The 115,343-nt window shown below is 57.6% G+C and carries 99 protein-coding genes and 1 pseudogene (2 of these 100 only partly in view); 66 read left to right on the top strand and 34 right to left on the bottom strand.

The window, feature by feature from the left end; all coding sequences use genetic code 11:
- The 8 genes and pseudogenes from tssM to PMYSY11_RS16420 form a co-directional block, all read left to right on the top strand.
- Window positions 1-1,311 carry the final stretch of a type VI secretion system membrane subunit TssM gene (gene tssM / locus PMYSY11_RS16455; RefSeq protein WP_150547459.1) on the top strand. 2,205 nt of this gene lie to the left of the window's left edge, so only the last 1,311 of its 3,516 coding nucleotides appear in the window; its start codon lies beyond the left edge, outside the window; it ends in the stop codon at window positions 1,309-1,311.
- On the top strand, window positions 1,311-2,039 hold the full coding sequence (locus PMYSY11_RS16450) for a PP2C family protein-serine/threonine phosphatase (protein WP_150547458.1): 729 nt from the start codon (window positions 1,311-1,313) through the stop codon (window positions 2,037-2,039). The genes tssM and PMYSY11_RS16450 overlap by 1 nt, the downstream gene beginning before the upstream one ends.
- A complete protein-coding gene (locus tag PMYSY11_RS16445; protein WP_150547457.1) occupies window positions 2,036-3,049 on the top strand; it encodes a serine/threonine-protein kinase in 1,014 nt (337 codons plus the stop codon). The genes PMYSY11_RS16450 and PMYSY11_RS16445 overlap by 4 nt, the downstream gene beginning before the upstream one ends.
- A 39-nt stretch (window positions 3,050-3,088) precedes the next feature.
- Window positions 3,089-6,577, top strand: a complete 3,489-nt coding sequence (tssI, locus tag PMYSY11_RS16440; protein ID WP_150547456.1) for a type VI secretion system tip protein TssI/VgrG — start codon at window positions 3,089-3,091, stop codon at window positions 6,575-6,577.
- Window positions 6,570-7,262 (top strand): DUF2931 family protein, encoded by a 693-nt coding sequence (locus PMYSY11_RS16435; RefSeq protein ID WP_150547455.1) that lies wholly within the window; start codon window positions 6,570-6,572, stop codon window positions 7,260-7,262. The genes tssI and PMYSY11_RS16435 overlap by 8 nt, the downstream gene beginning before the upstream one ends.
- Window positions 7,263-7,330: 68 nt before the next feature.
- Window positions 7,331-7,972, top strand: a complete 642-nt coding sequence (locus PMYSY11_RS16430) for a DUF2931 family protein (protein ID WP_239655606.1) — start codon at window positions 7,331-7,333, stop codon at window positions 7,970-7,972.
- Window positions 7,973-8,043: 71 nt separating this feature from the next.
- Window positions 8,044-8,681, top strand: a pseudogene (locus tag PMYSY11_RS16425) (DUF2931 family protein).
- Window positions 8,682-8,695: 14 nt separating this feature from the next.
- Window positions 8,696-9,391 carry a DUF2931 family protein gene (locus tag PMYSY11_RS16420; RefSeq protein WP_150547453.1) on the top strand — a complete coding sequence of 232 codons (696 nt, stop codon included), beginning with the start codon at window positions 8,696-8,698 and terminating at the stop codon, window positions 9,389-9,391.
- 107 nt (window positions 9,392-9,498) lie between these two features.
- On the opposite strand, the gene PMYSY11_RS16415 is transcribed toward PMYSY11_RS16420, so the two are convergent.
- A complete protein-coding gene (locus tag PMYSY11_RS16415; RefSeq protein WP_069899585.1) occupies window positions 9,499-11,139 on the bottom strand; it encodes a mechanosensitive ion channel family protein in 1,641 nt (546 codons plus the stop codon).
- A gap of 298 nt (window positions 11,140-11,437) precedes the next feature.
- On the opposite strand from PMYSY11_RS16415, the gene guaB reads away from it, so the two are divergent.
- From guaB to tadA, 4 genes are all read left to right on the top strand, one after another.
- Window positions 11,438-12,907 carry an IMP dehydrogenase gene (gene guaB / locus PMYSY11_RS16410; protein ID WP_069899584.1) on the top strand — a complete coding sequence of 490 codons (1,470 nt, stop codon included), beginning with the start codon at window positions 11,438-11,440 and terminating at the stop codon, window positions 12,905-12,907.
- A 212-nt stretch (window positions 12,908-13,119) separates the two neighbouring features.
- Window positions 13,120-14,700 carry a glutamine-hydrolyzing GMP synthase gene (guaA, locus tag PMYSY11_RS16405; protein WP_069899583.1) on the top strand — a complete coding sequence of 527 codons (1,581 nt, stop codon included), beginning with the start codon at window positions 13,120-13,122 and terminating at the stop codon, window positions 14,698-14,700.
- A 379-nt stretch (window positions 14,701-15,079) separates the two neighbouring features.
- Window positions 15,080-16,447 carry a multicopper oxidase family protein gene (locus PMYSY11_RS16400; RefSeq protein WP_150547452.1) on the top strand — a complete coding sequence of 456 codons (1,368 nt, stop codon included), beginning with the start codon at window positions 15,080-15,082 and terminating at the stop codon, window positions 16,445-16,447.
- Window positions 16,447-16,935, top strand: coding sequence for a tRNA adenosine(34) deaminase TadA (gene tadA / locus PMYSY11_RS16395; protein WP_069899581.1), 489 nt, complete (start codon window positions 16,447-16,449; stop codon window positions 16,933-16,935). Before PMYSY11_RS16400 ends, tadA begins: the two co-directional genes overlap by 1 nt.
- Before the next feature lie 42 nt (window positions 16,936-16,977).
- Here tadA and mltF read toward each other — a convergent pair whose 3' ends face one another.
- Window positions 16,978-18,447: a membrane-bound lytic murein transglycosylase MltF gene (mltF, locus tag PMYSY11_RS16390; protein ID WP_150547451.1), complete on the bottom strand. Its 1,470-nt coding sequence runs from the start codon at window positions 18,445-18,447 to the stop codon at window positions 16,978-16,980.
- Window positions 18,448-18,614: 167 nt separating this feature from the next.
- Between mltF and purL the strand changes: the two genes are divergently transcribed.
- The 3 genes from purL (at window position 18,615) to PMYSY11_RS16375 (ending at window position 23,226) form a co-directional block, all read left to right on the top strand.
- Window positions 18,615-22,511, top strand: coding sequence for a phosphoribosylformylglycinamidine synthase (gene purL, locus PMYSY11_RS16385; RefSeq protein WP_069899579.1), 3,897 nt, complete (start codon window positions 18,615-18,617; stop codon window positions 22,509-22,511).
- An 18-nt stretch (window positions 22,512-22,529) separates the two neighbouring features.
- Window positions 22,530-22,799 carry a CDGSH iron-sulfur domain-containing protein gene (locus tag PMYSY11_RS16380; protein WP_075723326.1) on the top strand — a complete coding sequence of 90 codons (270 nt, stop codon included), beginning with the start codon at window positions 22,530-22,532 and terminating at the stop codon, window positions 22,797-22,799.
- A 109-nt stretch (window positions 22,800-22,908) separates the two neighbouring features.
- The gene (locus PMYSY11_RS16375; protein WP_150547450.1) at window positions 22,909-23,226 is read left to right on the top strand and encodes a YqfO family protein; all 318 of its coding nucleotides are present in this window, start codon (window positions 22,909-22,911) and stop codon (window positions 23,224-23,226) included.
- 52 nt (window positions 23,227-23,278) lie between these two features.
- On the opposite strand, the gene PMYSY11_RS16370 is transcribed toward PMYSY11_RS16375, so the two are convergent.
- Window positions 23,279-23,788 (bottom strand): L,D-transpeptidase family protein, encoded by a 510-nt coding sequence (locus PMYSY11_RS16370; RefSeq protein ID WP_090508973.1) that lies wholly within the window; start codon window positions 23,786-23,788, stop codon window positions 23,279-23,281.
- 19 nt (window positions 23,789-23,807) lie between these two features.
- Window positions 23,808-24,365, bottom strand: a complete 558-nt coding sequence (locus PMYSY11_RS16365) for an NUDIX hydrolase (protein WP_069899576.1) — start codon at window positions 24,363-24,365, stop codon at window positions 23,808-23,810.
- A gap of 167 nt (window positions 24,366-24,532) precedes the next feature.
- On the opposite strand from PMYSY11_RS16365, the gene PMYSY11_RS16360 reads away from it, so the two are divergent.
- The 5 genes from PMYSY11_RS16360 (at window position 24,533) to PMYSY11_RS16340 (ending at window position 27,959) form a co-directional block, all read left to right on the top strand.
- Complete coding sequence (locus tag PMYSY11_RS16360; RefSeq protein WP_150547449.1) at window positions 24,533-25,135, top strand: CoA pyrophosphatase; 603 nt, start codon at window positions 24,533-24,535, stop codon at window positions 25,133-25,135.
- Window positions 25,136-25,151: 16 nt separating this feature from the next.
- Window positions 25,152-25,676: a gamma carbonic anhydrase family protein gene (locus PMYSY11_RS16355; RefSeq protein WP_150547448.1), complete on the top strand. Its 525-nt coding sequence runs from the start codon at window positions 25,152-25,154 to the stop codon at window positions 25,674-25,676.
- Window positions 25,676-25,864: a DUF1289 domain-containing protein gene (locus tag PMYSY11_RS16350; protein ID WP_069899573.1), complete on the top strand. Its 189-nt coding sequence runs from the start codon at window positions 25,676-25,678 to the stop codon at window positions 25,862-25,864. The genes PMYSY11_RS16355 and PMYSY11_RS16350 overlap by 1 nt, the downstream gene beginning before the upstream one ends.
- Before the next feature lie 119 nt (window positions 25,865-25,983).
- A complete protein-coding gene (gene purT, locus PMYSY11_RS16345) occupies window positions 25,984-27,165 on the top strand; it encodes a formate-dependent phosphoribosylglycinamide formyltransferase (RefSeq protein WP_090508968.1) in 1,182 nt (393 codons plus the stop codon).
- Window positions 27,162-27,959: an SGNH/GDSL hydrolase family protein gene (locus PMYSY11_RS16340; protein ID WP_069899571.1), complete on the top strand. Its 798-nt coding sequence runs from the start codon at window positions 27,162-27,164 to the stop codon at window positions 27,957-27,959. Before purT ends, PMYSY11_RS16340 begins: the two co-directional genes overlap by 4 nt.
- Here PMYSY11_RS16340 and PMYSY11_RS16335 read toward each other — a convergent pair.
- On the bottom strand, window positions 27,928-29,214 hold the full coding sequence (locus tag PMYSY11_RS16335) for an HlyC/CorC family transporter (RefSeq protein ID WP_069899570.1): 1,287 nt from the start codon (window positions 29,212-29,214) through the stop codon (window positions 27,928-27,930). The genes PMYSY11_RS16340 and PMYSY11_RS16335 overlap by 32 nt on opposite strands.
- A 9-nt stretch (window positions 29,215-29,223) precedes the next feature.
- On the bottom strand, window positions 29,224-30,024 hold the full coding sequence (locus PMYSY11_RS16330; protein WP_069899569.1) for a cytochrome C assembly family protein: 801 nt from the start codon (window positions 30,022-30,024) through the stop codon (window positions 29,224-29,226).
- Between the two features lie 157 nt (window positions 30,025-30,181).
- Between PMYSY11_RS16330 and ffh the strand changes: the two genes are divergently transcribed.
- The 6 genes from ffh to PMYSY11_RS16300 all read left to right on the top strand — a co-directional run bounded on the left by ffh (window position 30,182) and on the right by PMYSY11_RS16300 (window position 34,327).
- The gene (gene ffh, locus PMYSY11_RS16325; protein WP_069899568.1) at window positions 30,182-31,561 is read left to right on the top strand and encodes a signal recognition particle protein; all 1,380 of its coding nucleotides are present in this window, start codon (window positions 30,182-30,184) and stop codon (window positions 31,559-31,561) included.
- A gap of 226 nt (window positions 31,562-31,787) precedes the next feature.
- Entirely contained in the window at window positions 31,788-32,039 is a 252-nt protein-coding gene (gene rpsP / locus PMYSY11_RS16320) for a 30S ribosomal protein S16 (protein WP_069899567.1), read from the top strand.
- A 6-nt stretch (window positions 32,040-32,045) separates the two neighbouring features.
- Window positions 32,046-32,582, top strand: coding sequence for a ribosome maturation factor RimM (gene rimM, locus PMYSY11_RS16315; RefSeq protein WP_069899566.1), 537 nt, complete (start codon window positions 32,046-32,048; stop codon window positions 32,580-32,582).
- A gap of 5 nt (window positions 32,583-32,587) precedes the next feature.
- The gene (trmD, locus tag PMYSY11_RS16310) at window positions 32,588-33,340 is read left to right on the top strand and encodes a tRNA (guanosine(37)-N1)-methyltransferase TrmD (protein ID WP_069899565.1); all 753 of its coding nucleotides are present in this window, start codon (window positions 32,588-32,590) and stop codon (window positions 33,338-33,340) included.
- A 42-nt stretch (window positions 33,341-33,382) separates the two neighbouring features.
- Window positions 33,383-33,733: a 50S ribosomal protein L19 gene (gene rplS, locus PMYSY11_RS16305; RefSeq protein WP_069899564.1), complete on the top strand. Its 351-nt coding sequence runs from the start codon at window positions 33,383-33,385 to the stop codon at window positions 33,731-33,733.
- A 177-nt stretch (window positions 33,734-33,910) separates the two neighbouring features.
- On the top strand, window positions 33,911-34,327 hold the full coding sequence (locus tag PMYSY11_RS16300; RefSeq protein WP_069899563.1) for an acyl-CoA thioesterase: 417 nt from the start codon (window positions 33,911-33,913) through the stop codon (window positions 34,325-34,327).
- A 54-nt stretch (window positions 34,328-34,381) separates the two neighbouring features.
- Here PMYSY11_RS16300 and PMYSY11_RS16295 read toward each other — a convergent pair whose 3' ends face one another.
- The gene (locus tag PMYSY11_RS16295) at window positions 34,382-36,217 is read right to left on the bottom strand and encodes a cation:proton antiporter (protein ID WP_069899562.1); all 1,836 of its coding nucleotides are present in this window, start codon (window positions 36,215-36,217) and stop codon (window positions 34,382-34,384) included.
- A gap of 106 nt (window positions 36,218-36,323) precedes the next feature.
- On the opposite strand from PMYSY11_RS16295, the gene xerD reads away from it, so the two are divergent.
- The 4 genes from xerD (at window position 36,324) to thrC (ending at window position 41,027) form a co-directional block, all read left to right on the top strand.
- Window positions 36,324-37,220: a site-specific tyrosine recombinase XerD gene (gene xerD, locus PMYSY11_RS16290; protein WP_069899561.1), complete on the top strand. Its 897-nt coding sequence runs from the start codon at window positions 36,324-36,326 to the stop codon at window positions 37,218-37,220.
- A gap of 172 nt (window positions 37,221-37,392) precedes the next feature.
- Window positions 37,393-38,130: a bifunctional protein-disulfide isomerase/oxidoreductase DsbC gene (gene dsbC / locus PMYSY11_RS16285; protein WP_069899560.1), complete on the top strand. Its 738-nt coding sequence runs from the start codon at window positions 37,393-37,395 to the stop codon at window positions 38,128-38,130.
- A gap of 134 nt (window positions 38,131-38,264) precedes the next feature.
- On the top strand, window positions 38,265-39,569 hold the full coding sequence (locus PMYSY11_RS16280; RefSeq protein ID WP_069899559.1) for a homoserine dehydrogenase: 1,305 nt from the start codon (window positions 38,265-38,267) through the stop codon (window positions 39,567-39,569).
- A 48-nt stretch (window positions 39,570-39,617) separates the two neighbouring features.
- On the top strand, window positions 39,618-41,027 hold the full coding sequence (gene thrC, locus PMYSY11_RS16275; RefSeq protein ID WP_069899558.1) for a threonine synthase: 1,410 nt from the start codon (window positions 39,618-39,620) through the stop codon (window positions 41,025-41,027).
- 74 nt (window positions 41,028-41,101) lie between these two features.
- On the opposite strand, the gene PMYSY11_RS16270 is transcribed toward thrC, so the two are convergent.
- The gene (locus PMYSY11_RS16270; protein WP_150547447.1) at window positions 41,102-44,482 is read right to left on the bottom strand and encodes an autotransporter outer membrane beta-barrel domain-containing protein; all 3,381 of its coding nucleotides are present in this window, start codon (window positions 44,480-44,482) and stop codon (window positions 41,102-41,104) included.
- Between the two features lie 808 nt (window positions 44,483-45,290).
- Here PMYSY11_RS16270 and gtfA point away from each other — a divergent pair.
- On the top strand, window positions 45,291-46,733 hold the full coding sequence (gtfA, locus tag PMYSY11_RS16265; RefSeq protein ID WP_150547446.1) for a sucrose phosphorylase: 1,443 nt from the start codon (window positions 45,291-45,293) through the stop codon (window positions 46,731-46,733).
- Window positions 46,734-46,771: 38 nt separating this feature from the next.
- On the opposite strand, the gene PMYSY11_RS16260 is transcribed toward gtfA, so the two are convergent.
- Together PMYSY11_RS16260 and PMYSY11_RS16255 are read right to left on the bottom strand one after the other, a co-directional pair.
- Window positions 46,772-47,485: an endonuclease gene (locus PMYSY11_RS16260; protein ID WP_069899555.1), complete on the bottom strand. Its 714-nt coding sequence runs from the start codon at window positions 47,483-47,485 to the stop codon at window positions 46,772-46,774.
- Between the two features lie 117 nt (window positions 47,486-47,602).
- Window positions 47,603-48,802 carry a CaiB/BaiF CoA transferase family protein gene (locus tag PMYSY11_RS16255; RefSeq protein WP_150547445.1) on the bottom strand — a complete coding sequence of 400 codons (1,200 nt, stop codon included), beginning with the start codon at window positions 48,800-48,802 and terminating at the stop codon, window positions 47,603-47,605.
- Window positions 48,803-48,896: 94 nt separating this feature from the next.
- Here PMYSY11_RS16255 and PMYSY11_RS16250 point away from each other — a divergent pair, with 94 nt between their 5' ends.
- Window positions 48,897-49,439 carry a YaeQ family protein gene (locus tag PMYSY11_RS16250; protein WP_069899553.1) on the top strand — a complete coding sequence of 181 codons (543 nt, stop codon included), beginning with the start codon at window positions 48,897-48,899 and terminating at the stop codon, window positions 49,437-49,439.
- 74 nt (window positions 49,440-49,513) lie between these two features.
- Here the strand turns inward: PMYSY11_RS16250 and PMYSY11_RS16245 are convergent, their stop codons facing one another.
- From PMYSY11_RS16245 to PMYSY11_RS16225, 5 genes are all read right to left on the bottom strand, one after another.
- Window positions 49,514-50,740: an NRAMP family divalent metal transporter gene (locus tag PMYSY11_RS16245; RefSeq protein ID WP_069899552.1), complete on the bottom strand. Its 1,227-nt coding sequence runs from the start codon at window positions 50,738-50,740 to the stop codon at window positions 49,514-49,516.
- Window positions 50,741-50,824: 84 nt separating this feature from the next.
- Window positions 50,825-51,616: a putative hydro-lyase gene (locus PMYSY11_RS16240; protein ID WP_150547444.1), complete on the bottom strand. Its 792-nt coding sequence runs from the start codon at window positions 51,614-51,616 to the stop codon at window positions 50,825-50,827.
- A 27-nt stretch (window positions 51,617-51,643) separates the two neighbouring features.
- A complete protein-coding gene (locus tag PMYSY11_RS16235) occupies window positions 51,644-52,561 on the bottom strand; it encodes a 5-oxoprolinase subunit C family protein (protein ID WP_150547443.1) in 918 nt (305 codons plus the stop codon).
- Window positions 52,558-53,262 carry a 5-oxoprolinase subunit PxpB gene (gene pxpB, locus PMYSY11_RS16230; protein WP_150547442.1) on the bottom strand — a complete coding sequence of 235 codons (705 nt, stop codon included), beginning with the start codon at window positions 53,260-53,262 and terminating at the stop codon, window positions 52,558-52,560. The genes PMYSY11_RS16235 and pxpB overlap by 4 nt, the downstream gene beginning before the upstream one ends.
- Complete coding sequence (locus tag PMYSY11_RS16225; protein WP_150547441.1) at window positions 53,259-54,020, bottom strand: 5-oxoprolinase subunit PxpA; 762 nt, start codon at window positions 54,018-54,020, stop codon at window positions 53,259-53,261. The genes pxpB and PMYSY11_RS16225 overlap by 4 nt, the downstream gene beginning before the upstream one ends.
- A 254-nt stretch (window positions 54,021-54,274) precedes the next feature.
- Here PMYSY11_RS16225 and PMYSY11_RS16220 point away from each other — a divergent pair, with 254 nt between their 5' ends.
- The 3 genes from PMYSY11_RS16220 to PMYSY11_RS16210 all read left to right on the top strand — a co-directional run bounded on the left by PMYSY11_RS16220 (window position 54,275) and on the right by PMYSY11_RS16210 (window position 57,557).
- Window positions 54,275-54,802: a winged helix DNA-binding protein gene (locus PMYSY11_RS16220; protein WP_150547440.1), complete on the top strand. Its 528-nt coding sequence runs from the start codon at window positions 54,275-54,277 to the stop codon at window positions 54,800-54,802.
- A gap of 45 nt (window positions 54,803-54,847) precedes the next feature.
- Window positions 54,848-56,563, top strand: a complete 1,716-nt coding sequence (recJ, locus tag PMYSY11_RS16215) for a single-stranded-DNA-specific exonuclease RecJ (RefSeq protein ID WP_150547439.1) — start codon at window positions 54,848-54,850, stop codon at window positions 56,561-56,563.
- Window positions 56,564-56,789: 226 nt separating this feature from the next.
- Window positions 56,790-57,557, top strand: a complete 768-nt coding sequence (locus PMYSY11_RS16210) for a tellurite resistance TerB family protein (RefSeq protein ID WP_150547438.1) — start codon at window positions 56,790-56,792, stop codon at window positions 57,555-57,557.
- 410 nt (window positions 57,558-57,967) lie between these two features.
- On the opposite strand, the gene PMYSY11_RS16205 is transcribed toward PMYSY11_RS16210, so the two are convergent.
- From PMYSY11_RS16205 to PMYSY11_RS16175, 7 genes are all read right to left on the bottom strand, one after another.
- Window positions 57,968-59,392 carry a gamma-aminobutyraldehyde dehydrogenase gene (locus tag PMYSY11_RS16205; protein ID WP_150547437.1) on the bottom strand — a complete coding sequence of 475 codons (1,425 nt, stop codon included), beginning with the start codon at window positions 59,390-59,392 and terminating at the stop codon, window positions 57,968-57,970.
- A 64-nt stretch (window positions 59,393-59,456) separates the two neighbouring features.
- A complete protein-coding gene (locus PMYSY11_RS16200) occupies window positions 59,457-60,266 on the bottom strand; it encodes an ABC transporter permease (RefSeq protein WP_090508945.1) in 810 nt (269 codons plus the stop codon).
- The gene (locus PMYSY11_RS16195; RefSeq protein ID WP_069899542.1) at window positions 60,256-61,206 is read right to left on the bottom strand and encodes an ABC transporter permease; all 951 of its coding nucleotides are present in this window, start codon (window positions 61,204-61,206) and stop codon (window positions 60,256-60,258) included. Before PMYSY11_RS16195 ends, PMYSY11_RS16200 begins: the two co-directional genes overlap by 11 nt.
- Before the next feature lies 1 nt (window position 61,207).
- Window positions 61,208-62,248, bottom strand: coding sequence for an ABC transporter ATP-binding protein (locus PMYSY11_RS16190; RefSeq protein ID WP_150547436.1), 1,041 nt, complete (start codon window positions 62,246-62,248; stop codon window positions 61,208-61,210).
- Between the two features lie 270 nt (window positions 62,249-62,518).
- Window positions 62,519-63,670, bottom strand: a complete 1,152-nt coding sequence (gene ydcS, locus PMYSY11_RS16185; RefSeq protein ID WP_090508942.1) for a putative ABC transporter substrate-binding protein YdcS — start codon at window positions 63,668-63,670, stop codon at window positions 62,519-62,521.
- 92 nt (window positions 63,671-63,762) lie between these two features.
- A complete protein-coding gene (locus PMYSY11_RS16180) occupies window positions 63,763-65,229 on the bottom strand; it encodes a gamma-aminobutyraldehyde dehydrogenase (protein WP_150547435.1) in 1,467 nt (488 codons plus the stop codon).
- 109 nt (window positions 65,230-65,338) lie between these two features.
- On the bottom strand, window positions 65,339-66,250 hold the full coding sequence (locus PMYSY11_RS16175) for a LysR family transcriptional regulator (protein ID WP_069899538.1): 912 nt from the start codon (window positions 66,248-66,250) through the stop codon (window positions 65,339-65,341).
- A 227-nt stretch (window positions 66,251-66,477) separates the two neighbouring features.
- Between PMYSY11_RS16175 and PMYSY11_RS16170 the strand changes: the two genes are divergently transcribed.
- From PMYSY11_RS16170 to PMYSY11_RS16075, 20 genes are all read left to right on the top strand, one after another.
- On the top strand, window positions 66,478-67,257 hold the full coding sequence (locus PMYSY11_RS16170) for a tellurite resistance TerB family protein (protein WP_150547434.1): 780 nt from the start codon (window positions 66,478-66,480) through the stop codon (window positions 67,255-67,257).
- A 145-nt stretch (window positions 67,258-67,402) separates the two neighbouring features.
- A complete protein-coding gene (locus tag PMYSY11_RS16165; RefSeq protein ID WP_150547433.1) occupies window positions 67,403-69,055 on the top strand; it encodes a GMC family oxidoreductase in 1,653 nt (550 codons plus the stop codon).
- Window positions 69,056-69,192: 137 nt separating this feature from the next.
- Window positions 69,193-70,833 (top strand): methyl-accepting chemotaxis protein, encoded by a 1,641-nt coding sequence (locus PMYSY11_RS16160; RefSeq protein ID WP_150547432.1) that lies wholly within the window; start codon window positions 69,193-69,195, stop codon window positions 70,831-70,833.
- A gap of 4 nt (window positions 70,834-70,837) precedes the next feature.
- A complete protein-coding gene (locus PMYSY11_RS16155) occupies window positions 70,838-71,362 on the top strand; it encodes a chemotaxis protein CheW (protein WP_275582020.1) in 525 nt (174 codons plus the stop codon).
- Window positions 71,355-72,623, top strand: coding sequence for a CheR family methyltransferase (locus PMYSY11_RS16150; protein WP_150547431.1), 1,269 nt, complete (start codon window positions 71,355-71,357; stop codon window positions 72,621-72,623). Before PMYSY11_RS16155 ends, PMYSY11_RS16150 begins: the two co-directional genes overlap by 8 nt.
- Window positions 72,616-73,290, top strand: coding sequence for a chemotaxis protein CheW (locus PMYSY11_RS16145; protein ID WP_090508937.1), 675 nt, complete (start codon window positions 72,616-72,618; stop codon window positions 73,288-73,290). Before PMYSY11_RS16150 ends, PMYSY11_RS16145 begins: the two co-directional genes overlap by 8 nt.
- Window positions 73,287-75,650: a hybrid sensor histidine kinase/response regulator gene (locus tag PMYSY11_RS16140; RefSeq protein ID WP_150547430.1), complete on the top strand. Its 2,364-nt coding sequence runs from the start codon at window positions 73,287-73,289 to the stop codon at window positions 75,648-75,650. The genes PMYSY11_RS16145 and PMYSY11_RS16140 overlap by 4 nt, the downstream gene beginning before the upstream one ends.
- The gene (gene cheB, locus PMYSY11_RS16135) at window positions 75,647-76,651 is read left to right on the top strand and encodes a chemotaxis response regulator protein-glutamate methylesterase (RefSeq protein WP_150547429.1); all 1,005 of its coding nucleotides are present in this window, start codon (window positions 75,647-75,649) and stop codon (window positions 76,649-76,651) included. The genes PMYSY11_RS16140 and cheB overlap by 4 nt, the downstream gene beginning before the upstream one ends.
- A gap of 54 nt (window positions 76,652-76,705) precedes the next feature.
- A complete protein-coding gene (locus PMYSY11_RS16130; protein WP_239655495.1) occupies window positions 76,706-77,695 on the top strand; it encodes a response regulator in 990 nt (329 codons plus the stop codon).
- Window positions 77,696-77,784: 89 nt separating this feature from the next.
- Window positions 77,785-78,880 (top strand): peptide chain release factor 2 gene (gene prfB, locus PMYSY11_RS16125; protein ID WP_139134676.1). Its coding sequence is split into 2 segments (ribosomal slippage): window positions 77,785-77,856 and window positions 77,858-78,880, totalling 1,095 coding nucleotides; the frame shifts between segments, so codons are not numbered across the junction.
- A gap of 212 nt (window positions 78,881-79,092) precedes the next feature.
- Entirely contained in the window at window positions 79,093-80,592 is a 1,500-nt protein-coding gene (gene lysS / locus PMYSY11_RS16120; RefSeq protein ID WP_090508934.1) for a lysine--tRNA ligase, read from the top strand.
- 165 nt (window positions 80,593-80,757) lie between these two features.
- Entirely contained in the window at window positions 80,758-81,462 is a 705-nt protein-coding gene (locus PMYSY11_RS16115; protein WP_239655494.1) for a TetR/AcrR family transcriptional regulator, read from the top strand.
- Between the two features lie 195 nt (window positions 81,463-81,657).
- A complete protein-coding gene (locus PMYSY11_RS16110; protein WP_069899525.1) occupies window positions 81,658-82,209 on the top strand; it encodes a hypothetical protein in 552 nt (183 codons plus the stop codon).
- A gap of 29 nt (window positions 82,210-82,238) precedes the next feature.
- The gene (locus PMYSY11_RS16105; RefSeq protein WP_170827731.1) at window positions 82,239-83,534 is read left to right on the top strand and encodes a flavohemoglobin expression-modulating QEGLA motif protein; all 1,296 of its coding nucleotides are present in this window, start codon (window positions 82,239-82,241) and stop codon (window positions 83,532-83,534) included.
- 251 nt (window positions 83,535-83,785) lie between these two features.
- Entirely contained in the window at window positions 83,786-84,412 is a 627-nt protein-coding gene (gene trhA / locus PMYSY11_RS16100; protein ID WP_150547428.1) for a PAQR family membrane homeostasis protein TrhA, read from the top strand.
- A 62-nt stretch (window positions 84,413-84,474) separates the two neighbouring features.
- Complete coding sequence (locus PMYSY11_RS16095) at window positions 84,475-85,221, top strand: TIGR00266 family protein (protein WP_090508931.1); 747 nt, start codon at window positions 84,475-84,477, stop codon at window positions 85,219-85,221.
- Entirely contained in the window at window positions 85,221-86,099 is an 879-nt protein-coding gene (locus PMYSY11_RS16090) for an alpha/beta hydrolase (RefSeq protein WP_150547427.1), read from the top strand. Before PMYSY11_RS16095 ends, PMYSY11_RS16090 begins: the two co-directional genes overlap by 1 nt.
- Window positions 86,096-86,422 carry a PA3694 family proteiin gene (locus tag PMYSY11_RS16085; protein WP_069899521.1) on the top strand — a complete coding sequence of 109 codons (327 nt, stop codon included), beginning with the start codon at window positions 86,096-86,098 and terminating at the stop codon, window positions 86,420-86,422. Before PMYSY11_RS16090 ends, PMYSY11_RS16085 begins: the two co-directional genes overlap by 4 nt.
- 415 nt (window positions 86,423-86,837) lie before the next feature.
- The gene (locus tag PMYSY11_RS16080; protein ID WP_150547426.1) at window positions 86,838-88,382 is read left to right on the top strand and encodes an AAA family ATPase; all 1,545 of its coding nucleotides are present in this window, start codon (window positions 86,838-86,840) and stop codon (window positions 88,380-88,382) included.
- Window positions 88,370-89,866: a VWA domain-containing protein gene (locus tag PMYSY11_RS16075; RefSeq protein WP_150547425.1), complete on the top strand. Its 1,497-nt coding sequence runs from the start codon at window positions 88,370-88,372 to the stop codon at window positions 89,864-89,866. Before PMYSY11_RS16080 ends, PMYSY11_RS16075 begins: the two co-directional genes overlap by 13 nt.
- A gap of 87 nt (window positions 89,867-89,953) precedes the next feature.
- Here the strand turns inward: PMYSY11_RS16075 and PMYSY11_RS16070 are convergent, their stop codons facing one another.
- Window positions 89,954-90,283 (bottom strand): hypothetical protein, encoded by a 330-nt coding sequence (locus PMYSY11_RS16070; protein ID WP_150547424.1) that lies wholly within the window; start codon window positions 90,281-90,283, stop codon window positions 89,954-89,956.
- 88 nt (window positions 90,284-90,371) lie between these two features.
- Complete coding sequence (locus tag PMYSY11_RS16065; protein WP_172970626.1) at window positions 90,372-90,515, bottom strand: hypothetical protein; 144 nt, start codon at window positions 90,513-90,515, stop codon at window positions 90,372-90,374.
- Window positions 90,516-90,699: 184 nt separating this feature from the next.
- Here PMYSY11_RS16065 and ppc point away from each other — a divergent pair, with 184 nt between their 5' ends.
- From ppc to PMYSY11_RS16040, 5 genes are all read left to right on the top strand, one after another.
- Window positions 90,700-93,336, top strand: coding sequence for a phosphoenolpyruvate carboxylase (gene ppc / locus PMYSY11_RS16060; protein ID WP_150547423.1), 2,637 nt, complete (start codon window positions 90,700-90,702; stop codon window positions 93,334-93,336).
- Window positions 93,337-93,585: 249 nt separating this feature from the next.
- Entirely contained in the window at window positions 93,586-94,233 is a 648-nt protein-coding gene (adk, locus tag PMYSY11_RS16055; protein WP_069899515.1) for an adenylate kinase, read from the top strand.
- A gap of 175 nt (window positions 94,234-94,408) precedes the next feature.
- Complete coding sequence (tsaB, locus tag PMYSY11_RS16050; protein ID WP_150547422.1) at window positions 94,409-95,092, top strand: tRNA (adenosine(37)-N6)-threonylcarbamoyltransferase complex dimerization subunit type 1 TsaB; 684 nt, start codon at window positions 94,409-94,411, stop codon at window positions 95,090-95,092.
- A gap of 99 nt (window positions 95,093-95,191) precedes the next feature.
- Window positions 95,192-95,551 carry a hypothetical protein gene (locus PMYSY11_RS16045; protein ID WP_150547421.1) on the top strand — a complete coding sequence of 120 codons (360 nt, stop codon included), beginning with the start codon at window positions 95,192-95,194 and terminating at the stop codon, window positions 95,549-95,551.
- 51 nt (window positions 95,552-95,602) lie between these two features.
- On the top strand, window positions 95,603-96,463 hold the full coding sequence (locus PMYSY11_RS16040; protein WP_150547420.1) for a DUF72 domain-containing protein: 861 nt from the start codon (window positions 95,603-95,605) through the stop codon (window positions 96,461-96,463).
- A 38-nt stretch (window positions 96,464-96,501) separates the two neighbouring features.
- Here the strand turns inward: PMYSY11_RS16040 and PMYSY11_RS16035 are convergent, their stop codons facing one another.
- The 8 genes from PMYSY11_RS16035 to PMYSY11_RS16000 all read right to left on the bottom strand — a co-directional run bounded on the left by PMYSY11_RS16035 (window position 96,502) and on the right by PMYSY11_RS16000 (window position 105,368).
- On the bottom strand, window positions 96,502-99,618 hold the full coding sequence (locus PMYSY11_RS16035; protein WP_150547419.1) for an efflux RND transporter permease subunit: 3,117 nt from the start codon (window positions 99,616-99,618) through the stop codon (window positions 96,502-96,504).
- Window positions 99,615-101,102, bottom strand: coding sequence for an efflux RND transporter periplasmic adaptor subunit (locus PMYSY11_RS16030; RefSeq protein WP_150547418.1), 1,488 nt, complete (start codon window positions 101,100-101,102; stop codon window positions 99,615-99,617). Before PMYSY11_RS16030 ends, PMYSY11_RS16035 begins: the two co-directional genes overlap by 4 nt.
- Window positions 101,099-102,361, bottom strand: a complete 1,263-nt coding sequence (locus tag PMYSY11_RS16025; RefSeq protein WP_150547417.1) for a TolC family protein — start codon at window positions 102,359-102,361, stop codon at window positions 101,099-101,101. Before PMYSY11_RS16025 ends, PMYSY11_RS16030 begins: the two co-directional genes overlap by 4 nt.
- Before the next feature lie 99 nt (window positions 102,362-102,460).
- On the bottom strand, window positions 102,461-102,814 hold the full coding sequence (locus tag PMYSY11_RS16020; protein ID WP_150547416.1) for a hypothetical protein: 354 nt from the start codon (window positions 102,812-102,814) through the stop codon (window positions 102,461-102,463).
- A gap of 17 nt (window positions 102,815-102,831) precedes the next feature.
- On the bottom strand, window positions 102,832-103,353 hold the full coding sequence (locus tag PMYSY11_RS16015) for a DoxX family protein (RefSeq protein ID WP_150547415.1): 522 nt from the start codon (window positions 103,351-103,353) through the stop codon (window positions 102,832-102,834).
- On the bottom strand, window positions 103,346-104,134 hold the full coding sequence (locus PMYSY11_RS16010) for an HvfC/BufC N-terminal domain-containing protein (protein ID WP_150547414.1): 789 nt from the start codon (window positions 104,132-104,134) through the stop codon (window positions 103,346-103,348). The genes PMYSY11_RS16015 and PMYSY11_RS16010 overlap by 8 nt, the downstream gene beginning before the upstream one ends.
- Window positions 104,131-105,036, bottom strand: coding sequence for an MNIO family bufferin maturase (gene bufB, locus PMYSY11_RS16005; RefSeq protein ID WP_150547413.1), 906 nt, complete (start codon window positions 105,034-105,036; stop codon window positions 104,131-104,133). The genes PMYSY11_RS16010 and bufB overlap by 4 nt, the downstream gene beginning before the upstream one ends.
- Window positions 105,037-105,059: 23 nt before the next feature.
- Window positions 105,060-105,368, bottom strand: coding sequence for a BufA1 family periplasmic bufferin-type metallophore (locus PMYSY11_RS16000; protein WP_069899504.1), 309 nt, complete (start codon window positions 105,366-105,368; stop codon window positions 105,060-105,062).
- 302 nt (window positions 105,369-105,670) lie between these two features.
- On the opposite strand from PMYSY11_RS16000, the gene PMYSY11_RS15995 reads away from it, so the two are divergent.
- A complete protein-coding gene (locus PMYSY11_RS15995) occupies window positions 105,671-106,414 on the top strand; it encodes a class I SAM-dependent methyltransferase (RefSeq protein WP_420830083.1) in 744 nt (247 codons plus the stop codon).
- Between the two features lie 27 nt (window positions 106,415-106,441).
- Here the strand turns inward: PMYSY11_RS15995 and PMYSY11_RS15990 are convergent, their stop codons facing one another.
- Window positions 106,442-107,077 (bottom strand): TetR/AcrR family transcriptional regulator, encoded by a 636-nt coding sequence (locus tag PMYSY11_RS15990; RefSeq protein ID WP_150547411.1) that lies wholly within the window; start codon window positions 107,075-107,077, stop codon window positions 106,442-106,444.
- Window positions 107,078-107,168: 91 nt separating this feature from the next.
- Between PMYSY11_RS15990 and PMYSY11_RS15985 the strand changes: the two genes are divergently transcribed.
- The 5 genes from PMYSY11_RS15985 to PMYSY11_RS15965 all read left to right on the top strand — a co-directional run bounded on the left by PMYSY11_RS15985 (window position 107,169) and on the right by PMYSY11_RS15965 (window position 114,859).
- Window positions 107,169-108,278: an efflux RND transporter periplasmic adaptor subunit gene (locus tag PMYSY11_RS15985; protein ID WP_069899501.1), complete on the top strand. Its 1,110-nt coding sequence runs from the start codon at window positions 107,169-107,171 to the stop codon at window positions 108,276-108,278.
- Window positions 108,278-111,358, top strand: a complete 3,081-nt coding sequence (locus tag PMYSY11_RS15980; RefSeq protein ID WP_150547410.1) for an efflux RND transporter permease subunit — start codon at window positions 108,278-108,280, stop codon at window positions 111,356-111,358. The genes PMYSY11_RS15985 and PMYSY11_RS15980 overlap by 1 nt, the downstream gene beginning before the upstream one ends.
- Window positions 111,359-111,529: 171 nt before the next feature.
- Window positions 111,530-112,045 carry a retropepsin-like aspartic peptidase RloA3 gene (gene rloA3, locus PMYSY11_RS15975; RefSeq protein WP_150547409.1) on the top strand — a complete coding sequence of 172 codons (516 nt, stop codon included), beginning with the start codon at window positions 111,530-111,532 and terminating at the stop codon, window positions 112,043-112,045.
- Between the two features lie 212 nt (window positions 112,046-112,257).
- Window positions 112,258-113,016 (top strand): COG4705 family protein, encoded by a 759-nt coding sequence (locus PMYSY11_RS15970; protein WP_150547408.1) that lies wholly within the window; start codon window positions 112,258-112,260, stop codon window positions 113,014-113,016.
- A gap of 205 nt (window positions 113,017-113,221) precedes the next feature.
- A complete protein-coding gene (locus tag PMYSY11_RS15965) occupies window positions 113,222-114,859 on the top strand; it encodes a phosphoethanolamine transferase (RefSeq protein WP_150547407.1) in 1,638 nt (545 codons plus the stop codon).
- 60 nt (window positions 114,860-114,919) lie between these two features.
- Here the strand turns inward: PMYSY11_RS15965 and plsB are convergent, their stop codons facing one another.
- Window positions 114,920-115,343, bottom strand: partial view of a glycerol-3-phosphate 1-O-acyltransferase PlsB gene (gene plsB / locus PMYSY11_RS15960; RefSeq protein WP_150547406.1) — the final stretch only. The gene runs 2,060 nt beyond the window's last position; only the last 424 of its 2,484 coding nucleotides appear in the window; its start codon lies off the right edge, out of view — the gene reads right to left on this strand; it ends in the stop codon at window positions 114,920-114,922.

Genomic DNA, 115,343 nt, shown 5'->3' with positions numbered 1-115,343 from the left:
CTTGAGCAGTTGTATTTCAGCGATTATGCCGACTACTGGAGTGAAGCCGTCGGGCGTGTGGAGCTTCACGAAATCACCAATGCGCAGCAAGGCGCTAATCAGCTGGCGAGTCTGACATCCGCCAATTCGCCTCTGTTACTGCTGCTCACGGAGGTGCGCACCAATACCCGCTTCCCGACGCTGCTTGAGTCGGCCGAGGATTTGCCCGAAGCGCCTGATTCTGGTGTGGCGGGTGCTGTGGCGGATGCGGCCAAGGCGGCTAAGTCCAAAGTGGATATCAGTAAGAGTTTGCCGGATGCGGCGAAGAAACTCCTGCAACGCCGCTTTGATCCGTTGCATCAACTACTGACTGATGAAGGCAGCCCCACAGCCGATCTTACCCCCGCACTGCAAGCGGTTAACGATCTGCAATTGCAGATGGCCAACCGGGCGCGCGCGGGGCAGTCTGGACAGGCTTCGTTCGAGTACGCGAAGAGTCGTATTAGCGGTGAGCAGGATGCATTGGGCAATCTGCTCACCGCTTCTGTGCGTCTGCCACAGCCCGTCGGCGGCTGGTTTGCAGGCATCGCGAACCAGACTTGGGGCCTCGCATTGGCGGACGCCTACAGCTACCTCAATCAGCGTTATCAAAGTGAGCTGTACAGCTTTTACAGCAAGGCAATCGCCCGACGTTACCCGTTCTCCGCGGGCAGCCACAGTGATGTGTCGATCAATGACTTCAACATGTTCTTCAAGGATCAGGGCATTGCCCAGCAGTTCTTCGACAACTACATGCGGCCCTTTGTAACCGGCAGTTCGGGCCATTACCGCTTACGCAGCATTGCTGGGCACAGCTTGCCGATGACCGGGGCTTTCCTGAAGCAAATGAGCAACGTGCGTACCATTCGCCAGAGCTTCTTTGCCGAGAATCCTGATCAGGCAGTGGTCAAGTTTGAGCTTGAACCCTACAACCTTGATCCGAGCGTGAGTCGCGCCGAGTTCACCTTTGGCGAGCAGCGCATGGAGTATCGTCACGGCCCGATTGTGACGCAGTCGTTTGTCTGGCCGACAGATGCAGACAATGGCCAGACCAGCCTGGTGCTTGAGCGCCTGGTCGGACGCGCTGTCGGGGTCAAGAAAGACACCGGGCCGTGGTCACTGTTCCGCTTTCTCGACATGATGCAGACCGAGCCGCTGCGCGGGCGCGATGTACTGTTGGTCAAGGCGCGGGTAGACGATGTACATGCCAGCTATCTGCTATCCAGCCAACGCACGCCGAATCCGTTCGATCTGCGTGTGTTGCGCCGGTTTCAGTTGCCGAGCCATCTGTAATGACCGCCGAAGCACCATGGCGCAGTGCGGCAAGGACCGATGCAGGCAAGGTACGCTCGCGTAACGAGGATGCCTTGCTTGAAAACTCGGCGCAGGGCTTGTGGGCTGTTGCCGACGGAATGGGCGGGCACCGGGCCGGGGATGTTGCCAGTCAGTTGATTGTCAGCAGCCTGGCCGATCTGGTGTTTGATGGCAGCTTTGTCAGGCACTTGCGCGATATACGCCAGTGCCTGCATTGGCTCAACCGCAGGCTGGGGCAGGAGCTCACCGTCACCGCAGACCGCAAGAGCAGCATCATGGGCAGCACAGTGGTGACGTTATTGATCGAGGGTAATCATGGCGCCTGCGTCTGGGCCGGAGATAGCCGCTGCTATATGTTGCGCGAACAGCGGTTGTATCAACTCACCCGAGATCACTCGCTGTATGAGGAGTTGATATTCGAGCAGCAAATGAGCGCCGAGCAAGCCCAGCAGCATCCATCCTCGCATGCGCTGACCCGGGCAATCGGTGCCAGCGTGCAGCTCAATCTTGAAGTGCTCGAGTTTGAAGTCTGCCCGGGTGATGTATTTCTGCTTTGCAGCGATGGCCTGTATCAATATCTCGACGCTAACGCTCTGAGTCGTGCGCTCAACATGGACAGCCCCGAAGCTGCCATTGATCGACTGTTCGCCAACGTCCTGCAAAGTGCAGCGCGCGACAACATCAGCGCTGTGGTGGTGCGCCAATGAACGATGAGCAGTCGCTGACGTTTGCCGGTGGCGAGGTGCCGGTCACGTTAGCTGGCGCGGCGGATGCGCCGCGTGACTTGACCTATTTCGGTTTTGTTCCGGCGCACGATCAAGTCCAGCCATCTCAAGCTCAAACCGTTAAAGAGATCCCGCGCGTATTGGCCGGGCGCTACCGCATCGAACGCTTGCTGGGCGTGGGCGGGATGAATTTGGTCTATAAAGCCCGCGACTTGTTGCATGAGCAATACGGCGACCCTGATCCATCTGTCGCCATCAAAATTCTCGGTGAAGAGATTGCCGAGTGCGCAGATGCCAGTGCCTTGCTCTTCAGTGAATTTGCGTTTACCCGTCATCTGCAGCATCCCAACATTGCACGCGTCTACAGCTTCAACATGGAGCCTGAGTGCCAACGTGGGTTTATCACTCAGGAGTTGATGTCGGGCCTGACCCTGGACAAGCTGCTTTGCGAGCGCCCTGATGGATTGCCGTGGTCGGAGTTGCGGGATATCGCGCTGGAACTGCTCGATGCTCTGGCCTACGCGCATGCGCACGGGGTGCTGCACGGCGATATCAAACCGAGCAACGTGATGCTCGATAACTACAGGGTGAAGTTATTCGACTTCGGCTTGGGGCAGTCGTTTGGCGGCGTCCTGCCAGGCTTGGCCCGGCTCAGCCGCGAGCGTTTCAACGCCTGGACGCCTAGCTATGCCGCGCCCGAGCTTTTCGATGGCTTCGGTCTGTCGACGGGTAGCGATATGTTTGCCGTTGCCTGCGTACTCTTCGAGCTGGCCTGCGGCAAGCATCCTTACTTGAGAGTCTCATCTGATCTGGCCAGAGACCTGAACCTCGGGCGCACATTGCGTCGCCCCAGAAAATTACCCCGCCGCTGCTGGCCCGCATTAAAGCGCGCGCTAAGGCTAAACCCTAACTGCCGAACCAGCAATGCACTGCATTTGTATGACGCATTCAATGCCGTACCCGTGAGAGGTGTTTCTGCATCTTTTGGCTAATGCCATGGACGTAACAGTACAAGGGACAGGGAGTCCGCCATGTTCAACCCCAGCAACGAAACCCATTTCAGCGTGCAGATACAAGGCTTGCAGCACGACTTTCAGGTGCTGGGCTTTACTGGCACCGAAGCGATCAGTACGCCGTATCAATTCTCGATAGAGCTGGTCAGTGAAACCCCGGACTTCGATCTTGGGCAACTGTTGCACCGTCAGGTTTTCCTCGCGTTCGATCCGGCCGGTAACGGTATTCACGGCCAGGTTTATCAGGTCTCCCAAGGCGATTCGGGCAAGCGTTTGCACCGTTACGCGATGGTGCTGGTGCCGCACGTGGCGTACTTGCAGCACAGCAGCGATCAGCGGATTTTCCAGAACCTGACGGTCGAGCAAATCATCAGTCAGGTGCTTGAAGCGCACGGCATTCTGGGCACTGCCTATCGCTTCGATCTTGGTCCAACCGTGTATCCCAAGCGCGTGTATTGCGTGCAATACGACGAGACCGATCTGCACTTTATCCAGCGCCTGTGTGAAGAAGAGGGCATTCACTACCACTTCGAACACAGCCCGGACGGGCACCTGATGGTGTTTGCCGATGACCAGACCTTCTTCCGCAAACTCGAAAAGCCCACCCCGTATCAACAAGACAGCGGCATGGTTGCCGATGAGCCGGTGATCAAAAGCTTCGCCTTGCGCATGGAGGCGCGTACCCAGCGCACAACAAGGCGCGACTATAACTTCGAGAAACCTCGCCTGTTGCTTGAAGCCGATGAAAGTCCACTGAATAACGGCGCCGAACCCGATCTTGAGGATTACGCCTATCCAGCCGGCGTCTATGACCGAGACCGCTGCCGACATTTAAGTCAACGCGCCCTTGAGCGCCATCGCGCGGACTATGCGTTGGTCGAAGGGCGCGGCGATGATCCGCAGTTGTGCAGCGGCTACTTCCTGCGCCTTAGCGATCACCCGCGCAGCGAATGGAACGATTTGTGGCTGCTGACCAGCCTCGTGCACGAAGGCAAACAGCCGCAAGTGCTCGAAGAACACATCACCAGCGATACCACCGCAAACGCTGAAGACTTCCATCAGGGCTACCGCAACCGCTTCACTGCCACGCCATGGGATGTGTTCTTTCGCCCCTCGCGCATTCACATGAAGCCCAAAGTGCTGGGCAACCAGACGGCGGTGGTCACCGGGCCGGCGGGTGAAGAGATTCATTGCGACGAATACGGCCGGGTCAAAGTGCAGTTTCACTGGGACCGACTCGGCCAGGGCAATGACAAAAGCAGCTGCTGGCTGCGCCTGTCATCAACCTGGGCCGGTAAACGCTACGGCTCTGTTGTTATCCCGCGCATCGGCATGGAAGTGCTGGTGAGTTTTTTTGAGGGCGACCCCGATCAGCCCATCATCAGCGGTTGCCTGTATCACAAACGCCACAACACGGCCTATGTGCTGCCCGCCAATAAAACCCGCAGCAGCTTCAAAACCCTCAGCTCACCCGGCGGCGGAGGCTTTAACGAGTTACGCATTGAAGACAAAAAAGGCGAAGAGCAAATATTCATTCACGCGGCCCGCGACTGGGACCAGCACATCAAGCACGACCAGAACATCACAGTCGGCAACGAGCGCCACGATGCCGTTACCGCCAACAGCTACAGCGAGTTCAAGGCGCAAGAGCAAATCACCATCGACCTGGCGCGCAAAGTCGAGGCCAAGGCCAGCGACCACCTAAGCGTCAGCCAAACCCAGCACATCAAAGCTGGAACCGCGTTACTCACCCGCGCGGGCCGAGAAGTTCATCTGTACGCCGGTGACAAAGTCGTCGCCGAAGCCGCCATCGAACTCACCGCCAAAGCTGGCGGCAGCTTCCTCAAACTCGACCCGAGCGGCATCAGCATGGTTGGCCCGACTATTCGCATCAATGCCGGAGGCAAACCAGGGAAGGGCTCTGGGATTTATGTGCTGGGGGCTGAGATACCGGGTTTGGCGGATGTGGTAGCCGCAGGCGCGATACTCAACTCGCGAAAAGCAAATGCGCTGCAAGCAGTACCTGCACCGGTTAAAGCCTTGATTGAAGAAGAGGAAGAGGAAGAAGAACTTGAACAAAGGAACATCACCCTACGCGTAGGCGTGTTCTTCGATGGCACCGGTAACAATCGTTCGAACAGCGAGCAAGCCGCAAACTGCCGTGCCCAAGACGTGAACTTGACGGACATGGGAGAGGATATTCAAGCATTTTGTGAAGAGCATGGTTTCGATAGTAAAGGCAATCCGCCAGATGATAGTTATGGTAATGATGTAAGCAATATAGCTAGGTTGTATAAGCTGTATCCTGATGATGTTTCTAACTTTATTAGTGGGAAAGACATAGCATATTTGAGCGTTTACATAGAAGGCATTGGGACGAGTAGTGGGGAGGATGATTCGATATATGCACAAGGAACTGGTCAGGGAGAGCAGGGAGTGTTGGCGCGAGTTGAGCAAGCCCCTGAAGAGATTCTTAGAGGTGTCAGGCAAATTTCTGAATTAAATTCCGATATAAAGATTAATAAAATTATTTTCGACTTGTTTGGGTTTAGTCGCGGAGCTGCTGCTGCGCGACATTTTGCCAATGAGATAGCAAAGGGTCACCATAGTGTGCTTTCTAAAGGCATTCCTTCAGAGATGGCCGTGTTTTCTAGAACTTTCGATTGGGGTGAGAAGGCTAATGTGTCAATTAACTATATTGGTTTGTTTGACACTGTTGCCGCGATTGTGGATCCGTTGGCTGGGGATTTTAGCGGGCATAATAAAATTAATACAGGTGTGAATCTTTATCTTGCGCCAAGAATAGCGTCTAGAATCGTACAGTTAGTTGCCAAAGACGAGTATCGCTATAACTTCTCGCTTAACAGTGCTGGAGCGGCAGATATAGTGTTGCCAGGTGCGCATTCCGACTTAGGAGGAGGATATCTTCCTAACGCTACTGAACGTGTACTGCTGTCTAAGCCACAGCGTAGTTTAGTCAGTCAGCACACACCTATAACAGCAGCGCCTAGCTACCTTTATGCCCAGGAAACCATGGTAGAACTAGAAGATAGATTTCGCCCTTACAAACTTCCTTTGCAAGTGCATGCTTGGGAAGTACAAGCTGAACGATTCGCTAAAGGTGACCGTTTCAAGGGGCGCTATGTATACGCCGCACCGAGTAGCGAGCGTCATGTCAGTAGCGACTTGGCTTTGGTTTACTTTCGAATTATGCGTGAGTTGGCAGTGCAGAATAGAGTCCCATTCAATGAGGTTGATCAAGGCGATCCGACCCTAGTGCTACCAACTGAACTAGAAGCTATTTCAGGAAAGCTCACAGCGTATGCGTTGGGGCAAGCGACTGTATCTAACTTGACTAGTGAGGAAATAGCACTGCTTTATCAGCGTTACATCCACATGTCCGCTAATTGGAATGCAGCTAAAGGGTGGAATAATAGTAGTTTAGATGTGGTGTTCATAAATAGACCGGCAGATAATTACAAAAGAGTGGTGTACAAAAATGAATAGATTTTTTAGGCTTCATAAGCAGTGCTTAGCGTTGTTGATGGCGCTGCTTTTGAGTAGTTGTAATGTGTTAGGCAAGCAATCTATGCCCTACGATGCGTGGCGGTTAGGGTTCTTTGCGCCTGATTATATGGAAGTATGGATCGAGACAGCTGAAGTGGTCGATATTAATGAGCATGTTTTTCGCGGAGCTGGCGGTGGTATTGCTTCAATCATATATCCGAGGCCATTAGCCAAAACGATCCCAGACAGTTTCAATGGAAAACCAAAGGGTTGGCCTGAAAACCCTGGGTGGGGAAAAGGTAAGTATGTAAGGAATGCTGATTTGCCTAAAAAAATCTATGTTCGCTGGCAGTCTATGGTAGAACCACAAACTTATGAGGCTTACATCGAGATCCCAGAATCAACTCGGGAGATGATGCGTAACAGTGTAGAGGTGTTCTGCCGTGCTGATGGCAAAGTAATAACAGATTACCGTGAGGCAATTGTAATTGGCCTTGCTCCAGGTGGCATTGCAAAAACTTGGGTCACCGGTCCATGTCTTAAACCTATTGAAGTATCACGCACGCAAGCCACAGTTGATCCGCGTGGCCCTTACGAAGGTAAGTCCAATGGCCACTACAGGCCGCTTACTGATATATCCAAGGCGTACGTCGAGAAATTTGGCATACCGTACGAGTCATGGTAGTTGGGCGTGGTTATATACGCTGCAAGTGTGAAATTTTCTATTGTCGATTAGCTTTGCTTTTATTGCTTATGATGTTGAGTAGTTGCGCCGCTTTGGGTAATCAGAAAATGCCTTACGATGCTTGGCGGTTAGGATTCATTGCGCCGGATTACATGGAAGTTTGGATCGAGACTGCACAGGTGGTTGATGTAGAAAACTATGTGTTTCTAGGTGTTGGAGGCGGTGTTGCCGCTATGAACTATCCAGATGCATTTGGTAGCGATGTTCCTAAGCTTTTTGAAGGTGACCCAACTGGTTGGCCAAAGCATCCTAGTTGGGGAGCCGGAAAGTATGTGAGAGGTTCTGATTTGCCTAAAAAAATCTATGTTCGTTGGCAGTCTATGGTAGAACCACAAACTTATGAGGCTTACATCGAGATTCCAGAATCAACTCGGGAGATGATGCGTAACAGTGTAGAGGTGTTCTGCCGTGCTGATGGTAAAGTAATAACAGATTACCGTGAGGCAATTGTAATTGGCCTTGCTCCCGGGGGTATTGCAAAAACTTGGGTCACCGGCCCATGCCTTAAACCTATCGAAGTCTCACGCACGCAAGCCACAGTCGATCCGCGCGGCCCTTACGAAGGTAAGTCCAATGGCCATTACAGGCCACTTACTGACATATCCAAGGCGTACGTCGAGAAATTTGGCATACCGTACGAGTCATGGTAGTTGGGCGGGCTTATCGGCACAGCAAGTGTGCGCTTTTCAATTGTCGATTAGCTTTGCTTTCTTTGCTGCTCATGTTGAACGGCTGTGCAGCAATCGATAGACAATCAATGCCTTATGATGCATGGCGTTTAGGGTTCTTTGCTCCGGACTATATGGAGGTATGGGTTGAGACAGCTGAAGTGGTCGATATCAACGAGTATATATATCGCGGAGCAGGTGGCGGTATTGTTTCAGTTCTTTACCCGAGGCCCTTAGACAAGAGAATACCCCTTGAGTTTAAAGGTGATCCTAAAGGTTGGCCTGAAAGACCAGGCTGGGGGGCGGAAAGTATGTGAGAGGTTCTGATTTGCCTAAAAAAATCTATGTTCGCTGGCAGTCGATGGCAGAGCCTCAAACATACGAAGCTTATATCAGTATCCCAGAGTCAGCGCGAGAGTTGATGCGTAATAGTGAAAAGGTATTCTGCCGTGCTGATGGCAAAGTAATAACAGATTACCGTGAGGCAATTGTAATTGGCCTTGCTCCAGGTGGCATTGCAATAACTTGGGTCACCGGTCCATGCCTTAAACCTATTGAAGTATCACGTACTCAAGCCACAGTTGATCCGCGCGGTCCTTACGAAGGTAAGTCCAATGGTCATTACAGGCCGCTCACTGATATATCCAAGGCGTACGTCGAGAAATTTGGCATACCGTACGAGTCATGGTAGTTGGGCGGGCTTTCATGCACAGCAAGTGGGAACTTTTCAATTGTCGATCAGTTTTGCTTTCTTTGCTCCTGGTGTTGAGTGGCTGTGGAGTATTAGATAGACAATCAATGCCATACGATGAATGGCGTGTAGGGTTCTTCGCGCCGGACTATATGGAGGTGTGGATTGAGACTGCTGATGTGGTCGATGTTAACAATCTTGTGTTTCGACGAAGTGGTAGTGGTAGTGTCGGGCTCCGATATCCAAGGGCATTCAATAATGGGGTTCCTCAGGTGTTTAAAGGTAATCCTAAAGGATGGCCTGAAAGGCCTGGGTGGGGGGCAGGTAAGTATGTAGCCGGTGCGGCTTTGCCAGGACTGATCTATGTTCGTTGGCAATCTATGGTGGAGCCGCAAACTTACGAAGCTTATATAAAAATCCCAGCATCAACTCGGGAGATAATGCGTAAAGGCGAAAAAATTTATTGCGCACCCTATGGGAAGTGGATCACGGATTATCGGAAAGCAATTGTAATTGGCCTTGCTCCAGGTGGCATTGCAAAAACTTGGGTCACTGGTCCATGCCTTGAATCTATTGAAGTCTCACGTACACAAGCCACTGTTGATCCGCGCGGCCCTTACGAGGGCAAGTCCAATGGTCATTACAGGCCGCTTACTGACATATCCAAGGCGTACGTCGAGAAATTTGGCATACCGTACGAGTCTTGGTAGCTGGCATCTGCTGTAAATAGGTGTGCTGTTCAACCCTGTGCCAAAGCAATCGGCTTGGTACCTGAAAAAACTGCCCGCTGTACCTTCGAGGTGCAGCGGGCTTTTATTTAAGCCTCTTCTTCCGGCTTTGCCGGCTGTTGGTACCACTTCTCTTTGGGTACCCACTTCTCTTGTGCGGGGTCGCCGAGGTAGTGCGGCGACATGATCTGTACGCCGTACTCGTTAAATACGTCCTGTATGTTGGCGTGCAGCGCGCTCAGCAGCTCTGCGCGTGGGCGTGGCTGGCTGGGCATTGCATGGGCGACCAGACGATATTCCGGGTAGAAGTCTGACAAAGCTGTTTGAAACACCACCGCGCCCGGTACGCTGGATATGCCGGGTGTGCGCGAGGCAGCTTCCAGAAGCATCGCTTCGACCTGGCGCCAAGGGGTGTCGTAGCCGATGGTGACGACGGTATCGACGATGTAGCCTTTGCCGTCTACGGCGCGTGAGTAGTTCTTGGTTACGCCGCCGGTAATCATTGAGTTGGGGATGGTCAGTACTTCACCCAGGCCGGTGCGGATGCGGGTGGTGAACATGCCCATTTCGCTGACGGTGCCTTCGTGATCACCAAAGCGCACATATTCGCCTACGCGGAAGGTGTGCGAATACGTCAGGATCAAACCGGCTGCTGCTTGTCCGACAACGCTGGATGCGCCGAGTGAGATCATCAAACCGACCAGTACCGACAATCCTTTGAATGCCTCTGTACCAGCGCCGGGCAAATACGGGTAGGCCATCGCCAGGGCAAATAACCAGACTGCCAGCGAGGTGAGTTTGGTTGTCGGTGACAGGGTCTCGAAGTTCAGCCAGGTGAAGCTACGCCCAGCAGTTGCCATGCGGGTGAGCAGGCGTTTGGTGAAGTGAGTTGTCGCCCGGGCGAGCATGAAGATGCAAAGCGCAATCCCCAAACCGGGTATGGCGCCGATAACGCCGTGCACAATATAGCCGGCGATATCCAGCAAGTAGGCATTAAGGCTTTCGCCCCACGGGCGCGTGTAGGGAAAGCAGGACAGCACGAAGCTGATCCACTGGTATGTCAGCAGCAATATCAACAGCCAGCGTAAAGCCCAGAATATCCGCGAGATCAGCGGATACAGTTGGCGCGTATCAATCAACTGGGTCTGGCCAACCTTGAGCGACATGTTATGGCGCTGCAGCAATTTAGGCAGTTGATCCAGCAGTTTGTTGCGCAGCAGCGCGATACCGTTGAGCAGCAGGATGTAGATCACCGTGGCGGCAGCCGAATACCCCACAGCCTTGAACATGAAGTTCAAATCGCGGCTTTCCTGCGTTTCGCTGATTACCCGCTCCAGTTTGGCGGCGGCCGCTTTGGCTGTTTCCTGAGTCGACAACGGTGTGACGGGGTCAACGTCGCCCGGTGTGACAAAGAATGCCCGGTTGGAGCCCATCAGGATGACGTAGCTTTTTTGGACTTGGTCGATGCTCACAGGCAGGTCGGTGTACTCGTCGAGTGCCTCATTGATCGCCGCCACTGCGCGGCGTTGCCGTAGCTGCGGCGTTTCACCGAGTAGTTCGGCGCGGAAGGTGAAGATGGTGCGGTTGGCTATTTTTAAATCGGCGGGTTCAGCATTGGGGTTGATGGTCCCTGATGTGTTGTTTGTCGGCGTTTCATCCTGCGCCCAACTAACCGAAAGTGTCATTACACTGAGACAGGCAAACAGCAAAACCTGAAGCAGATTACGCATGTGAGGCTCCTTACACATCGAAGATCAGGTATTGACCATAAAGTGACTATAGACGTCCGCCATTGAGGGCACTGAGCAGTCCTGTGCGCACAATGCCAGCCGGCGAATCAGCTTGGCATAACTGTATAGCCCAGCATTTGGCTTTTTATGCGTATTGCTGGCCAATTTTTGCCTGTGTCAGGGTCTTTCGCGCTGTTTGAGGCTGTAAATCGTCGCGTAATGATAGTTTGCATTGAGTGCAGGGCCGCTGCTGGGTATAATGACGCGCTTCCAATTTTCCCGTCTGGGAGCCCCCGCCATGCTGCGTATCAGTCAAGAAGCTCTTACCTTCGACGACGTTTTACTTATTCCAGGTTACTCAGAAGTTCTGCCGAAGGATGTGAGCCTCAAGACTCACCTGACCCGTGGAATTGAACTGAATATCCCGTTGTTGTCCGCTGCGATGGACACCGTTACTGAAGCCCGTCTGGCAATTGCCATGGCTCAGGAAGGTGGCATCGGCATCATCCACAAGAACATGACCATCGAGCAGCAAGCTGCCGAAGTGCGCAAGGTCAAGAAGTTCGAGTCGGGTGTGGTCAAAGACCCTATTACCATCGAAGCCAACGCTACTGTGCGTGATCTGCTTGAGCTAACCCGCCAGAACAACATCTCCGGCGTTCCGGTGCTGTCTGACGGCGATCTGGTTGGCATCGTGACTTCCCGCGACGTGCGTTTTGAAACACGCATGGACGCTAAAGTCCACGAAGTGATGACGCCGAAAGAGCGTCTGGTCACTGTTAAAGAAGGCGCTGCTAAAGAAGCGGCCCGCGAGTTGCTGCACAAGCACCGCCTCGAAAAAGTCCTGATTGTCGATGACGCGTTCAAGCTCAAAGGCATGATGACGGTAAAAGACATTGAAAAAGCCAAGGCTTACCCGCTTGCCAGCAAAGATGACCAAGGTCGTCTGCGTGTTGGCGCGGCTGTTGGTACTGGCGCTGAAACCGCTGACCGCGTAACCGCGTTGGCTGCTGCCGGCGTTGACGTGATCATCGTTGATACCGCGCACGGTCACTCCAAAGGTGTGATCGACCGCGTGCGTTGGGTCAAGGAAAGCTTCCCTGATATCCAGGTGATCGGCGGCAACATCGCCACCGGCGCTGCTGCTCTGGCGTTGGTTGAGGCGGGTGCTGACGGCGTTAAGGTCGGTATCGGTCCGGGTTCGATCTGCACCACGCGTATCGTTGCAGGTGTTGGTGTGCCGCAGATTTCTGCCGTTGCCAACGTTGCCGCTGCACTTGAAGGCACAGGCGTGCCATTGATTGCAGACGGTGGCATTCGTTTCTCCGGCGACCTGTCCAAGGCGCTGGTTGCGGGCGCATCCTGCGTGATGATCGGCTCGATGCTGGCTGGTACTGAAGAGGCGCCAGGTGAAGTCGAGTTGTTCCAGGGCCGTTCTTACAAAGCCTACCGCGGCATGGGTTCGCTGGGTGCAATGGGTCAGGCGCAAGGTTCGTCCGACCGTTACTTCCAGGACTCATCCGCAGGTGCCGAGAAATTGGTGCCGGAAGGTATTGAAGGCCGTGTGCCGTACAAGGGCGCTATGGCGGCTATCGTTCATCAGTTGATGGGCGGCCTGCGTGCTTCGATGGGCTACACCGGATGCGCAACGGTTGATGAGATGCGCACCAAGCCTGAGTTCGTTCGCATTACTGGCGCCGGTATGGCTGAGTCGCACGTTCACGATGTGCAGATCACCAAAGAAGCACCGAACTACCGCGTCGGTTAAAAAATCACTTTGCTGCTCGCATGCGCAGGGCGGGTAAGGCGGGGTAAAGCGAGAGGGCGTTGTTTGCTGAGGCAAATATGCCGTTCGCGCTTTACCTCCTTGCCGTATTCGCCAGTGCAGAAGCAGCAAGGTTATTTTTGAAAAGTTTATGAAGTACGGGGCTGAGTTAATCGGCCCTTTGTCATTTGTGCATTCCGCTACGAGAGACGGCTATGGCTCACCCTGATATTCACGCCCATCGCATCCTGATTCTGGATTTCGGCTCCCAGTACACCCAGCTGATCGCACGTCGCGTACGTGAAATCGGGGTTTACTGCGAATTGCACCCGTTCGACATGAGCGATGAAGACATCCGCGCTTTCGCTCCGCGCGGCATCATTCTCGCCGGTGGCCCCGAGTCTGTTCATCAAGAAGGCAGCCCGCGTGCACCGCAGGCTGTTTTCGATCTGGGCGTTCCGGTCTTCGGTATCTGCTACGGCATGCAAACCATGGCCGAGCAACTGGGCGGTAAAGTGCTCGGTTCCGACGTCCGCGAATTCGGCTATGCCCGCGTAGACGTTGTCGGTAAGGCGCGCCTGCTGGACGGCATCGAAGATCATATCGATGACGACGGCGTATTCGGTCTGGACGTGTGGATGAGCCACGGTGACAAAGTCACCAGCATGCCGGAAGGCTTCCACGTTCTGGCCAGCACCCCGAGCTGCCCGATTGCCGCCATGAGCGACGACTCGCGTGGCTACTACGGCGTGCAATTCCACCCGGAAGTGACCCACACCAAGCAAGGCGGCCGCATTCTGTCGCGCTTCGTGCTGGAAATCGCCGGTTGTGAAGCCCTGTGGACCCCGTCGAACATCGTTGAAGATGCCATCGCCACGGTTCGTGCTCAGGTGGGTGATGCCAACGTATTGCTTGGCCTTTCGGGCGGTGTTGACTCCTCCGTGGTTGCCGCGCTGTTGCACAAGGCAATTGGCGACCAGCTGACTTGCGTGTTTGTCGATAACGGTTTGCTGCGCCTGCACGAAGGCGAGCAAGTGATGGCCATGTTCGCCGAGAACATGGGCGTCAAGGTGATCCGTGCCAACGCTGAAAAGCAGTTCCTGGATAACCTGGCTGGCGAAGCCGATCCGGAGAAAAAGCGCAAAATCATTGGTCGCACCTTCATCGATGTGTTCGATGCCGAAGCGTCCAAGCTGGAAAACATCAAGTTCCTCGCGCAGGGCACCATTTACCCGGACGTGATTGAGTCTGCTGGCGCTAAAACCGGCAAGGCACACGTTATCAAGTCGCACCACAACGTCGGTGGCCTGCCAGAGGAAATGAACCTCAAACTGGTCGAGCCGCTGCGTGAACTGTTCAAGGACGAAGTGCGTCGCATCGGTCTTGAGCTGGGTCTGCCGTACGACATGGTTTACCGTCACCCATTCCCGGGCCCGGGTCTGGGCGTGCGGATTCTCGGTGAAGTGAAGAAGGAATACGCCGACCTGCTGCGTCGCGCCGACCACATCTTCATCGAAGAACTGCGCAACTTCGACTGGTACCACAAGACCAGTCAGGCGTTCGTGGTGTTCCAGCCGGTCAAGTCGGTTGGCGTCGTCGGTGACGGTCGTCGTTATGCATGGGTTGTTGCACTGCGCGCTGTTGAAACCATCGACTTCATGACCGCTCGCTGGGCGCATCTGCCATACGAGCTGCTGGAGAAGGTCAGCAACCGCATCATCAACGAGATCGAAGGCATCTCCCGCGTCACTTACGACGTGTCGAGCAAGCCACCGGCAACGATTGAGTGGGAATAACATCCGGCTAGTGCGCTAGCCTGACGTTACCCGAGCCCGCGCATGACAGCCTAGCAGCTGCTCATTCGCGGGTTTTTTATTGCCTGCACAGTCCGGCGTTTGGCCCGCGCCGGCTGTACGCTCTTAACTCTCAGTGGCTGAGAGAGCTGCGTGGTTGCTGCACTTCAGCGGTGCGACACAGTGGCGCTGATGGCGGGCGTTGTTGTGGTCGTTAACCCGGATCGTTGCGTGTTAAAATATTCTCATTCCGCTATTCACAGAGTTATCAGCTGAGAGGCTGATGCCGCAGCCTTTATGACATTGGCCGTTTCCCGCAGAGGAGACGCTGGTAACCGTCGCCTGATGGGCTCATGAATGTTGGCTAAAGGAGTCCATTTACATGTCGTTCACGCGTAGACAAATTCTCGCCGGGCTGACTGGCTTAACCGTCGTTGGCCTGGGTGCCGGTGGCGCACGTTACTGGCTGGGCCGCCCGTTTGATCGCAAGACCCACGATTACGAGTTGATCGCCGCGCCCTTTGACATGGAGCTGGTTCCCGGCCATAAAACCCCGGTGTGGGGCTTTGGCCCGCAGGCGCCGGGCACCGAGATTCGTTGCCGTCAGGGCGATCTGTTGCGTGTGCGCTTTATCAACAAGCTGCCGGAACAAACCACGATTCATTGGCACGGCATGCGCATCCCGCTGGAAATGGACGGCGTGCCTTATGTATCGCAATTGCCGGTATTGCCAGGTGAGTATTTCGACTATCAGTTCGTCCCGCCCGATGCCGGTAGCTACTGGTATCACCCACATCTGGCCAGTTCCAAACAGCTGGGACGCGGATTGGTCGGGCCGCTGATCATTGATGAGCGTGAGCCGACCGGCTTTGCGCATGAGCGCACACTGAGCCTGAAGACCTGGAATGTTGATGAAGAGGGCGCATTCACCCCGTTCAGTATTCCCCGTGAAGCGGCGCGCGCCGGCACACGGGGCCGGCTGTCGACAATCAATGGTGTGCCGCGTCCGGTGATCGAGTTACCTGCCGGGCAGGTGGTTCGCCTGCGCCTGATTAACGTCGACAGCACCATGACCTACCGTATAAATCTGCCCGGCGCCGAGTCGCGTATTTACGCGCTCGACGGTAATCCGATCGAGCCGCGTGATCTGGGCAAGGAATACTGGTTGGGCGCGGGAATGCGGCTCGATCTGGCGCTCAAGGTTCCGGCAGAGGGCACCGAGTTGTCACTGCGTAACGGGCCGTTGCGTTTGGCGACAATCAAGAGTGTTGCCAGCACTGATGCGCCAGCAGAGTGGCCGCCAGCATTGCCGGCCAATCCTGTGGCCGAGCCCGATCTGGCCAAGGCTGAAACTATCAAGTTCAACTTCGAATGGGCCGCTGCATTAGCAGACCCGAATCAGGCGGGGCCAGCTCAGTATTGGCAGATCAACGGCCAGGCCTGGGATATCAATGACAAGACCTGTGCGGATCGGCCAATCGCCACGTTAAAGCTGGGCAATCACTACATTTTCGAGCTGCGCAATATGGCGCAGTACCTGCACCCGGTGCATTTGCACGGCATGAGTTTCAAGGTGATCAGCTCCGACCGCAAGAAAATCATCCCGTACTTCACCGATACCTACCTGCTCGGCAAGAACGAAACGGCGCGCATTGCCTTTGTCGCCGATAATCCTGGGGTGTGGATGTTCCACTGCCATGTGATTGATCACATGGAAACAGGCCTTATGGCGGCGATAAAGGTAGCCTGATGCGTCCGGTTAAAATCATTGATCGCACTCGCGATGCCCACTTCATGCGTGAAGCGCTGGCGCTGGCCAGCCAAGGCGCTGCGGTCGGTGAAGTGCCGGTCGGCGCGGTGCTGGTTCAGGATGGCGAGATTGTCGGGCGTGGCTTCAATTGCCCGATTACCACCCATGATCCCAGCGCCCATGCCGAGATGGTGGCGATTCGTGATGCGGCTTTGCGGCTGACTAACTACCGCCTGCCGGGTAGCACCTTATACGTGACGCTTGAGCCGTGCAGCATGTGTGCAGGGCTGATTGTTCATTCGCGCATTGAGCGGGTTGTATATGGTGCAACCGAGCCCAAAGCCGGTGTGGCCATCAGCCGTGGCGAGTTCTTTAATCAGACGTTTCTCAATCATCGCGTGATGATTGAGGGCGGCGTGCTGGCAGATGAGTGCGGCGCGGTGCTCACCGAATTTTTTCGTGCGCGGCGGGCCAGCAAAGGCCAGTAATAAGCCTTCGAGTTCGTAGTCGAGTGGTTTTGGGCTGCGTGCTTAGAGCGGCGAGGTTTCTTTCTTCAGGTTGTTCTTGTCGATGCCGGGCACGTGGATATTGCTGTCGACGACCTGGCTGTCTTCCAGCTGTGGCTGAGTTACCCAGGTGAGAATGTCGTAGTAGCGACGGATGTTGCGCACAAAGTGCACCGGCTCACCGCCGCGGGCATAGCCATAGCGGGTTTTACTGAACCACTTCTTTTGCGACAACCGCGGCAGAATCTTCTGCACATCGAGCCATTTGTTCGGGTCGAGGCCTTCAGCTTGGGTCAGCTTGCGCGCATCTTCAAGGTGCCCGCCGCCGACGTTGTAAGCCGCCAGCGCAAACCATGTGCGATCCGGCTCTTTAATGCTGTCTGGCAGGCCTGCCTTAACCTTGACGATGTATTTGGCGCCGCCCTGAATACTCTGCTTGGGGTCGAGTCGGTTGGACACGCCCATTGCCTGCGCCGTGCGCAAGGTCAGCATCATCAGCCCGCGAACACCGGTTTTCGAGGTGGCCGTGGGCTGCCAGAGTGATTCCTGATAACCCATTGCCGCGAGCAGGCGCCAGTCCAGCGAGTGATTCTTGCCGGCATCGCGGAAGAACTGCTCGTAACGTGGCAGGCGATTTTGCAGGTGTTGGGCAAAGGTGTAGGCGCCAACGTAGCCAAGTACATCGACGTGTCCGTAGTAGCGGTCTTTCAGGCGTTTGAGGCTACCGTTTTCGTTGGCGCGCTGGAGAAAGGCGTTCATCTCATCGAGCAGGCTGTGGTCTTCACCGCCGGGTACGGCCCAGCTCAAGCCCAGTTCGTCACCAAGGTCGAAGGCCACGCGAACATTGGGAAAGTAAACCTGGTTCATCGACAGCTCATTGGAATCGACCAGAGTCAGGTCGATCTGGCCTTCATCGACCATGCGCAGCAAGTCGACCACTTCCACATCGGAAGACTCTTCGTAGGCGAGTGTGGGGTACTGGACTTTGAGCATGGCCAGCTGGTTGGCGTGGCTGCTGCCTTTAAGCACCATGATTTTCTTGCCGATCAAATCTTCGGGGCGAGTAGGGCGGCGATTACCATGGCGGTAGATAACTTGCGGGGTGACCTGCAAATAAGGCTTGGAGAATTGAAACTCGCTTTTGCGGTCAGCGCTGGAGGTCAGGCCAGCCGCCGCCAAAGAGGGGCCGTCCGGTGCCTTTAGTCGGGAAAACAGTTCGTCGAGGTTGTCGGCGGTCTGAATTTCCAGCTTGACCTTGAGGTCAGCCGCAAAGCGTTTGACCAGTTCGTACTCGAAGCCGGTTTCGCCGTTGCGGTCCTGGAAGTAGGTGGCCGGGCTGTTGCGGGTGATCACGCGCAGGACTCCCTCCGTCTGCACACGCTCTAGTGCGCTCGGAGGTTTTTGTTCCTCGGCGCAACCACTGAGCTGCAGAAGGATACCGATCACTGCCACCCAGAAGGTGCAGTGCTTGCGGATCACAGATTGGGCAAACATCCATGCAGTATACGCAAAGCTTGCACCTCGCCATATCTCGACAGCGTTCTGCTTCTCTGCTAACAGAGGTAGTTATCGTTTCGGAGCAGTCAACGGGTGCCGTTATCGGCGCTTTACGCTAGAATGCACGGCCTCAAAGTACACCCCCTTCCCAGAGGCTGTCTCCGATGTTGATCTTGCGCGGCGCTCCCGCCCTTTCTGCTTTCCGCCACGGTAAATTGCTTGAGCTTTTAACCAGCAAAGTACCCGCTGTTACTGGGCTGTACGCCGAGTTTGCGCATTTTGCCGATGTTACCGGTGTGCTCACCGCTGACGAAGAGCAAGTGCTCGCTCGCCTGCTTAAATACGGCCCTAGCGTGCCGGTTCAGGAGCCCTCTGGGCGGCTTTTCCTCAGCGTGCCACGTTTTGGTACGATTTCACCCTGGTCGAGCAAGGCCAGTGACATTGCCCACAACTGTGGTTTGGCCAAGATTCAGCGCCTTGAGCGCGGTATTGCCTACTACGTGAGTGGCGAGCTGGATGCAGCTCAGGCGCAGGTTGTAGAGAGCTTGCTGCACGACCGCATGACTCAGTTGGTGCTGGACAACCTGCAAGACGCCGCCGCGCTGTTCAGCCACGCGTCGCCAAAACCACTGACGGTGGTAGACATTCTGACCGGCGGTCGTGCTGCGCTTGAGCAGGCCAACGTCGAGTTGGGTCTGGCGCTCGCGGAAGACGAGATCGATTACCTGGTGACCAGCTTCACAGGTCTTGGTCGCAATCCGCACGACATCGAACTGATGATGTTCGCACAGGCCAACTCCGAGCATTGCCGTCACAAAATCTTCAACGCCAGTTGGGATATCGACGGTCAGGCTCAGGAAAAATCCCTGTTCGGCATGATCAAGAACACCTATCAGATGCACAACGAAGGTGTGTTGTCGGCTTATAAAGACAACGCCGCCGTTATCGTTGGCAGCACGGCAGGGCGCTTCTTCCCGAACCCAGAGACCCGTCAGTACGCCGCTGTTAATGAGCCGGTGCACATCCTGATGAAGGTTGAAACGCACAACCACCCAACCGCGATTGCCCCGTTCCCGGGCGCATCGACCGGTTCTGGCGGTGAGATTCGCGACGAAGGCGCAACCGGTCGCGGTGCCAAGCCGAAAGCCGGCCTGACAGGTTTCACCGTATCCAACCTGCAAATTCCGGGTTTCGAGCAGCCGTGGGAAGTGCCTTACGGCAAGCCCGAGCGCATCGTGACTGCGCTGGATATCATGATTGAAGGCCCGTTGGGCGGCGCTGCATTTAACAACGAATTTGGTCGCCCGGCGCTGACCGGTTACTTCCGTACCTTCGAGCAGCAGATCAGCACCCCGCACGGCGATGAAGTGCGCGGCTACCACAAGCCGATCATGCTCGCGGGCGGCATGGGCAACATCCGTGAAGATCACGTGCAGAAAGCCGAAATCACTGTCGGCTCCAAGCTGATCGTGTTGGGCGGCCCGGCCATGCTTATCGGTCTGGGCGGTGGTGCAGCCTCGTCGATGGCCACCGGCACAAGTTCTGCCGACCTCGACTTCGCCTCCGTACAGCGTGAAAACCCTGAAATGGAGCGTCGTTGCCAGGAAGTTATCGACCGCTGCTGGCAGTTGGGCGACAACAACCCAATCAGCTTCATTCACGACGTTGGCGCGGGCGGTCTGTCTAACGCATTCCCAGAGCTGGTGAACGATGCCGGCCGTGGCGGTCGTTTCGACCTGCGCGCTGTGCCTAACGATGAGCCGGGCATGGCCCCGCTGGAAATCTGGTGCAACGAGTCGCAAGAGCGTTATGTACTGGCCGTTGATGCCAAGGATTTCGAGCGTTTCAAAGCTATTTGTGAGCGTGAGCGTTGCCCGTTTGCGGTCGTCGGTGAGGCCACCGAAGAGCAGCACCTGACCGTTGCCGACTCGCACTTCGACAACAACGCCGTCGACATGCCGCTTAACGTACTTCTTGGCAAGGCGCCGCGCATGCACCGCGAAGCCACCCGTGAAGCCGAATTGGGCGATGATTTCGATCCGGCCAAGGTTGAGCTGAGCGAAGCCATCAGCCGTGTGCTGCGTCATCCGGCTGTTGCCAGCAAGAACTTCCTGATCACCATTGGCGACCGCACTATTACCGGTCTGGTTGCACGCGACCAGATGGTCGGGCCGTGGCAGGTTCCGGTGGCTGACTGCGCCGTAACTGCTACCAGCTTCGACGCCTACACCGGTGAAGCCATGGCCATGGGCGAGCGTACGCCGCTGGCACTGCTGGATGCGCCGGCATCGGGCCGTATGGCTATTGGTGAAACCCTGACCAACATGGCTTGCGCGAAGATCGGCAAGATCTCCGACATCAAGCTCTCGGCTAACTGGATGGCCGCTGCCGGTCATCCGGGTGAAGATGCGCGCCTGTACGACACCGTCAAAGCGGTGGGTATGGAACTGTGTCCTGAGCTGGGCATTACCATTCCAGTGGGCAAAGACTCGATGTCGATGAAGACCCGCTGGCAGGATGACGGCGCTGAGAAGAGCGTGACGTCGCCAATGTCGCTGATTGTCACAGGCTTCGCACCGGTCACTGATATTCGCCAGACCCTGACGCCTGAGCTGCGCATGGATCGCGGTGAAACCGATCTGATCCTGATCGATCTGGGCCGTGGCCAGAACCGTATGGGCGCCTCTATTCTGGCGCAGGTATACGGCAAGATGGGCAAGCAGGCGCCAGACGTTGATGATGCTGAAGACCTCAAGGCATTCTTTGCGGTCATGCAGGGTCTCAATCGCGACAACTTGCTGTTGTCTTATCACGACCGCTCCGACGGCGGCCTGTTGGCCACTGTGCTGGAAATGGCCTTTGCTGGCCATTGCGGCCTGAACCTGCAACTCGATGCGCTCGCGCAAAACCTTGATGAAGTAGCCGGCGTGCTGTTCAACGAGGAGCTGGGTGCGGTGATTCAGGTTCACCAGGACGTTACCGCTGAAGTCCTCTCGCAGTTCAGTGCAGCGGGCCTCGCGGATTGCGTCTCGGTGATCGGCCAGCCGGTAAACAACGGTGAAGTGCTGATCAGCTATCACGGCGAGAAGGTATTCACTGGCGAGCGCCGCATGTTGCAGCGCGAGTGGTCGTCTACCAGCTACCAGATCCAGCGTCTGCGTGATAACGCCGAATGCGCCGATCAGGAATTCGACGCGCTGCTCGAAGAAGACAATCCAGGCCTGAGCGCCAAGCTTGGCTTTGATGTGAACGAAAACATCAGCGCGCCTTACATCAAGAAAGGCCTGCGCCCGCAAATCGCAGTGCTGCGCGAGCAGGGTGTAAACGGTCAGGTCGAAATGGCCGCTGCATTTGACCGCGCCGGCTTCAATGCGATTGACGTGCACATGAGCGATATCCTCAGCGGCCGCGTCAGCCTTGAGCAGTTCAAGGGCATGGTTGCCTGCGGCGGCTTCTCTTACGGTGACGTATTGGGCGCCGGTGAAGGCTGGGCTAAATCGATCCTGTTCAACAGCCGTGCGCGTGACCAGTTCAGCGCCTTCTTTGATCGTAAAGACAGCTTCTCGCTGGGCGTGTGCAACGGTTGCCAGATGTTGTCCAACCTGCACGAACTGATTCCGGGCAGTGAATTCTGGCCGCACTTCGTGCGTAACCGCTCCGAGCAGTTCGAAGCGCGCGTTGCCATGGTTCAGGTTCAGGAGTCGGCTTCGATCTTCCTGCAGGGCATGGCCGGTTCGCGCATGCCAATCGCCATCGCTCACGGTGAAGGTCATGCCGAGTTCGAAAGCGAAGAAGCACTGCTGGAAGCGGATCTGTCCGGTTGCGTGGCCATGCGTTTCGTCGACAACCACGGCAAGGTCACCGAAAACTATCCGGCCAACCCGAACGGTTCGCCACGCGGTATTACCGGTCTGACCAGCCGCGACGGCCGCGTCACGATCATGATGCCGCACCCGGAGCGTGTGTTCCGCGCCGTGCAGAACTCGTGGGCCCCGGATGAGTGGAATGAAGACGGTGCCTGGCTGCGCATGTTCCGTAATGCCCGTGTCTGGGCGGATTGATCATGCGGGTGCGGGCTCATGGCTGATGAGCCCGCATTGATTCTGCCAGAGGTTCGTCGGGTTAGCCCCGGCGAACCTTTGTTGCTTTGCCGTTGCGAGCATTCGCTGCAACGTCCCGATTGTCCCTCTGGCTGCGCTCGTGGCCTCACTGTAAATCCTGCGCGTGAACAGCTCCTGCTGTTGTGCCGTTGTGGGCGCTCGAAACGATTGCCGTTCTGTGATGGCAGCCATGTGCCGCCGGTAAGCTCGATGGCCGAGCGGTGGCAGCGGTTTATTCGCAGAAATTGAGAGGCAGTCGAGCTTGCAGGGCTGAACAAGCGGCTGCGAATCGGGTCTCATCTTGAGCCAGTACGGAGATTGCTGTCGTAGCTGAGCATGCAGACGTTGGAGAATTCGCATGTACAAATTGTGCTTCTATGTGCCCGAGAACCATCTTGAACCCGTCAAACAGGCGGTGTTCAACGCCGGTGGCGGACGTGTCGGCAACTACCAGCACTGTGCCTGGCAGGTGTTCGGGCAGGGGCAGTTTCAGCCATTGCCTGGCAGCCAGCCATTCATAGGCACGGCGGGTGCGCTGGAGCGGGTGGATGAGTGGAAGGTCGAGCTGGTCGTGGCCGATGAGTCCATTCATCAGGTCGTGGCGGCGCTCAAGGCCGCGCATCCGTATGAGACGCCTGCTTTTGATGTGTGGCGGCTGTCTGACATGCAGTTTTGAGGCATAAAAAAATGGCGCTCCCGGCGCCATTTTTGTTTGCAGCGATAGCGGCTTAAGGCCGGATCTCAATCAGCGTGCCGTCTTTCACCAGCGACCAGACTTCGCGCATGTCCGGGTTGGTCATGGCGATACAGCCGTTGGTCCAGTCCAGCGTATTGAAGAACCACTCCGGGTATTCGGCGTCGAGCGGGGTGCCGTGAATCATGATCATTCCGCCCGGCTTGGTGCCCTTGTTGCGCGCAGTGGCCATGTCCCGTGCGTTGGGATAGGAGATGTGCATCGACAAGTTGAAGTTATCGCTGGTCTTGCGCCAATCCACCCAGTAAATACCTTCCGGCGTGCGCTGGTCGCCTTCGCGTTCCTTGTGCCCGGTCGGCACTTTGCCCAAGGATATACGGTAAGACTTGAATGGCTTGCCATGGCTGATGAGCTGTAGCTTGCGCTCGGATTTGACCACCAGAATCTTGTCGACCCGGGGTGCAGGAGAAGCTTGCGGGGGCTGCGGGTTGGCGTTAGCCAGAACGCTGAGCGATAGACACAGTAGGGCGAACAACCAACGCATCAGAGCATAATCCCGCAGATCAAAAGGCTTTTTTGTAATGCGCACGCAGCGCATCAAGGGGTTCGTTACGCACCGGATAGGCATCATGCCGACGGTCCGCAAAGTAACATTCTAAGGTACGGCCAACCGTCGGGAAAGCCAGCTCTGACCAAGGGATCTCATGTTCATGAAAAAGCTGCACTTCCAGGCTCTCGATTCCGGCTGCAAAATCGAGGTCGGCGAGCTGCGCGCGAAAGAACATATATACCTGATTTATATGCGGCAGGTCATACACCGTATACAGCTCCAGACCGCTAACGCGCGCGCAGGCTTCCTCATTGGTCTCGCGGGCAGCGGCTTCCTCCAGTGTTTCACCGTTCTCCATAAAGCCTGCTGGCAGCGTCCAATAGCCTACACGCGGCTCGATGGCCCGGCGGCAGAGTAGAACCTGTTCACCCCAGATCGGCACACACCCCGCCACGATGCGCGGGTTCTCATAATGAATGGTTGCGCAATGGCTGCAAACATACCGCAGGCGGTTGTCGCCTTCGGGAATACGCTGAGTTACGGGTGCGCCACAGAGGCTGCAAAACTTCATGCTGGAATCTCCTGCCAAGCCTCTATCTTGGCGCGATATCAGGTGCGTCGGCAAGCTATGCGGTTGCGGCATTTTCAACCATCAGTGCCGGTGATCCGCTTGCCGGGGCTTGGGCGTCGGGATATTTCATGCAATCATCGCGGCAGAAGAAAAAGTCGAGATTCAACATGCAGGACGATTTACTGCAACGTGTACGCGATTACCGCCCACGCACGATGGTGGCGGATCAGGGGTTTCCCGAAGCGGCAGTTCTGGTGCCGATCACCCGTAGTGATGACCCCGAAGTGGTGCTGACTTTACGCGCCAGCGGCTTGTCGACGCATGGCGGCGAAGTCGCCTTCCCGGGTGGCCGTCGTGACCCGGAAGACCGCGACCTCATCGACACCGCCTTGCGCGAGGCCGAAGAAGAAATTGGCCTGCCGCCAGGGCTGGTCGAAGTTATTGGCCCGCTGAGTACACTGGTTTCCCGTCACGGTATTCAAGTCACCCCGTATGTGGCGGTGGTGCCGGACTTTGTCGAATATGTGGCCAATGACGACGAAATCGCTGCCGTATTCTCGGTGCCGCTGGCGTTCTTCCGTGACGACCCGCGTGAAGTGACGCATCGCATCGATTATCTCGGCCAGAGTTGGTACGTGCCGAGCTACCGTTTTGGCGAATTCAAAATATGGGGGCTCACCGCAATCATGGTGGTCGAGCTGGTCAATCTGATCTTCGACGCTGGCATCGACATGCAGCGCCCACCCGAGCACTTTATCAAGCTCAGTTGAGCATTGAGGGACCCTTATGAAATACCGTTTAGGTACTGCCAGTGTTGATGCCCACCCGGAGAGTTGGGTGGCGCCGAATGCAACGCTGGTGGGCAAGGTCAAACTTGAGCCCGGCGCCAGCGTCTGGTTCAACACTGTTCTGCGCGGCGATAACGAGCTGATTCATATCGGTGAAAACAGCAATGTTCAGGATGGCACCGTGATCCACACCGACATGGGCTTTCCGCTGACGCTGGGTAAAGGCGTCACTATCGGCCACAAAGTCATGCTGCACGGCTGCACGGTAGACGATTACAGCCTGATCGGCATCAACGCCGTGGTGCTAAATGGCGCTAAAATCGGCAAATACTGCATCATCGGCGCCAATAGCCTGATACCCGAAGGCAAGGTGATTCCCGACGGCTCGCTGGTAATGGGATCGCCCGGCAAAGTGGTGCGTGAGCTGACCGACGCGCAGAAGAAAATGCTTGAAGCCAGCGCGGCCCATTACGTGCACAACGCCCAGCGTTATGCCAAGGAGCTTGCTGAGCAAGACGATTGATGAACATTGAGAAACCGGTTAAATCGCCTTGCGTGCACATCTGTGCGCTCGACGATGACGATGTGTGTACCGGCTGCCAGCGCAGCATGAGTGAAATCGTGCGCTGGAGCCGTATGGAGAACGAAGAGCGTCGCCAAGTGCTGGTGTTGTGTGACCAGCGTGCCCGCGAAAAAGGCCTGATGCTCTGATTGCTGCTTTGAGCGGCTCGTTTGCGCGGGCCTTGCGGCGTCTGTAAATCGCGTCTATTGCCCAGCCTTTAACGGTTGTCTTACCTATTTGCCTGTACTGAATAGCCCAAGGATTATTTATGCCCCGTATCGGAACCCCTTTGTCGCCCAGCGCGACGCGTGTATTGCTCTGCGGCTCGGGTGAGCTGGGTAAAGAGGTGGTTATCGAGTTGCAGCGTCTGGGCGTTGAAGTGATTGCGGTGGATCGCTACGCAAACGCGCCGGCGATGCAGGTTGCGCACCGCAGTCATGTGGTGAACATGCTCGATGGCGATGCGCTGCGCGCGATCATTGAACAGGAAAAGCCGCATTACATCGTTCCGGAAATCGAAGCGATTGCCACGGCGACACTGGCCGAGCTGGAAACCGAAGGCTACACGGTCATTCCGAGTGCGCGCGCTGCGCAGCTGACGATGAACCGCGAAGGCATTCGTCGTCTGGCGGCTGAAGAGTTGGGCCTGCCAACCTCGCCGTATCAGTTTGCCGATTCCTTCGAGGCCTTTGAGGCAGCCGTCGCGGCAATTGGCTTCCCGTGTGTGGTCAAGCCAATCATGAGCTCGTCAGGTAAAGGCCAGTCGGTGCTCAAGAGCGCTGCCGATGTGCAAGCCGCCTGGGATTATGCGCAGGCCGGTGGGCGTGCTGGCAAAGGTCGGGTTATCGTTGAAGGCTTTATCGACTTTGACTATGAAATCGCTCTGCTGACTGTTCGCCACGTTGGCGGCACCACGTTCTGTGCGCCTGTCGGTCACCGTCAGGAGAAAGGCGATTATCAGGAGTCCTGGCAGCCACAGGCGATGAGCCCGAAGGCGCAGGCTGAAGCCGAGCGCATTGCGCTGGCAGTGACCGAGGCATTGGGCGGTCGCGGCCTGTTCGGCGTTGAGCTGTTCGTTAAGGGTGATCAGGTGTGGTTCTGTGAAATCTCGCCGCGCCCGCATGACACCGGCATGGTCACGCTGATCTCGCAGGATTTGTCTGAGTTTGCCCTGCACGCGCGGGCGATCCTCGGTCTGCCAATTCCGCACATTCGCCAGCTTGGGCCTTCGGCTTCGGCAGTTTTGCTGGTTGAGGGTGAGTCGCAAGAGGTGAGCTTTGGCAACCTTGCGGCGGCTCTTGCTGAGCCCGATACCGCCTTGCGCTTGTTTGGTAAGCCACAAGTCAGCGGCCAACGTCGCATGGGCGTGGCGCTCGCCCGCGACGAGTCGCTGCAAGCTGCTCGGGCTAAAGCTACGCGCGCTGCGCAGGCGATTAACGTCGAACTATGAGCGCGGCGTTAGCATCGGCGTGGTGGTTGCTGGTGCTGGCGTTATCGCCGGTGGTGCTGCCAATGGCAGTGCTGACCCGGCGCAAGGCCTTGCGCCTGATGCCGGCTGCAGGCGAGCAGGCCGGCGTGGCGGGCGCTGCATTGGCTGGCGAACCACTGCGTTTACTGGTGCTGGGTGAGTCGACGGCGGTCGGCGTGGGTGTTAGCTGCATGCAGTTGGCACTGGCCGGGCAGTTGGCGGGGGCGATGAGCCAGCGCTTCAGTCGGCCCGTTGCGTGGCAAGTGTGCGGCGAAAACGGCATAACCGCAGCAAAGCTGCATCAGCGATATGTTTCGCAGCGAATGTTGTCGCAGGGAGCCCTGCCGCAGCGGGTGACGACGCCAGCAGCAGGGCCGCATGATCTGGTGGTCGTGCTGCTGGGCGTTAACGACACCACGCATTTAAGCAGCTTGAAGCGCTGGCAGGCCTCGCTACAGCAGATTGTTCATAGCCTGCAGCACCATGCACAAACCACGGCCGATCGCGTCGTGTTCAGCGGTGTGCCGCCTTTGCAGCACTTCACTGCATTGCCCTGGCTGTTCCGGCGCTTACTGGGGTTGCGCGCCGCCATGCTGGATCGCGCCATGCGTGAGGCCGCTACGGCGACTGGCGCGCAGTATCTGGCGTTGGATATGGATTTTGCTGCACATCTGATGGCGGTGGATGGTTACCACCCATCAGCAGCAGGCTATCGCCTCTGGGCGGATAACCTGCTGCTGGGTATCAGGCTTCAGCCTCAGGGCTCTCAGGCGTAGCTTCGGCAAGCCAGACCTTAACGCTTTTCACCCGGTTCTCGGACGATTGCAGAATTTCCAAGCGGTATTGGCCAATTTTAAGGCATACCGAGCAGTCCGGAATGCTTTCCAGTGCTTCGGTAATCAGGCCGTTAAGGGTTTTTGGCCCTTCGCAAGGCAAGCCCCAGCCCAACGCCTTGTTGACCTCGCGGATGTACGCCGAGCCATCGATAACGTGGGTGCCGTCGTCTTGCGGATGGATGTCCGGGCTGCGCAGAATATTCTGGTTGCTGAAGTCACCGACAATCTCTTCGAGAATGTCTTCAAGGGTGACTACGCCAAGCACGTCGCCATACTCGTCAACCACAACGCCCATACGGTGTTTCTGCTTCTGGAAGTTGATTAGCTGGGTCGACAGCGGGGTGCTTTCCGGAACGAAATACGGCTCGGTGCAGGCGCTCAACAGCGCCTCTTTGGTCAGCTCGTTGCTGGTAAGCAGGCGCGCAATCTGGCGGATGTGCACCACGCCTTCAATCTGGTTGATGTCGTTGCGAAATACCGGCAAGCGCGTGTGCGTGGTGTTGGTGAGCTGCTGGATGAGCAGCTCAAGGTCGTCATCAAGGTTGATGCCGGTGACCTCGTTACGCGGGATCATGATGTCGTTAACCGTCACGCGCTCAAGGTCGAGAATACCCAGCAGCATGTTCTGGCGGTTCTTCGGCAGTTCATGCCCGGACTCGCGCACCACGCTGCGCAATTCTTCAGTCGTAAGGCTGTCGGTGCCCTGGTTGGCCGGATCTACGCCAAACAGTCGCAGCAGGTGGTTGCTGACCCAGCTCAGGGCAATTACCAGCGGGTAAAAAATCTTCAGCAAAATGGTCAGCGGCATGCTGAATGGGTAAGCGACGCGCTCCGGATGCAGGGCGGCGAGGGTTTTCGGGGTGATTTCGCCGAAGATCAGCAGTGCCAGCGTCAGGCCGATGGTGGCGATGGCAATGCCTGCTTCGCCATACAACTTGATAGCCAGCACCGTGGCAATCGATGAGGCCAGAATGTTGACGAAGTTGTTACCAATGAGGATGGTGCCGAGCAGGTGGTCGGGACGGTTGAGCAGGGCAGTTACGCGCTTGGCGCCACGGTGGCCCTCTTTGGCCCGATGCCTCAGACGATAGCGGTTGAGGCTGAGAATGCCGGTTTCAGAACTTGAAAAGAAAGCCGAGCACGCCAGCAAGAAGATGAGGATGCCAAGCAAAAAGCCGGGAGGCAGATCGTTCACTGTAGTGGCCTAGATATGCAGGATGAATTCGCGAACCAGTTTGCTGCCGAAATACGCCAGCATCAGCAGGCAGAAGCCTGCGAGCGTCCAGCGTATAGCTTTGTGGCCGCGCCAGCCAAGCTGATGGCGGCCCCACAACAGCACAGCGAACACCACCCAGGCGAAGCAAGACAGTATGGTCTTGTGTACCAGGTGCTGGGCAAACAGATTGTCGATGAACAGTGCGCCAGAGATCAGGGCCAGCGATAGCATGCCCATGCCTGCCCAGAGAAAGCCGAACAGCAGGCTTTCCATGGTTTGCAGCGGCGGGAAGTTCTTGATCAGACCTGTCGGGTGTTTGTGTTTCAGTTGGTGGTCTTGCATGAGCACCAACAGCGACTGGAACACGGCAATGGTGAGCATGCCGTAAGCCAGAATCGACAGCAGGATATGCGCGATGATGCCCGGCTCTTCATCAATTGGCTGGATAGTGCCGCTGGGCATGAACTGCGCAAACAGCACGGTTACGCACCCCAGCGGGTACAAAAACAGCAGAAGATTTTCCACCGGAATGCGCGAGCAGGCCAAAAGCGTGATGGCGATCACAGCAAAGGCGATCAGGCTGCCGGCATTGAACAGGTCGAGCGCAAGGCCCGCCGGGTGATGCATTTGTATATAGAGACTGCCGCCGTGGAAGCACAAGGCGATGACGCCGAGCATTTTCAGCAGGCGTGTGTTGGGGCGCTTGCCCTGTTTCAGGCTCAGGCCTTGGTAGGCGGCGGCGCCTGCATACAAGCAGATAGCAACGAGGCTAGGTAGCAGAGGGTGCATAATTCCTGTTAGGACAATCCCTAAAGGCGCTGAGTGTGGCACACAAAGGATCGTTCACGAAAGACCACTGGCGGTGTCAGTGTTGCAGACAGTTGGTTATAATCGCCGGCTAGTTGCAAGCCCAGCCTCGGTTCAGCGGAACCTGAAAGGAACGAGCATGTTCGAAAATTTAACTGACCGCCTCTCGCTAACGCTGCGAAATGTCACTGGCAAAGCCAAGCTGACAGAAGACAATATCAAGGACACCCTGCGTGAAGTGCGCATGGCGTTGCTCGAAGCCGACGTTGCGTTGCCGGTGGTTAAAGACTTCGTCAATCGCATTCGTGATCGCGCGGTCGGCACCGAAGTATCGAAAAGTCTGACCCCGGGTCAGGCGTTCGTGAAGATCGTTCAGGCTGAGCTTGAGTCGATCATGGGGGCCGCCAACGAAGATCTGGCCCTTAATGTCACGCCGCCGGCCGTCGTCTTGATGGCGGGTCTGCAGGGTGCGGGTAAAACTACCACTGTCGGCAAGCTGGCGAAGTTTCTTAAAGAACGTAAGAAGAAATCGGTGCTGGTGGTTTCTGCGGACGTTTATCGTCCTGCTGCGATCAAGCAGCTTGAGACCCTGGCCGGTGAAGTGGGCGTTACCTTCTTCCCGTCGGACATCAGCCAGAAGCCGGTGGCTATTGCGCAGGCGGCGATTGCCGAAGCCAAGCTCAAGTACATCGACGTAGTGCTGGTCGATACCGCGGGTCGTCTGGCCATTGATGCCGAGATGATGGCGGAAATCCAGGCCCTGCATCAGGCAGTGAAGCCAGCTGAAACACTGTTCGTGGTCGACGCCATGACCGGCCAGGACGCCGCTGCTACGGCCAAGGCCTTCGCTGATGCGCTGCCGCTGACCGGTGTTGTGCTGACCAAAGTCGACGGTGATGCGCGTGGTGGTGCGGCGTTGTCCGTGCGCCATGTGACCGGCAAGCCAATCAAGTTTATTGGTATGGGCGAGAAATCCGACGCCCTTGAGCCATTCCACCCGGATCGTATTGCCTCGCGCATTCTGGGTATGGGTGACGTACTCAGCCTGATCGAACAGGCCGAGCAGACAATCGACCGTGAAAAGGCCGACAAGCTCACCAAGAAACTGAAGAAGGGCAAGGGCTTCGACCTCGAAGACTTCCGTGATCAGCTGCAACAGATGAAGAACATGGGCGGCCTTGGCGGCCTGATGGATAAACTGCCGCAAATGGGCGGCATGAATCCGGCGCAGATGGGCAATGCCCAGGGCGCTGCTGAAAAGCAATTCAAACAAATGGAGGCGATCATCAACTCGATGACGCCGGGCGAGCGCCGTGACCCTGAAATTATCAGTGGTTCGCGCAAACGCCGCATCGCCATGGGTTCCGGAACTCAGGTTCAAGACATCGGCCGGCTGATCAAACAGCACAAGCAGATGCAGAAAATGATGAAGAAATTCACCGCTAAAGGCGGCATGGCGAAAATGATGCGTGGTATGGGTGGAATGTTGCCGGGTGGCGGCGGGATGCCCAAGCTGTAATTCAGTCTCTTGGTTCAGGCCTGCAGCCCGCTAAAATGGGCTGTTTAGCCAAATAAACCAGAAGGTTTGAATAGCCTGTCAGGCATGACAGGCCAGTACCCCGACCGGCGGGGGCAAAAAGTTATTTGCAAAAATCCGGATAATCCTTAGAATATGCGGCCTTTCGGGCCTAGTGCCCTATGCTTGCATTTCTTTTTTGCAGCACCGACTACAGGAACGAAGTTTAATGGTAACCATCCGTCTAGCCCGTGGCGGCTCTAAAAAGCGCCCATTTTACCACCTCACCGTGACCAACAGCCGCAATGCGCGCGACGGTCGTTTCGTTGAGCGTGTTGGTTTCTTCAACCCGGTTGCTTCGGGTAACGAAATCAAGCTGTCTGTTAACCAAGAGCGTGTTACTTACTGGCTGAGCCAGGGTGCACAGCCGTCTGAGCGCGTTGCTCAGCTGCTGAAGGTAAATGCTCAGGCTGCAGCCTAAGTATTTATGAGCACGACGCCAGCTACCGCCGAGGACCTCGTTGTACTCGGTAAGATCGTTTCGGTACATGGCGTGAAAGGCGACGTGAAGGTTTATTCCTTTACCGACCCGATCAGTAATGTGCTTGATTACCGCCGTTGGACGCTTAGGCGTGACAACGAGGTAAAGCAGGTTGAAGTGGCCAGTGGACGCTTGCAAGGCAAGGTCCTGGTAGCGAAGTTGAAGGGTCTCGATGATCGTGAAGTGGCGCGTACTTACGCCGGCTTCGAGATCTGCGTAGCCCGCAGCGAACTGCCAGAACTGAGCGATGACGAGTTTTACTGGTATCAGTTGGAAGGTCTTAAGGTTATCGATCAGGCAGGGCAATTGCTCGGCAAGGTTGATCATCTGTTCGAGACCGGCGCCAACGATGTGATAGTGGTCAAGCCTTGTACAGGCAGCCTGGATGATCGTGAACGCTTGCTGCCCTATACAGAGCAGTGCGTGTTGTCGGTAGATCTGAGTGCTGGCGAGATGCAAGTTGACTGGGATGCGGACTTCTAAGCGACATGCCTAGCCTGCGCGTTGAAGTCATTACGCTGTTCCCGGAAATGTTTGCTGCTATCAGCGAATATGGCATTACCAGCCGTGCGGTGAAACAACAGCTCTTGCAGCTCAATTGTTGGAATCCGCGGAGCTACACCACAGATCGTCATCACACTGTTGATGACCGACCTTTTGGTGGAGGTCCTGGCATGGTGATGAAGATCAAGCCGCTTGAGGATGCTTTGCTCGATGCCAAGCAAGCCGCAGGTGAAAAAGCGAAGGTGATTTACCTTTCGCCGCAGGGTCGTCAGCTGACTCAGTCAGCAGTACGCGAACTGGCAAACGAAGAGGCTTTGATCCTCATCGCAGGTCGCTACGAAGGCATCGATGAGCGCTTTATTGAGGCGCATGTTGATGAAGAATGGTCGATTGGGGATTACGTCCTGTCTGGCGGTGAGCTGCCGGCCATGGTTCTGATCGATGCGGTAACGCGCCTTTTGCCTGGTGCATTAGGTCATGCAGGTTCGGCCGAGGAAGACTCCTTTACGGATGGTCTACTCGACTGCCCGCACTACACCCGCCCGGAGGTGTATGCGGATAAGCGTGTTCCTGAGGTACTGCTTAGCGGTAACCACGAGCACATCCGGCGCTGGCGTTTGCAGCAGTCCCTTGGTAGGACTCACGAACGACGCGTCGATCTTCTGGATAGCCGCTCGCTTTCTGGGGAAGAGAAAAAGCTGCTGGAGGAATACATCCGCCAGCGGGACGATAGTTAATGTATCGATGACAAGCCAGACCGCTTGTCTTAGGAGCGCAGCATGACCAACAAAATTATTCTTCAGCTCGAAGCTGAACAGATGACCAAAGAGATCCCTACCTTTGCACCGGGCGACACCGTAGTCGTTCAGGTTAAAGTTAAGGAAGGCGATCGTCAGCGTCTGCAGGCTTTCGAAGGCGTCGTAATCGCCAAGCGTAACCGTGGCGTGAACAGTGCTTTCACTGTTCGTAAAATCTCCAACGGTGTAGGCGTTGAGCGTACCTTCCAGACTTACAGCCCGCTGGTAGACAGCCTGGCTGTTAAGCGTCGCGGTGACGTGCGTAAAGCCAAGCTTTACTACCTCCGTGACCTGTCTGGTAAAGCAGCTCGCATCAAGGAAAAACTGTCGTAAGACATTTTTCTCTGAAAAAAGGCAGCCCTCGGGCTGCCTTTTTCGTTTCTGTAATCCTGATTTTACTCAGCGTAACTGCCCGTCTTTTCTGCGCATCAGGGCGGTGCTCAAGTATCTGCCACTGGCACGCATCAGCCGGCTCAGTGGCTTTCCCCGATTCATAATAGGTTGCATTGCATGACCCCTCGCGAGCAAGAAATCCAACGCCGCACAGAGCTGTCCACCACCCGCGTCGCCAAGGCGGTATTTCCGCCCACCACCAATCACCACAACACCTTGTTCGGCGGTACGGCGCTGGCGTGGATGGATGAGGTTTCGTTCATTGCGGCCACGCGGTTTTGTCGCCTGCCGCTGGTGACCGTTTCATCCGATCGCATCGACTTCAAACATGCGATTGCGGCAGGTTCGATTCTTGAGCTGGTCGGGCGGGTGATTCATGTCGGCAACACCAGCCTCAAGGTCGAGGTTGAAGTGTTTGTCGAGAGCATGAGCTGTGACAGTCGCGAGCGCGCGATTCATGGCGTATTCAGCTTCGTTGCCATTGATGACGAGAAGACGCCGATCCCGGTATTGCCGGACTTTCCTGCTAGCTGAGTGAATCCTGACGCAGGCCCGACAGAGCCTGCGTCAGTAACCCTCACACTCGCTTTATTTGCCTGAAGCTACCGCGGCGGGGGCGGCCTCGGCTGGCTCTTCTTCAATCAACGCGATCAGGCTCCAGTCCGGGCCGGGCGCGAAGTCCAACGGCTGGGTGGCCACGTGGATCCAGCCTTTCGGGTCGCGGGCCAGAATAACCACGGCCTTGTCGCCATAAAGCTTCTGGTACTCACTCCAGCCGAATGCTTCGGTGAGCGTGGTCGTGCGGATTTCGGCGCCCTTGCTCAGGCGACTGGCGAACTGCGGGAAGCTCAGCGGCTCGCTGCCGAGGCACCGGCCACGCACACCATCGCTGCTGCGATGCTTATCGCTGCGACGGCTTTCATTGCCGCTTGGCAGAGTGAAGCGACGCTTGGCCGGGAAGTCATGGCGATAGTGCATACAGGCCAGCGCGTTGAGTTCGCTCGACGGCGACAGTGCCAGCATGTGACCGAGACCGACCAGATCCAGGTGCGCTTCGGCGTGCTGTGAAGTCGGGTTGCCGAAGTAGGTGGGCAGGTTATCCATGCGCGCTGCTCGGGTGTTTTCCCAGCTGGAGTCGGTCAGCAACACGCGGGTGTCGAGCTTGGTCAGGGCCTTGCCGATGGCGCGGGCGACCGGGTTGGCGCCGACAATCAGGAAGCCGCTCGGCGCCGGCTCTGCCACCTTGAGCAGTTGTGCCAGCGGGCGTGCCGTGGCGCTCTGCAGAACTACGGTGCCGATAATCACCAGAAAGGTCAGCGGAACCAGAAGCACGGCCTGCTCGTAGCCGTACTCTTGCAAGCGCAGGGCGAAGATTGCCGAAACCGCCGCAGCGACAATCCCGCGTGGCGCAATCCATGCCAGCAGGCTGCGCTCGCGCCAGTTAAGGCTGGAGCCAAGCGTGCAGACGAACACGCTCAATGGGCGTGCAACGAGCTGGATAATGGCCAGCAGAACGAGGGTTACCGGGCCCAGGGCGATCAGCGCATTGAGGTCCAGACGCGCTGCCAGAATGATAAACAGGCCGGAGATCAGCAGAACGCTGAGGTTCTCCTTGAAGTGCAATATCTGTTTAACGTCGACGCCGCGCATGTTGGCCAGCCACATGCCCATCACTGTGACCGCCAGCAGACCGGATTCATGCACCAGGGTGTTGGAACCGATGAAAATCCCCAGCACCGCAGCCAATGACGCCAGGTTTTGCAGGTATTCAGGCAGCCAGTGGCGTTTCAACACCTGACCGAACAGCCAGCCGCCAACCGCACCGAGCAGCGCGCCTGTGCCGATGACCATGGCAAAGGTGATCATGCTGGCGCCAAACGGGCTGCCGCCATCCTGGCTGACGATAAAGCTGAACACCACAACGGCGAGTAACGCGCCAATCGGGTCGATCACAATGCCTTCCCAGCGCAGAATGTTGGCAATCGAGGCTTTCGGGCGTACCACGCGCAGCATCGGCACAATCACCGTCGGCCCCGTTACCAGCGTCAGGGTGCCGAACAGCAGCGCCAGCTCCCAGCTGAAATCGAGCAGGTAATGCGTGGCACAGGCAATCACCGCCCAGGTAATCATTGCGCCCCATGTCACCAGACGGTGGACCACGGTGCCGATCTCTTTCCATTCGGATAGATGCAGGGTCAGGCTGCCTTCGAACAGAATCAGCGCGACGGCCAGTGACACCATTGGGAACAGCAGTGGTCCAAACAATGCTTCGGGGTCGAGCAGGCCGAGTAACGGGCCGGCCAGAAGCCCGCTGAGCAACAGAAATAGAATCGCCGGCAAGCGCAACCGCCAAGCCAGCCACTGACTTGCCAGCGCTGCTGCACCAATGCCGCCGATTGCGAACATAATCTTTGTTTCGTCCATCATGACTCCTTGTCGCTGGTGATGCTGCTTGCGCTGTGGAAGACTGTTGCAGCCACTTCGCAAATGCCGGTGGCTTCTTTAGGTCGCAACATTAAAGCAGTATTCAATGGCAACGCTAGAACATCCGCACATAGAACGATTCCTCGAAGCACTCTGGTTTGAAAAAGGCCTGAGTGAGCACACACGCGATGCCTATCGCAGTGATCTTGAGCATTTCCATGCGTGGCTGAATACGCGTGATCTCGACCTGATCAGTGTGGGTCGTGAAGCGTTACTTGACCACTTGGCCTGGCGATTAAATGAAGGTTACAAGGCGCGCTCAACTGCGCGCTTCCTCTCCGGCGCGCGCGGCTTCTATCGCTATCTGGTGCGCGAAGGGGTGATAGAGCTCGACCCAACCCTGCAGGTCGATATGCCTCAGTTAGGCCGGCCGCTGCCTAAATCGCTGTCCGAGGCGGATGTTGAGGCCTTGCTCGCCGCGCCTGAGCTGGATGACCCGATTGGCCTGCGTGATCGCGCCATGCTCGAAGTGCTTTACGCGTGCGGGCTGCGGGTGAGCGAGCTGATTGGTCTAACCCTGGAGCAAGTCAATCTGCGCCAGGGCGTGTTGCGTGTATTCGGCAAGGGCAGCAAAGAGCGGTTAGTGCCGCTGGGTGAGGAGGCGATTGCCTGGATAGAGCGCTACAGCAAAGAGGCGCGGCCCTTTTTGCTTGATGGCAAACCGAGCAACGTGTTGTTCCCCAGTTTGCGCGGCGAACAGATGACGCGCCAGACCTTCTGGCACCGCATTAAGCATCAGGCCAAGGTCGCCGGGATTGCCAAGTCACTGTCGCCGCACACCTTGCGTCACGCCTTCGCCACGCACCTGCTCAACCACGGCGCAGATTTGCGGGTGGTGCAGATGCTGCTCGGCCACAGTGATTTATCCACCACGCAAATTTATACCCACATCGCCAGAGCGCGGCTGCAGGAGCTGCACGGCAAACATCACCCGCGCGGCTAGGGAAGTTCTCTGCGATTGGCTGATAAAACTGCAGGACAATGCTGCAGTTTTGCCGATTAACGCACCACTCGTGCAGAGGATGGCGCCAGAAGTGCGTCTCACAGTCGGCCTTTTCGGCCCGTTATGGTAGTCTCAACGACCCTAAAGATTGCGCTGCTCGACAGGAGTACCCATGCGCGTAACCCGAATTATTGCTGCCGCTGCCACCGCTGTTCTGGCTCTCATGAGCACTGTCACTCATGCCGATGATGCCGAGCAGGCTATCCGCAAGTCACTGGAGGCAATCCAGCTTGGTGTGCCGGTCGAAAGCGTTGCTGCCAGCCCGTTAAAAGGCTTGTATGAGGTCCATTTGCAGGGCGGTCGCGTGCTGTATGCCAGCCCCGATGGCCAGTTTCTGATGCAGGGCAATCTGTTTCAGATGACGCCTGGCGCCCCGGTCAACCTGACCGAGAAAGCCGAGCGTACCGGCATCGCCAAAACCATCAATGGCATTCCAACTGCCGAAATGGTCGTTTACCCGGCCGTGGGCGAAGCCAAGACTCACATCACTGTATTTACCGATACCACGTGCCCGTATTGCCACAAGCTGCATGGTGAAGTGGCCGAGTTGAACAAGCGCGGCGTCGAAGTGCGTTATCTGGCGTTCCCGCGTCAAGGGCCAGGCTCTGCTGGCGACAAGCAGTTGCAGGCCGTGTGGTGTTCTTCCGATCGCACCAAGGCGATGGACGCCATGGTTGAAGGCCAGAATATCTCTGCACCCAAGTGCAGCAACCCGGTCAGCAAGCAGTACATGCTTGGCCAGTCGGTGGGCGTAAACGGTACGCCGGCAATCGTTCTGGAAGACGGCCAGTTGATTCCCGGCTATCAGCCGGCAGCACAAGTGGCTGAATTGGCCCTCAACGCCAAGTAATATGCAGCAGGGCGCTGATCAGCTTGGCGCCCATGTAGATTGACTAATAAGCAGCCGCTTCGTAATGTGCGGCTCTATTTTCTGCGGCCGGCTTATCAGTCGGCCGTTTTATGCAGTACTGATGGGAGTTCAGTGTGAAACCGGTCAAAGTAGGCATCTGTGGATTAGGTACTGTCGGTGGCGGTACATTTAACGTGCTCAAGCGTAACGCCGAAGAAATTGCGCGGCGCGCTGGGCGTGGTATTGAAGTGGCGCAGATTGCGCAGCGTTCAGCCAACCCACAATGCGATACAACCGGCACTGCGATTACCAACGATGTATTCGAGGTTGCCAACAACCCTGAAATCGAGATCGTCATCGAGTTGATTGGTGGCAGCACCATCGCCCGCGATCTGGTGCTCAAGGCCATCGAGAACGGCAAACACGTGGTCACTGCCAACAAGGCGCTGATTGCCGTGTACGGTAACGAGATCTTCGCCAAAGCGCGCGAGAAGGGCGTAATCGTCGCATTCGAAGCTGCTGTTGCTGGCGGCATCCCGGTGATCAAAGCCATCCGCGAAGGCCTTGCTGCCAACCGTATCAACTGGCTGGCGGGCATCATCAATGGCACCGGCAACTTCATTCTCAGCGAAATGCGCGAGAAGGGCCGTACCTTCGAAGACGTGCTCGCAGAGGCGCAGGCGCTGGGTTATGCCGAAGCAGACCCGACCTTCGACGTTGAAGGCATCGACGCGGCGCACAAGCTGACCATTCTGGCGTCCATCGCCTTTGGTGTGCCGCTGCAGTTTGACAAGGCCTACACCGAGGGCATCACCAAGCTGACCTCGGCTGACGTCAACTACGCTGACGCGCTGGGTTATCGCATCAAGCATCTGGGTGTGGCTCGCCGCACTGACGCGGGCATTGAATTGCGCGTTCACCCGACGCTGATCCCGGCTGACCGCCTGATCGCCAACGTCAACGGCGTAATGAACGCCGTGATGGTCAACGGTGATGCCGTTGGTTCAACCCTGTACTACGGCGCAGGCGCCGGTATGGAGCCAACCGCATCGTCTGTGGTGGCGGATTTGGTCGACGTGGTGCGTGCTTTGACTACCGACCCAACCAATCATGTGCCGCATCTGGCCTTCCAGCCGGACGCGTTGTCTGATCACCCGATTCTGCCGATCAATGCCTGCGAGAGCGCTTACTACCTGCGCATTCAGGCTAAAGACCGTCCGGGCGTTTTGGCTCAGGTGGCCAGTATTCTGTCGGCTCGCGGAATCAATATCGAATCGATCATGCAAAAAGAAGTCGAAGAACATGACGGCCTGGTGCCAATGATTCTGGTGACTCATCGCGTAGTCGAGTCGCACATTGACGACGCCATCAGCGCGCTTGAAGCGCTGGATGATGTGGTCGGCAATGTCGTGCGCATCCGCGTCGAACAGTTGAATTAATCAGCTGGGCGGTTTTGCCGCCCACGCTCAAGCCAAAGGTTTGTAGAAATGCGTTATATCAGTACTCGCGGCCAGGCCCCGGCCCTGAATTTCGAAGATGTGCTGCTGGCAGGTCTCGCCAGCGACGGCGGCCTGTACGTGCCAGAGAACCTGCCACGTTTCACCCAGGAAGAAATCGCTTCCTGGGCTGGCCTGCCGTATCACGAACTGGCTTTCCGCGTGATGCGCCCGTTCGTAACCGGCAGCATTCCGGATGCCGACTTCAAGAAAATCCTTGAAGAAACCTACGGCGTATTTGCCCACAATGCGGTCGCGCCATTGCGTCAGCTGAACAGCAACGAGTGGGTGCTCGAACTGTTCCACGGCCCGACCCTGGCGTTTAAAGACTTCGCGCTGCAGCTGCTCGGTCGCCTGCTCGATTACGTGCTTGAGAAGCGCGGCGAGCGCGTGGTGATCATGGGCGCAACCTCCGGCGATACCGGTTCGGCTGCGATTGAAGGCTGCCGCCGTTGCGAAAACGTCGACATCTTCATCCTGCACCCGCACAACCGCGTCTCGGAAGTTCAGCGTCGCCAGATGACCACCATCATGGGCGAGAACATCCACAACATCGCCGTTGAGGGTAACTTCGACGATTGCCAGGAGATGATCAAGGACAGCTTTGCTGACCAGAGCTTCCTCAAGGGCACGCGACTGGTTGCCGTGAACTCGATCAACTGGGCGCGGATCATGGCCCAGATCGTTTACTACTTCCACGCCTCCCTGCAGCTTGGCGGCCCGGCGCGCTCGGTCGCGTTCTCGGTGCCAACCGGCAACTTCGGTGACATCTTCGCGGGTTACCTCGCACGTAACATGGGCCTGCCGATCAGCCAGTTGATCGTTGCGACCAACCGTAACGACATCCTGCACCGCTTCATGAGCGGCAATCAGTACGTCAAAGAGACGCTGCACCCGACCTTGTCGCCGTCGATGGACATCATGGTGTCGTCGAACTTCGAACGCTTGCTGTTCGACCTGCACGGTCGCAACGGCGCGTCGATTGCCGAGTTGATGGCCAACTTCAAGCAGGGCGGTGGTTTCAGCATCGAAGATGATCGCTGGACCGAAGCCCGCAAGCTGTTCGATTCGCTGGCTGTGGATGATCAGGCAACCTGCGAAACCATCACCGAAGTGTTCAACGAGTGCGGCGAATTGCTCGACCCGCACACCGCAATCGGCGTGCGCGCCGCCCGTGAATGCCGTCGCAGTCTGGCTGTGCCGATGGTGGTTCTGGGCACGGCGCATCCGGTCAAGTTCCCGGATGCCGTTGAGAAGGCAGGTGTCGGCGAGTCGCCTACATTGCCGGCGCATCTCGCCGACTTGTTCGAGCGCGATGAGCGTTGCACCGTGCTGGCCAACGACCTGAAAGCCGTGCAGGGCTTCGTTGCCGCACATGGCAATCGCGGTAAGCCACTGTAAGAGCGCTGCATGTAAAAAAGGCCAGTCCCGAAGGGAGCTGGCCTTTTTTTATGGTTGCAGTTTTTAAGGTGTGATCAGAAGTTAACCTTCAACCCAACAGTAGCTGCCGAGTCGCGGTAGTCATCCTCACCGATCTGCTGGGTCATCTTGCCCCAGACTTCGACGTTCTTGCCTACCTTGCCGCTGAGGCCCAGGCTCATTTCGCCGATGTTGCGTGCGCCGTCCTGGCTTACAGTGACCCCGTCGAGGCTGCTGCCAAACTCATTGCTGTTATGCAGCCAGTTCACTTCCACAAACGGCTCGAGCCCTTGCTTGATCTTGCTGCGCATGGAGGCGCGCGCACCAAGGCGAGTCTGCACGTTCTTGTCCTGTGCATCGCGCACTCGGGTGCCGTTATGCTCGGTGTGGTTGTCGGCTGTCACGCCCATATAGATCAACTGCGCCTGGGGCTGTACGAAGTAGTCATGCTGCTCGCCTTCCAATTTGAAGGTGTAGCCAGACTCGATCGATGCAGTCAGACCGCTGGAGTCGTAATGCTCCGCCTGCAAACCGTCGCCCTTAACGCGGTTATCAAACCAGCCATATTGTGCCCATGTGTCCACATATGCGCCGGTTTGCTCATTTGCGTTAGCAAACCAGGTTGCATAACCGCCCACGCTGTAACCACTGACCTCACCTTTGGATGAGTAGCCGGTGATTTTGGAGTGCGACTCGCTCTCGCTGGTGCCGTAGCCTGCCATCAAACCAGCTTCCCATTTGTCGGTGCCGTTGAAGCTGCCGCCAAACAGATCAGCGCCCAACTGCACCACTGTGTGGTCGTTGTGGGTGCGCAATTGCTCGCTGCTGTCGTTGAAATGACCGTGGCCATCTTCAGTGCGCAGCCACAATTTGCTGCGTTTGTGCTCGCCTGTTGTTGGATCCACATAAGTGCTGGAGCCGATGCGGTCATGCATGTCCATGGCAAACAGGGTATTGGCTGCTGCCAGGTTGGCGCTGTAGCTTGCACCTTCCGGCCGCAGGATCATCTCCGGCTGAGCGGGTGGTGTGCTCGGTTCTGTGATTACCGGAGGGACCGTTGGCGTTAACGGTGTGCCCGGTTCTGGGGTGGATGGAGGTACAGTCGGGGTTAGCGGTGCAATCGGGTCGGCTACCTGGCTGCTCAAATACCAGTTGTTGGCGTTGCCGCCCTGCCCACGTACCAAGCTGTAATCATAGGCACCGGCGGCAATCCGGCCTTGCTGGACAAACTCGCCGTTCGACTGGCCGCCGACATCAATCAGCTCAATGCCATTAAGAGTCGAGGCACCAGTGCCACCTGCATTGGTGACAGCCACGTTAGTGGTGCCAGCGGTGTCGCCTTGTACGACAAGCTTGTCGGTCTGAGAGTTGTCGTCATCCAGCACAGTGTTGAAGTGCAGCAAACCATTGTTGCCGGTGTAGTTGCCATTGATGGTCAGTGTCGAGCCGGGCTGTGTTGAGTCAAAACTCATGGTGCCGCTGTTATTGACGCTGCCATTGATGGTTGAGCTGCCATTGGTTTGCAGGGTGGCGGCTTGCTGGATATCCACAGGCGAGCCGGTGGCCAACAAGGTGGCGTTGTTCAAAACGGTTGTGCCGTTTTGCAGCGTTACCGAGTCGAACCCGCCTTGGGTTTGCTCGCCGCTCAGCGTCCATGTGGCGCTGTCGGTTTTCAACAGGTTTTCAAAACCAATGATGCCGTTGGCATTGCCGGTGTCGCCGACAGTGCTCAAGTCCAGCGCGGAATCGGTATTGCCCGCCAATTGCAGAACATCATTGGTGCCATTACCAGCTTGGGCTTGGCCTGAAAGAGCCCAGTTATCGCTGAGCATCAAGGTGGACGCGCCGCTCACGCCGGTCATGTCGACGGCGACACCGCTGTCGCCTGAGATCAGACCATGCGCATCCACCACAACATCACCGCCAGAGTTGGCCTTAATGCCAACATCGCCTCCGGTGACATCACCTTGCGTACGGATGTAAGAATCTGCAGTGCCTTGATTATCGGCGTAGATGGTCCACTCAGGATTTGCGTTGGAGGAGGTGCCGGACGTGACATCACCCATCGCTTCAATGGTGATACCGCCTTCGCTTCCTTGATCTGTGGATGTGGCAGAGATACCGAGTGCATCGCCAGCTGTAACGTTGCCACCTAGTTGCACGTTTACTGAACCATTTGAAGTGGCTCTAATGCCATGGCGTCCGGCGTTGATATCGCCGCCAACTGAAACGTTGACGTCGCCATGAGCAGAGGAGTCCTTGTTGTTTGAGACTGCGTAGACCCCATCTGTCTTGGCATTAATATCACCGTCAATGTGTGCGGTCACGTCGCCGCCACGATCCGCATACAGGGTAAAACCGCGGCCATCAGTCGTGGTTACATCGCCGCCGACTGTTGCATGAATATCGCCTGAGCCGTTGTCCTGAAATGCATAGATACCGCCATGTGTGAAATCGTTAGCGGTCACATTGCCATCAACTGCAATGTTGATGGCTTCGCTGCTACCAGTGCTCGTAACGGCTACGCCGCCGCCATCGGTTGCGGTTACATCGCCGCCTACATGCACGCTTTGGCTGCCAGCGCCTGAATGCGCATAGAGCATGACACCATCATCCGTGTGAGACGTCACGTCGCCCTGAACGTTAACCGAAGTGCTGCCGGTGTTATTGGCGACGCCCACGCCAGCAGTCGCAAGTGAGGTCACTCCAGAGGTCACATCACCGTTAATGTCGATGTTCACATCCTTGCCGCCTGTGACATAGACGCCGCCAGCTTGACCGCTGACATTGCCGTCAGCCTTTATATCGACGTTACCTTCGTCGGCAGTGGCTAAAATACCGCGACTACTGTTTGAGTTGGTATTCATCGCGTCAATATCTTCGGCGGCGTAGATATTGATATTGCCGTTGGCCGTGGTGCTGGCTGAAATTGCGTTGTAACCCTTGCTGGATACAGACTTGTAAACATTCAGCGTAATGTCCCCGCCGCCTTGGGCGTCTGCATACAGGCTGCCGCTGGTTCCTGTGTCACCCTGCGCGCCGATGTTCATGATGACATTCCCAGTGCCTTCATTTCGGCCGCCTACCGCAGTGCCCGTACCATTTTGGGTAATGGTGCCAGTGCCCTGAGTGATAACCAGATCGCCTGTGCTGCCGGGCGTGACTACGCCCAAGATGGCCGCTTCCGGGGTGTCCACATTCAGGCCGAAGTCATCTTCCATCATAAGATCCAAGCTGCCGCTTTCGCTTATATGGATAAAGCTGTCGGTGGTTGGATCGGCTGCGCCACTGCATGTCCAACTGCCGGCGCTGGAAGTCGTGCATGAGCCTGCAACAGCAACTTGGCTGACTCCGCTCACAGCCAACGCAATAGCGACGGCGATTAACTTGAGATTTGCGGCGGGTTTAGACACAACCGAGGGGCGTAAAATATTCATAGCGGTGTGACCTCCATGTAGATGGTCAAGGGTTCCGGTCTCAATGAGCAGCACGACGCTCCATGCGGATGCTGTATCGAGCGGAATGCAGGCTGCAGCGCAGAGGCGGAGCCTCAAGCTGTAACTCGATTCGGTGGAGGGGCGTGGTGATGACCAGCCGGTGGTCGCTTCAAGAGCGCGACGGTATTGCGCGGTTGCGCAGCGGGCGGTTCGACCTCAGAGGAGTCGGAAGCAGCCGGGTGACAGGAGGGTGATTGATTTCAAGCGTGTGTTGCGATTCTGGTTGTTCACTTCTGCCTCTATGAGTTGATGGATTGTTGTGTGTCGTCGTAACTCTCGCTACTTGATCGACATCGACGCTGCCTGCCTTATTGCTGCTGATTGTTCGCACGAATCAATCGAACCGATATGGCAATTAAATGGCGTCAATAAAAACACGTGCGCACTGTGTATCATTTTGGGAGATGGGCTGTTGATCTGAGTCAATACAGCTGCGGGTGATGATGTGCAGACCAGATTAAATGCTGGCGTTCTCAATGCTTTTACGGGCACCTGAAACGTTTTCCGACATTTCTTCGCGCCAAAGCGTGGATCGTGGGGTGAATAGAAAACAGCGTGCGGCGTCTTTTCACTACGCGTTGCGCACCGCGTGACGGATACGTTGCGCTGCATTTTTTGATGCTGTGAGTAAGCCGAAGCAGCCCATGACGGCACTCGTTGGGCGTTTATCAACCTAAAACCGGTAGGGTGTGCGGGTGAAACCTTGTTAGGGTGTGGCAAAGACAGTCGATAACTGAAGGACATTGCCATGGCGTTGCGCAACCAGGTTCAGCTCATCTGCTACCCCGATCGTCTGGGAAATAATCTCGGCGACCTGTATCAAGTGATCGACAAACACCTGAGTGACGCGATTGGTGGCGTGCATATCTTGCCGCTGTATCCGTCGAATGCGGATAACGGCTTCTCGCCGCTGACCCACACCGAGGTTGATCCGAGCTTTGGCACTTGGGCCGACGTTGAGCGCATAAGTTCGCGCTTTGACCTGTGCCTCGACGTGACCATCAACCATATCTCTGATGAGTCCGTCGAGTTTCAGGACTTCCTGAAAAATGGCCAGGCCTCTGCCTACGCCGACCTTTTTGTGCAGGTCGATCGACTCGGTGAGATCAGCCATGATGATCTGTCGCTGATCCACATCCGCAAAGAGAAGGAGCCGTTTCGCGATGTCGAGTTTGCCAATGGCGAGCGCGGTCGGGTCTGGTGCACCTTCACCGAGCAGCAGATTGATCTCGATTACACCTCGGCGCACACCTATCAGTTGATGGAGGGATACATCGCCTTTTTGGTGGCGCGAGGGGTCAAGTTGTTCCGCCTCGATGCATTCGGCTACACCACCAAACGCATCGGCAGTAATTGCTTTCTGGTCGAACCAGAGGTCTATCGGATTCTTGAGTGGTTCCGCGACACCACGCAGAAATATGGCGCTGAAACCCTGCCCGAAGTGCACGATCACTTCAGTTATCAGCATGCTATTTCACGCCGTGGCATGCGCCCGTATGCGTTTGCATTGCCGCCGCTGGTGCTGCATTGCCTGTTGATGGCGGACAGCCGGTATCTGAAAAACTGGTTGCGCATGTGCCCGCGCAATCAAATCACCTTGCTTGATACCCATGACGGCATCTGCATTCCAGATGTCGAAGGCGTGCTGCCGGACGATCAGATCAAAGCCTTGATCGACGATGTTTCGCAGCGCAGCGCCGATCCGATCATGCGCCGCTCGGCGGTGAGCGTGCACAGTGTCGGCGCTATCTATCAGCTCACCTGCACCTTCTATGAGGCGCTGCTGTGTGACGATGATGCCTACATCATCGCCCGCGCCATCCAGTTCTTCACGCCCGGCATTCCGCAGGTCTATTACGTCGGGCTGTTGGCCGGGCGTAACGATTACGAACTGATGGAGCGAACCAGCGAGGCGCGGGATATCAATCGCGAGTTTTTCAGCCTTGATGAAGTCGACAGCGCCATGTGCAAACCCGTGGTGCAGCGATTGCTGGCGCTGATGCGCTTTCGCAGCGATTACCCGGCGTTTCAGGGACGTTTCGAACTCAACTCGTCACGCGACAGCTTTGTGGTGATGGGCTGGCGTCACGGCGAATACTATTGCCGCCTGAGCGTGGATTTGATCAACAAAACCGCGCGCATTGATTACCGTGATGTCGACGGCTGTTGTGAGCTGGAAATGCACTGCTGATTAGCCATGCAGAGGGCGCGCGTCCTTTGTAACAGGTTCTAAAGCGTGCCCAGCAGCTGTTTGCTGCAAGCCTGCTGATTGACCTTGCCTACATACGGATTGCCCCAGCCCATCACGCAGCCCACCAGTTGGTTGCGCTGGCGCTCCCATGGCTCCACCGGGTACGCCTTGTTCCAGGCGTTGAACAGTTTGCGATTCTGGCTCGACAGCCGCAGCTTGTAGCGATCGCTCATGTACAGGTAAGTGCGCGCGACCATGCCGCGTACCTTCTGGCGTGGCATCGCTTTGCGGGCCTTGAAGTCGACCACCACCGGGCAGGCGCCGTACTGGCTGGGCTTTTGTGGCAGCCAGCCGTAGGTGAAGTTGCTGCGGTCGCCGTTGACCTCGCCAATTGCCGGTACCAGATTGTGAAGATCGGCTTCGGCAAGGCGATAGACATCGTCATTTTTCGAGCAGTTCTTGCGGCCGCCTTTTTGCCAGCACTGACGCTGGTGGCCAATTTCCCACGCCGCGACAATGTGTTCCCACTCGATTCGCTGGGCGCGCTTGGCATTCTTGCGCGGTTTGTAGCCGCAGCTTTTCAGGTCGACGCGATTGCCCGTGAATTTACAGCCGCAGTAAAACTCCACCGATTGGCGCGCATAAAGCTTCCAGCCGATTTTCTTGGCTTCACTGAATGTGCGTGGCGGATTGGCGTAAGCAAAGGAGAAAAAGGTGATGCAAAACAACGCGATGGCAGCGCGAACAAGCATGTGGCTGGGTCCAAAAGCGTTGCATCATACCAACCCTGACCCAGATGCCAATGCTGGCAATTAGGCTTCGCTGCCAGTAAGGGCATCGGCTGGGCCAGGGTGTGATCGCTGGCGCAGTTACAGCACACCGTTGGCTTTCAGTTCGGCAATTGCGCTGGCGTCGTAACCCAGTGCGCCAAGTACCGCCTCATTGTGTTCGCCCAACTCTGGCCCCACCCATTCGGCGCTGCCCGGCGTGTCGGATAGCTTGGGTACGATGCCAGGCATCTTGAAGTCTTTGCCGTCGGGCAATTTGGCGCTGAGGAACATCTCGCGAGCAAGAAATTGCGGGTCGGCAAACATGTCCTGCGCCGAAAAGATCCGGCTCGCCGGTACATCGGCAGCATTCAGGGCGGCCATCACCTCGTCGAGGGAGTGCGCCGCGACCCAGCGATCAATGACTCCGTAGATTTCATCACGGCGAGCATCGCGACCATCGTTGTTGGCAAGTGTCGCGTCCTCGGCCAGATCCTGCCGACCAATCGCCTGCATGAAGCGCTTGAAGATGGCATCACCGTTGGCGCCGATCTGCACGTGTTTGCCATCGCTGCTGGTGTGGATGGAGGAGGGCGTGATGCCCGGCATGATGTTGCCGGTGCGCTCGCGGATGAAGCCGAACACATCGAACTCCGGCACCATGCTTTCCATCATCGCGAATATTGCCTCATACAACGCCACATCGACCACCTGGCCCTCGCCGCCATTGACTTCGCGGTGACGCAGGGCCATCAGTGCGCCGATTACGCCCCACAGTGCGGCAATCGAATCGCCAATCGAGATGCCGGTGCGCACCGGCGGGCGATCTTCAAAACCGGTGATATAGCGCAGCCCGCCCATGGATTCACCGACCGCGCCAAAACCCGGCTGATCCTTCATCGGCCCGGTCTGGCCGAAACCAGAAAGCCGCACCATCACCAGTTTCGGGTTGAGCGCATGGAGTACATCCCAGCCCAGCCCGAGTTTTTCCAGCACGCCGGGGCGGAAGTTCTCAATCAGAATGTCAGCCTCGCTCAGCAGCTTTTTCAGCACCTCGCGGCCTTGCTCGTGTTTGAGGTTGAGGGTGATCGACTGCTTGTTGCGCGCCTGCACAAACCACCACAGCGAAGTGCCTTCATAAAGCTTGCGCCATTTACGCAGTGGATCACCGCCATCCGGCGATTCGACCTTGATCACCTGCGCGCCAAACTCGGCGCAAATACGTGAAGCAAACGGGCCCGCGATCAGCGTGCCCAGTTCGATAACTTTCAGCCCCGCAAGGGGTTTGGTTGGCAGGTTCATGGTTTCCACCCATCAGACGATGGACGTGACTCTAACGTGCGCAAGCTGCATCGGGTAGACTTGCCGCCTATTTGATCAATCAAGAAGCCTGCACATGGCCCTGCCATCCACACCCTACAAAATTGACATGAACATCACGGACATGGACCGCAGCGTTTACGAAAGCCTGCGTTTCACTGTCGCCAAGCATCCCTCCGAGACCGAGGAGCGCCTTGCCGCCCGCCTGATTGCCTATGCCTTGTTCTATCACGAGCAACTGAGCTTTGGCCGTGGCTTGTCTGATGTTGATGAGCCGGCGTTGTGGGAAAAGAGCCTGGACGACCGTGTGCTGCACTGGATTGAAGTCGGCCAGCCAGACAGCGAACGCATGACCTGGTGCTCGCGTCGTACAGAGCGTTTCAGCCTGATCGCCTACGGTAATTTGCGCGTTTGGCAAACCAAATGCCTCGACCCGGTTCGCAGCTTGAAAAACATCAATGTGGTGGCCCTCGATCAGGAGGCGCTGGCCAACCTGGCGTTGGATATGCCGCGCGCCTTGAGCTGGAGTGTGATGATCAGCGACGGCGAAATGTTCATCACCGACGAGCGCGGCCAGCATGAAATCCCGCTGGAATGGCTGATCGGCGAACGCGGCTAACGGGTTTGTTGTGAACAATAAAAAGGCTTGGCGAGGAAATCCCGCCAAGCCTTTTTAGTTTGCGCGCTGCGTATTCAAGACATCCAGAATTTCACGAACGAATCGAACGACAGCACCACACCTACGCAGGTCGCGATGACCGCGAGGATGCCAAAGGCCAGCATCCAGTTCGGGTGCTTGTAGTCTGTGCCGACAATGCTCGGCTTCTTTGCCGCAATCAGAATGCAGCCCAGTGCCAGAGGCAGAACCAGTGCGTTGAGTGTGCCGGCGACGACCAGTACCTTGACCGGTTGGCCGACCAGGCTATAGATCAGCGTCGAGCAGGCGATAAAGCCGATTACCATGCGCTGGCTGTGACGCTTGATGCCTGCATGCCATGAGTACATGAAGCTGACCGTGGTGTAAGCCGCGCCAATGACCGAAGTGACGGACGCTGCGAGCAGGACCACGCCAAATACCTTGTAGCCGATGGTGCCCATCGAGTGCGAGAACACCGAGGCTGCCGGGTTGCCCGGGTCGAGTATCAGGCCCTGGCTGACGACACCGAGGGCGGCGAGGAACAAACAAACCCGTACTGCGCCGGTGGTGGCAATACCGATCACGGCGGCGCGGGTAACGGCGCCGACATTCTCAACGCCGGTGATACCTGCATCGACCAGACGGTGGCCGCCAGAGAACGAGATATAACCCCCCACGGTGCCTCCAACCAGTGTGACGATGGGCAGCAGCAGAAGCAGCGGATCATCCGGATTGATGCTCTGCGACAAGGCTTCCATGATCGGTGGATTGGACTGCAGCATGGCGTAGCCGATCATGCAGAGCATCACCAATCCCAGCACCTGCATGACTTTGTCCATCACGCTGCTGGCGTTGCGCAGCATGAAAATGCCAATGATGCCGACCGCTGCAATCAGCGAGCCGATGACTGGCGGCACGCCGAACAACACATTCATCGCCAGCCCTGCGCCGCCAATGTTGCCGATGTTGAAGGCAATGCCGCCGAGCACAATAAAGCCGGAAACCAAATGCCCGACGCCGGGCAAGACCTTGTTGGCGACATCCTGGCCGCGCAGATTGGAGACGCTGAGCACCCGCCAGATATTCAGCTGAGCACCGATGTCGATCAGCAGCGAAACCAGAATCGCGAAGGCGAAACTGGCCATGTATTTGGCGGTGAACAACGAGGTTTGGGTGAGAAACGCCGGGCCAATCGAGGATGTGGCCATGATGAATATCGCCCCGCGCATGACGCTGCGCTGTTGCTCGGGAGCGGTGCTGAGAGTGCTTGCCGTGGATTGCATGAATACCTTCTTTTTTTTGGAGTTTGGCAGGGCGTTTTTTAGCTTAGGAATTTCGAATTGTTTTGTTGGTTCAGGGCCGGTGGCTCAAAACACGCCGAGCTGTTCGTTGCGCAGATCGCAGATCAGCATGTGGCCTGGCGCGTGAGTAATCGCCAGTTCGGGCTTACTGTGCATCGCCACCGCTTGCGGGGTCACACCGCAGGCCCAGAACACCGGTACTTCGCCTTCGCGGATATGCGAAGCACAACCAAAGTCCGGCTTATTGATGTCGGTGATGCCCAGTGCTGCGGGGTCGCCGATGTGCACGGGGGCGCCATGCACGCCGGGGAAACGCGAGGTGACTTGTGTGGCGCGTACCACCTTGTCGGCGGGCATCGGCCGCATGCTCACAACCATCGGCCCGCTGAACTGCCCGGCTGGGCGGCACTGGCGATTGCTGATGTACATGGGCACGTTGTGGTTATCTTCGATGTGGCGCACGGGCACGTCATTGGCCAGCAACGCGCTTTCGAAACTGAAACTGCAGCCGATCAGAAACGCCACCATGTCGTCCTGCCAGTGAGCGCTGATATCGCTCACTTCCTCGCATAACTCGCCGTGGCGATAGAGGCGGTAGAGCGGCAGATCGCTGCGAATATCTGCACCAGGCGCCGCGTATTGGCTGATAGCCGAGCCCACATCGGTGACATCGAGCAGCGGGCACGCTTGTGGATTACGTTGGCAGAACAGCAGAAAGTCATAGGCTTGCGCCTGTTTGACGATCAGCAGGTTAGCCTGAGCAAATCCTGCGGCCAGCCCGGCTGTTGGACCGTTGAACTGCCCCGCGCGAATCAGCTGGCGCAGTTGTTCGGGGCTTTGCGTGTTGAGTGGCTGCATGTGGCTAAATACTCTGCGTGTGTGCGGTCAGGTCCATTGCGCCAACAACAGGCGGTGCTGGCGCTGCGCCTCTGCCAATGCCATGGGCCGAAATTGCAACTCGGTGCCCGGCAGGCATTGCGCGAGATGCGCCACGGCTGCAGGAGTCAGTGCACCGAGGCGCGGGTAGCCGCCAATGGTTTGCCGGTCGTTGAGCAGCACAATCGGCTGGCCATCGCTTGGCACCTGAATGGCGCCCAGTGGCACACCTTCCGAGACCATTTGCTGGCGCTCGCAGCGCAGCGCTGGCCCGAGCAAACGTACGCCCATGCGATCCGCACGTTGGTCAACTGTCCAGGTGCTGTTGAAGGCATCGAACAGGCTCTGGCCGCTGAAATCGGCAATCTGCGCGCCAAGAATTACCGGCAGGTTGCTGTTCTCCGGGCGTTGCGGAATCTGGCTGGCGTCGAGATCGCGCGGGCTTGGGGCCTGTGTGGCGTTCCAGTTCAGTCGGTCGGCATTGCTAAGTGGTTGGCCGTCACCGTGCAGGCCGCCGAGTTGATCACGGCGCACGCTGGAACAACTGCCGAGTACCAGCGGTGCACTGAACCCACCGGGTGCGGCCAGATAGGCGCGCACACCTTGCAGCGGATTATTGAAGCGCAGACGCTGGCCGCGCCGTACGTTGAAACTGCGCCACGGCTTGATGTTTTGCTCATCGAGTTGCGCGCCAAGATCCGCACCGCAAAGGGCCAGACACGCATCGCGCTCAACCAGCAGTTCGAGGCTGCCGAGGGTAATCTCGATCACGGCGGCGTTGAGCGAATTACCCAGCAGCCAGTTGGCCCAGTTCTGGGCAATCCAGTCGGCGCCGCCGCCTTGTGTCACGCCCAGATGGCGAACACCGACGCGGCCGCTGTCGTGCAGATTAGCGAGGGCGCCACTGCGTTCAATCAACAGGCTCATGGCTTCACCTCAAATGGTGTGTCGTCGCCACCCAAACGCACGAACTCGGCCCGGTCTACCGCGACAAAACGCACGCGGTCGCCTGGCTGCAAAAGGCTGTAGCCATTCAGTTCACGGTCAAACAGGCGCGTGGGACTGCGCCCGATCAGGTTCCAGCCGCCCGGCGATTGCAGCGGATAGATCGCTGTTTGGCGATCCGCAATACCCAGGCTTCCGGCGGGCACTTGCTGGCGGGGTGTGCTCAGGCGCGGGCTGGCAATGATCTCGTCAACCAGCCCCATAAAGGCAAAGCCGGGCGCGAAACCCAGCGCGAATACCTGATACACATGCTGGCTGTGGCAGTCGATGACGCCGGCAACGCCGAGGCCGCTGCGGCTGCCGATGGCTGCCAGTTCAGGGCCGACGCTGGTGTCGTACCACACCGGAATTTGCTGTTCGCGCCCTGCAGTTGCCGCCTGCGGGGACAAGTCAGTGAGGGCTTGTTTGATCAACCCGCGGGCTTGTTGGTCATCCAGTTGCGTCAGATCGTATTGCACGAGCAGGGTGGTGTAGGAGGGCACCAGTTCCAACAGCTTGTCGGCGAATACGTCGCGCAGGCGCTCGGCGGCCGCCAGCAGCCAGGGCATGTTGGACTCTTCGATCTGATCAAACAAGCGCAGCATCAAGGTGTCGATAGCCACCACTTCTATGGCTAACTTCATGCCTTTGCAGTTCCCTGCAGTGCGCTCAGGGCGGCGCGAATCTGTCGCACGGCGGCGACGGAACCGGCGTTGTCGCCATGCACGCACAAGGTGTCGGCGCGCAGGGTCAAGCTGCTGCCATCGCTGGCGGTCAGCGCCGTGCCGGTGGCCAGATCGGTGGCCTGCTTGATAATGGTTGCGGCGTCGTGATGCACCGAGCCGGGCTGGGCGCGCGATACCAGCATGCCGGCGGCGTCATATGCGCGGTCGGCAAATACTTCAAACCACAGGCTGATACCGATTTTATCGGCCAGCGCCTGGCTGGCACTGTTGTCACGGGTCGACATCAGCATCAGCGGCAGTTCGGGGTTATAGCGGGCGACGGCCTGCATGACCGCGCGCAGTGATTGCGGGTTGCGCATCATGTCGTTGTACATCGCACCATGCGGTTTGACGTAACCGACCTGCGTGCCTTCGGCGCGGCACATGCCTTCAAGCGCGCCGATTTGGTAGAGCAGCATGTTTTCGATTTCTGTGGGTGAGCAGGCCATTGAGCGGCGGCCGAAACCGACCAGATCGGGGTAAGCCGGGTGAGCGCCAATGAGCACGTCGTGTTCAACCGCCAGCGCAACCGTGCGGCGCATGATGCTGGGGTCGGAGGCGTGAAAGCCGCAAGCAATGTTGGCGCAGTCGATGAAGGGCATCACCTCAGCATCCAGGCCCATTTGCCATGCACCAAAGCTCTCACCAATGTCGCAATTGAGTCGCACGCTCATCATCTAAATCCTGTGTTTATTATTGATGTCCATCAAGTGGACAGGACTTTATGTGACAAAACGATGATAAATTATCAATAAAACGTCAATGTATTTTTCTTGCCATTCATCCGAACGGTGAACTCGCAGGCCAAATGCTTTGTTGTATGCTTGCCTGCCGCGCCTATTCAACTCTTGAGCCCAGCGCTGCGGAGTGGCGATAAATTCGTGAATAAACTGCGTATTTCGGCGATCTAACCAGCAACGACGGACTTCAGATGACTGACGGCAAGGCCTCTCGTAATTCGCGCACTTCAATTGTGGCTTCCAGCCACCTTGCGGAGCAGTCGCAGGAACTCTCGCAAATGGAGTTCGGCCTGATCATTGCGGGCAATGCGTTCATGCGCTGGATGGAGCGCTGCATGAAAGCCTCCGGTGGCATCGAGATGAACGCGCTCGACGTAATGGTTTTGCACAGTCTGACCAGTCGCGGCCGGGCCAAGCGCCAGGCCGATATCTGCCTGCTGCTGAATATCGAAGACACTCACACCGTGACCTACGCGCTGAAAAAACTCAGCAAGCTAGGGCTGGTCGGCGGAGAAAAGCAGGGCAAAGAGATGTTCTATCAGACCACTGAAAAAGGTCATGAACTCTGCTCCGTGTACACCGAGATCCGTCAGGAGTGCCTGATCGTACCCTTCGAAAACCTCAATATCGACCCCGAGGAGATTCATCGCCTCGCGGGCATGCTGCGCGCCTTGTCCGGCCTTTATGACCAAGCCGCCCGCGCCGCCACCTCTTTGTAAAAGCTGCGCGGTTTAACCTGCTGCAGCTCATCTGGAATTTGATTTATGCGTATTGAACCTCGTCCATTGCCACAGATTCTGCCGAATCTGGGCGCTCTGCCGCCGTTACTGACTCGCTTGTATGCCGCCCGTGGGGTGCAATCGGTCGAAGAGTTGGACAAGGGGCTGGCGCGGCTGATTCCGTATCAACAATTGAAGGGCATGGATGCAGCCGTCGAGTTGCTGGTGAGCGCTTTGCAGCAGCGCGAGCGGATTTTGATCGTCGGTGATTTTGACGCCGATGGCGCAACAGCCAGCACCGTCGGTGTGCTCGGTTTACGCCTGCTAGGCGCAGCGCATGTTGAATATCTGGTGCCCAACCGATTCGAGTTCGGCTACGGCCTGACCCCGGAAATTGTCGCGGTGGCCTTGAGCTCTCAGCCACAGTTGTTAATGACGGTGGATAACGGCATTTCCAGCGTTGAAGGCGTTGCAGCAGCCAAGGCCGCCGGCCTGAAAGTGTTGGTGACTGATCACCACCTGCCCGGCCCGGAACTGCCAGCGGCGGATGCCATCGTTAACCCCAACCAGCCGGATTGCAGTTTCCCGAGCAAAGCGCTGGCGGGCGTCGGGGTGATGTTTTACGTGCTGCTGGCGCTGCGCGCGCGGCTGCGTGAAATTGGCTGGTTTGCCCAGCAGGGGCTGGCCGAGCCGAACCTTGCCGAGTTGCTGGATTTGGTCGCGCTCGGCAGCGTGGCGGACGTGGTGCCGCTGGATGCCAACAACCGGATTCTGGTTCATCAAGGTTTGGCGCGGATTCGCGCTGGCCGTGCACGACCGGGTCTGCGCGCAATTTTAGAGGTGGCCGGGCGTCACCATGGGCGCATCACCTCAACCGATCTGGGCTTTATTCTCGGCCCGCGTCTGAATGCGGCGGGACGTCTGGATGATATGAGTCTGGGCATTGAATGCCTGCTCTGCGACGACGAAGCGCTGGCCCGAGACATGGCGGTTGAACTCGACCAGCTCAATCAGGATCGCAAAGCTATTGAGCAGGGCATGCAGCGTGAAGCGCTGGCGCAGCTCAAGGATTTGCCAGTCGCCGATATGCCGTTTGGTCTGTGCTTGTTCGAGGCCGATTGGCATCAGGGCGTGATCGGCATTCTTGCCTCGCGCCTGAAAGAGCGTTACCACCGCCCAACCATCGCCTTTGCCGATGCCGGTGACGGCGTGCTTAAAGGTTCGGCGCGTTCGGTGCCGGGCTTTCATATTCGCGATGCGCTGGACGCCGTCGCCGCCAAGCATCCGGGGCTAATCAGCAAATTTGGTGGGCACGCGATGGCGGCGGGTTTGTCACTGCCATCCATCAACTTCCCGGCCTTTGCCGAGGCGTTCGATCAGGAAGTGCGCCGCCAGATGGTCGAGGATGATCTGACTGGCCGACTGCTTTCCGATGGCACCTTGTCGATCGAGGAATACAACCTGGAACTGGCGCGTGCATTGCGTAACGCCGGGCCGTGGGGCCAGCATTTCCCCGAGCCGTTATTTCACGGCATTTTCCAGGTCGTCCAACAGCGTCTGGTGGGTGAACGACACCTGAAAATGGTTTTGAAAACCGAATGCGGCGGCCAAACCTTGGATGCCATCGCATTCAATATCGACCGCGAGCAATGGCCCAATCCAACGGTGCGCTGGGTCGAGTTGGCCTACAAACTCGACGTCAACGAATACAAAGGTAACGAGACCGTGCAGCTGATGGTGGCGCATTTTTCGGCGCGTTAACGGTTCGAGTCATGCCGCGTTCAGCCTTCAGAGTTGTGTTTTGAATTAGAGGGTTTGGGCGCGGGGCGCCGTGACGGATTGCGCCTTGGCGCTATCCATCCTCCGTGTTTGAGGGGTTGTAGGAAATTTCCGAAATATCTGGATGCACTCTGACGCGTGGTTTGCGCAACTGCGGCGGGTAAATTGGGGTCTGTTAAGGATCGCAATCAATCCTCTGGAGATGACCATGAATACCCGTAGTTTGCTCGACCAACTGCTCAAGTCTGGTCAGGATATGTTGCAGCAACCCTCGCGCAATTCCTCCAACAGCAATGCCAATAGCGCCAATGCCCAAAGCAGCGGTGGCGGCATCAGCGATTTGCTCGGCAGCGTAATGGGCGGCAAAGGCGGCGGCTCAAGCAACCTCGGCAGCCTGCTTTCCGGTGCCAGCGGTGGTGCGTTAGCTGCGGGTGCAATGGGCTTGTTAATGGGCAGCAAGAAAGCCCGCAAAATCGGCGGCAAGGCCCTGACGTACGGCGGCCTTGCGGCGTTGGGCGTGGTGGCGTACAAGGCTTACGGCAACTGGCAAGCGCAGCAAGCCGGCAGTGTTCAGCAAGAGCCGCAAACACTCGACCGCCTGCCTGCTCCGCAGGTTGAACAACACAGTCAGGCAATACTCAGGGCATTGGTAGCGGCGGCCAAAGCTGATGGCCACGTTGATGCGCGTGAGCGTCAATTGATTGAAGGCGAACTGGGCAAGCTGGTGCAGGATGCCGAGTTGCAACACTGGCTTGAAGCCGAACTGAACAAACCGCTAGATCCCGCCGAAGTCGCACGCGCCGCAACCACCCCGGAGATGGCCGCAGAAATGTACATCGCCAGCGTGTTGATGGTGGATGAAGAACACTTCATGGAGCGCGCTTACCTGCAGGAACTGGCCAAGCAACTCAAGCTCGATCCGGCGCTGCAAACCGAGCTTGAGAAACAGGTGCGCGTTGAGTTGGGCGCTCAGTAAGCGACGCTTTGACGTTTATCCGGTGAGCGATTGGTTGTTGGTTTGAATCAAGTGCCAGCGTGTTTACCCGTGAGATTGTTATGACGGATTAACCTTCGGTTTATCCATCCTCCGTCGGGTATATAGGTTTTAACGGGGCGAAGTGCAGCGTACATACGTACGCAGCACTTCGCCCCGCTTCACAACAAGCTCTTTGCTCTTCGCCCCCGCCTCACAACACCCGCTCTCGCTTCTTCGCTCGCTCTTCGCCCCCAGCTTTACGCTTTTCGCCCTCCACACCCGTTCATTTGAGTGCGGCTCGGGCAGGCTGGCGTAGGCGTGGAATGGGGAGAAGCGGCGGAGCGTACATAAGTACGTGAGCACTTCGAGCCGTTTCACAACACCCGCCAGTCAAGCGAGCCACGCTCAAATCAATGTTTGAACATGATGTGGCGCACCGCTGTGTAATCCTCGAGCCCGTACATGGACATGTCCTTGCCGTAACCCGATAGCTTCTGCCCGCCGTGCGGCATTTCGCTCACCAGCATGAAGTGCGTATTTACCCAGGTGCAGCCATATTGCAAACGTGCAGCCAGGCGGTGTGCGCGCCCGACATCTTGAGTCCACACCGAAGAAGCCAGGCCGTAATCGGAGTCGTTGGCCCACTCCAGCGCTTGGGCTTCGTCTTCAAACTCTGTGACTGAGACCACAGGCCCAAACACTTCGCGCTGGACGATTTCGTCGTCCTGGCGTGCGCCGGCGAGTACCGTCGGCTCAAAGAAGAAACCATCGCCCGCAACCTTTTTACCGCCCGTCACCACGCTGATATGCGGCTGAGCTGCTGCGCGCTGAACAAAACCATCAACGCGATCACGATGCTCGGCAGTAATCAGCGGGCCAAGCTCGGTTTCCGGGTCATCTTGCAGGCCATACTTGATGCTGCTCACGGCCTCGCCGAGGGCTTTGACGAATTTCTGGTAAATACCTTTCTGTGCATAGATTCGGCAGGCGGCGGTGCAGTCTTGTCCGGCGTTATAGAAGCCGAAACTGCGGATGCCCTCAACGGCGGCGTCGATGTCGGCGTCGTCGAAAATCAGCACCGGCGCCTTGCCGCCCAACTCCATGTGCATGCGCTTAACGGTGTCGGCGGTGCTGGAGATAATGTTCGAGCCCGTGGCCACCGAACCTGTGAGCGAGACCATGCGTACTTTGCTGTGCGTAGTCAGCGGCTGGCCCACGGAAGGGCCGCGGCCGAAGACGATGTTGACCACGCCGGCGGGGAAGATTTCAGCCAGCAATTCGCCCAGTTTCAGGGCGGTCAGTGGTGTTTGCTCGGAAGGCTTGAGCACCACGGTATTGCCCGCGGCGAGTGCCGGAGCGATTTTCCACGCGACCATCATCAGCGGGTAGTTCCACGGCGCAATCGAAGCCACCACGCCAATCGGGTCGCGGCGGATCATCGAGGTGTGCCCCGGCAGGTATTCGCCCGCTGCCGAGCCATTAAGGCAGCGACTGGCACCGGCGAAGAAGCGGAATACGTCGGCAATGGCCGGGATTTCATCGCCCAGCGCGGCCGCGTATGGCTTGCCGCAGTTGTCGGATTCGAGCTTGGCGAAGGTTTCCGCCTGCGCTTCGATGGCATCAGCCAGGCGTAGCAACAACAGGGAGCGATCTTTTGGCGCGGTTTGCGACCAGCTTTCAAACGCCGCATCGGCGGCTTGAACGGCGGCATCGACCTGCTCGCTGCTGGCCTCGTTGATGTGCAGCAGTGCCGTTCCAAGAGACGGGTTGAGCACTGGCTGGCTGGTGCCTTCGCCGTTAACGAGTTGGCCGTTGATGAGCATTTTGCTTTGCATCTGTGCAATCCTCTTGTCGGAATTTATTAGCTGCGTGTCACGCGCACGCAGTGGTTTGAATCAGTTATTTGCCGCCGCTACCCGCGACGCTTTCGCTGCTCTTGGTCAGGTAATACGCACCCAGAATCGGCACCATAGTCACCAGCATCACCATCATGGCGACGACGTTGGTCACCGGCACATCGCGTGGGCGGCTCAGTTGGTTGAGCAGCCACAGCGGCAGTGTCCGTTCGTGGCCGGCGGTAAAGGTGGTGACGATAATTTCATCGAACGACAGGGCAAACGCGAGCATGCCGCCGGCCAGCAGTGCCGAGCTGAGGTTGGGCAGAATGATGTAGCGGAAGGTCTGCCAGCCATCTGCACCGAGGTCCATGCTGGCTTCGATCAGGCTGTGCGAGGTGCGACGAAAGCGGGCGATGACGTTGTTGTAGACGATCACCACACAGAACGTTGCGTGGCCGATCACGATGGTCATAACTCCCGGCTCGATACCGAAGCGCTTGAAGGCTGCCAGCAAGGCCAGGCCGGTAATAATGCCGGGCAGGGCGATTGGCAGAATCAGCAGCATCGAAATGCTCTCTTTGCCGAAGAAGTCGCGCCGATACAGCGCCGCTGCCGCCAGTGTGCCGAGCACCATGGCGATCAGCGTGGCGATGCTGGCGATTTGCAGCGACAGCTTGATCGACTCAAGTACATCCTCCCGCGCAAACGCCACGCTGAACCAATCCAGAGTGAAGCCTTGCGGCGGAAAACTGAAGGCCGCGTCTTCGGTGTTGAAGGCGTACAAAAAGATGATGAAGATCGGGAAGTGCAGGAATACCAGCCCGCCCCATGCGGCGATCTTCAGGCCCAGCGAAGCTTTTTCAGAGTGCATCGAAGGCCCCCAGACGTTTGACGACAGACAAATAAATGGCGATTAACACAATCGGCACCAGGGTGAAGGCGGCGGCCATCGGCATATTGCCGATCGCGCCTTGCTGGGCGTAGACCATGCTGCCGATGAAGTAGCCGGGCGGGCCGATCAGTTGCGGCACGATGAAGTCGCCCAGGGTCAGTGAGAAAGTGAAGATCGAACCCGCCGCAATGCCCGGAATCGACAGCGGCAAGATCACCTGCACAAACGTCTGCCAGGGCCGTGCACCGAGGTCGCTGGAGGCTTGCAGCAAGGAAGGCGGCAAGCGTTCCAGTGCAGCCTGAATCGGCAAAATCATGAACGGCAGCCAGATGTAGATAAACACGAAGAAGCGGCCCAGATGCGATGTCGACAACGTGCTGCCGCCCACGCCGGGAATGCCCAGAATGAATTGCAGCAGCGGAGTCAGGCCCATGTGCTCAACGAACCACTGCGCCACGCCGCCTTTGGCCAGAAGCAAGGTCCAGGCGTAGGCCTTGACGATGTAACTGGCCCACATTGGCATCATCACCGCGATGTAGAAAAACGCCTTGGTTTTGCCGGTGGTGTAGCGCGCCATGTAATAGGCAATCGGGAATGCGATGAGAGCGCTGCCAATCGAAACGGCAATGGCCATGCTCACCGTGCGCACGATGATGTCGAAGTTGGCCGGCTGGAACAGCGCCGTGAAGTTGGCCGTGGTCAGTTCCGGCAGCACCGTCATGCTGAAGTCGTCGAAGGTGTAAACGCCTTGCCAGAGCAGGTTGAGCAACGAGCCCAAGTAAATTGCGCCGAACCACACCAGCGGCGGAATCAGCAGCATCGACAGATACAGGTTGGGCTTGCGGTAGAGCAGGCTCGACAGACGATTCATCACGCCTTGGCGTTGCTCGGTTACCGCGATCGGAGTTGAAATTTGCATGTCAACGAGCCTCTGTTGCGGCGTTGTCATGCAGCGTGACCATCGCTTCCCGTGGCCAGCGCGCAGTCACTTGCTGGCCCAGTGTAAGCGCCTGTGCCTGAGTTCCCCACTGCGAGTTGGCCTGGCTGATGCTGAGGTTCTCGCCGTTATCGAGCTTCAGTTCGAATCGCGTGGCCGCGCCCTGATACTGAATATCGTGGAGTACGCCGCTGAGTTCGACGTGCTCGCTGGAGGCGGCGCCTTCGGCAAATTGAATATGTTCCGGGCGAATCGAGAACGGCTGCGCGCTGCCAGTCAGGCGCTGGGCGATTTCACCGCGCAGCACATTCGAGGTGCCGACGAACTCGGCCACAAACGGTGTGGCCGGCTTCATGTAAAGATTGCGCGGGGTGTCGACCTGCTCGATCCGGCCTTTGTTGAACACCGCCACTCGGTCCGACATCGACAGGGCTTCGGTCTGGTCGTGGGTGACGAAGATGAAGGTAATACCCAGTTGGCGCTGAAGCTTCTTCAGTTCGCCCTGCATTTGTTCACGCAGCTTCAAATCGAGTGCGCCGAGTGGCTCATCGAGGAGCAGCACGCGCGGGCGGTTGACCAGCGCGCGGGCCAATGCCACACGCTGGCGCTGGCCACCCGAAAGCTGCGCCGGTTTACGATCGCCATAACCGGCGAGGGCGACCATGCCCAGTGCCTCTTCGGCACGGTTGAGGCGTTCGGACCTGCCCACGCCCTTAACCTTCAAACCGTAGGCCACGTTGTCGCGCACGTTCATGTGCGGGAACAGGGCGTAGTCCTGGAACACGGTATTAACGTCACGCTGGTACGGCGCGAGACCAACGGCCTCGACCCCGTGAATTCGAATTGAGCCGGCGCTCGGGTGTTCAAATCCGGCGATCAGGCGCAAACAGGTGGTTTTGCCAGAGCCGGAAGGGCCCAGCATGGAAAAGAATTCTCCGTCCTGGATGTCGATGGACACCCGGTCTACGGCTCTTACGTCGCCGAATACGCGGGACACATCGGTGAATTGCACTGCAAGGGTCATGTCAAAAAACTCCAGGAGAAAAATAATCCATCCACGCCATCGTTCAGGCTTGCCGACACAGAACGTCGGCGCCGATGGATCTAAAGCTGTCTAGCTACGCAAAAAAATTACCCAGTGGGCGTGTGGTTTGCCCCAGTTCAGTCAACTCAAAAACAGCACTGAGCGATCGGTTCATGGCGCAGCACGACGCCACGCTAACCACCCGCCAGGCGAGCGTTGTGCGTTCACACAACGCCGCCCACGGATCGCGCAATCAGCGCGAGGTGAGAGTTACCGGCCGCCCATGATGGCGATGTAGTCCTGAGTCCAGCGGCTGTAGGGCACGTACTTGCCGCCTTCGGACTGTGGGGTTTTCCAGAAGGCAATCTTGTCGAAGTTGTCGAAACCGTTGGTTTTGCAGCCCTCGGCGCCGAGCAGTTCGTTGCCTTCACACGCCGCCGGAACGGCAGGCAGCGAGCCAAACCAGGCCGCGACGTCGCCCTGAACCTTGTTGTCCAGCGACCAGTTCATCCACTGATAGGCGCACGATGGATGCTTGGCATCGGCGTGCAGCATGGTGGTGTCGGCCCAGCCGGTGGCGCCTTCAGCCGGTACGGTCGAGGCAATCGGCTGCTTTTCAAGTTGCAGCGCGTTGACCTGATACGGCCAGGAACCGGACGCCATCACGCCTTCGTTTTTGAAGTCGCTCATTTGCACGGTTGCGTCATGCCAGTAGCGGTGGATCAGTTCGTGTTGCTGGCGCAGCAAATCAAGCACGGCGGCGTACTGTTTCTCGTCGAGCAGGTACGGGTCTTTGATGCCCAATTCCGGTTGCGCGGTTTTCAGGTACAGCGCGGCGTCGGCGATGTAGATCGGGCCGTCATAAGCTTGCACGCGGCCTTTGTTGCTCTTGCCGTCGGGCAGGGTGGTTTCCTTGAACACGACGCTCCAGCTGGTCGGCGCTTGCTTGAACAGCTCGGCGTTGTACATCAGAACGTTCGGACCCCACTGATACGGGGTGCCGTAATGCGTGCCGTTAACGGTGTGCCACGGTGCATCTTGCAGACGCTTGTCGACGTTCTTCCAGTTGGCGATCAATGCGGTGTTGATCGGCTGTACGCGCTTGCCCGCGACCAAACGCAAGGAGGCGTCACCCGATGCCGTGACCAGATCGTAGCCGCCCTTGGCCATAAGGCTGACCATTTCATCCGAGGTGGCGGCGGTTTTAACATTGACCATGCAACCGGTCTGCTTCTCGAAGCCGGTAACCCAGTCATAGCCTTTGTCGGTTTCGCCACGCTCGATATAGCCAGGCCAGGCGATGATATCCAGTTGGCCTTCGCCTTTGCCGATCGACTGCAGCGCTTCTGCAGCGTTGACGCTACCGGCGGCCAGCAGCGCAGTTGAGAGTGCGCTGAGGAGCAGAGTTTTTTTCACGATCATCGGGGTTCCCTCTTTTCTATTGTTAGGTCGGGGCAGTTAAACGTCGTGCAACAGGTGCCCTTATGGGCGACTTCATCAATTGTTATGTCTGTTCAATCCAGGGCGTTGCCGTGGCGCGCCATGATGTGGCGTACCACGCTGTAGTCCTGCAGAGAGTCACTTGATAAATCCTTGCCGTAACCGGAGCGCTTCATGCCGCCGTGGGGCATTTCGCTGGCGAGCATGAAGTGGCTGTTGATCCAGGTGCAGCCGTATTGCAGGCGCGCGGCCACCTGCATGGCCTTGTCCAGATTCTGTGTCCACACCGAAGAGGCAAGGCCGTATTCGGAGTCGTTTGCCCAGTCCACCGCCTGCTCAAGCTGGTCAAAGCGGGTCACCGTGACGACTGGCCCGAACACTTCGCGCTGGACGATTTCATCGTTCTGCCGACAGCCCGCCAGCAAGGTTGGCTGGTAATAGAAACCGGGGCCGGAGTGCACGGCTGCGCCTGTGACGCGCTCGATGTGCGGCTGGCCGAGCGCGCGCTCTACAAAGCTGGCCACGCGGTCGCGTTGGCGCGCGCTGATCAGCGGGCCGAGTTCGTTGTCTTCATCACGTTTGCGGGCAAAGCGCAGGCTGCTGACCGCGTCACCCAGTTCAGCGACCAGGCGATCATGAATACCGGCTTGTGCGTAGATGCGGCAGGCAGCTGTGCAGTCCTGCCCGGCGTTGTAATAGCCGTAGCTGCGCACGCCTTCGATTACGGCTTGCAGATCGGCGTCGTTGCAGACAATCACCGGCGCTTTGCCGCCCAGTTCAAGATGAGTGCGTTTGAGCGTCTTGGCAGCGGTCTGGAGGATTTTCTGCCCGGTAACGATGTCGCCGGTGAGCGAGACCATGCGCACTTTGGCATGGCCAACCAAGTGGCTGCCAACGCCTTCGCCGCCGCCACAGACAATATTCAGCACGCCTGCTGGCAGAACTGTGTTGAGCATCGGCGCCAGCGCCAGAATCGACAGCGGGGTGTGTTCGGACGGTTTGAAAACCAGGGTGTTGCCTGCGGCCAATGCCGGAGCGATTTTCCACGCGGCCATCATCAGCGGGTAATTCCATGGCGCAATCGAGGCGATCACGCCAATCGGATCACGGCGCACCATGCTGGTGTAGCCGGGAATATATTCACCAGACAACTGACCACTTTGGCAGCGCACTGCGCCGGCAAAGAAACGGAAGACATCCACTGCCGCACTCAGGTCATCCTGACGAGCCAGATGCAGGGGCTTGCCACAGTTGAGGGCTTCGAGGCGGGCGAGCGAATCGGCGTTGCGCTCGATTACATCGGCAATTGCCAGCAAGCAAACCGAGCGCTGTTGCGGTGTGGTGCGCGACCAACTTGAGCAGGCTTCATGAGCCGCGACGATAGCGGCTTCAACCTGTTCGGCAGAGGCTTCGTGAACATGCGCGAGGGTTTCGCCGGTTGCCGGATTGAGCACGGTTTCCGGCGCGCCGCTGCCAAGCACCAGTTCACCGTTGATCAGCAGGTGATGGCTTAGCGGAGTCAGGGTGGCGGAGCTTGCCATAGTTTCTGTGCTCTATTGTTTGCGCGGATAGCGCAGTTCTTATAGTGCGATAGAGACTAGATGGCCTGATCGGTGCCTACAATTTCTTAATACTGAAGGTGGTGTTCGATTAAATAGATGGCTTGCGCCCGGTTGGCAGCTCGCGGGCTACGGTCAGAAACGGGTCAACCAGCGCGGGGCGCGCCGTGCCGCGGCGCCAGGCCAGGCCCACATCGAGGGTCTGGGTCAGGTCGACCACCGAGCGCGCCTCGATAATGTCGCCCTCCAGCGACCATGGGCGATACGTCATGTCTGGCTGGATGGATATGCCAAGGCCGGCAGCCACCAGACTTCGCACCGCTTCGGTCGAGCCGGTGCGCAGGGTGATGTTGGGTTGCAGGCCGGCACCACTCCAGATGCGCTGGGCGTTGAGGCCCATTTCATCGACATTCATCTGAATTAACGGCTCGCTAACGATGTCGGCCAGGCTGATGCTGTCGAGTTCCAGCAAAGCGTGCTGCGGTGGCAACCATAAGCGCAGTGGCGAGTGAGTGAGTACTTCTGTTTGCAGGGCGTGGCGGTCTTCGAGGTTGGACAAAATCAGCACGCCGACGTCGATCTCGCCGCTGACCAGCAGGTGCTCAATATAAGGACGCTCATCTTCAAGTACGCGGATCTCAACGTTGGGGTAGGCGCGTTGAAAGCGGGTGAGCAGGTCGGCCAGGTAGTAACCGGCAACCAGGCTGGTTACGCCGATTGTCAGGCTGCCGGCAACGGTGTCGGTGCTTTGTTGCAGGCTGCGCTTGGCATTATCCACAGTGGCCAGAATCAAGTGCGCCTGCCTCAGAAACTGATGGCCTTGATGGGTCAGTGACATGCCTTTGGCGTGTCGGTTGAACAGGCTCACGCCGATTTCTTCTTCCAGTTGCTGAATCGCCAGAGTCAGGGTCGATTGCGAAATAAACACAGCCTGAGCGGCGGCGGAGATCGAGCCGGTTTCGGCGACGGCGATGAAGTGGCGAATCTGGCGCAGGGTCATCATGGTGTTTTAGGGCTGCTTTTGGCTGCGGTTTAAGCTGAATTTACAATAATGTAGCGCTACTTTCGATTATTTAGATAGGTCGATGGCTGTTTTATACCTTGATGTGGCAACTGCTTAAGCCGTTCGAGCCGGCGTGATCCCGCCGTTTGGCGGACGCCATCGCGTGAATCCGGGCTTGGGCTATCTTCAATAGCCTGAATCGGCTGGATCTGCCGAAGGAGGCATCAATGAACACCAGTGATTTACTTGAGCAGTTACTCAAGTCCGGGCTCTCTGGGCAGGGCGGTGGCGGTCGCCAAAGCACCTCAGGTATGGGCGGTCTTGGCGGCGCGCTGGGTGGGGCGTTGGGCGGTTTATTGGGTGGCGGCGGCCAGAACTCTGGAGCATCCGGCGGCATGGGTGGTTTAGGCGGGCTGCTGGGCGGTTTGCTCGGCGGTGGGCAGTCCTCCGCAGCGCCAACTCAAGCCGGTGGCCGGCAACAGGGCTCAGGCGGCGGGATTAACTACAGTGGCCTGGCAACGCTGGGCATGCTGGCGTTTCAAGCCTACAGCGCCTGGCAACGTAATCAGGATTCCGGCGCGCAGACGGCTACCCGCAATGCGTTCGTTAATGCGCCGCAATCCGAAGAATTGCTGGCCGGACCTTCGGCTGGCCCTGAACTTGAGGAACGCAGCAATGCGGTGTTGCGGGCGCTGATTGCCGCCTCCAAGGCAGACGGGCGAATTGATGAGCAGGAGAAGAAGCTGATTTACGCCGAGATTCACAAGCTCGCGGATGACCCCGGCCTGCAGGCGTGGCTGGATGCTGAGGTGCGTCGCCCGCTGAATCCGGCAGACGTTGCGATTGCGGCGAAAACCCCGGAAATGGCCGCGGAGATGTACTTGGCCAGCGCCTTGCTGGTGGGGCGTCAGGAGGGTGGCGAGCGGGTTTATCTGGATCAGTTGGCGCAGCACCTGGGGATAGAACCCGGCTTGCAGGCGCATCTTGAGGAGCAGATCAACGCTTGATACCCAGACCAATATTCAGCCGGTTGCCAGTGTGTGCGACAGGCTGAATGTTGGCTTATGTCTGCAACCTATGGCGTATGTCGTTCCTTCTGCGCGCGCGTTAGTCTGCGGGTCATCACTCCCATGATCCGACCGCGAGGCGCACATGCAACCACTTCTTGATCGTTATGATTACCTGATTGTCGGCGCCGGCCCTGCGGGTTGTTTGCTGGCTAACAGGCTGTCGGCCGATCCGGCTGTTCGGGTGTTGCTGATCGAAGCGGGTGGGCGGGATAACTACCCGTGGATTCATATCCCTGTCGGATATCTGTATTGCATCGGTAATCCGCGTACCGACTGGTGTTTTGAAACGGCCAGTGAGCCGGGCCTAAATGGCCGTTCGCTGAAGTATCCGCGAGGGCGGGTGCTTGGCGGCAGCAGCTCAATCAACGGCATGATCTACATGCGCGGGCAATCGGCGGATTACGACGGTTGGGCCGCGCAGGGTAATCCGGGCTGGGCCTGGAACGATGTATTGCCGTTGTTCAAACGCTGTGAGAACCACTTTGCCGGTGACAGTGATATGCACGGCGGCAAGGGCGAGTGGAAGGTTTCTGAGCAGCGCCTGACCTGGCAGATTCTTGAAGCGTTTCGCGAGGGCGCCGCGCAGTACGGTATTCCCAGCGTTGCTGATTTCAACACCGGCGATAACTTTGGTTGCAGCTATTTTCAGGTTAATCAGTCGGGCGGCGTGCGCTGGAATGCGGCCAAGGCTTTTCTGCGTGACATTAAACAGCGGCCTAATCTGCAGGTAATAACCGACACGCTGGTTGACCGGGTCGAGCTCAAGGATGACCGGGCCGAAGGATTGCGGCTGATTTATCAGGGCCAGCCAGTGACTGTGCGCGCCAACCGTGAAGTCATTCTGTGTGCAGGCGCTATCGGCACCCCGGCATTGCTGCAACGCTCGGGCATTGGTCCGCGGCCATTGCTGGAAAAACTCGGCATCGGCGTGCGCCATGAATTGCCCGGGGTTGGCGCCAATCTGCAGGACCATCTGCAATTGCGGCTTATCTACAAGGTCAGCGGGGTTAAAACCCTTAATCAGATCGCCGCCAGCCTGTGGGGCAAAATGGGCATGGGCCTTGAATATATGCTTAAGCGCAGCGGGCCTTTGTCGATGGCGCCCAGCCAGCTCGGCGCATTTGCCCGCTCCAGCCCGGAACACGCCACGGCAAACTTGCAGTATCACGTACAGCCGCTTTCGCTGGAGCGTTTTGGCGATCCGCTGCATGAGTTTCCCGCATTCACCGCCTCGGTCTGCAACCTGCGCCCGCACAGCCGTGGGCAGGTGCAGATCAATTCGATTAATCCGGCTGCTGCGCCGCTTATTGCGCCCAACTACCTCAGTGACGAGCGCGACTTGCAGGTGGCTGCCGATGCGATACGGTTGACCCGAAAAATTGTCGCATCGCCGGCCTTGGCAGCTTATGAGCCGCGTGAATACAAACCGGGCCCTGCGTATCAGTCTCAAGCTGATTTGCAGCGCGCGGCCGGCGAAATCGGCACGACCATTTTCCACCCTGTAGGCACCTGCAAGATGGGCAACGATGCCGCCGCAGTGGTGGATGCGCAGTTGCGTGTGCACGGTATTCGCGGCCTGCGCATCGCCGATGCGTCAATCATGCCGACGATCATCTCAGGCAACACCTGCTCGCCGGTGGTGATGATTGCCGAGAAGGCCTCTGAACTAATTCTTCAGCAGCAGGCGAGTGCGGCCGATAACAAGGTGCATGCGCCAGACTTACTCCACGTTTAAACCGAGGGGCGGCTGATAAGTTTGCAGCGATTGCAGTTAGTCGCTTGCCCGGCAGCGGGCGAGCCTCTAGAGTCGCGTGCATAGCCTTGTGCGCTAAAACTGTAGGCATGCCTGCAAACTTGGAATCGGGGAATACTGTGAAGAACTGGTCTGTTCAGCTGCGCATCATCGCAAGCTTTGCTGTTGTGATCACCATCTTGCTGCTCATGGCGGCAGTTGCCTACAACCGCCTGGTAGTCGTGGAAAGAGGCGCGCAGTTGGTGCGTGATAACGCCGTTCCTGGCCTGTATCAGATATCGCGCATACGCAGTTCTTGGGTCGACCACATGCTGCTGACCCGCAAGGAATTGTTGGTTGCCTCGCAGAACAATGGCGTGGCCGAGTCGCAGTTATTGGATCAGGACGAGGCGCAGTTCAGCAAAACCGAGCAAGCGCTGGAACAAGACCTGAGCATCTACAAAACCACGATCACCGAGGCGCATGAGCGCACGCTGATCGCCGAATTCGAACAGCTGCGCAAACAGTATCTGGGCTTGCACGAGCAGATGCTGGCGTTGCATAAGCAAGGTCGCAGTGCCGATGCCTTTGCCCTGAGTACCGGCCAGATGCTCGCAGACTGGCAGCAGGGCCGTGAGGTGTTGAACAAGCTGGTTGAAGTTAACCGCGATGTTGCGATTACCTCGGTGGCGGATATCCACGAGTCCGTGACCGAGCTGGAGCTGAGCATGATGCTCGCCGTTTTGCTCGCGGTTGCGTTGGCGGCGGTCAGTGGCTTCCTGTTGTTACGGGCGATTACCCAGCCAATCGCGCAGGTGGTCAATACGCTCAAGATCATGGGCGGTGGTGATTTGTCGGTGCGCATGGATTTGCAGCGTAAAGACGAATTCAACGCCATCGAAGAAGGCTTCAACAACATGAGCGAAGCCCTCAAAGGGCTGGTGACTCAGGCTCAGCGCTCGGCCGTGCAGATGACCACCTCGGTGACCGAAATTGCCGCGACCTCCAAGCAGCAGCAAGCCACGGTGACAGAGACTGCCGCCACGACCACGGAAATCGGCGCGACTTCGCGGGAGATTACCGCGACCTCCCGTGATCTGGTGCGCACCATGAGTGAAGTATCCAGCACCGCCGAACACACCTCGGTGTTGGCCGGCTCCGGCCAGTTGGGCCTGACGCGCATGGAAGACACCATGCATCAGGTCATGGGTGCGGCGGATCTGGTAAACGCCAAGCTGGCGATACTCAACGAGAAGGCGGGCAATATCACGCAAGTGGTTACCACTATCGTCAAGTTTGCCGATCAGACCAACTTGCTGTCGCTCAACGCCGCGATTGAGGCGGAAAAGGCCGGTGAATATGGCCGTGGTTTTGCGGTGGTCGCCACCGAAGTGCGACGTTTGGCCGACCAGACCGCCGTTGCCACCTACGATATCGAGCAGATGGTGCGCGAGATTCAGTCCGCGGTATCGGCCGGTGTCATGGGCATGGACAAATTCTCCGAAGAGGTCAGACGAGGAATCTCTGAGGTCGCGCAGGTTGGCGAGCAACTCTCGCAGATCATTCAGCAGGTTCAGGCGCTGGCGCCGCGTGTGCAAATGGTCAACGAAGGCATGCAGGCGCAAGCCACCGGCGCGGATCAAATCAATCAGGCACTGGCCCAGTTGGGCGAGGCCAGCGGCCAGACAGTCGAGTCATTGCGCCAGACCAGTTCGGCGATTGATGAGTTGAATCAGGTCGCCAACAGCTTGCGTACCGGCGTTAGCCGTTTCCGGGTATAAACCTGTGAACCGCAGCAGCGCCCGTTCTGCAGCGCAGCAGCGTGATGCGCTGTACCTGCTGTTTCGCATGGGTGACGACCGCTACGCACTGGCCGCGAAGGATATTGTCGCCATTCTGCCGTTGCCGCCGCTCAAGCAGGTCGCCGAGGCGCCGCACTGGGTGGCCGGATTGTTCAGCTATCGCGGGCAAGTTTTGCCGGTGCTCGATCTGTCTGCCCGGGCTTTCGCACGCCCCGCCGAATTGCGCACCAGTACGCGGCTGGTGCTGGTGCACTACCGCCAGCAGCAAGACGCTGATGAGCCATTACTGACGGTGGGGCTGATTCTCGAACGGGTCAGTGAAACCCGGCGTATTAACGATGCCGCGTTCAGTGCTAGCCCGATGGCCGGGCAGCCTGAGTATCTCGGTGCGGTTCAGCCAGCGGCTGATGGCGTGCTGCAAAAAATCACGGTCGAGCAATTGCTCGACGCAGATTTACGCGCGTTTTTGCTGGGCGAGAACGCAGCGCAGGTGCGCAGCGATGCTTGAGCAATTTCAGCAGTGGCTGCATCAGCGCATTGGCATGGATATCGAATCCGTCGGCCACAGCGCTCTGGATCGGGCGATCAAGCAGCGGCAACGTGCAGCGGGTGCCGCCGATTGCGCGGCATACTGGCAATTGCTGCAAGGCTCCAGCCGCGAGCAGCAGGCTTTGATTGAAGCGATTGTGGTGCCGGAGACCTGGTTTTTCCGTTACCCCGAATCCTTCTCCGTGCTCGGGCGTCTGGCTCAGGAACGGCTCGCCAGCCTTGCCGGCAGTCGCCCGCTGCGCATCATCAGCTTGCCGTGTTCGACCGGCGAGGAACCCTATTCAATTGTGATGGCGTTGCTCGATGCTGGTATCGACAAGGCCCGCTTCAGTGTCGATGCGTTTGATATCAGCGAGCGCGTCGTGCAGCACGCCAAAGCCGGGGTATACGGACGCAATGCGTTTCGTGGCGATTACCTGACGTTTCAACGGCGCTATTTCAGCGCACGCGGCGACGCCTTTGAGTTGAATGCGGAGGTGCGCGACAAGGTCAATTTCAGTTGCGCGAATCTGTTGGCCGCTCCGGTGCTGGCGACGCAGCCGCGCTATGACATGGTTTTTTGCCGCAACCTGCTGATTTATTTTGACCGGCCAACTCAGGAGCAGGCGCTCAAAGTACTCAATGGTTTGCTGGATGAAAACGGCTCGCTGTTTACCGGGCCAGCAGAAGCCGGGCTGATGAGCAGCAATGGTTTGCGCGCACTCGGGGTGCCGCTGAGTTTCGTGTTCCAGCGTGACCAGCGTCCGGCGAGGCCCGCACTGAACTATCGCCCGCCGGTGATTCCAGTCCCGGTTGCCCCGCCGATTTCTCGCCAGCCTATTGCGCGACCAGCCGTCAGCAAAAAAACGGCCCTGAACAAGATTGAACCGGCCAAGTCGCCGAGCCCAGCTGCGAATCAGAGCGATGCTGCGGCGCTTGAACTGAAAAATATCGAGCAGCTCGCCAACAGCGGCCGCAGTGATGAGGCTCGCGCCGCCTGCGAACGTTTGCTGGCAGAGCGTGGTGGCTCGGCCGGGGTTTTCTACTGGCTGGGCTTGCTCAGCGACGGCGCTGGCCAGGCCGATGCTGCGCAGAATTATTACCGTAAGGTTTTGTACATCGACCCGCATCACCGTGAGGCGTTGGCCCAACTGGCACTGTTGCTCGCGGCCAAGGGCGATCTGGCCGGTGCCCGGCGATTGCAAGAGCGCGCCAGTCGTGGAGTGAAGCAAGATGGATGAGGGCGTTGGCGTGGGTGAAATGCCGGTGATTGACGACTGCTGGAAGCGCATTGGCGTATACGGTGACAAGAGTTGTGAGCGCTTGGCCAAACATGTGCATTGCCGCAACTGCGAGGTTTATGCTGAAGCGGCGGTGGTGTTGCTGGATCGCTACGGCGCGCTGCATCAGTACGAAGACGAACCGGCTCAGGCTGACACCGATGACATTGGCGAGACGCGTTCGACCCTGATTTTCCGGCTTGGCGATGAATGGCTGGGGCTGGCGACCCGCAGTCTGGTCGCGGTTGTTGCGCAAACCCCGATTCATTCGCTGCCGCATCAGCGCACACGCAGTCTGCTGGGCGTGACCAACGTCAATGGCGCGCTGGTCGCCTGTTTGTCGCTCAGCGAATTGCTCGGGCTGGAGGCTGCCAGCAGCGTTTCCAGCGAGCGCCGGGTAGTGCCGCGAATGCTGATTTTGCAAGGCGCGGACGGCGTATTGGTCAGCCCGGTGGATGAGGTTGAAGGTATTCATCCCTTGCCGCTCGCGGCCATCGTGCCGGCCAATCGCGCTGCCGGGCAAACAGCAGGGCAGTTTGCTCAGGGAGTCACGCAGTGGCGCGAGCGCAGTATTACCCTGCTGGATGAGCAATTGCTCCAGCACGCGATGGTCAGGAGCCTGCAATGACCCCGGATCAGATGAGGGACGCATCCCTGCTGGAGTTGTTCAAGCTCGAGGCTGAAGCGCAAACCCAGCTCTTGGGCGCAGGCCTTTTGGTGCTGGAGCGTGAGCCGCAACATGCCGGGCAACTCGAAGCCTGCATGCGCGCCGCCCACTCACTCAAGGGCGCGGCGCGGATTGTCGGGCTTGATCCCGGCGTCAAGATCGCCCACGCCATGGAAGACATTTTCGTCGCCGCGCAGGAGGGGCTGTTAACGCTCGCTTCCGAGCATATTGATGGCTTGCTGCAAGGCGCCGATATGCTCATGCAGATAGCCACGCCAGTCAGCGAGGCGGCGGCCGAGCAGCAAGCACAGGCGGTCAGCGCGCTGGTCGCACGTTTACAAACCTTGTTTGTGCAGGGCTCGCCGGGCTTGGCCATGCCGACGCAGCCAGCCGCCGCGACGGATTCCGAGCCGCCAAGCGTTGAGCCTAAAAGCGAACGTGATGCGCTGGATTTCACTGCGCACACGCCAGCACAAGCCAAGACCGCAGAAAGCCTGCCAGCGTCTGCTCCAGTGCAATCGACCCTTGCCGAGGCAACCGGCGAGGCGCCTGCAGAGGGCGCCGAAACGGGCCGTGGCCGCGTGCTGCGGGTGTCTTCGGCGCGGCTGGATCATCTGCTGGATATGTCGGGTAAGTCGCTGGTCGAGTTCCAGCAGACTACAGCGCTGAGCCAGTCATTGATGCGCCTCAAACGCACACAGGCGGCCGCCAGCAAAACTCTGGACAACCTGCGCGAAAGCACCCAGCAGAGCGACCTCGATCCTGCCGCGCTGGCGTTGCTGGGCGAGGTGCGCAAGTTGCTCGGTGACAGCCAGCAGATGCTTGCCGAGCACATGGAAGCCTTCGATGACTTCGCCTGGCAGGGCAGCCGGCGCACCCAGCAGCTCTATGACGCCGCGCTGGAATCGCGCATGCGGCCCTTTGCCGACGTGCTCAAAGGGCAGGCGCGGATGGTGCGTGATCTGGGCCGCTCGCTCGGTAAGCAAGTGCGCCTGGATATCGAAGGCGAGTCGACACAGGTCGACCGCGATGTGTTGGAGCGCTTGGAAGCGCCACTGACACACTTGCTGCGTAATGCCGTGGATCACGGAATTGAAGACCCGCAAGTGCGCATCAATCAGGGCAAGCCTGCCGAGGGCCGGCTATTGCTGCGTGCCCGTCATCACGCTGGCATGCTCGCTCTGGAGCTGCACGATGACGGCGCGGGCGTTGACTTGCAGCGGCTGCGCACGGCGATTGTGGCGCGCAAGCTGGCGCCGCAGGATGCCGTGGAGCGCATGAGCGAAGATGAGCTGCTGGCCTTCCTGTTCCTGCCCGGTTTCAGCATGCGCGAAAGCGTTACCGAAGTATCGGGGCGTGGCGTCGGGTTGGATGCGGTGATGCATGAGGTGCGCCAGTTGCGCGGCGGGGTGCGCATGCAGCAGGTGGTCGGGGGCGGTAGTCGGTTCTTCATTGAAGTGCCGTTAACCCTTTCTGTGGTGCGCAGCTTGGTGGTTGAAATCGGCGGCGAAGCCTATGCCATTGCGTTGGCGCATATCGAGCGGATGATTCGCTTGCAGCCCGAGGACATTGTGCAGCTCGAAGGGCGTCAGCACTTCTGGTATGAAAACCGCCATGTCAGCCTGGTTTCTGCCAGTCAGCTGTTGCAGAAGACTGATAAACGCGGCGAGCAAACGGATATTGCCGTGGTAATTCTCAGCGACCGCGAACAGGTTTACGGCTTGGCGGTAGAGCGTTTCATTGGCGAGCGCACGCTGGTGGTGATGCCGCTTGACCGGCGCTTGGGCAAGGTCCGCGATGTGTCTGCCGGTGCCTTGCTGGATGACGGCACACCGGTGCTGATTCTCGACGTAGAAGACCTGTGCAGCTCAATTGGCAAGCTCCTCGGTAGCGGCAGTTTGCAGCGGGTTGACCGCCGCGAACGGCAAGCCGGAGCAGCCGCGCGCAAGCGTGTACTGGTGGTCGATGACTCACTGACAGTACGTGAGCTGGAGCGCAAATTATTGCTGGCGCGCGGCTATGATGTAGCGGTAGCCGTAGACGGTATGGATGGCTGGAATGCGCTGCGCGCCGAGTCGTTTGACCTGCTGATTACCGATATCGACATGCCGCGCATGGACGGTATCGAGCTGGTCGGGCTGGTTCGCCGCGACAGTCGCCTGCAGTCTCTGCCGGTCATGGTGGTGTCTTACAAAGACCGCGCCGAAGATCGCCAGCGCGGTCTGGATGCCGGAGCAGACTATTATCTGGCTAAGGCCAGCTTCCACGACGAAGCACTGCTGGATGCTGTGCAGCTACTGATTGGGGATGCGTCGCAATGAAGATAGGGATCGTCAATGACATGCCGCTTGCCGTCGAGGCGCTGCGGCGGGCGCTTGCGCACGAGCCAAGGCATCAGGTGGTGTGGGTCGCGCACGATGGCCGCGAGGCGCTGCAATGCTGCCTGGAAAATACCCCCGACGTGGTGCTGATGGACCTGCTGATGCCGGTCATGAACGGTGTCGAGGCGACGCGGCTGATCATGGCGCAAGCGCCGTGCGCGATTCTGATTGTCACCGCCGATATTCAGCGCAATATGGGCCTGGTGTTTGAGGCCATGGGCCACGGCGCGCTGGACGTGGTGGATACGCCGAGTCTGGGCGGCCCGCAAGGGCTGGATTCCAGTACGTTGCTGCGCAAGTTGCACAACATAAGCTGGGTGATTGGCCAACCGGATAAAAAAGCCGCGACTATTCAGGCTAAGCCCCGCGCGACTGAAAACAACAAGCGTCTGGTCGCCATTGGCGCCTCGGCGGGCGGCCCGGCCTCGTTGCTGGAAGTGTTGAAGCAATTGCCGGTTACGTTTAATGCAGCCATTGTGCTGGTGCAGCATGTCGACGCCGAGTTCGCGGCGGGCATGGCCCATTGGCTGAGCAGTGAGTCGCAAATGCCGGTGCGGTTGGTGTGTGACGGCGAGTCGCCGAAACACGGTGAAGTTCTGCTGGCGGGCACCAATAATCATCTGTGTTTGCAGGCGGGTGGTCGGCTGGTTTATGCCGAAGAACCGCTCGGGCAGATATACCGGCCGTCGATTGATGTCTTTTTTGATAGCCTTGCACAGCATTGGCGCGACGATGCGGTTGGCGTATTGCTTACTGGCATGGGCCGCGATGGCGCGCAAGGGCTGAAACACATGCGTGAGCGCGGGTTTCTCACCCTCGCTCAGGACCAAAAGAGCTGTGCGGTTTACGGCATGCCCAAGGCGGCTGCCGCGATTGATGCAGCCGATGAAATTTTGCCGTTGGTCGATATCGCCCCGCGGTTGATGCGCGCGTTTGGCTAAACCATCCATCGTCTGTTTCGATGGCATTTAAATGAGTGATTTGAAGGGCGAAGTATGCGATCTGCAGTCTCGGTAAACCAAGCCGTGATGGTGCTGCTGGTGGATGATCAGGCCATGATCGGGGAGGCCGTGCGCCGCGCGTTGGTCAGCGAGCCCGGTATCGATTTTCATTTCTGCTCAGACCCGCATGAGGCCGTGGCCGTTGCGCTGCAGATACAACCGACGGTGATTCTGCAGGATCTGGTGATGCCCGGCGTCGATGGCTTGAGCCTGCTGCCGGCCTATCGCGCGGAGCCCAATCTGCGCGACGTGCCGATTATTGTGCTGTCGACCAAGGAAGACCCGCAGATCAAGTGCGCCGCGTTCAGCGCCGGCGCCAATGACTATCTGGTGAAGTTGCCGGATGTAATCGAGTTGGTCGCGCGCATTCGTTATCACTCGCGCTCCTTTCTCGCGCTGCAGCAGCGCGACGAGGCGTTTCGGGCATTGCGCGAAAGCCAGCAGCAGTTGCTCGAAGCCAATCTGGTGCTGCAACGCATGATGAAGTCGGACGGCCTTACCGGCTTGGCCAATCGCCGTCACTTCGACGAATACCTGGACATTGAGTGGAAGCGCGCCATGCGCGAGAGCAGCCAGTTGTCGCTGGTGATGATCGATGTCGACTATTTCAAGAAATATAACGACCATTTCGGCCATGTTGCCGGCGACGAAGTGCTGCGCATGCTCGGCAAGGCCATGGACGCTGCCTGTAGCCGGGCCAGTGATTTGGCCGCGCGTTATGGCGGCGAAGAGTTCGTCATGGTGCTGCCCGGCACTTCGAGCGGCGGTGCGCGGTTGCAGGCCGAGAAGCTGCGACGTGCGGTTGAGGAGCTGAATATCGCCCACAACATGCCTGCAGAAGGCTCGCACGTAACCATCAGTATTGGCGTTGCGACCATGGTCCCGCAGCAAGGGCAAGATCCGGTTGGGCTGGTCGAGAAGGCCGATCAGGGGCTTTATCAAGCCAAGGCGGGCGGTCGCAATCAGGTTGGCATCGCCGATTAAGGCTTGTGCATTCACGGGCTGTCGGTGAGTTGACAGAGCAGGTATAATGTTCGGCTTTTCGAACGTTTTACCTGCGAGTGCTGCCAGCCATGGAAATCAACCCGATCCTTAATAGCATCAAGGACCTGTCCGAGCGCACCCAGACTATTCGGGGGTATCTTTGACTACGATCAAAAGCATGATCGTCTAGTTGAAGTTAACCGAGAGCTCGAAGACCCGAACGTCTGGAATGATCCCGAATACGCCCAGAATCTGGGGCGTGAACGCGCCTCACTGGCCCTGATTGTCGAAACCCTGGATGACCTTAACGGCAGCCTGGCAGATTCCCGTGATCTGCTAGAAATGGCCGCCGAAGAGGACGATCAGTCGGCTGTCGACGATGTGGCCGCTGAAGTCGAGCGCCTGCGCGGCATTCTTGAACAGCTCGAATTCCGCCGCATGTTCAGCGGCGAGATGGACGCCAACAACGCCTACCTGGATATTCAGGCAGGTTCCGGCGGTACCGAAGCTCAGGACTGGGCCAACATGCTCCTGCGCATGTACTTGCGCTGGGCAGACAAACGCGGCTTCGACGCGACCATCATGGAGCTGTCGGCCGGTGAAGTTGCCGGTATCAAAGGCGCTACCGTGCACATTAAGGGCGAGTACGCGTTTGGCTGGCTGCGCACCGAAATCGGTGTTCACCGTCTGGTTCGCAAGAGTCCGTTCGACTCGGGCAACCGTCGCCACACCTCGTTCACTGCGGTGTTTGTCTCGCCAGAAATCGATGACAACATCGAAATCGAGATCAACCCGGCAGACCTGCGCATCGACACCTATCGCTCCTCGGGCGCGGGTGGTCAGCACGTAAACACCACCGACTCGGCCGTGCGTATTACCCACGTCCCGACCAATACCGTGGTGAGCTGCCAGAACGAACGCTCGCAGCATGCGAACAAAGATACCGCGATGAAAATGTTGCGGGCCAAGCTGTACGAGCAGGAAGTGCAGAAACGCAACGCAGCCTCACAAGTGCTGGAAGACTCCAAGTCCGACATCGGCTGGGGCCACCAGATTCGCTCTTACGTACTCGACCAGTCGCGGATCAAGGATTTGCGCACCAACATCGAGAACAGTAACTGCGATGCGGTGCTTGATGGCGACCTCGATGAGTTCATCGAAGCCAGTCTGAAACAGGGCTTGTAAGGCGACATAGGCGAAGTTGGCTGGTTATCCCGGCTAACTTCGCTGTTTGGCGCTGAATTCCGGCGCTGAATAACCACGCAATGTAGGTTGGGCTAAGCTGTGCTAGGTCCAACGAGCGGCGCTGCATTTGCGTAGGAGACCGGCCGGCTGGCCGGATGTTGAGCATCGCTGCGCTCAGCAAGAACCTACGAATACAGGAATAGACGAAAACCATGAGCGACCAACACATCGACACGAATGAACTGCAACAGGAAGAGAACAAGCTGATTGCCCAGCGCAAGGAAAAACTTGCCGCCGCGCGTCAGCAGGGTAATGCCTTCCCGAACGATTTCCGCCGTGACAGCTACTGCGCGGACTTGCAGAAACAGTACGTCGATAAGACCAAGGAAGAGCTGGCCGAAGCCGCTATTCCGGTCAAGGTTGCCGGTCGCATCATGCTTAACCGTGGTGCCTTCATGGTGCTGCAGGACATGACCGGGCGCATTCAGGTTTACGTCAACCGTAAAACCCTGCCGGAAGAAACCCTGGCAGCGGTTAAAACCTGGGATCTGGGCGACATCATTGCCGCTGAAGGCACGCTGGCACGCTCCGGCAAAGGTGATCTGTACGTTGAAATGAGCAATGTGCGCCTGCTGACCAAGTCGCTGCGCCCGCTGCCAGACAAACACCACGGCCTGACCGACACCGAGCAGCGCTATCGTCAGCGCTACGTCGACCTGATCGTCAACGAAGAAGTGCGTCAGGATTTCCGCGTGCGTTCGCAGGTGATCGCGCACATTCGCAAGTTCCTCGCCGAGCGTGACTTCCTCGAAGTTGAAACGCCCATGCTGCAAACCATCCCGGGCGGCGCGGCGGCGACCCCGTTCGAGACTTTCCATAACGCGCTGGACATGCCGATGTACCTGCGTATTGCGCCTGAGCTTTATCTCAAGCGCCTGGTTGTTGGTGGCTTCGAGCGCGTGTTCGAGATCAACCGCAACTTCCGTAACGAAGGTGTTTCGACGCGTCACAACCCAGAATTCACCATGCTTGAGTTCTATCAGGCGTACGCCGACTACGAAGACAACATGGACCTCACCGAAGAGCTGTTCCGTGAGTTGGCGCAGTTGGTGCTGGGCACCACCGATGTGCCGTATCAGGGCAAGGTTTTCCACTTTGGCGAGCCGTTTGCGCGGATGTCGGTATTCGACTCGATCCTCAAGTACACCGACGTCACTGCCGAGCAGTTGCAGGACATCGACGTGGCCCGTGAAATCGCCAAGAAGGCCGGTGCCAAGGTGCTCGGTTTTGAAGGGCTGGGCAAATTGCAGGTGATGATTTTCGAAGAACTGGTCGAGCACAAGCTGGAGCAACCGCACTTCATTACTCAGTACCCGTTCGAAGTGTCGCCGCTGGCGCGCCGTAACGATCAGGACCCAAGCGTCACTGACCGCTTCGAGCTGTTCATTGGTGGCCGCGAAATCGCCAACGCCTATTCCGAGCTTAACGATGCAGAAGATCAGGCTGAGCGCTTCATGGCGCAGGTCGCGGATAAGGATGCCGGCGACGACGAAGCCATGCACTACGATGCCGATTTCGTCCGTGCGCTCGAATATGGCATGCCGCCAACTGCGGGCGAGGGCATTGGTATCGACCGTCTGGTGATGCTGTTGACTGACGCGCCGTCGATCCGTGACGTGATTCTGTTCCCGCACATGCGCCCGGAAAGCTAAGCAGCCTCAGGCAGTCTTCTGCCTGACTCGCTTATTCGAATTAGCAATTAAAGCTAAAAACAAAAAACCGCCAGCGCTGGCGGTTTTTTGTTTTTAGCGGTTACAGTTGGCTTGCCCGATAAAAACAAGAATATGTACTGATGCTTCATTTTAAGGAGATCTGCTGTGATCCCTACACTCAACACGCCCAAAGCCAAAACGGTTGCCGATACGCTGCAGTACCAGGGTCGCAAGGCCAGCCGTGCTGGCAGTGAATTGCGCCGCCAGGCGATTCTTGATGCGACCATGCGCCTTATTGTCCGTGAAGGCGTGCGTGCGGTGCGCCATCGGGCTGTCGCCGCCGAAGCGCAGGTGCCGCTATCGGCCACCACCTATTATTTCGATGATATCGACGACCTGATCAACGACACCTTCACCCAGTTTGTCGAGCAAAGCGCGGCCAACCTTGAAGCCTATTGGTCGCAGACTGAAACCCGGCTTTTTGCCAGCTTGAAAGCCCGTGGTGAATGCCCGAATGAGCGTCAGGTGCTGGCTGACGAGCTGGCGCAGATCGCCCTCGATTACGTGGTGATGCAACTGACCACGCGTCGCGATCAGCTGATTGCCGGGCAGGCGTTCTATCACGCCGCCTTGTTCAATCCCGGTTTGCATGAGCTATGGCGCGCGCATCGCAAAATGGTACTGTTTGGCGTGAGCAAATTCTTTGAGGCTCTGGGCTCGGATCAGCCCTTTGAAGACTCAAGGTTGCTGATGCCGGTCATTCTGCAAATGGAATATCAGGGCCTGATCGACGGCGTTGAAGTCCTGGACAAGTCAGCAATGCTGGCCATTCTCAAGCGCCACATGTACCTGGTGTTGAAGCTGGCCTGAACCGTTTAATCCGCGCCCGTGGATTTTTTTGCTGGTTTTTGTGCGGGTAACCGCTCTTCGCGACCGTTTATCGGCTATTTTGTAACTGCATGCTTTGACAGTGGTGGTTGCTATCCAGTGCAACAGGCTCATGTCAGGGTAATCAGCTGCACCGTGCGTATTGCTTTGCCAACTCGTTTTCAGAAGGAGAGCTGAATGAAGGCCTGGCGTGTGATGGTCGCGTTATCATTCATATTGTTGAGTGGCTGCCTGGTAACGTTCAAAGATCCGATTCCGGCCAACGAGGCTGCCCCGATTCCATTGCTGGGCGACTGGGCGCGCAAGGATGAATGGGGCGAGATGCAGTATCTCGAAATCAGCCGCGCCGGCTCCAATACCTACAAGGCGCGAACCTACGAGAACAGCCCGGACAATCTGGAGAGCATGCAGGAATTTGGTTTTACCGTGGCCCATCACGGTAAGCGCTGGTATCTGTCCACCGGTTTGCCGAAACGTCTGGGGGCAAACTTTGCGATTGGCGGCTTCGAGCTGACCAATGATAGCGAGCTGGTATTGTATGCTCTGGATGTCGAGCGCATGCTGCAAGAGCTTGACGATGGCCTGTGGCAAGGTGAACGGGTCGACATGCCAATCGGCGAAGGGTTGTTGATCACCTCGCCAATGGAAAAAGTATTCGCCTACCTGAACGATCCGGCCAACTCTGATGTGTTTGTCGAGGTCGGCCGTTATCAGCGTACCAGCGAGTGATTGTGTGGGTGTGAGGTCGTGAGAGAGCAATGAACAGTCATGTAGGTTTGGACGATTACCAATTAGTCGTCCGCGCACTGTCCGACCGGATTGTAGAGGCGCAAACCCCGATCCGCGTGCTGGATGCGGTGAAGTGGGACGAGAACGTACGCAACGAGTTCCTCAAACACAAAGGCAAGGCGCTGCCGCAGGTTGATCGTGATTATTACGTCAATCGCCCGCTGGCCTTTGATACCGCCGCGAAGAAACTCGAATTTCAAAACATCGAACGCGATGTCACCCGCCAACTGGGGCAGTTCAACCCGGTTGGCCAGATCATGCGCCGCATGTGCCGTGAATACCGCATGGTTATTCGCATGCTCGAAGCGCGCGGCACCGAAGACTTCGGTCTTATCTCGCAGGAACTCTACGGCGCGGCCTCGGATGCCTTCCATGCGGGCGATCCGACCCTGGCTGATCTCGGCGTAATGTTCTCGGGCTTTCTGAATAACATCGATAAACGCGGTGACCTCAAGGACGAGGCGAAAGATCTGGACGCTAAAACAGCGGTCGATCTGCTCCAGCATCGCCTGAACAAGGTGTTCGGCGAGCATGAAGACACGATTCGCGTGTTCGAGTCCGACGGCATTCTCGCCGACGCAGCCGCAGGCGCCGACTACATCAAGATCCGCACCGATGCCATGTTCAACGAGCGCGATGTGCGTGCGCTTGAGGTGCACGAAGGGCTGGTGCATGTGGCAACGACCCTGAATGGTCAGAATCAGCCGATCTGTACCTTTCTGGCCAAAGGTCCACCTTCTTCGACGGTTACGCAGGAAGGCCTGGCGATTCTGATGGAAGTCATCACTTTCGCCTCGTATCCGACCCGCTTGCGCAAACTGACCAACCGCACTCGCGCCATTCACATGGCCGAGGAGGGCGCTGATTTCCTTCAGGTATTCGACTTCTACCGTGAGCAGGGATTCAGCATGGAAGAGAGCTACAGCAATGCCAACCGGGCATTCCGTGGCTCTACGCCGACTGGCCTGCCGTTCACCAAGGACCTTTCGTACCTGAAAGGCTTCATCATGATCTACAACTACATCCAGCTCGCTGTGCGCAAAGGCAAGCTGGAGCAGATTCCGCTGCTGTTCTGCGGCAAGACCACCCTCGAAGATATGCGCACGTTGCGCCAGTTGGTCGATGAAGGACTGGTGGTGCCGCCCAAGTATCTGCCGCCGCAGTTCAGCGACTTGAACTCGCTGTCGGCGTGGATGTGCTTCTCAAACTTCCTCAATCACCTGAGCCTGGAAAGAATCGAGGCTGATTACGCCAACATCCTCTGAGGCGGATGGCGGATGGCGGATGGCGGGCTGCTGCGCTGGATGCCACTGCGCCGGAGTGCCTGTTTAAAATGCTCATTTACTCATCGTAAACAGCGCTTTTGAACAAGTACGCCGGCGGGTCTGCGCGCGTTGCATCCTTGGCGGGTGATTTATATCAATCGTAACCATTTAAAGTGTGAACTTTGGGGCCGCGCGGGCTTCAATATTTACCCTTGCTTTGGAAGCCTGGAGTTTTAATATGGATATTATCAATGTATAGCGGTGAGAAATTTAACAGCATTACCCATTTGGTCGGTGCTGTTTTTGCTTTGGTGGGGCTGGGCGCGCTGATTGCTGTTGGCGTTATGCTGAAAGATTTAAAGCTAACCCTTAGTTATGCAGTTTTTGGTTTTGCTCTGGTTGTTCTGTATGTGTGTTCCACGCTGTATCACAGCTTCTACCTGCCGACACTCAAACGCATTTTTCGCAAGCTCGATCACGTGGCGATCTACCTGCTGATCGCAGGGACCTACACACCGTTCATGCTGGTTTCGCTGGAGCACAGTCATGGGCTGGAGCTGCTGATCTTTGTCTGGTCGATGGCGGTGGTCGGGATCTGTATTGATGTATTCAAGAAGAATCGGGTCGAGATTCTGCAAATAAGTATTTATTTGATAATGGGCTGGACTTGCGCGCTGGAATTAACCGCATTGAAGCAGGCGTTGCACGCAGTGGGTTTTTATTGGTTAGTGGCGGGTGGACTATTTTATACCGTCGGTATTATTTTTTATGTGTTGGATGAAGTTATAAGTCTCCGGCACAGTCATGGTATTTGGCACCTGTTTGTATTGTTAGGCTCGATGTCACACTTCATTTCCATTATTGGTTATGTTCGATAGTATTGCCTGACCCGCACGGTCTGTGACCCAGTCAATCCGGTGCCTGCACACAAGGACGCTCTATGGACAGCCATCAACTCGAATACGAAATCATCGGCAGCTCGGCGCAGTGCGTCGAGATCATTCTGGATCCGGGTGAAACGGTGATTGCCGAGGCCGGGATGATGAACTACATGACCGAAGATGTGCGTTTCGAGACCCGAATGGGGGATGGTTCCGCGACGGGTGTGCTGGGCAAGTTGTGGAGCGCCGGCAAACGCATGGTCACCGGCGAATCGCTGTTCATGACGCACTTCTCCAATGACGGCAAGACGCAAGCACGGGTGGCGTTTGCAGCCCCCTATCCAGGCACTGTGGTGCCGATTTCGTTGGCGGATGTTGGCGGCACGTTGCATTGCCAGAAGGATGCGTTTCTGTGTGCAGCCCGTGGCACCTCGATTGGCATCAGTTTCAGCAAGCGCCTTGGCGCCGGATTCTTTGGCGGTGAGGGCTTCATCCTGCAAAAACTCGAAGGCGACGGCCTGGTGTTTGTGCATGCGGGCGGCGCTGTCATCCGTAAAGAGTTGAACAATCAGACGCTGCGTCTCGATACCGGTTGTTTGGTGGCGTTCAGTGAGGGCATTGATTACAACATCAAACTGGCGGGCGGCCTGAAAAGCATGCTGTTCGGCGGCGAGGGCATCTGGCTGGCTACGCTCAAGGGCACTGGCACCGTCTGGATTCAAAGCCTGCCATTCTCCCGGCTCGCCGAGCGCGTTTACGAGGCCACCTACAAGGCCCGCGAGGAAGTGCGCACAGGTGGCAAATAATGCGCCTCGTCTGGCTGCTGGCGCTGTTGCTGCTGCAAGGCTGCAGCGAGTTGCTGTTCTATCCCGATAAGCATCTGGCCTACACACCGACTGCTGCCAAACTTGAATACCGTGATGTCAGCCTTGTGGCCGCCGACGGTACGCGCTTGAGCGCATGGTGGCTGCCGGCCAAGGCGGGAACCGATGTGAAAGGTACGGTGCTGTACCTTCACGGCAATGGCGGCAATATGGCGGCGCATCTGGGCGGGCCATTCTGGTTGCCGGAACAGGGTTGCCAAGTGCTGATGCTGGATTATCGCGGCTTTGGTAACTCCGCCGGTACGCCGTCCTTACCGGCGGTGTACGAAGATATCGACGCGGCATTTACATGGCTCGATCAAGCCCCGGAAGTTTCTGGCAAGCCGCTGTTTCTGCTCGGGCAGAGTTTGGGTGGCGCGATGGCCGTGCATTATCTGGCCGAGCAACCGCAGCAGCGTAAAAAACTCAAGGCGCTGGTACTCGATGGCGTGCCGGCCAGTTATCGTGATGTCGCTCAATTCGCGCTGGGTAATGCATGGCTAACATGGCCGTTGCAGGTGCCATTGAGTTGGTTTGTGCCCGATGGCGACAGCGCCATCAAGGCCATGCCGCAGCTGACTGGCGTGCCGTTACTGATCTTCCACAGCATTGATGATCCGGTTGTGCCTCTTTCCAACGGCGTCAGTTTGTATCAAGCTGCGCCGCCACCACGGGTGTTCCAGCCAACCCGTGGCAATCATGTGCAAACATTTGCCGACCCGACATGGCGCCAGGTGATGCTGCTGTTTATGAGCGATCCGCGCGGATTCACCGGCCTGCGCCGTTTGGCTGAAGTTCCTGACCCCGAGAGCCCACAATGAGTGAACGTGACCCAATCCCGCTGATTCTCACTGCCATTGGTAGCGTCTGCGCGACCATCGCAATTCTTTCTTACTACGGCTATGTGCACTTCGCCAAAGAGCAGGACGCGCTGCTGCTGTCCGAATTCACCATGCTCAAGACAGTGCCGGGCGAGGACTACAAAATCTCGCTCAAACCCGCCAGTCAGGTGGCTCAATGCATCGATGGCGTGCTGGTGCTGTTTGATACCGAGCAGAAAGGCCTCTCTGGCGTGTTGGTCGACTCACGCAAGCAAGCCGTGCACTGCATTGGCCAGGAAACCCCAACCAAGGTAATGCCTTAAAGGCCGCCGTTCAGCCACACCCGCCGTATGGAGGGGTGGCTGAAGGCTGTAAATGCCAGTGCTTGGCGTTTTCGAGCTATGTGCAGGGGTTTGCGTGGCGGCGCCAGAAACTGAGGTGTTGGGGCGATATCCTGAGGTGTTGGTCGAATTGCGAATTATCGATTGTTTTATGTTGATGTGTTTTGGCTATAAATTTCGCACGGCAGTGAAACGTCCCGAGTTTTCTAGAGGAAATTGACTGACTGCATACTGTAGACATCAGCCTGCAGTGTCTGGCCGCAAACGGCCAGTAGCAGGCATTGGCACGATCTCCGACGCAACCCGTTGCAGGAAAGGGCACAGCCAGGAAGTGGCCATTCGCCATAAATCTGGATAATCTCTGCATCAACAGCCGAATGGATTCAAGGAGTTGAGCGTGGGTTTGCAAAAGCGTATCGGGGATTTGGTCGCCAGCGTAAGCGCGGGCATGTTTGAGCGTGAAGAGATCATCGCGGTATCTCTGCTTGGAGCACTCTGCGGACAGAATACCTTTCTGTACGGGCCGCCCGGAACGGCCAAGAGTTTGATTTCTCGCCGTATAGCCTGCGCCTTTGAGCAGCCGACCTATTTCGAGTACCTGATGAACCGCTTCAGCACGCCTGAAGAGGTGTTTGGCCCTGTGTCCATCAAGGCGCTAAAAGAAGATCACTACATTCGCAAAACAGATAATTACCTGCCCAAGGCCGAGTTCGCATTCCTCGATGAAATCTGGAAATCCAGCCCCGCTATTTTGAATACTTTGCTGACGTTGATTAACGAGCATGTGTTCCGTAACGGTGAAGCCATTGAGAAAGCCCCACTTAAGGCCCTGATTGCTGCGTCCAACGAAACGCCAGATGCCAATCAAGGCTTGGAAGCCTTGTACGACCGCTTTATTGTGAGGCTGATGGTGGGGCCCATTCGTGAAGCCCAGCACTTCGATCAACTACTTAATAGCAAGCCGACCGAAGCCAATATCGATATCACCTCGGTTCTACGGGTGAAGTCTAACGAATGGGTGGAATGGATGGCGCAATCGCATCAGGTCAAGCTGTCTGCTGAGACGCTAACCATCATTCATTTGATCCGCGAACAGCTGGAGCAGCAATACGAGACGCTCAAGGTTTATGTCTCCGACCGACGCTGGCAGCGTGCCGCGATGCTCATGAAGGCAGCAGCCTTCTTTAATGACCGCAAGGAAACCAACCATAGTGACGCCTTGCTGCTGCAGCACTGCCTTTGGACGCATGAAGAAAATCGTCAGGCTGTCTGGGATATTGTTGCGGAAGCGGTAAGGGCCTGCGGATTTGATAGTGGTATAGATTTGGCAGCACTTGATAAAGAGAAAGATGCACTTGATATAGAAATAAAAAATGAGCTTTATTACTCGACAGATGTTTATGCAACAAAAAACATTGGAGGAAAGGAATATTTTGTTGGGGAGATAGAGTTTGTATCTAGTATTCATCGTGATGGAGCTAGAGAGGAAGTTCGTACATTTCTGATAGGCAAAAAAATGTACAAAGAAAAAAAAGAGTTCCACCCTATCGACGAACAAGGTAATGAAATTTCAGATATGACTTGCGGGTTTGATGGGCAAGGGTCATGCCTTGTTAGTCTGAATAGCAGGTACAGTCGAAATGAATATAAAAAAATGCAATTCACTCCAAAAATAATTTTTCATAAGGGGCAAGAAAAAGAAGGCGTTAATAAGCGCTTAAGATTATCGTTAACTAAATCTGTAACAGGTATTCGTCAAAGATTACTCAGTACACTCGAAAAAGTTGAGGGGAAAGCCCAGAGCTATAATTCAACTCTTGTATCCCCCTTCGTACCTAGCGATAAATCTGGCCTAGCAATTACTGGCATTTCTGAGCAAATTGATGGGTTACAACTTAGGATTAAGGACTGTGAGCGACTGGAAGAGCTATGCCGTCGCTAGACCTCATAGACGTCGAAGCCAAGATAGCTCTCACCTCATTGCGACAGTCATATGCAACCCTGCTGGATAGCTCTGATTCGGTTGCAGGGCATGTTGCAGAGAGAATACGGCTGTGGCAATTGGCCTCGGCTGCAGAGCTGAAAGCTGAGTTTCCCTTTGCGCTCTATGAGCAGCAGCTCTCGAATTGGAAAATCCGGATCCAGTCTCCCTCTGTTTCAAATGCAGAACTGGCAACAGCTGTTGCGAACTATGTTGCGCTGTGCTGTGCAGCCAAACTGCCAGACAATCAATCTTTTTGGCGGCGTGAACTGGCAGCGGCGACGGCTCCTGAAACGGTTAGGAAAAGACGTCAGACCGATAGCACTGTGAGTGCTCGTCTTTTGCGAGATGAATGGCAAAAGGCACTGGATAAGGCGCGGCCAGAGTGGGAACTTGAGCGCATATCCATGTTGCGCCGGCAGTTCATGGAGGAGCTCGAAGCATTTTTGAAGTTGCTTAAACAGCTTCACCAGCAGTTGGAAATGTTGGGGTTGGACCCTGGTATATTCCTTGACCTCTCCAAAGGTAATTTGTCTGCACAAGAGATCGAGCGCTTTAAGCGTTGGGCCACATACTTGGCCAATGATTCGGGTGTTCGGTCGCTATGTGATTTGTTAGGCAAGTTACGCCAGTTGGAGTTATCCGAGCGTATCGAGCGAGCTCAGGTGCGCTATACGCAAGACATCGAGTTACCGGATATCAATTCTCGCGAAGAGATCATCGGCATTCGTTTGGGGCGTGATATTGAGCATGTGCTGCCCAGTGAACTGGCGCTAATGGCTGACCCCGAAACGTCCATTCTTTTCGACCTCAAGTATGTCGAGTCACGCCTGATGTGTTTTGACATGCAGGGCATTCAGCGCGTGCAACAACATCACCAGAAGGAAGAGCTGCGTAGCGTTGAAGAGGCGGCTAAGCAGGGGCCAATGGTGATCTGTGTCGACACCAGCGGCTCTATGAACGGCATGCCAGAGACTGTTGCCAAAGCAGTGGCGCTCTTCATTGCAGGCAAAGCCAGGCAGCAGAAGCGAGCATGCTATTTGATTAACTTTTCCACCGGCATCGAGACGCTGGATCTTGGCGACGACTTTGGCATGGAGGCATTGATCAAGTTTCTGGGCATGTCCTTTCACGGCGGCACGGATGCTATCCCGGCATTGGATCATGCGTTAGGTGTGATGCAGAACGAGACCTATGAACGTGCTGATCTACTGATGATTTCAGACTTCATCATGGCCAGCTTGCCGGGGCAGCTATTCCAGCAAATTAAGCAGCAGCGTACTCGTGGTAACCGCTTCTATTCCCTGGTTGTGGGCGATTGCTTTATGACCCAGCGTTTAACCAGCCTTTTTGATCATGAATGGGTCTATGACCCACACAGCAGCAAGATTCATGAGCTGATTGGTTTTGAGCAAAAGATATCTATTAGTGCCAAGAATGGGTGATTCCTAGCCCCGCTTAATGGCTGCTCCCAGCCGATCTCATCCAGCCGAAAGCATGCCTCGTGGCCAAGTCAAACTGCAATTGATTAGTCACTGACTTTTCATATGCATCTCGTGAGAAATCGCTTGCTCGGCTTCCACGAATAAAGGGGTTTTGCCGGCGTCGGCATAAATCTCTTCGCCTTCTTCGATCCTGATGACCTCTTGGCCTTTTACGTAGGGCATAGCCTGTTCTGCTTCTTTAATGGCCGAGCGGATCAGGTCTTCGGTGATGGTGGCTTCGTCCAGTCCATAAGCTTTGGCGAATGCTTTGATTTTGACCAGATCATGCTTGTCCATAGTGAGGGTGAATTCAACCCGCTCACTGGCTTCCTGCGACTTGGATTCCCAGTTGTTCAACATGTCTCTGAAAGTGTTCATATGAAATCTCCTGCTTGGCTGAGTTTGTTCTTAAACGGTGTGGCTGCCTTTCAGGATCACGGCTGTTGGGTGATCGCAAGGCTGTGTGTCATGCAGCTTTCAGGAGATATTCATTTTTTCCTAACGCTTGCCCGTCTTTGTCATGGAGCGGATCGCCCATCGCGTCAGTAGCAACGACATGGCTGCCTTCGGCGTTATGTTCCCAATGGCGTATTGGTTCGCGAATTTTCATTCAGCTCAATCCTTAGCCTATTCGTGGTAGGCGTGTGTGATTACGCGGGTGTTAACGTTCTTTTGGAGTCGTCATCTGCAAGATTAGTTCTAACGCGGCAGATATGCCGACAGCTGTCGCACTCTTGTAAGAACGCGCCGCGCTGTGCACTCTTGGCATACATGGATTTGCAGGAGGTTCTGGCATGGCTGAGATCGACGTACGACTGCGCGAAGATGTTCATCAACTCGGTGAGTTGCTTGGCGATACCATTCGCGACCAGCGTGGCGATGCATTTCTGGAGAAGATCGAGCGTATTCGCAAAGGTGCCAAGGCCGCCCGTCAAGGCTCTGCCAAAGGTGCTCAGCAGCTCAGCGAAACCCTCGACAGCCTGAATGACGATGAACTCTTGCCAGTCGCCCGCGCCTTCAACCAGTTCCTCAATCTGGCCAACATTGCTGAGCAATACCATTGCATCCGCCGGCGCAGCGCCGATGAGCCAGAACAACTGGCCGATTGCGTGCTGCCTGAACTCCTCCAGCGCCTGCTGGCCTGCGGGCATCAAAGCGCCGAACTGGCAGAACAGATAGCCTCGCTCGATATTGAGCTGGTGCTGACGGCGCATCCGACCGAGGTTGCACGCCGCACGCTTATCCAAAAATACGATGCAATCGCCGCGCAGTTAGCCGCGCAGGATCACGATGACCTGCTGCCCGAGGAGCGCGAGCAAGTGCAGCAGCGTTTGCAGCGGTTGATTTCAGAGGCCTGGCACACCGAAGAGATTCGCCGGGTGCGGCCCACGCCGATTGATGAGGCCAAATGGGGCTTTGCGGTTATCGAGCACTCGCTGTGGCAGGCGGTGCCGCAATTCTTGCGAAAAACCGATCAGCAATTGCTGGCTGCCACCGGAAAACGCTTACCTATCGAGGCGGCGCCAATCCGGTTTGCTTCATGGATGGGCGGTGACCGCGACGGCAACCCCAATGTAACCGCCCCCGTAACCCGTGAAGTCTTGCTGCTGGCGCGCTGGATGGCAGCAGATCTTTACCTGCGTGATGTTGATGAACTGGCGTCCGAGCTTTCTATGCAGCAGGCCAGCGATGAGTTGTGCTCGGTGGTCGGCAAAACGGCCGAGCCGTATCGTGCGCAGCTGAAACTGCTGCGTGACCGCCTGCGTGAAACACGCAACTGGGCGCACGCTTCACTCACCCGTGAAGTGCCTGCGCCGCTTGCTGTGCTGCAGGACAACGAGCAACTGATGGCGCCGCTGGCGCTGTGCTATCGGTCGCTGCATGAGTGCGGCATGGGCGTGATCGCCGACGGGCCGCTGCTCGATTGTCTGCGTCGGGTGGCCACCTTTGGCTTGTTTCTGGTGCGCCTCGATGTTCGCCAGGACTCCAGCCGGCACACCGCCGCACTGACTGAAATCACCGAATATCTGGGGCTGGGCCGTTACGCTGACTGGGATGAGCCGGCGCGATTGAAGTTCCTGCAAACCGAACTGGACAGCCGTCGGCCACTGTTACCGGCGCATTTCAAACCAGAAGCCGATACCGCCGAGGTGCTGGCAACCTGCCGAGAAGTCGCCGCTGCGCCCGAGGCCTCATTGGGCTCTTATGTGATTTCGATGGCGGGCGCAGGCTCGGATGTTCTGGCGGTGCAACTGTTGCTTAAAGAAGCCGGATTGCAGCGGCCGATCCGGGTAGTGCCGCTGTTTGAAACGCTGGCAGATCTGAATAACGCCGGCGCGGTGATCGATCAATTGCTCGGTCTGGAAAGTTACCGCGCACGGCTCAGCGGGCCGCAGGAAGTGATGATCGGTTATTCCGACTCCTCCAAGGATGCCGGCACAACTGCAGCCGCCTGGGCGCAGTACCGTGCGCAGGAAAGTCTGGTGCAGGTGTGTGCAGCGCATCAGATTGAATTGCTGCTGTTCCATGGCCGTGGTGGCACGGTTGGGCGGGGCGGCGGTCCGGCGCATGCGGCGATTCTTTCGCAGCCGCCGGGTTCGGTGAATGGGCGTTTCCGTACTACTGAGCAGGGCGAGATGATTCGCTTCAAGTTTGGCCTGCCGAGAATTGCCGAGCAGAACCTCAACCTTTATCTGTCGGCGGTGCTTGAAGCCACCTTACTGCCTCCGCCTGCTCCCGAGCAGCAATGGCGGGAAATGATGGACCGCTTGTCGGCAGATGGTGTCGAGGGTTACCGGGGCGTGGTGCGCAGCCATCCGCAATTTGTCGAGTATTTCCGCCAGGCCACGCCAGAACAGGAATTGGGGCGTTTGCCGCTCGGCAGTCGCCCGGCCAAGCGTCGGGCGGGCGGCATTGAGAGTTTGCGGGCGATTCCGTGGATATTTGCCTGGACTCAGACACGGCTTATGTTACCGGCCTGGCTGGGTTGGGATCATGCGCTGGGCAAGGCGATTGAGCGCGGCGAAGGCGATTTGCTCCGGCACATGCGTGAGCACTGGCCGTTCTTCCGGACGCGCATCGACATGCTCGAAATGGTCCTCAGTAAAGCGGACGCCGACATCGCAAAACTCTATGACGAGCGGCTGGTGAGTGCGGATTTACGACCGCTGGGCGATCATTTGCGCGACCTATTGTCGCAGGCGTGCGCGGCTGTTTTGGAGCTGACTGGCCAGTCCCGGCTGCTGGGTCACTCGCCGGTGACCCTGGCCTCGATCAGTGTGCGCAATACCTATCTCGATCCGCTGCATTTGCTTCAGGCCGAGCTTTTGGCACGCTCGAGAATGCGCGAAAGTACCGCAGATAGCCCTCTGGAACAGGCTTTGCTGGTGAGCGTTGCCGGTATCGCAGCGGGTTTGCGCAACACTGGATAAGGCTCGTTTATCGACGTGTGATAGCGCAGGCTCGGGCCTTTTCGGGCCTGCGACATTAGACCACGTGTGACTTTTGTGCCATTGAGGTTCCTGCTACTTTCGATGGCTTGTGCGCTGGGTGTGCGCTGTGTATCTTGATCGGCCTTTGGCAATTTGGCACCCCTGTGTCCAACAGCCGAAACCTATTATTGAGATTGGCCCCATGAGGCGAGTCCGACGATTACTACTTAATGTTTGAGGAGCACATCGATGCGCGTGATTCTGCTAGGGGCGCCCGGTGCCGGTAAAGGTACCCAGGCCGGCTTCATTACCAAGAAGTTCGGCATTCCACAAATCTCCACCGGTGACATGCTTCGTGCAGCGGTCAAAGCCGGCAGCCCGCTTGGCCTCAAGGTCAAGGGTGTGATGGATAGCGGCGGTCTGGTATCTGACGAAATCATCATTGATCTGATCCGTGAGCGCCTGACTCAGCCGGATTGCGCCGGTGGTTTCTTGTTTGACGGCTTCCCGCGCACCATTCCTCAGGCAGAAGCCCTGAAGAACGCAGGCGTGGTCATCGACGCCGTTATCGAAATCGCAGTAGACGACGAAGAAATCGTCGGCCGTATTGCCGGTCGTCGCGTTCACCCGGCCTCGGGCCGCGTTTACCACACCGAACACAATCCGCCGAAAGTCGCCGGTAAAGACGATGAAACCGGTGAAGAGCTGATTCAGCGTGAAGACGACAAGGAAGAGACCGTGCGTCATCGCCTGTCGGTTTACCATTCGCAGACTCAACCGCTGGTCGCCTTCTATCAGGCACTTTCGGCTGCTGAAGGCACGCCAAAGTACACCGCCGTTCAAGGCGTTGGCTCGGTCGACGAGATCACTGCCAAGGTGTTGGCAGCACTTAGCTAAGACCGCACAGGTAAGCGCCTTTGCGGCTTACCTGAGGTATTAGCGAGCAACTGGCTGCATGCCCTGTTTGCTCAACCTACGGCCCGCTTGCGGGCCGTAGTCGTTTTAGCGGCGCAACTGCAGGTATAATGCGCCCCCGCCTGAATTCACTGGCTCCGATTTTCTGGATTGTGCAATGACCACCTTGTTGGCCCTGGATACCGCGACTGAAGCTTGTTCGGTTGCCTTGCTGCATAACGGCAAGGTGACCAGTCATTACGAGGTGATTCCACGCCTGCATGCGCAGCGCCTGCTGCCGATGATCAAGAACCTGCTGGCGGAGGCGGGTGTTGAATTGTCTCAGCTCGACGCCATCGCTTTTGGTCGTGGGCCTGGCGCGTTTACCGGAATTCGGATTGCCATCGGTGTAGTTCAGGGGCTGGGTTTTGCGCTGGATCGCCCGGTACTGCCGGTTTCCAATCTGGCTGCGCTGGCTCAGCGGGTCTATCGCGAGCAGGGCGTAAGCCAAGTAGCGGCGGCGATTGATGCGCGCATGGATGAAGTCTACTGGGGCTGCTACAGCCTCGAAGAAGGCGAGATGCGCTTGCAGGAAAATGAGCGCGTTTGCGCGCCTGAGTCTGCCAGTTTGCCAGCCGGAGCGAGTGGCGACTGGTACGGTGCAGGCACCGGATGGGGCACGTTTGCCGAGCGTATTGATGTCACGCTAAAGGCGTGCGAACCCGCCATGCTGCCGCACGCTGAAGACGTTCTGGCGCTGGCCGGTTTTGCCTGGGCGCGTGGCGAGGCACTGCCGGCGGATCAGGCGTTGCCGGTGTACTTGCGTGATCAGGTCGCCACGCCGAAGGCTGAACGCCAGTAGTTTGTGATGCCCGGCACCTGACCATTGTTGCCAAGGTGCCGGGCTCAGGTTAAATTGCAGTTCAAATTAGCGTTCTGATTATTTTTTGAGCAGTATTAGATGCGTATAGACGCCCCTTCATTGCCGGTTTCACTGGATCGCAGCCCGCGACAGGGAACGGCTTCGTCTGCGTATCGGCAAATCCAGCAAGACACCCAGCAAACCGCGCAGCGTCCGGATGCTGTCATCAGCCCTGCGCCGGGCTCGTCCACATCGGGTTTGCAGGTCTATTCCGCAACCACTGCCTCATCGACCACCGATAGCCTGTACGGCCGGCTTGCCGCCACGCAGCCTGATCAGGACTACCAACCGCGCCTGAACAACCGCGCCGCTCAGGCCATCGCCAGTTACAGCAGCACCGCCGCCTTTGTCGCCGACTCCGATGGCCCGCAGGTCGTAGGTCTCGATCTGTTCGCCTGAGCGGCTGATGCGCACGGGCGTTGCAGCAACTGACCGTCTGCCGGGTTATCAATGATTCCTTATTATTTGGGTTGCCCGTCGTGGAGTGAGAACGCCTGGCGCGGCCTGGTGTATCCCGATGAGGCCCGCAGCACTGACTTTCTTGGCCATTACTGCCAGCTGTTCAATACCGTCGAAGGCAACACCACCTTCTATGCGCGGCCCTCGCAGGCGACGATTGCGCGCTGGGCTGAGACCATGCCTGACTCATTCCGTTTTTGCGCCAAATTGCCTGGCGATATCAGCCACTCCGGTGACTTGCGTCTGCAGTTTGAAGCGGTTGATCAGTTCCGCCAATTGCTGGCGCCATTAGGTCCGAGAGTGACCCCGTACTGGCTGCAATTGCCTGCCAGTTTCGAGCCACGTCGGTTACCCGAGCTAGCCAGCTTTATCGATCATTGGGGGGAAGGGGCGTTAGCCGTCGAGGTGCGCCATCCGCACTTTTTCGCCAAAGGCGAGGAGGAGAAAGCACTTAACCGATTGTTGCTGGACAGAGGCGTTGAGCGCATTTGTCTGGACTCGCGCGCGCTGTTCAGTTGTACCTCCGCAGATGCCTCGGTTGTGCATGCGCAGGATAAAAAGCCGCGGCTGCCCATTCGCCCCGCTGCGTTCAGCCAGTCGCCACAGGTACGCTTTATTGGCCATCCGCAATTACTGGCGAATGATCCATTTATCGAACCCTGGCTGGATAAAGTGGCGCAGTGGATCGAAGCCGGTCTCACCCCGCACGTGTACCTGCACACCTCGGATAATCGCCTGGCGCCGCTGTTGGCCCGGCGCTTTCACGAACAACTGATGACGCGCTTGCCGGGCCTGCCGGCATTGCCTGCAATCGACATTGCGCCGCCCGCCGAGCAACTCGGTTTGCTGTGAGCCGTGCAGCGCGGGTGGCGCTGCACGGCGGGCTGGGGCTACTTGCGTTGCATCAGCCGGTAAGCCGCGGGCAGCACAAACAGCGACAGCAGCGGCGCGGTGATCATGCCGCCCACCATCGGCGCGGCGATACGGCTCATCACCTCACTGCCGGTGCCACTGCCGAGCAGAATGGGCAGCAAACCGGCAATAATCACCGCCACGGTCATCGCCTTGGGCCTTACGCGCTGAACGGCGCCTTCACGGATTGCATCAAGCAAGGCTGCTGGCGAGTTTTGCCCGAGCGCCAACCGCTGTTGCCAGGCGTTTTTCAGGTACAGCAGCATGATCACCCCGAACTCGGCCGCGACGCCGGCCAGGGCGATAAAACCGACCCCGGTGGCGACCGACAAGTTGTAATCCAGCCAGTAGAGAAACCAGATGCCGCCGGTTAAGGCAAAGGGCAGGGTCGACATGATCAGCAGCGCTTCGCTGAACCGCTGAAAGGTCAGATACAGCAGCACGAAAATGATCAGCAAGGTCGCCGGAACTACCAGTTTCAGGCGCGCATTGGCGCGCTCAAGAAACTCAAATTGCCCGGCGTAACTCAAGCTCATGCCCGGCTGTAGCGTTACTTGCTGATCGATTGCTTCGCGCAAGTCGCTGACCACCGAAGCCAGATCGCGCTCGCGCACATCAATGTAAACCCAGCCCGAGGGGCGGGCGTTTTCACTTTTGAGCATCGGCGGTCCATCGCTGACGCTTATGCTGGCGACCATGCCCAAGGTAATCTGGCTGCCGTTCGCGGTGATGATCGGCAGTTCGCGCAGGCGACTCAGCGAGTCACGCCACTCTTTCGGGTAACGCACGCTGATCGGGAAGCGCGCCAAGCCTTCTACGGTTTCACCGATGTTCTGCCCACCAATCGCACCGGCGACAATCGCCTGGACCTCGGCGATATTCAGGCCGTATTGCGCGGCGGCTTTGCGCTTGATATCGACATCAATGTAGCGCCCGCCCGTCAGCCGTTCGGCCAGTGCTGAACTGACGCCATCAACCTGCTTCGCGACCTTTTCAACGGCTTGGGTAATGGCGTCGATCTGCGCCAGATTTTGCCCCGCAACCTTGACTCCAATCGGGCTTTTGATGCCGGTGGCAAGCATGTCGATGCGGTTGCGGATGGGCGCGATCCAGATGTTGCTCAAGCCCGGCACTTGCACCACGCGGTCAAGCTCCTCGATCAACTTGGCGGGCGTCATGCCTTCGCGCCACTGCGCTTGTGGCTTGAACTGAATAGTGGTTTCGAACATCTCCAGCGGCGCCGGATCGGTGGCGGACTCGGCGCGTCCGGCCTTGCCAAACACACTGGCAACCTCAGGCACCGTTTTAATCAGGCGATCGGTCTGCTGCAGCAACTGCCCGGCCTTTTGCGCGGATAAACCCGGCAGCGCGGACGGCATGTACAAAAGATCACCTTCGTCGAGGGGCGGTAAAAACTCGCCGCCCAAATGCGCCAACGGCCAGGCTGCACTGAAGAACAGCAGGCCTGCAGCCACCATCGTGGTTTTGGGTTTGCGCAGAACCGCGTCGAGCAGCGGCTGGTAAATCGCGATCAGGCCGCGGTTGAGCGGATTTTGCTTCTCGCTGGGAATACGCCCGCGAATCCAGTAGCCCATCAACACCGGTACCAGCGTCACCGATAAACCTGCGGCGGCTGCCATGGCGTAAGTCTTGGTAAACGCCAGCGGACCGAACAAACGGCCTTCCTGCGCCTGCAAGGTGAACACCGGAATGAACGACAGGGTAATGATCATCAAGCTGAAAAACAGCGCAGGGCCGACCTCTACAGCGGCGTCGGTGATGACTCGCCAATGCGCAGTGCCTTCGAGGGTTTTGCCCGGATTTTGCTCATGCCAGGCTTCGATCTTCTTGTGCGCATTCTCGATCATCACCACCGCGGCATCGACCATTGCGCCGATGGCAATGGCGATGCCGCCCAGCGACATGATGTTGGCGTTGACGCCTTGCTGGTGCATCACGGCAAAGGCGATCAGCACGCCAACCGGCAGCGAGACGATGGCGACCATGGCGGAACGCAGATGCCAGAGAAACAGCCCGCAGACCAACGCAACCACCACGAACTCTTCAAGTAACTTGAAGCTGAGATTGCTCACCGCGCGGTCAATCAACTGACTGCGGTCGTAAGTGCTGACGATCTCGACGCCTTCCGGCAGGCTGCTCTTGAGTTCCTCCAGTTTGGCCTTCACCGCGGCAATAGTGGAGCGGGCGTTTTTGCCGCTGCGCAAAATCACCACGCCGCCCACCACTTCGCCTTCGCCATCGAGTTCGCCAATGCCCCGGCGCATTTCCGGGCCCAGTTGAATGTGTGCCACATCACCGAGCGTCACCGGGACTCCGCGAGCACTGAGTTTCAGGGGGATGGCGCGAAAGTCATCGAGGGTTTTCAGGTAGCCCGAAGCGCGCACCATGAACTCGGTCTCGGCCAGCGTCATGACCGCGCCGCCGGTTTCCTGATTGGCCTCGCCAATTGCCGCGGTGATCTGCGCCTGGGTTATCCCCAGGCTGGCCATTTTCACCGGATCAAGTACCACTTGGTATTGCTTGACCATGCCGCCGATAGTCGCAACTTCAGCGACGTTGGCGATGGTTTTCAGCTCGAATTTGAGAAACCAGTCCTGCAATGCCCGCAGTTGCGCAAGGTCGTGTTTGCCGCTGCGGTCAACCAGCGCGTACTGGTAGATCCAGCCAACGCCGGTAGCGTCTGGGCCCAGGCTGGGCTTGGCTTCGGCAGGCAAGCGGCTTTGTACCTGGCTCAGGTATTCGAGCACGCGCGAGCGCGCCCAGTACAGGTCGGTGCCGTCTTCAAACAGCACATACACGTAGCTGTCACCGAAGAACGAGTAGCCGCGAACGGTCTTGGCGCCGGGCACTGAAAGCATGGTTGTGGCGAGCGGATATGTGACCTGATTTTCGACAATCTGCGGCGCCTGTCCAAGGTAGGGCGTGCGGATAATCACCTGTACATCGGAGAGATCGGGCAGGGCATCAATTGCGGTATTCTGCACCGCCCACGTTCCCCATGCCGTGATGAACAAGGTCGCGAGCAATACCAGAAACCGGTTGTGAACCGACCAGCGAATCAACGCAGCAATCATGGCTGAGCCTCCATTGTCTGCAGTTGCTCAACGATTAGCCCCGCGTCCGCTTCGCTGACCGCAAAACGTACGTGCTCGCCGACCTCAATACCGTCGGCAAGCTCTGCTTTGGCGAGCTTGAAACTCATGGTCATGCCCGGCATGCCGAGTGTTTCGAACGGTCCGTGGGCGACAGTGATAGCGTTGGCACTGACCTCGATGACTTCACCCTGCGAGGCATGCAGGGGTTTTGCAGTTGTTGCATTTTCGGTTGCCGCGCTGTCGCTCAGCCGACGTATCTCGACCCCTTGCAAGCTGGCTTCGGAGTCGAGCAGGAACTGCCCTGAAACCACGACGTTTTGCCCCGCCTGCAGGCCAGCGAGAATTTCGCTGCGGTCCCCGGCTTCGAGCCCTGTGCGTACTTCCACGCCCTGATAAGCACCTTCACCGACAGCCAGCATGACCAGTGTCCGTTGGCCTGTGCGAATCAGTGCCTCGGTGGGTATCCACAATGTCTCGCGACCGGCTCCGGTATTTATCCGAACCTGCGCCGTGAGGCCCGGCCTTAAGCGTCCTTGTGCATTATCAAGCTCTGCGCGAACCCGCAGCGTGCGGCTGTCGGTGTCTGTTTCCGGCAATATGGCTTTGACCTTGCCGCTGAACACTTCACCTGGAAATGCACTCAGGCGCGCCTCCAGTGACTGGCCAGGTTGCACGCGCGTTGCATTGCCCTGCGCGATGTCTATGTCCAGCCATACCGTGCCCAAACCGCTGATGCTGGCCAAATCTTGGCCGGCATTGAGGCGCATGCCACGGCGCACATCCAGGCTTTTGATTACGCCGTTAATCGGGCTGGTCAATGTCCATACGGTCTGGGTCCTGCCGCTGCGCTCAACCGCTGCAATCAGCGCGGCTGGCATACCGATCAGGCGCATGCGCTGGCGAGCGGCTGCCAATAGTTGGCGATTGCCACTGCTGCGCAGCGCCAGAAACTCTTCTTGCGCGCGCACCCATTCGGGAATCAGCAGGTCGGCTATCGGCTCACCCGCGCGGATCAGATCATCTTCTGCCAGCGGATACACCTTCTCGATGAAGGCCTGTTCGGGGGCCTGCAATACGGCGCGGTCGCGGTCACTGATGTTCAGGTTGGCGGTGGCGCCCAGTGTCGAATCGAGCGTGTCGCGAACCACTGGCGCCAAGCGTATGCCAAGGTTCTGGGCCACGGCGGAGTCAATTCTCACGGCAGCGCCCGAGGCTTCTTGCTGGGCGTAGCGCGGCACCAGGGCCATGTCCATAAACGGTGACGGGCCGGGTTTATCGAACTTCTGCTGCGGATACATGGGGTCGTACCAGTACAGGACCTTTTTGTCGGCCGCAGCGGGTTGCATCGCCGACATGTCGGCGGCGTGCTCGCCGGTACTCAGTGCCAGCCAATAACCCCCGGCGGCGCCGAGGCCGATCAGAATTGCCGCGCCGAGCAGCGTGTAGGTGCGATGAGTGTTCATTGGCTGATCTCTGTGTAGGCGTAATGCAGGTTGGCGCTGACGAGTGAGCGCTGTTGTTGCAGGTCGATATCCCTGAGGCGGGCTTCAATCAGTTCACGGCGGGCGCTGATCAGATTGGCGAGTTGATTCTTGCCGGCGCGGTAGTCGGCAAGGCTCAGTTGCACCTTGTCGATAGCCAGCGGGATCAACTGTGACTGGCTGCGCTCCACGGCGCGGGCGAGCCGGTGATATTGCGCCTGCAGATCATCGAGTTGCTGGCGGTGCTGGCGAAGTTTGGCTTCGCGTTGAGCGTCCAGACGATTGCGCGCGGAGTGGCTGGCGGCAATTTTCGGGTCTTGGCGCGAGCCTGCGAACACCGGCAAGTCGATGCTGAATTGCACGCTGACCATGTCACCGAAATCCGCGCCGCGCTTTTGATACGCCACCTGCCAGGCCCAGTCCGGCTGCTTTTCGGCAACGGCGGCGCTGATTGCAGCGTCGGCCTGACGGCCCATCGGCTCATACACCGCAAGCTCGGGATGCTGCTCCAGTGCATGACTGAATTGCGCGGGGGCGGGCTGCCATTGCGGCAACTTGCCGGTGAGCGGTTGGCGGGCGTCTTCGCCGATCCAGCGGCGCAATGCGGCACGTTGCTGGCTGCGTTCCTGCTCAAGGCTGTCCTGCTGTTCTGCCAATAACAGGGCTTCCTGGCGGGGCGCGACGCTGTCGGCAGACTGGCCCTGACCCCCGGCGATGCTGGCGCGAATGGCGGCAGCGAACAGCTTGTTTTCGCTGTAGAGCTGTTTGAATAATTGCAGTTTTTGCTCAGTCGCCCGCGCAGAAATCCATGCCAGCGCTGTTTGCAGGCGCACATTCAGCCGCTCGATCTGGCGTTGGGCCTGCGCCGTTTCGATTGTGGCCTGAGCCATGGCCACCCGCGCCTGACGTTTGTCGCTGCTGGTGACTTCCTGAGAGATGCCGACCATTTGCATAGTCATCGGCTCGGCGTTCAACTCGCCACGATTGTCGCCGCTGATGGGAAAGTTATTCAGGCCCAGCAAGAGTTTCGGGTCGGGCAATTGGTCGGCCGGCTTGGCCATGCTGCGTGCCAATTCAACATCGGCAGTCTGGGCGTTAAGGGAAGGCGCTTGTGCTTCGGCAATACGCAAGGCTTCATCCAGCGTCAGGGCGCTGCTGATGTTCGGGATGAACCCGCCAAGCACGAGGCTGCAGACGAGTGCGCAGGCACTGCGTCGTGGATGACTACGGTGAACATTCATCGTACTGATTCCAGTCATATTGATGATCTGGCGTGCGCAACGGCGCGCCAGCTCGCTCAGGCGCAAGGCGTGAGCGATGTGATCAAGTCAGAACAGGAATCAGGCCCGGGGCGGGCGCCAGACACCGGACGGGGTCTTGGCAGGGATGAAGCTTTGATAGGTCGAGAGGGTGCGCTGCGCAGAGAACGCCAGCGGCGTAGTCAGTCCGGGCAGGGGCAACACGATATTGGCGCTGCTGCAGTCCTGGCCGTCTTTGCAGGGCGTTTTACTGGTCTGGTGATCTGCCGCGTCGTTGCAGCAATCCATCGCATCCATCATGTGCTGGGCATACATGGCGTTCTGCTCGCTCGCCTGCATCGGGCAGGGCATATGCGTCTCGGCTTGAGCCATGCCATTGAAGGCAAGGGTCAGGCCAATGAGCAAACGCAGGCACAGGCGAGTGAGGGCAGTCATGTTCCTACTTTAACGTCTCAGGCTGATTTATAGCCATAGTGTTTTGCGATCAGATGATCGATTGACAGCTTGCCCGGCCCCTTGGCCGCCAGCATCAGCAATATTGCCGCCCATGTGCCATGAACCGGGTAGGCATCGGGGTATACGAATAACTGAATCACCAGCGTCATGGCCAGCAGTGCCAGCGCAGAAAAACGGGTGGCCAGGCCCAATAAAAGCAGCGCCGGGAACAGGTGCTCGGCGAACGCTGCCAGCGTGGCGGCAAACTCCGGGGAAAGCAGCGGCACTTTGTATTCTTCTGTGAACAAGGGAATTGCCGAACCGGACAACTGCGGCACGCCCAATTCGAAATCGCCAGAGACAATGTCGATGACAAAACCTTGAACCTTGGTCTGGCCCGATTTCCAGAACACTGCTGCAATCGAGAAGCGCGCAATAAAAGCGATCAGGCTGTAGGGAATCCGCTTGCAGCAGTCGACCGCTTTTGCGATCAGTCTTACCGGTGCCGAGGCGTTGGCGAGTGTTGGGGAGTCAGACATGGTTGTTTCCTAATGAGGCGCCCGGATAGGCATAACCCACGATCACGGCGGTGTTGATCAGGTGAGCGAGTGGTGGGCTTAGATTGAATTCGGCGACCACGTCCATAGCGAGTTCGGCCGCCTTGGCAAACGGCTGGCCCTGTTGCAGTGCGCTGATAAACGCCGCGTCGGCCGGTTGAATGGCCATGACTTCGACGCTTAAACGGTTGCGCAAGATCAGCGCTGTTTCGGCGCATTGGCTATCAACCCCGGCGAGGTCATGCGTGCCTTGATGCGCTGCCCAGATCGAGACATGGGCGAAACGTGAGTGGACTATCTGCACGGACGGGTGCAGGGCGAAAGTCATGTTGGCCAAGTGTTCGGGCTGGCCGATTACCTCGGCGATCGCAACTGGCGTCAGAGCTGTAATATCGGCGCTGTGATAAGCCCGGACTCTGGCGAACTCAAGGCGGGCGACATCCGCCAGATACGGCACGCTGGCGGCCGGTGCAAAGCCTTGAATGAAGTCGGCAAAGGTTTCACCGTATTCGACCAGAAGCCGGCTGGTGGGTGGGCTGTGTTGAATGTAGCGGTGCGCCAGCAACTCGAAAAAGTCTGCACCTACCAGCTCAGCGACCACCGGAAAAGTGTCGGCCAGCGCGTCGATCAACGAGCGGGTGACGTTGTTGCGATAGATCGCAAAGCGTTGCGCAGGATCGGAGCCATTCCAGCTGCGTAAGCCATCCGGGCACGGCTGCTCTGGGTTGAACAGGGCCTGGCTGAAGGTGGTCTGGTTGCTCACCGGCAGGCCTGCTTGCGTGCGGCGGCTGCATGCTGCAGATGTTGCTCGGCGTTATCCGCCTCGGCCAGTAAGTGCTGCAGCGCCGGCACATCGTTGTCGCGCTCGATCAGGGTCGGAACCGGCCCGAGGCGCTGCAGAACATCGGCGAACAGCGCCCACACGGCGTCGTCAACGGCAGAACCGTGGGCGTCGATCAGCAGGCGGCTGCCGAGGCTGTCGAGGTCTTCACTGAAGCCTGCCAAATGAATCTCGCGGACCGCGTGCAGCGGCAGCGCGTCGATGTACTGTTGTGCGTCCCAGTTATGATTGGTCGCCGAGACGTACACATTGTTCACATCCAGCAGCAGGCCGCAGCCGGTGCGCTGGATGATCGCACTGATAAACTGCGGCTCAGTCAGGCTGGAGTCAGCGAACTCGACGTAAGTCGATGGATTCTCCAGCAGTATCTGTCGCTTCAGCAGCGACTGCACTTGATCGACATGCGCACACACCCTATCCAGGGTGGCGGCGTCGTAAGCAACTGGCAGCAGGTCGTTGAAATAGTTTTGCCCATGGCTTGACCAGGCCAGATGCTCGGAAAACGACTCCGGCTGGTAGCGTTCCAGCAATATTTGCAGGCGCTGTAAATGTGCCGTGTCGAGTGGCTCTTCACCGCCAATCGACAGGCCGACGCCATGAATAGAGAGCGGATAATGCTGGCGAATCTGTTGCAGGAAGTGGTGAAACGGACCCCCGGCAACCATGTAATTCTCTGCATGGACCTCGAAGAAACCGAGCTCCGGAAGCGTCTCGATAATTTCGGCCACATGCTGGCTTTTCAGGCCGATGCCCGCCCGGTTGGGCAGGCCCCGGACTTTCGCGGGGGCGCGCAGGCTGACGTCGGTTAAATGAGCATTAGGCATACAGTTCGCTCCCCCGCGATTTATCAGGCTTTTTCTTTGTATTCCTGCAGCTGACCAAAGCCGGTTGGCGATGAGGCAGACGGGGTCTTTTCACAGGTGCCGGCCGGGACATATTTCCAGGCATTGCCCTGCAAATCGGTTTTTGCAGTGCCTGCGCATGTGGTGCCAGCGCCTGCTGCGCAATCGTTTTTACCTTTCATGGAAATACCGAAGCATTTCTCGTTGTCGGCCGCATGGGCGGTGGTAACAGTGGCAGTCGAGATCGCAACGGCTGCGCCAAGCGCAAGGGCCAAGCTGGCAGCGGATACAGCGCGGGTGCTTTTGTTAGTCATCTGTATATCTCCAAGGCTTCAAAGATTGAGCGGATCTGTTGCTGGCTCAGACCGGCGATTAATCACCTGATGAGGGCCAGTTATAAGCGAGATGATGATTTCGCTCGCTTGAGACTAAAGAGCCGTCAGCGGTGTTTTTGTTACAGCGGGCAAATAAACAATTTCAGCGGCGCTTGGATAACGCGCGAAGTGCCCGGCTCTGGCAAAATAGCCGGCATTGAAGGTCTCAGCGCAGAATGCTGCGCAGACGAATAATTGATGAGTGGTTTATGAGCGATAACGTGCAAGCAGCCGTGGTGCGGATGGAAGCGCTGGTGCCGGAGCTGGATGATGCAGCGCTGCAATGGGCGTCACGCTTGGGCCTAGCATTGCACGGCGATGCCGATTTTGCCTTGCAACTCGGTCCCGCTGGCCTGCAGCTGAGCGAGCTGGGTGACAAGGCGCCGGGGCCGGTCAAGGTCGACTTTGTTGAAGGCGCTGTGGCGCACCGGCGCTTGTTTGGCGGTGGCAGCGGGCAGATGATCGCCAAGGCCGTCGGCATTCAGCAAGGCATACGCCCGGTGGTGCTGGACGCTACCGCAGGGCTTGGGCGCGACAGCTTTGTGCTGGCAAGTCTGGGCTGCAACGTGAGCATGATCGAGCGTCAGCCGCTGATTGCCGCCTTGCTGGAAGACGGGCTGGCGCGGGCACGGCTGGATCTTGATGTCGCGCCGATCTGCGCGCGCATGCGCTTGCTGCAAGGCAATGCAATCGAGTTGATGAGCGCGTGGCAGGGCGATGCGCCGCAGGTGATTTATCTCGACCCGATGTTCCCGCATCGCGACAAGAGCGCGTTGGTGAAAAAGGAAATGCGCCTGTTCCGGCCATTGGTCGGCGACGACCAGGACGCTCCGGCGCTGCTGGCGGCCGCGATGGCGCTGGCGACTCACCGCGTGGTGGTTAAACGCCCGCGTAAGGCACCGATAATCGAGGGGTTCAAACCCGGTTATGCGTTGGAAGGTAAATCCAGCCGTTACGATATCTATCCGCTGAAGAAGCTTCAGTAACCCTGCCGGTCAGTTGCGCCCGGCAGATTACGGCTGATAGGCGCGGATGAACATTTTCACGCAATCGCTGACGTGCAGTTCCGCTTCCTGCGGGCTGTGCGCCGCGCGGCAACCGATCAGCAATGCAAAATTGCTGGTGCCCTTGAGCAGGCAGAAGAACTGATCCGCCGCCAGTTGCGGTGTTTCCACCTTGAGTGTGCCGCTGCTGTTGGCCTGGGTCAGCAGGCGCGTCATCTTGTCGATCAGCGTTTGCGGGCCTGCCTGGAAAAACATCTCCGGCAGTTTAGATTCCTGCGTGCTCAGGCTGACCATCACCCGGTGCAGTTCGATGGACTCGCGGCTGTTGATCAGCGTGTGGAACGCTCTGCCGATATTCATCAGAACCTTCTCTATCGAGACGTCTGTCGTCAGTTCAAAGAGGCCTTCCGGTAATTGCGAGGTGCACTTGGCGGCCACGGCGGCCGAGAACAGTGTCTCTTTATCGGTGAAGTGGTTATACACCGTAAGCTTTGAAACACCTGCTTCGGCGGCAATCGCATCCATGCTGCTGCCGTCATAGCCATTGCTCAGAAACAGCGATTGCGCCGCATCCAGAATGGCTTGGCGCTTGGCTTGATCCTTGGGACGGCCCGGGCCGTTGGTCTGCAATATTTTGTCGGTCATTGGCTGATTATAATACTGGACTGCCGAGTTTAGTATTTTTACTATACCGCTCAGTATAAATATTCTAAACCTTCTTCAAAGGTCTGCTGTCATGCTGCGTCCTATTGTGAACCTAACCTTGCCATTGGCGCTGGTTGCATTGCTTGCCGCTTGCGGTAAGGAACCGACCTCGGAGCCGGTTATTCGCGCTGCGATGGTGACGCAGCCGCAATCTGCCATCGAGTTGCAGGAGGCTTACCCGGGGGAGGTTCGCGCGCGCTTCGAGCCTGAACTGGCTTTTCGCATCGCCGGCAAGGTCAGCAAGCGGCTGGTCGATTCCGGGCAGCGGGTGAAAAAGAATCAGGCGCTGGCCGAACTCGATCCGGATGACATGCGCCTCAAGCTCGATGCCATGCGGGCTCAGCTCGCGGCAGCCGAAGCCAACCTGCAGTTGGTGAAGACCGAACGGGATCGCTACAAGACTTTGCTCGGTCGCCAACTGGTCAGTCGCTCGCAATACGACAACACCGAAAACCTCTACCGTGCAGGTCTGGCCAGGCTTAATCAGGCCAAGGCCGAATATAAGGTGGCCAGTAATCAGGCTGACTACGCAGTGCTGCGCGCCCCGCAGGATGGGGTTATCGCTGAGCGGATGATCGATGTTGGCCAAGTGGTTTCGCCGGGGCAAACGGTGTTGAGTCTGGCCGCCGATGGCGACCGTGAAGTGCAGATCGACCTGCCTGAACACATGGTTTCCAAACTTGAAATCGGCCAGAAGGTCGCCGTGGAACTGTGGTCGCAGCCGGGTAAACGCTACATCGGCTATATCCGCGAGATTTCACCCTCAGCCGACGCGCAGTCGCGCACCTACGCGGCGCGAGTGGCCTTCAACACCGACACCACGCGCGTCGCCTTGGGTTTGAGCGCACGGGTATTCATTCTCGAGAAAGATCAGGACGCGCTGGCAATTCCGCTTTCGGCGTTGACCGCAGAAGGGCAGCAACCCTATGTCTGGTGGCTTGATCCGGCAACTTCGACATTGCACAAACGGCCTGTGCGCGTGGGCCCGTACGGCGAGCGTCTGGTGCCTGTGCTAGAGGGCTTGAGTGCCGATGACTGGTTTGTTCTGGCCGGTGTCGAGATGCTTCACGAAGGCGAGAAAGTGCGCCCGGTGGACCGTGATAACCGCACCGTCGAGCTGACTGGTCAGGAGCCGCAGTAATGGGCTTCAATCTATCGGCTTGGGCGCTGAAAAACCGCCAGATCGTGCTCTATTTCATGCTGTTGCTGGCCGTTGTCGGCACACTCTCCTACACCAAGCTGGGGCAGAGTGAAGATCCGCCCTTCACCTTCAAAGCAATGGTGGTGCGTACCGATTGGCCCGGCGCTAGTGCCGAGGAGGTGGCCGAGCAGGTGACCGACCGCATTGAAAAGAAATTGATGGAGACCGGTGAGTACGAAAAACTCATCTCATTTTCGCGGCCGGGCCAGTCTCAGGTCACCTTCATTGCCAACGATGCGATGGGGCCCAAGGACGTTAACGAGCTCTGGTATCAGATTCGCAAGAAGGTCGGCGATATCCAGCATACGTTGCCGGAAGGCGTGCAAGGGCCTTTCTTCAACGATGAATTCGGCACCACATTCGGCAACTTGTATGCACTGACCGGCAAGGGCTTTGATTACGCCGTACTCAAAGATTATGCCGAGCGTGTGCAGCTGCAACTGCAAAGCGTTAAAGACGTCGGCAAGGTCGAGTTGATCGGGCTGCAGGACGAGCGCATTTGGGTGCAGGTGTCCAACACCAAACTGGCAACGCTGGGCGTGCCGTTGCAGGCTGTGCAGCAGGCGCTGCAAGACCAGAACGGGATTGTCAGCTCAGGTTTTTTCGAGACCGCCACCGACCGCGTGCAAGTCAGGGTTTCCGGGCGCTTTACCACGCCCGAGCAGATTCGCAACTTCCCCATCCGGGTGGCCGGGCGCACCTTCCGGCTGGGCGATATTGCCGAGGTTAAGCGCGGCTTCAATGAGCCCGCGGCGCCGCGCATGCGCTTCATGGGTGAAGATGCCATTGGCCTGGCCGTGGCGATGAAGGACGGCGGCGATATTCTGCAACTCGGGGAATCGCTTGAAACAACCTTTGCCAAGCTGCAGAGCGATTTGCCCGCCGGCATGCAGCTGAGCAAGGTGTCCGATCAACCCGCTGCGGTTAAAGCCGGGGTCAACGAGTTCGTTAAAGTGTTGGCCGAGGCGGTGGTGATCGTCTTGCTGGTGAGCTTCTTCTCGCTTGGGCTGCGCACAGGTTTAGTGGTCGCCTTGTCGATCCCGCTGGTGCTGGCCATGACCTTTGCGGCGATGTATCTCTTCGGTATCGGCTTGCACAAGATTTCCCTCGGCGCACTTGTGCTGGCGCTGGGCTTGATGGTGGATGACGCCATTATTGCCGTCGAAATGATGGCGATCAAAATGGAGCAGGGCTATGACCGCCTCAAGGCCGCCAGCTTCGCCTGGACTAGCACTGCATTTCCGATGTTGACCGGCACCTTGATTACCGCCGCCGGTTTCTTGCCGATTGCCACTGCTCAGTCCGGTACCGGTGAGTACACCCGTTCGATCTTTCAGGTTGTGACCATCGCCTTGTTGGTTTCCTGGTTTGCTGCCGTGGTGTTTGTGCCGTATCTGGGCGATCGCTTGCTGCCGGACTTGGCTAAATTGCATGCGGCCAAGCACGGCGGCAGCGCAGGCGGACATGACCCGTATTCAACGGCGTTTTATCAGCGCGTTCGGCGTGTGGTGGGCTGGTGTGTCGAGCGCCGTAAAACAGTGATTGTCTCGACGCTGGTGCTGTTTATCGGCTCGGTGTTTTTATTCAAGCTGGTGCCGCAGCAGTTTTTCCCGGCATCTGGTCGTCTTGAGCTGATGGTCGATCTGAAACTGGCCGAAGGTGCTTCACTTGAAGCCTCTGAGGCGCAGGCGAAACGCCTTGAAGCCATGCTCAAGGATCATCCGGGCATTGATAACTATGTGGGCTACATTGGCTCAGGATCGCCGCGCTTCTACTTGCCGCTTGATCAGCAACTGCCGATGACCAGCTTCGCTCAGTTCGTGGTGTTGGCCAAGGATCTGGAGCAGCGTGAGGAGTTGCGCAAATGGTTGATCGATCTGATGGCGACCGAATTCACCACCATGCGCACCCGTGTTTCGCGTCTTGAGAACGGCCCGCCGGTGGGTTATCCGATCCAGTTTAGGGTGTCTGGTGAGCACATAGACGAGGTTCGCGCATTTGCCCGCGAAGTGCAGCGCAAGGTGCGTGAGAACCCTTACGTGACCAACGTTCACCTCGACTGGCAGGAGCCAAGCAAAGTGGTGCGCCTGAATATAGATCAGGAGCGCGCACGGGCATTGGGTGTGAGCACGCGCGAAGTGTCCAACTTCTTGCAAAGTACTCTGGTCGGCACGCCGGTCAGCCAGTACCGCGAGAACAATGAACTGATTGCGCTGGTGATTCGCGGGGCCAAGGAAGACCGTGAAAAACTCAGCATGTTGTCGAGTTTGTCGGTGCCAACAGGTAACGGGCGCAGTGTTGCGTTGGCGCAAATCGCCTCGCTGGAATACGGTTTTGAAGAAGGCATTATCTGGCGCCGTAAGCGCTTGCCAACGGTCACGGTGCGGGCTGATGTTTATGGGCCGGAACAGCCTTCGGCATTGGTGCAGCAGATTCTGCCAACGCTGGAGCCGATTCGTGCGCGTCTGCCTGGTGGTTATCACCTTGAGGTGGGCGGCACCGTTGAAGATTCCGGGCGCGGGCAGCGCTCAGTAAACGCCGGCATCCCGCTGTTTGTAGTGGTGGTGCTGACCTTGCTGATGTTGCAGTTGAAGAGTTTCTCGCGCACCGCGATGGTATTTCTCACGGCGCCTTTGGGGTTGATTGGGGTCACCTTGTTCCTGCTGATCTTCAATCAGCCATTTGGCTTTGTTGCCATGCTGGGCACCATCGCCTTGTCCGGGATGATCATGCGTAACTCGGTAATTCTGGTGGACCAGATCGAGCAGGACATCCTTGCCGGTCAGGATCGCTGGAATGCGGTGATCGATGCCACCGTGCGTCGTTTCAGGCCGATTGTGCTCACGGCGCTGGCCGCTGTTCTGGCGATGATCCCGCTGTCGCGCAGTGTGTTTTACGGGCCAATGGCAGTGGCAATCATGGGTGGCTTGATCGTCGCGACCGCGTTGACACTGCTGTTCCTGCCAGCGTTGTACGCCGCCTGGTTCCGGGTGAAACCGAGTGAAGCGCACACCGATTGAGCACGCTTGGGCAGGCAATAGGGCAGCGCATCTGCTCCATTGCCTGTCGGTCGTCCGGCCTGTGGGCTAGGCTAGGTCGAGAGCTGCAGCGCTGTCGGTTTGCTCCGGCATGACAATCCATTCACATTTGCTGCGGCATAATCGACACCTACACCTTATCGGGGGATCGTTATGCAAGTCGCACGCTGCTTTCGCTTTGCACTAATCGCCTTGGGCATCGGCAGTGTTTTTCCGGCACTGGCGGGCGAGGCCCAAAGTAAAACCTTCGGCTGGATCGAGGAAGCGATAATCGAACCGGAGGCCATCACCGTTAAGGCCAAGCTCGACACCGGGGCCAAGACGTCATCGATGGACGCCAAGGAACTGGAAACCTTCAAGAAAGATGGCGAGGACTGGGTGCGGTTCATGGTCGAGTTGAAAGACGCCAACACTGGTGAAGTCAGCAACTCGCCCGTCGAGCGGCGGGTGGTTCGCAGGATCAAGGTGCGTGGTGCAGGCGGGCAGGAAAGCCGCCCGGTGGTGATGATGAAAATCTGCATCGGCAACGAAGTCTACGATGAGCAGTTCTCGCTGAAGAACCGTGGAAAAATGAATTATCCGGTGCTCATTGGTCGTCGCACGCTTGAGCATTTAGGCGCGGTCGATGTTTCCCAGACATTCACCACCAAGCCCAAGTGCAAGCTCTGATCCGTCCGGCAGCCTTGTCCTTTCGCCTGGCCTGATGCACTAAATTCAGGACAACTCAGGCGCTAATACCGGCTTGATTGTTTCTTGACGCTATTTTCACCAACGCTTGCCTACTGTGCGCGCACTGACACCTTGAACCGCTCAAGCCCGGCTTATACAGCCGGGCCGCATACCGGGTGCAGTTCCGCCAACCGTCTCGCGAGCGCCCCTCTATGAATAAACTCCCGCAAATCACCCTGGCTTTCTGGGTGATGAAGATTTGTGCGACCACTCTCGGCGAAACCGCCGGTGATTTGTTGTCGATGACCCTCAATATCGGCTACGCAATGAGTTCGCTGTTACTCATCAGCGTGTTTCTGCTGACCCTGTTGGGGCAACTCTATTCACGTCGCTACCACCCTGCGCTGTACTGGGTGGTCATTCTGGCAACCAGTACTGCCGGCACCACCATGTCGGACTTTATGGATCGTACGCTCGGGCTCGGTTACGCCACCGGTTCGGCGCTGCTGATCGGCATCTTGCTGCTGACCTTTGCCGTGTGGAAATACAGTGAAAAGTCGCTCAACGTTGAGCACATCACCACCCGCAAAGGTGAGTTGTTCTATTGGGTCGCCATCTTGTTTTCGAACACACTGGGCACCGCCCTCGGTGATTATCTGGCCGATGATTCGGGGCTGGGTTTTGCCGGTGGCGCGCTGCTGATCGGCAGCCTGATCGCCGCGGTTGTGGTACTGCGTTTCGTCACCAGGATTTCGCCGGTGGTGCTGTTCTGGATTGCTTTCGTGCTGACCCGTCCGTTTGGCGCAACGCTTGGCGATTTCCTGACCAAGACACACGAGCAGGGCGGCATGGGCTTCGGCACTATCGGCTCGTCAGCTATTCTCGGCGCGATCCTGCTGCTGATGATCGTAGGAGCCAGCATTGCCCAGCGCCGGGCCCCGGCCACACTGGTCGCCAACCCCAGCGCATGACTCAGATTACAGTGGCACCTGATGCCAGGTGTCACTGCAAAGTGACCAACGATTTTTTCACATCGGGCTGACATTCCACTAACAGCGTGCTCCGTAAGCTGGCTTCATTCTAGGCTCAGCTGCAGGACTCGAAGTGACCAAGCCCACTACTGACAACACCGCTAACTCATCCTCTTTCGCTTGGAAAATCAGCTTAAGCCGACCCATGCAGATTTTGTTGGTTTCGGTGTGGTTGCTGGTTTTCAGCAATACCACATTCTGGACCACTGTCTGGCAAGGCATCGGCGGCTGGGATAACGGCAGCCCGCTGTTTTTGCTGAGCCTGCCAGTACTGGCTCTGCTGTGGACATTTGGCCTGCTCACGCTGCTGGCGTGGGGTCGGATGACCAAGTGGGTGCTGGGCCTGTTCCTGATCGTTTCGGCTTCGGCCAGCTACTTCATGAACAGCTTCGGGATTGTGATTGATTACGACATGCTGACTAACGTGGTGCAGACAGACACCCGTGAGGCGCTCGAATTGCTCAGCCCGCGCATGTTCATCTGGATCGCGTTGTTAGGCGTTCTGCCTGCGTTTCTGCTCACCCGCATTGAAACCCGCAAGTTCAGCTGGAAGCGCGAGCTGAGCATGAAGCTGGTCAGTGTGGTGGTTGCCCTGGCCGGTATCGGCGGCATCGCCATGAGCGAGTATCAGTCCTACGCCTCGTTGTTTCGCAACCACCGCGAAATTCGCCTGCAACTGACGCCGTCAAACGTGGTGTCTGCGGTCAATGGTTATGTGCGTCGTGAACTGAAAACCCCGACCCAACTTGAAGTGATTGGCGCCGATGCTCACCGGCAGATGCGCGTGGGTAATGCCGTCAAACCACGCCTGACCATTGTGGTGGTCGGTGAAACGGCGCGCGCCGAGAACTTTGCGCTCAATGGCTACAAGCGCGACACCAATCCTGAGCTTTCAAAGCAGGACATCATCAACTTCACCAACGCCAGCTCGTGCGGTACGGCCACTGCGGTATCGGTGCCGTGCATGTTCCAGCAAGCCGGTCGTGATGATTACAAGCCGTCGATGGCAACGTCCCGCGAAGGCTTGCTGGATGTGTTGAAACACGCTGGGGTCAACGTGCTCTGGCGTGACAATAACTCCGGTTGCAAAGGTGCTTGTGATCGCGTGGCGAGCGTTGATGTGTCGAATCTGGGGCTTGCTGATATCTGCGAGGCAGGCGGCGAGTGCCACGACGAAGCATTGCTCAGCGGCCTGCAGGATTATCTGGACACGCTCAAGGACGACACTGTGGTGGTGCTGCACATGAAAGGCAGTCACGGCCCATCGTATTCCAAGCGTTACCCGCAAGCGTTTGAGCACTTTACACCGGTGTGTCAGAGCAGCGAGCTGGATCAGTGTTCAACTGAAAGCATCGTCAATGCTTACGACAACTCACTGCGTTACACCGATCATGTCCTGGCGCAGACCATTAAATTACTCAAGGCCAATCAAACGCGCTTCGACACCGCCATGCTGTATATGTCCGACCACGGCGAGTCGCTCGGCGAGAATGGCATTTACTTGCACGGCCTGCCTTACGCCATGGCGCCGCAGCAGCAAACGCATATCCCGATGATTCTGTGGATGTCCCAAGGCATGGAGGAAACCGCCAACCTGCAGCCAGGTTGCTTGCAGAGCGTTAAGGATAAGGCCTGGTCGCAGGATAACTTGTTCGATTCGGTGTTGGGCTTGATGGCCATTCAAACCAGCGTGTATGACCCGGCCCGCGATATGTTCCATCAGTGTCAGGCGCCGCAGCAGGCTTCAACCATCAGCGGTGCGCAGGAGAAGGGCGTTAACTGATACGGCCAATTTGCACCAGTAAGCCCCGGATTATTCCGGGGCTTTTGCATTCTGGGCCAACTATTGCTCGGCAGGTTGATCCTGATTGCCGTCCATCGTCACCTGGCGGATTGAGAGCCTGAACTCGGCAGGCAACACCCGCTTGGCCGCGCCCTCAACCAGCGAGTCGAGTGCCGGGTGATGGCTCAGCTTGCCGGCCTGATCACGGCGCAACACGCCCTGGTCGAGCAGGGTCTGGATGAAGTGACGGAACAGGCTCTTGTCGAAGAATTCCGGCGCATTGAGGCCGTGCAGGATCGACAGACGCTGAGCCATGACCGTACACAGGTCTTCCAGTTCTTCGGCGCTGATGGTGTTTTGCCCGGCGTTGATCAACAAGGCGGTGGCCATGTAGAAGCGCTGCAGGGTTTGCGCCACTGTGCGCGAGAGTAAAGTCAGCAACACGAACTGCCGCGAGCTTGGCGCCGGGCGGGTGTAGGCGTCG

Origin of the sequence: Pseudomonas marincola (assembly GCF_900682675.2) — a bacterium.
GTDB lineage: Bacteria > Pseudomonadota > Gammaproteobacteria > Pseudomonadales > Pseudomonadaceae > Aquipseudomonas > Aquipseudomonas marincola.
Note: the sequence above shows the minus strand (reverse complement) of the source record. Positions and strands in the feature narration are given on the sequence as shown.

Coding starts and splice junctions, on each gene's coding strand:
- PMYSY11_RS16200 (WP_090508945.1), bottom strand. CDS start 60,266: ATGCACTCTGAAAAAGCTTCGCTGGGCCTGAAGATCGCCGCATGGGGC.
- bufB (WP_150547413.1), bottom strand. CDS start 105,036: ATGCCTAATGCTCATTTAACCGACGTCAGCCTGCGCGCCCCCGCGAAA.
- guaB (WP_069899584.1), top strand. CDS start 11,438: ATGCTGCGTATCAGTCAAGAAGCTCTTACCTTCGACGACGTTTTACTT.
- PMYSY11_RS16040 (WP_150547420.1), top strand. CDS start 95,603: ATGATTCCTTATTATTTGGGTTGCCCGTCGTGGAGTGAGAACGCCTGG.
- PMYSY11_RS16350 (WP_069899573.1), top strand. CDS start 25,676: ATGAACATTGAGAAACCGGTTAAATCGCCTTGCGTGCACATCTGTGCG.
- PMYSY11_RS16295 (WP_069899562.1), bottom strand. CDS start 36,217: ATGGACGAAACAAAGATTATGTTCGCAATCGGCGGCATTGGTGCAGCA.
- PMYSY11_RS16270 (WP_150547447.1), bottom strand. CDS start 44,482: ATGAATATTTTACGCCCCTCGGTTGTGTCTAAACCCGCCGCAAATCTC.
- PMYSY11_RS16095 (WP_090508931.1), top strand. CDS start 84,475: ATGGACAGCCATCAACTCGAATACGAAATCATCGGCAGCTCGGCGCAG.
- PMYSY11_RS15980 (WP_150547410.1), top strand. CDS start 108,278: ATGGGCTTCAATCTATCGGCTTGGGCGCTGAAAAACCGCCAGATCGTG.
- cheB (WP_150547429.1), top strand. CDS start 75,647: ATGAAGATAGGGATCGTCAATGACATGCCGCTTGCCGTCGAGGCGCTG.
- lysS (WP_090508934.1), top strand. CDS start 79,093: ATGAGCGACCAACACATCGACACGAATGAACTGCAACAGGAAGAGAAC.
- PMYSY11_RS16000 (WP_069899504.1), bottom strand. CDS start 105,368: ATGACTAACAAAAGCACCCGCGCTGTATCCGCTGCCAGCTTGGCCCTT.
- tssI (WP_150547456.1), top strand. CDS start 3,089: ATGTTCAACCCCAGCAACGAAACCCATTTCAGCGTGCAGATACAAGGC.
- PMYSY11_RS16170 (WP_150547434.1), top strand. CDS start 66,478: ATGAACACCAGTGATTTACTTGAGCAGTTACTCAAGTCCGGGCTCTCT.
- PMYSY11_RS16300 (WP_069899563.1), top strand. CDS start 33,911: ATGACCCCTCGCGAGCAAGAAATCCAACGCCGCACAGAGCTGTCCACC.
- PMYSY11_RS16430 (WP_239655606.1), top strand. CDS start 7,331: ATGATGTTGAGTAGTTGCGCCGCTTTGGGTAATCAGAAAATGCCTTAC.
- PMYSY11_RS16220 (WP_150547440.1), top strand. CDS start 54,275: ATGACTGACGGCAAGGCCTCTCGTAATTCGCGCACTTCAATTGTGGCT.
- PMYSY11_RS16250 (WP_069899553.1), top strand. CDS start 48,897: ATGGCCCTGCCATCCACACCCTACAAAATTGACATGAACATCACGGAC.
- PMYSY11_RS16105 (WP_170827731.1), top strand. CDS start 82,239: ATGAACAGTCATGTAGGTTTGGACGATTACCAATTAGTCGTCCGCGCA.
- purT (WP_090508968.1), top strand. CDS start 25,984: ATGCCCCGTATCGGAACCCCTTTGTCGCCCAGCGCGACGCGTGTATTG.
- PMYSY11_RS16175 (WP_069899538.1), bottom strand. CDS start 66,250: ATGATGACCCTGCGCCAGATTCGCCACTTCATCGCCGTCGCCGAAACC.
- PMYSY11_RS16140 (WP_150547430.1), top strand. CDS start 73,287: ATGACCCCGGATCAGATGAGGGACGCATCCCTGCTGGAGTTGTTCAAG.
- PMYSY11_RS15965 (WP_150547407.1), top strand. CDS start 113,222: ATGCAGATTTTGTTGGTTTCGGTGTGGTTGCTGGTTTTCAGCAATACC.
- PMYSY11_RS16065 (WP_172970626.1), bottom strand. CDS start 90,515: ATGAAAATTCGCGAACCAATACGCCATTGGGAACATAACGCCGAAGGC.
- PMYSY11_RS16085 (WP_069899521.1), top strand. CDS start 86,096: ATGAGTGAACGTGACCCAATCCCGCTGATTCTCACTGCCATTGGTAGC.
- ffh (WP_069899568.1), top strand. CDS start 30,182: ATGTTCGAAAATTTAACTGACCGCCTCTCGCTAACGCTGCGAAATGTC.
- thrC (WP_069899558.1), top strand. CDS start 39,618: ATGCGTTATATCAGTACTCGCGGCCAGGCCCCGGCCCTGAATTTCGAA.
- PMYSY11_RS16195 (WP_069899542.1), bottom strand. CDS start 61,206: ATGCAAATTTCAACTCCGATCGCGGTAACCGAGCAACGCCAAGGCGTG.
- dsbC (WP_069899560.1), top strand. CDS start 37,393: ATGCGCGTAACCCGAATTATTGCTGCCGCTGCCACCGCTGTTCTGGCT.
- PMYSY11_RS16070 (WP_150547424.1), bottom strand. CDS start 90,283: ATGAACACTTTCAGAGACATGTTGAACAACTGGGAATCCAAGTCGCAG.
- PMYSY11_RS15995 (WP_420830083.1), top strand. CDS start 105,671: ATGGAAGCGCTGGTGCCGGAGCTGGATGATGCAGCGCTGCAATGGGCG.
- PMYSY11_RS15970 (WP_150547408.1), top strand. CDS start 112,258: ATGAATAAACTCCCGCAAATCACCCTGGCTTTCTGGGTGATGAAGATT.
- PMYSY11_RS15990 (WP_150547411.1), bottom strand. CDS start 107,077: ATGACCGACAAAATATTGCAGACCAACGGCCCGGGCCGTCCCAAGGAT.
- PMYSY11_RS16130 (WP_239655495.1), top strand. CDS start 76,706: ATGCGATCTGCAGTCTCGGTAAACCAAGCCGTGATGGTGCTGCTGGTG.
- rpsP (WP_069899567.1), top strand. CDS start 31,788: ATGGTAACCATCCGTCTAGCCCGTGGCGGCTCTAAAAAGCGCCCATTT.
- gtfA (WP_150547446.1), top strand. CDS start 45,291: ATGGCGTTGCGCAACCAGGTTCAGCTCATCTGCTACCCCGATCGTCTG.
- trmD (WP_069899565.1), top strand. CDS start 32,588: ATGCCTAGCCTGCGCGTTGAAGTCATTACGCTGTTCCCGGAAATGTTT.
- PMYSY11_RS16255 (WP_150547445.1), bottom strand. CDS start 48,802: ATGAACCTGCCAACCAAACCCCTTGCGGGGCTGAAAGTTATCGAACTG.
- ydcS (WP_090508942.1), bottom strand. CDS start 63,670: ATGATCGTGAAAAAAACTCTGCTCCTCAGCGCACTCTCAACTGCGCTG.
- PMYSY11_RS16435 (WP_150547455.1), top strand. CDS start 6,570: ATGAATAGATTTTTTAGGCTTCATAAGCAGTGCTTAGCGTTGTTGATG.
- PMYSY11_RS16340 (WP_069899571.1), top strand. CDS start 27,162: ATGAGCGCGGCGTTAGCATCGGCGTGGTGGTTGCTGGTGCTGGCGTTA.
- rimM (WP_069899566.1), top strand. CDS start 32,046: ATGAGCACGACGCCAGCTACCGCCGAGGACCTCGTTGTACTCGGTAAG.
- PMYSY11_RS16420 (WP_150547453.1), top strand. CDS start 8,696: ATGCACAGCAAGTGGGAACTTTTCAATTGTCGATCAGTTTTGCTTTCT.
- PMYSY11_RS16235 (WP_150547443.1), bottom strand. CDS start 52,561: ATGAGCCTGTTGATTGAACGCAGTGGCGCCCTCGCTAATCTGCACGAC.
- PMYSY11_RS16445 (WP_150547457.1), top strand. CDS start 2,036: ATGAACGATGAGCAGTCGCTGACGTTTGCCGGTGGCGAGGTGCCGGTC.
- PMYSY11_RS16355 (WP_150547448.1), top strand. CDS start 25,152: ATGAAATACCGTTTAGGTACTGCCAGTGTTGATGCCCACCCGGAGAGT.
- PMYSY11_RS16030 (WP_150547418.1), bottom strand. CDS start 101,102: ATGAACACTCATCGCACCTACACGCTGCTCGGCGCGGCAATTCTGATC.
- PMYSY11_RS16210 (WP_150547438.1), top strand. CDS start 56,790: ATGAATACCCGTAGTTTGCTCGACCAACTGCTCAAGTCTGGTCAGGAT.
- PMYSY11_RS16025 (WP_150547417.1), bottom strand. CDS start 102,361: ATGAATGTTCACCGTAGTCATCCACGACGCAGTGCCTGCGCACTCGTC.
- PMYSY11_RS16415 (WP_069899585.1), bottom strand. CDS start 11,139: ATGCGTAATCTGCTTCAGGTTTTGCTGTTTGCCTGTCTCAGTGTAATG.
- adk (WP_069899515.1), top strand. CDS start 93,586: ATGCGCGTGATTCTGCTAGGGGCGCCCGGTGCCGGTAAAGGTACCCAG.
- PMYSY11_RS16075 (WP_150547425.1), top strand. CDS start 88,370: ATGCCGTCGCTAGACCTCATAGACGTCGAAGCCAAGATAGCTCTCACC.
- PMYSY11_RS16180 (WP_150547435.1), bottom strand. CDS start 65,229: ATGGCAAGCTCCGCCACCCTGACTCCGCTAAGCCATCACCTGCTGATC.
- xerD (WP_069899561.1), top strand. CDS start 36,324: ATGGCAACGCTAGAACATCCGCACATAGAACGATTCCTCGAAGCACTC.
- PMYSY11_RS16020 (WP_150547416.1), bottom strand. CDS start 102,814: ATGACTGCCCTCACTCGCCTGTGCCTGCGTTTGCTCATTGGCCTGACC.
- guaA (WP_069899583.1), top strand. CDS start 13,120: ATGGCTCACCCTGATATTCACGCCCATCGCATCCTGATTCTGGATTTC.
- PMYSY11_RS16150 (WP_150547431.1), top strand. CDS start 71,355: ATGCTTGAGCAATTTCAGCAGTGGCTGCATCAGCGCATTGGCATGGAT.
- PMYSY11_RS16205 (WP_150547437.1), bottom strand. CDS start 59,392: ATGCAAAGCAAAATGCTCATCAACGGCCAACTCGTTAACGGCGAAGGC.
- PMYSY11_RS16165 (WP_150547433.1), top strand. CDS start 67,403: ATGCAACCACTTCTTGATCGTTATGATTACCTGATTGTCGGCGCCGGC.
- PMYSY11_RS16380 (WP_075723326.1), top strand. CDS start 22,530: ATGGCTGATGAGCCCGCATTGATTCTGCCAGAGGTTCGTCGGGTTAGC.
- PMYSY11_RS16260 (WP_069899555.1), bottom strand. CDS start 47,485: ATGCTTGTTCGCGCTGCCATCGCGTTGTTTTGCATCACCTTTTTCTCC.
- tadA (WP_069899581.1), top strand. CDS start 16,447: ATGCGTCCGGTTAAAATCATTGATCGCACTCGCGATGCCCACTTCATG.
- recJ (WP_150547439.1), top strand. CDS start 54,848: ATGCGTATTGAACCTCGTCCATTGCCACAGATTCTGCCGAATCTGGGC.
- PMYSY11_RS16015 (WP_150547415.1), bottom strand. CDS start 103,353: ATGTCTGACTCCCCAACACTCGCCAACGCCTCGGCACCGGTAAGACTG.
- PMYSY11_RS16330 (WP_069899569.1), bottom strand. CDS start 30,024: ATGCACCCTCTGCTACCTAGCCTCGTTGCTATCTGCTTGTATGCAGGC.
- tsaB (WP_150547422.1), top strand. CDS start 94,409: ATGACCACCTTGTTGGCCCTGGATACCGCGACTGAAGCTTGTTCGGTT.
- PMYSY11_RS16145 (WP_090508937.1), top strand. CDS start 72,616: ATGGATGAGGGCGTTGGCGTGGGTGAAATGCCGGTGATTGACGACTGC.
- PMYSY11_RS16360 (WP_150547449.1), top strand. CDS start 24,533: ATGCAGGACGATTTACTGCAACGTGTACGCGATTACCGCCCACGCACG.
- rplS (WP_069899564.1), top strand. CDS start 33,383: ATGACCAACAAAATTATTCTTCAGCTCGAAGCTGAACAGATGACCAAA.
- PMYSY11_RS16035 (WP_150547419.1), bottom strand. CDS start 99,618: ATGATTGCTGCGTTGATTCGCTGGTCGGTTCACAACCGGTTTCTGGTA.
- PMYSY11_RS16240 (WP_150547444.1), bottom strand. CDS start 51,616: ATGCAGCCACTCAACACGCAAAGCCCCGAACAACTGCGCCAGCTGATT.
- PMYSY11_RS15985 (WP_069899501.1), top strand. CDS start 107,169: ATGCTGCGTCCTATTGTGAACCTAACCTTGCCATTGGCGCTGGTTGCA.
- PMYSY11_RS16400 (WP_150547452.1), top strand. CDS start 15,080: ATGTCGTTCACGCGTAGACAAATTCTCGCCGGGCTGACTGGCTTAACC.
- pxpB (WP_150547442.1), bottom strand. CDS start 53,262: ATGAAGTTAGCCATAGAAGTGGTGGCTATCGACACCTTGATGCTGCGC.
- mltF (WP_150547451.1), bottom strand. CDS start 18,447: ATGTTTGCCCAATCTGTGATCCGCAAGCACTGCACCTTCTGGGTGGCA.
- rloA3 (WP_150547409.1), top strand. CDS start 111,530: ATGCAAGTCGCACGCTGCTTTCGCTTTGCACTAATCGCCTTGGGCATC.
- PMYSY11_RS16190 (WP_150547436.1), bottom strand. CDS start 62,248: ATGACCCTTGCAGTGCAATTCACCGATGTGTCCCGCGTATTCGGCGAC.
- PMYSY11_RS16110 (WP_069899525.1), top strand. CDS start 81,658: ATGAAGGCCTGGCGTGTGATGGTCGCGTTATCATTCATATTGTTGAGT.
- PMYSY11_RS16450 (WP_150547458.1), top strand. CDS start 1,311: ATGACCGCCGAAGCACCATGGCGCAGTGCGGCAAGGACCGATGCAGGC.
- ppc (WP_150547423.1), top strand. CDS start 90,700: ATGGCTGAGATCGACGTACGACTGCGCGAAGATGTTCATCAACTCGGT.
- PMYSY11_RS16245 (WP_069899552.1), bottom strand. CDS start 50,740: ATGCAATCCACGGCAAGCACTCTCAGCACCGCTCCCGAGCAACAGCGC.
- PMYSY11_RS16375 (WP_150547450.1), top strand. CDS start 22,909: ATGTACAAATTGTGCTTCTATGTGCCCGAGAACCATCTTGAACCCGTC.
- PMYSY11_RS16370 (WP_090508973.1), bottom strand. CDS start 23,788: ATGCGTTGGTTGTTCGCCCTACTGTGTCTATCGCTCAGCGTTCTGGCT.
- trhA (WP_150547428.1), top strand. CDS start 83,786: ATGTATAGCGGTGAGAAATTTAACAGCATTACCCATTTGGTCGGTGCT.
- PMYSY11_RS16090 (WP_150547427.1), top strand. CDS start 85,221: ATGCGCCTCGTCTGGCTGCTGGCGCTGTTGCTGCTGCAAGGCTGCAGC.
- purL (WP_069899579.1), top strand. CDS start 18,615: ATGTTGATCTTGCGCGGCGCTCCCGCCCTTTCTGCTTTCCGCCACGGT.
- PMYSY11_RS16365 (WP_069899576.1), bottom strand. CDS start 24,365: ATGAAGTTTTGCAGCCTCTGTGGCGCACCCGTAACTCAGCGTATTCCC.
- PMYSY11_RS16225 (WP_150547441.1), bottom strand. CDS start 54,020: ATGATGAGCGTGCGACTCAATTGCGACATTGGTGAGAGCTTTGGTGCA.
- PMYSY11_RS16045 (WP_150547421.1), top strand. CDS start 95,192: ATGCGTATAGACGCCCCTTCATTGCCGGTTTCACTGGATCGCAGCCCG.